Here is a 109025-nt window from a genome sequence, read left to right as displayed (position 1 = left end):
ACCCTGCCGGGCCACCGCGATCACGTCACGCCGGAACTCCTTGGGGAACGGCTTGGGCACGATGCTGATCCTTCCAGCGAGGCTGCAGCCTCACAGGTGAGGAGTCAACCGAACCCTGGGCAGTCCCATCCGCCGCCCACTCGGCCGCAATGGTCAGCTGCTGCCGCATGCGCCCGCACGGAGGATCGCGATTGCCGACCGCACGGCAGGTCGAAGTACCCGCTGAGCCGATAGCCAGCATGCCGCACGGTCGACGCGAGGGTTGGCGCCCTTCGCCGTGTTTCTCCGAACATCCGTATGGGCATGCGGGCGATGACCCATGATCGGAGAGGGGGAACACGACAGCGGAGGGGCACGGCGCAAGCCGCGGGGTCGGGCAACACGAAGACGGCTGGCGATGTCCCTTCTGAGGCTCATCGATCAATTTCAGGAGGAAGCCCTGCCTGAGCGTGAACAACATCCGCCTCAAGGTGCCCATGGTCGGACCCTGGGACTTTGCCCGCCCTGGCTCGGCGCCACGATCACCACCGGCGATTTCGGCCAGCACCGGCGCACCGTGTCAGAACCGTTTGAGACTTGTATCAGGCTGGGCGGAGGTGATAGGTCCCCAGGGATCCGCTAGCCGATGAGGCCACCTGCTACAGACCCGAACATCGGAGTATTTGTGGCAGGCGCCATGCCGCCCCCATCGTCGTCAGCCGCATACGGATCACCTACGTCGCATGCGATGATGTGCATGGCCAGGAGGTTCATTGAACGCAGTACTGATCTGCAGTTCTGGGCAGTGACATCGCACGACACCCTTGCATTCACTCGTACCGACGACACGAGAATGGAGTTCGACCATGGCCACGAAGAGCAGCGACCAAGAGCAGCAGCACGGTCATAACGAGGACCAGTCGCACGACAGCAAGATGACCACCAAGATGTACCTGCGATTCGGCGCCATGATTCTCACGGCCATGGTCGTCATGTATTGGGTTATGTTCGTCGGCACGTGGGAGTGGAGCCACGTGCAGTGGAGCGAGAGCCGACTATTCATGGCGATCACCATGGGCGGGACCATGGGACTGATCATGCTCGCGTGGATGCTCAACATGTACAAGAACATGAAGGGCAATATCGCCATCGTGGCGGCCAGCCTCCTATTGCTGGGCGGCGGGGTCTTCCTCGACCGCAGTCAGACCACCGTGCAGGACGGCGCCTGGATGAGCTCCATGATCCCGCACCACTCGCTGGCCATCACCCGGTCCGAGCGCGCCGAGATCACCGATGTCCGCGTGTGCGAGCTGGCCGTGTCGATCATCGAGGCCCAGCAGCGGGAGATCAGCGAGATGGAGTGGCTGATGCAGGACATCGAGGAGAACGGTGAGGCGGACACCCCCGAGGAAGCCGAGGCTCGGCCCATCCCTGAATTCCCGGCGGAAGTGTTGCGCGACTGCCCGTCGAATTGATATGCAACCAGGTAGTCGAGTACCCAGCCAGAAAGGGGGTCCCGGCATGCGGCATTGGTCGTTCGACTGTACTGCAAACGCGCAGCGAGCGACCCATCGGTCCGCATCTGATGGAGCGGTGGGCCCGCCGGCATCTTTCCATCGTTTCACTACGGTGAAGGTGCCGGCGGGGTTTCCCCCGCTAGGAGACTTTCCACGGTTCACAGTTGTCTCCTACAGCCGCGCCGCGCCTGCGACACCATAGAGCCACGGGGCGTACACCAGGGACGAAACTGCAGGATACTTCCTTCAATCGCACGGCACGAGCACCAGCGCACGCTCTTGAGCCTGCATTGCGATGGTCTGCAGCCACACCGGTACCGAGATTGCCTCGCCCGTCGATGACGAGGACGTCGAGCGCCATCTGCCTAAGTGAAGTGAATTGCTCGCCTCGTGGCTGCACGATGAAGCGCCAACTCTTCCACGGTGCCACGGCCCCGAGCCCGAAGGGAATGACCGAGCCGAAGCCGGTTACTGCCCTGTCAAGGTCTATGCCGGCACCTTCCTGCTCCGCACTGCCGGGCGCGTCTAGTGCGCTCCCGTGGTTTCAGCGGGCTAAACACCGACCAATCAGACCGCCCCGGAAGTGATACCCAGCCACACACCGGCACCCAAGCCGAGCAGGATCGATCCAACTGCGGCCGCGTGGAGGACCATCGCCGGGGCAGGGTGCACTGTCTGTGCGGTACCGGCCGCTGTCCGGGGACCGGCACCCCCGGCCCCCTCTACTGGTACCGGTATAGCGGGGACACCGGCGAACGCGGGAGCGATCCAGCGCAGGTAGTAGAAGAGGCTGGCGACGGTGTTCATCGCCGCGACGACGACCAGCCACACCAGCGCGCCGTCCCAGGCGGCGGCAAAGACGGCGAGCTTGCCGACGAAGACCGCGGTCGGAGGGGTCCCCACCAGGCCCAGGAGGCAGACGACGAGGCTCAACGCGATCCAGCGGGGCCGTCCGATCGCGGTCGCCCAGTCAGTGATGGTGCGTGCCGTAGGCGCAGCCGCCACGGCGGCGAAGGCGCCGACGTTGGTGACGGCGTAGCCAGCCAGGTAGATCGCGAGGGCCGGCACGGCGAGATCGGTGCGGGCGGCGACGGCGACGACCATGAACAGGTAGCCGACCTGGCTGACCGTGGAGTAGGCCAGCAGCCGCAGTACGTCTGTCTGGTTGAAGGCGGCCAGGTTGCCCAGGGTCATGCTGACTGCGGCGATGACGGCGACCAGCAGAGGCACGTCGAGCGGGACGTCGGCGAAAGGCTCGGCCAGCAGCCGGAAGGCCGCCGCGACCGCGCCGATCTTCGGGATCGTGGTCAGGTAGGCGGCCATCGGCGGGGTGGTGCCGGCCGTGACGTCGGGGACCCAGAAGTGCACCGGCACCGCCCCGGCCTTGAAGGCGACCCCGGCGAGCACGCCGAGGACGCCCACCGCGAGCAGCGCTGGCGATGCCTCTGGGAGCTGCGCGGCGAGGTCGAGGTAGCCGGTCGTGCCGGCGGCGAGCACCAGGGCCGCGACGCCGACCAGCATCAGCACGCCGACGAAGGCACCCATCAGGTAGTACTTCATCGTCGCCTCGACACCTGCGGAGTCCTTGGCGAAGCCGGCCAGCGCGTACAGCGGGACGCTGGCCAGCAGATACGCGGCGACGAGCAGCAGCAGGTCGCCGCTGGCGGCCAGCGCGATGCTGCCGAGTCCGCCGAGCAGCATGAGGACGTAGGCCTCGGTCTCCCGCGGGTGTCCGGCCAGCGAGGCCGACGCCAGCCAGACGAGGACGGCCACGCCGAGAGCGACCACGATCCGGACGACGCCGGTGGTGGTGTCGATGACCCAGGTGCCCTCGAACACCCGCTCCGCCGGCTCGGCCAGTGCGACCGCCGCAGCGCCCGCGCTGGCCAGGCACGCCACGGTGACCAGGAGCCGGACGCGCCACTGCCGGTGCTGGGGCGTCCAGAGGCCCAGGAGCAGGCCGCCGACGGCACCGAGGAGCAGCAGCAGTTCGGGAAGCAGGGCGAGCACCCGTTCGTCCCCCATGCCCGTCACCGGCTCACCAGCTCCACCGCCGCCATGGCGGCCGGCTCGAGGACGTCCAGCAGCAAGCGTGGGAAGAGGCCGAGGATCAGGACGAGCGCCAGCAGCGGGATGATCGAGGCCATCTCGTGTCCACGCAGGTCTGCCATTCGGCTCGCCTTCCGCGGCAGGGTGGCAGTCGCCGCGCCGCCGTCGGTCCGCCCCGGAACCGGGCCCCCACACGTTTCATCCGGTTCGGTCTCGGACGGGACGACGGTGTCGCCGGTGAGCAGCCGCTGCAGGGCCAGCAGGAACAGCCCGGCGGTGATCAGGATGCCGACGACGGCGATCACCGTCCCCACCGGCGCGGCCTGCAGGGCTCCGGTGAAGACCTGGAATTCGGCGATGAACCCGGAGAACCCGGGCAAACCGAGGGAGCCGAACGCCGCCACGGCAAGGCAAGCGGCGAACACCGGTGCCGGACGGGCGAGGCCGCCCCATCGGTCGAAGGCGTAGCTGTGCCCACGGGACCACAGGACGCCGCTGAGCAGGAAGAGCGCGCCGGTGAGGAGGCCGTGGCTGACCATCTGGTACATCGCCCCGACTGTGGCCACGGTCCTCGCCTCCTCGTCGGCGGAGGCGACCAGGCCGGCCGCGCCCAGGCCGAGCAGCACGTAGCCCATGTGGTTGACCGAGGTGTAGGCGATCATCCGCTTGACGTCGGTCTGGGCCAGCGCCACGAAGGCGCCCCACAACACGCTGATCACCCCGACGACGACGGCCACCATCGCCCACCGCTGCCAGGCATCGGGGAGGATCGGCATGGCGATCCGCACGAATCCGTAGGTGCCGAGCTTCAACAGGATCCCGGCCAGCACAGCCGACCCGGCGGCCGGGGCGTCGGTGTGCGCGTCGGGCAACCAGGTGTGAAACGGGAACAGCGGCGTCTTCACCGCCAGCCCCAGGCCGATCGCCAGCAAGACCAGGCCGCCGGCCACCGGAGAATCCGCGAGCGGCGGGTTCGCCGCCAGCGCCACCATGTCGAAGGTGCGCTCCTCGCTGCCGAGGAACAGTCCGATGAAGCCCACGAGCAGCGCCAGCGACCCGATGAAGGTGTAGAGGAAGAACTTCAGCGCGCTGCGCCGGGCGTTGCCGTGCCCCCAGCCGGCGATGACGAAGTACATCCCGACGATCGACAGGTCGAAGAAGACGAAGAACAGGATCAGGTCCAGCGAGGCGAACGTGCCCAGGCAGGCCGTCTGGAGGAAGAGGAACAGCGCGGCGTAGGTGTGCGGCCGGTCCGGCTCCCGCAGCGAGTAGATGGCGCAGGCCAGGAACAGCACCCCGGTCAGGGCCAGCAGCGGCAGGGAGAGCCCGTCGACGCCGACGTGGTAGCCCGCATCGACGGTCGGGATCCACTGCACGTCGGCCTCGTACGCCAGGCCGTCGACGACGCCCGAGGCGCCCTCTCCAGGCTCGAAGCGCCACCACATCCAGCCGACCAGCGCCAGGTCGACGGCGGAGGCAGCGATCCACACCCCGATCGCCGCGCGACCGGGGATCCCCGGGACCGCCAGCAGCACAGCAGCAGCCAGCAACGGCAGGAAGATCACGACGGTCAGCAGCACGACTACCTCACCACGAGCAGCAGGACGAGCAGGAACCCCAGACCGACGACGGCCTGGGCGTAGTACTGGTGCAGCAGCCCGGTCTGCGGACGGCGGGCGGCGGTCCCCGCGCGGCGGAACGCCCGCGCCGTCGCACGGACCGCGCCGTCCACCACGCCGGTGTCGATCCGCGCGGAGCCGGCCGCGGTGCGGCGGGTCGCCGCGGCGACGCCGGACACCGCGCCGTCCAGGACGCTGTCGTCCGCCCGGGACGCCATACCGGCGAGCCGACGCGCGCCGAGGGCCACCCCCATGACGGCCCGGTCGATCAGCTGGTCGTCGACGACTGCCAGAGCGCGGCCGACAGCCATGGCCGGCCGGGGCGACAACAGCCGTCCCAGCCCGGCCCATGAGGCGAGCGGACCCCGGGAGAGCTGCTCCATGACGGCAGGGCGGGTCCGGACCACGGCGACGGTCAGCCCCAGGGCCACCAGCGCGAGCGCCCCGGACAAGAGCAGCTCCCCCGGCCCCGGGGACGGCTCCCCCTCCACGTCCAAGACCGCCTTGAGTTCCTCGGCCATGGCCGGCAGCGCGAGCACACCCAGCCCGGCGGCGAACACGGCCAGCACGCCGGCGACGACCGTCGTCAGGGCCGGGACGCGCCGGGTGCCCGGCTCCTCCTCGTCGAACGCCTCGTCCCCGGCCGGCCTGGCGAGGACGACGGCCAGGATGCGACCGGCGTAGACCGCCGAGACCGCGGCGGCGGCGAGGCCGACGATGTGCAGCGCCGTTCTGTCGACACCGGCGAGCACCTCGTCCTTGGTGGCCCACAGCGACAGCGGCGGCACGCCGGCCAGAGCGAGGGCAGCGACGGTGGCCGCTGCCCCGATTCCCGGATACCGACGGGCGGCGCCGCGTAGGTCGGCCAGGTTCTTGGTGCCCAGCGCGGTGAGCCAGGCCCCGGCGGCGACGAACAGGCCGGCCTTGACCGCGGCATGCGCGACGAGCTGCGCCGTGCCTCCTGCGGTGGCGCCCACCCCGGCGGCGAGCACGACGAAGCCGATCTGCGCGGCGGTGCTGGCCGCGAGCAGTTGCTTGAGGTCGGACTGGGCCACGGCCACCGCACCCAGGACCAGCGCCGTCAGCGCCCCGGCCCACGCCGCCGCCGTCGCGGCCCAGCCGGTCGAAGCCAGCAGCGGCTGCATCCGGATCAGCAGATACCCGCCGGCGGCCACCATCGTGGCCGAGTGCAGCAGCGCACTCACCGGACTCGGCCCCTGCATCGCGGCCGACAGCCAGGCCGAGAAGGGCAGCTGCGCCGACTTGCCCAGCGCGGCGACCAGCACGCCGGCGGCGGCCACGTCCGCCCACCCGCCGTCCGCGGTGTCCAGGTCTGCCAGCACCAGGCTCCCGGTCGCGGCCAGCGCCGCCCCGGCGGCGACGTACAGGCCGAGGTCACCGGCCCGGGTGGTCACGAACGCCCGGGTGCCGGCGGCCAGCTTGCCCGGCTCGTCCCAGTGGTAGCCGATGAGCGCATAGGAGGTCGCGCCCATCACCTCCCACGCCAGCAGGAGCGTGGGCAGGGTGGCAGCGGTGACCGTGGCCAGCATGGCCGCGACGAACAGCAACAGGTAGCCGAAGAACCGCCCCCGAGCGGCATCCGCCGGCAGGTCCGCGACGGCGAACACGGTGACCAGCAGGGCGATGCCGGCCACCAGGACGACGAGCACGGCGGAGAGCCCGTCAACCACCAGGCGCAGATCCCCGCCCTCGACGATCCCGAGGAACGGCACCGACAGCAGCGGCCGGGTCCCGGCCACCAGCGCCGCCACCACCACGCCCGCCGCGGTGACGGCCACGGCCAGCGGACCGGCGACGCGGTCCGCCCCCCGCCCGGCGACAAGCAAGGCGGCCCCGCTCAGGGCGGGGAGCAGCACCAGCGCGCCGAGGACGGCGCTCATCCGCGCAGGTCCGACGCCATGTCGATCATGTCCAGCTGCCGGGCTCGGTAGAAGGCGACGGTGACGGCGAAGCCCATGGCCATCTCCACCGCCATGACCACCAGCGCCACGACGACCAGCACCTGGGCGTCGGGCAGCTCCGGCGCGAGGAAGTACCAGGCCGCTCCCCCGGCCAGCAGCACACCGTTGAGGACGAGCTCGAGGCCCATCATCACCATGACGATCGTCTGCTGGGACAACGCCCCGAACAGCCCGACACCGATCAGGCCCGCGGCGACGGTCAGCACGATCTGCAGCACCATCTCGGCGGTCATCGGCGCAGTCCCCCGGGCACCGGGTCGTCCGGGCGCTTCGCCGTCAGACCGGCGCCGAAGCGGTCGTAACGACCGCGCGAGGTGGCCAGGACGGTGCCGGCCAGGATCGTGGTGAACAGCCCGATGCCGATCACCAGCATGACGAGCATGTGGCTGCCCATGATCGCCTCGCCGAGCTGTCGGGTGCTGTCAGCCGGGCGGGAGGTGTCCCGCGTCGGCCAGTCGATCGTCCAGATGCCGACGGTGAGGACGACGAACGCACCCGCACCCGTCACGGCCGACCCTTTGGCGTTGTGCACCATCGTCATCGGCATGAGCCCGGCCGGGTTCATCATGAACATGATCATGAAGACGGCCATGATCGCCATCTCGATCGTCATCATCAGCGCCGTCACGACGGCCAGGTAGACCAGGTCGAGGGCGAGCAGGATGCCCGCCACGGCGAGGAACGACGCCAGCAGGGCGAACGTCGCCCGCGCCATCGAGTCGACGACGAAAACGGCGACCCCGGCCGCGACCGAGAGGACACCGAGGGCGGCGACGGCCGTGATCGCCCAGCCGGAGAGCTCGCTCAGCATCGGTTCCTCCTCACGCGTAGAACCCGTTCAGGACGAGCACGGCGACGATCAGCGCCTGCAGGAGCGTCAGCGGGACGAGGACCATCCAGCCGACCTCCACCGTGCGGTCGGGCCGCAGCATTGGCATCCGTCGTCCCACCCAGACCAGAGCAGCGACGACGGCCAGCGTCTTCAGCAGGTGCCACAGGGGGCCGGGCAACCAGGGGCCGGAGTCGCCGCCGAGGAACAACGCAGCCGCCATGGCCGCGCTCGCGCCGAGGAAGACGGCGCGACCGGCCTCCACCAGCAGCCGGTCCACCCCGGACAGCTCCGAGGTGACGCCGCCGGCGATGTCAGGTGCGGCGGGCGCGGCGAACGGCCCCCAGAACGCGAACGCCGCGGCGCTGGCCACGAAGACCACGAAGGCGACCGGCATCGTGACCACGAACCACAGGCCCTGCTGCGCGGCCACGACGTCCGTCGTCCGGAGCGAGCCGGCCGCCAGACCAGCAGTGATCAGCGCGAACATCAGCGGCAGCTCGTAGGCCAGGCCCTGGGCGAGGAACCGGTATCCACCGGTCAGGGCATGGATCGCGTTCGGGCCCCAGCCGACCAGCCACACCGCCGCCCACAGCAACGCCTCCATGGCGTTGAACCACACGAGGTCGGCGCTGGTCGACCACAACGTCCGACCGCCTACGGGCACCACCGCCAGAGACAGCAGCGCCAGTGTCGGCACAGCGACGCATCCGATCCGCCACAGCAGCCGATCCGGCGCCAGCGTCGTCCGCCGCTGCTCGACCAGCAGACGTGCACTGGAGCGGATCGGCTCGACAGCGGCCCCCGACGCGCCGACGACGACGACGCGGTCGACCGCCGTCACCACCAAACCCAGGACCAGACCGATCGCCACGATCCCGAGGACTGCCGGAACCAGCCCCCACACCTCCGCCAATGTTCGCTCAGGCATGGACGTGTCCCGGAGCCGACACCGCGGACACCGGGCTGAGGTCGAGGCTGGCCACGATCAGCCGTGCGCTCCCGATCTCCACGCCCTCCACCAGGGCCGCGACGTCCTCCAACGACGTCGCGGGCAAGTCCTCCACCGACTGCCCCGACGCCATGTCGCACCAACGCCTGACCCGGTCCAAGGCGTCTCCCCCAGACCCGCGCCCCCCGATGCCACCGGCCGTCCACGCCAAGGTCCGCGACCGGCGCACCCGCCGCGCCACGGCCTCGGCGAGCCGATGCGCCTCGCCTCGATCGGCTCCCTCGGCGACCGCGTCCCGGGCGCGGCGCGCGTCGCGGGCGGCCATCGGCCAGCCGACAACGTCCAGGAAGCGGGCGAGCCGGTCGAGTGCGGCCCGCTGGGAGTCGGACTGCTCATGCGCGGTGGGGACGGTGCCGGCGTCGAGCCAGGCCAGTTCTGCGGAGGTGAGGACGTCACCCTGCAGGTCCGCCCGCAACACCAGACCCGTCGGCCAGCCCGGTAGTACCGGCCCGAGCGCCACCTTCAGAACGTCGAGTTCGAGCCCGTCCCGGTCCGGACCGGTCGAGGCCATCGGCAGCCCGGCGACGTCACCACCGTGGTCCATGCCCTCGTGGTCCATGCCCTCGTGGTCCATGCCCTCGTGGTCCATGCCCTCGTGGTCCATGCCCTCGTGGTCCATGCCCTCGTGGTCCATGCCCTCGTGGTCCATGCCCTCGTGGTCCATGCCCTCATGACCACCCCCGCCGTGGTCCATGCCCTCATGACCACCCCCGCCGTGGTCCATGCCCTCATGACCACCCCCGCCGTGGTCCATGCCCTCGTGGTCGGCGTCTTCGTCCTTGCCGAGCAACGAGGTCGGCGAGGGCCGGTCGTCTTCGTCCACACCCGAGCCGGCTCGGCGGACCAGCGCATCTACACCAGCGTCCAGAGCGACGACGACGGCACCGGGGTCGTGCAGATCCACCCGGTAACGAGGCTCGGGCGCCTGGTTCCACAGCATGTCGACAGCAGCAGCCAGGTCGGGGCCGGGTACGCCCAGCACCACTAGCAGGTCGGTGTCCGCGGGGGACGCGGCCCAGGACCAGCCGCGGCGATCGAGGTCGGCCTCCACGGTCCAGCGGAGCCTGGTTGTGCCATGGGCGTCGACGAGCAGGACCCGCGGTCGGGACAGCGCCCAGCCACGCAGTCGTGCGATCACGTCCATCGGAGCGCACCCTCGCGCCAGACGTAGGTCACGCCAACCAGTAGGACTAGGAGGAAACCGAACATCTCCACCACGGCTTTCGCGCCCATGTCCGCAACGACGACCGCCCAGGGGTACATGAAGATCATCTCCATGTCGAAGGCCAGGAAGAGGACTGTGATCGCGTACCAACGGGTGTGGTAGCGGGAGACTGCGTGCTGCTGGAGGAGGGTGCCGGACTCGTAGGCAAGGACCACGGCCGGCTGACGCGCGGTCCTGAGCGCGAGGGAAGTCCCGTAGAGCCCGACGATGAGGACGGCCACGAGTGCTAGCAGCGACAGGATGGCGACCATGGCCTCCCTCTCACATCCGACCGGCTGCCGAGACACGGCCCGGCTAGGCGACGACGCACAATATCCGCACGGGTGTGCGGATGTTGTGACTCTAGATCCTCACCCGGCCCCCTGCGCGCCGACGGACGTCGGTCGGAGACGCCCGCGGGTGCGGTCAGTCATCTTCCGGCGTCGAAGTCTCGGTCAGCGCGATCAGCTGACGCAGGCAGTGGTCACGGAGGGGTTCAGGAAAGCCATCTGCGAGGCGGTAGTACACAACCCTCCCTTGCTTTCGATTGGTCACCAGACCGGCCGTTCGCAGCAAGCGGAGGGCGTACCCGACAGCATCCTCGTTGCTCTCGAGAGCCAGGGCCAAGTCCCCCACGCAGAGCTCCTCAACCATGTCCAGGGCAAAGAGCACCCTGGCGCGAGTGGGGTCTGCCATCAGGCTCAGCACACTGGTCAGCTGCGCGGCGTCTTCCCTGCTAGGTAGCCGCGCACGGGCATGGGCCACGCGTTCAGGGTCGACCGGATGCGCGTGGAGCGGTTCTGACATTGAGGCACCTCCGTCAGCATGGCTACCCGCACGGACGTCCCGGTAACGGGGGCATCCGGCATCGACATCTGGACGGCATCCCGGACCCAGCCATCACTCGCAGAGCACCTGGCGCGCGAGGAGCGGGGTCAGTTGCTGTGGCCGTGGTCGCGGGCGTAACGCTGCAGCGTCTCGTCGGTAGTGCCCTCGGATGGCAGGAATTGTTGCCTGAGCAGATGCGCGTAGTCGCCCACGGCTTCTTCGAGCACCGTGGCGGCCAGCTGCAGATCTTGCCGGGGAGCTGTTCGGGCAGCCCGGGCCAACTCCACTGCGTACGGGACCAGGGCGGGTAGCGACGTCGTCGCGTCCACCTCGCGGAAGTAATAGGTCTCGGCGTACTGGGTCAGGTCAACGCGGACCTGGATCAGTTCGTCGGCCAACGAGTCGAGCAACGTCGAAGCTGCGGATGAATCGAGGGTCGGAATCGCACGTGCGGCGTCCGCCCTCTTCAGGAGTGCGAGACGAACGGCCAGGGCACGCCGGCGCGCCAAGGCGGGATAGATCTGCAGCACCCACGACACGGCTGCGGTCAGCAACGCAAAGCCGATGAGAGCTTCCAACGGTGCCGCTAGCCGCAGCCAGCCGTACGTCGGAACGATGTCGCCGTATCCCAGGGTGGCGACCGTGACGAGAGACAAGTACAGCGAGTCGACAAAGTCGGCTCGCTGAGACGGGTTAAGGGCGGAGCCGAACGAGAAGCCCTCAGCCATGTGAGGCCAGTAGACCAGCGTCCAGCCCGCGAGGATCAAGAGACCCCATGTCAGGATCACAGCCAGTAGCGCGACTGGGCCGACCATGGAGGTCTGGTTCGACCGCCGCCTCACGAGTCGGGAGCCGCGCCAGATTCCCTCGATGACAAGGCGACTGAGGGAGCCTTGCCCACTGGGATGCCAAATCGTATGGAACATGTCGCGCAGCGCAAAGAGCACGATCACTGCGCCGAGAGCAGATACAAGCCAGCCCACAAGAAACCTGCCTGTTGATGTCTTGCGCCGATATTGACGGCTTGAGCACGGTGGACCAGATATCGAAGTATTGGTCGCACAGTCAGACAGAGTGGCAGCTGCCATCCAGCCCGTGCGCCTCAGAGGTGACAGCCGATCCCCGCGCCGTGATCGGTAGCTTGTGCCAGTGCCCTAGCCGAATCCGCATTGCCGAACCGTGCAAGCACTAACGCCGTCGCCAGTAAAGCGGCACGACACCGGCCGTCTGGTTCCAGATTGCTCTGACCTCAACGCTGTGGCTGAGCGCCAGGGACACCCCCGTCGCCGTCGAGCCCCATCACCTCCCCCCACCGTGGGATCACGGTGACTCCTCCCCTCCAACTTGCCGATGCCGGCTCGAGGTGGATGATGGCCGTACGGATCTACGGATGTTCGGATGCCCGTCTCCGGACTGAACAAACCCTCGTCCGTATGCGCAGCACCGAACAAGATGCCGCAGCAGCTCGTGGATCGCCCCGGACAGCCAAGGAGGCACTGTGACCTACGTCATCACGCAGCCCTGTGTCGACGTGCTCGACAAGTCGTGCATCGACGAGTGTCCGGTGGACTGCATCTACGAGGGCGAACGGATGCTCTACATCCACCCCGACGAGTGCGTCGACTGCGGAGCGTGCGAGCCGGTCTGCCCGGTCGAGGCCATCTACTACGAGGACGACGTTCCGGACAAGTGGAAGGACTTCTACAACGCCAACGTGGAGTTCTTCTCCGACCTGGGCAGCCCCGGCGGCGCGGCCAAGACCGGGAAGATCAACAAGGACCACCCGCTCGTCGCGGCGCTCCCGCCGCAAGCAGACCCTCCCTGACCGGCCGGCCGGCGAGCTCTCCGACGGAGCCGGGGCGTAGACGAGGGACTGAGACGCCATGGCGAGCAGAGCCGCACTCACTGCCAGCCACGGCGGACGTCGAAGCAACCAGGAGCAGATCCAAGATGACGTCGGTCTCCAGCAGCCGAGCAGATGCCTCATCACTGACACTGACCGGAGCCATCGCACACATCACCGGACATGCGCTACGCCCCGGCCTCGTCGGCCGCATCGGCATCGAGCTGGAGGCACATGTCATCGATCTGGCAGCGCCCGGCAGACGGGTGCCCTGGCCGACCCTGCAGGCCGTGGTCGGGGGTCTGCCGACCCTGCCAGGCCGCAGCCGGGTCACGCTCGAACCCGGTGGCCAGATCGAGCTCTCGGGGCCGCCGATGGCCGGCACCGAGGACGCGGTGCATGCACTGCGTGCCGATCACGCTGTCCTCAGGGCAGCACTCGCCAACGCAGGTCTTGCCCCAGCCTTGATCGGTTGCGACCCGCTCAGGCCGGCTGACCGGATCAACCCGGCCGACCGCTACACCGCGATGGAAGGGCACTTCGCCGCCAACGGCTGCGCCACCGCCGGGGCAGCGATGATGGCGTCGACCGCTTCCTTGCAGGTGAACCTGGACGCTGGACCGCCGTCCGCCTGGGCGACCCGCGTGGCGCTGGCCCATCAGCTCGGGCCCGTGCTGGTCGCGATATCGGCCTGCTCCCCACTTGTCGGTGCACGCGTCACCGGCTGGCAGTCCAGTCGCCAGGCCGTATGGGGGCAGCTGGATCAGTCCCGCTGTGCACCGCTGAAGGGGCGGGACGACCCTGCCGGAGAATGGGCGCGCTATGCGCTCGCCGCCCCGGTGATGTGCGTACGCAACTACGCCACGGGGCGCATCGAGGCCGTGCATGGCCGCATCCCCTTCTGCGACTGGGTCTCGGGAGCTGCCACACTGGCCGATCGGCGCCCGAACGTCGACGATCTCGACTACCACCTCACCACGCTGTTCCCGCCGGTCCGGCTCCGCGGCTACCTGGAGATCCGCTACCTCGATGCCGCTCCCGAACCGTGGTGGCCGGCCCTCACCGCGGTGACCGCGGCCCTGCTCGACGACCCGGCCGCCAGCGAGCGCGCCGCCGCAGCCAGCTCCCCCGTCGCCGACGCCTGGCAGCGTGCGGCCCACGTCGGCCTCGCCGACCCCCGACTGCACGCCGCCGCCCGTGCCTGCCTTGACGCCGCTCTGGACGCTGTTCCCGCTGCCCTGCATGCGGAGGTGGCCGCCTTGGCTGCGCTCGTCGACGGGGGGAGCAGTCCGGGGGACGATCTGCTGCACACCGCTCGCAACGGCGGACCCACCGCTGTGCTTCTCGCCGCCACAGAGGTGCCATCGTGACCAATCTACGGGAAATCCTGGCTCGTGACCTGACCGCTGCCCGTGATCGCACGCTGCTGCTCACCGACCACGACGACCCAGAACTGCTGCGCCAGCACAGCTCACTGCTGAGCCCGCTGGTCTGGGACCTGGCGCACATCGGGCAGCAGGAAGATCTCTGGCTCCTGCGCGGCGGAAACGCGACCTGCCCGGGTCTGCTGCCGCCCGACGTCGAGGTACTGTACGACGCATTTACGCAGCCGCGGGCGCTTCGTTCGCGCCTGCCGCTCCTACCACCGGTGGAAGCCCGCTCCTTCTGCCGGGAAGTCCGCGGTCGGGTCATCGACCGACTGGAGCACCTCGGCTCGGACGATGACCCCTTCCACTTCGCGATGGTCGTCAGCCACGAACAGCAGCACGACGAAACCATGCTGCAGGCGCTCAACCTGCGTGCGGGTCCGTCCCTGCTAGGCGCCGGTGCACCGCTTCCGGCCGGACGCCGCGGCGTGGCTGGTACGTCGGTGCTCGTGCCGGGTGGGGAGTTCGTGCTGGGGGTCGACGCTGCCGACGAACCCTTCTCTCTGGACAACGAGAGGCCGGCCCACAGCGTCGACGTGCCCTCTTTCCGGATCGGGCGGGTGCCGGTCACCAATGCCGAGTTCGCCGCCTTCGTCACCGACGGTGGCTACGAGGCGCCGCACTGGTGGTCGGAGCGCGGCTGGACGCACCGGGTGGGAGCCGGCCTCGCGCGCCCACAGTTCTGGAACGCCGACGGCACACGCGATCGTTTCGGCGTTCTCGAGGAGCTGCCACCCGACGAACCGGTCCAGCACGTCACCTTCTTCGAGGCCGAGGCCTACGCGCGCTGGGCCGGCGCACGACTGCCGACGGAGATCGAGTGGGAGAAGGCCGCAGTGTGGGACCCGAGCACCCGTCGACGCCGACGGTTCCCGTGGGGCTCCGCGGAGCCGACGCCGGCCCTGGCGAACCTGGGCGGGGGCGCGCTGCGGCCGGCACCTGCGGGGGCTTATCCGGCCTCCGCTTCGCCCTACGGCGCCGAACAGCTGATTGGTGACGTCTGGGAGTGGACCTCCTCGGGGCTCCTCCCGTGGCCCGGGTTCAAGCCGATGCTCTACGCCGACTACTCAGCTCCCTTTTTCCACGGCGACTACCGGGTGCTGCGCGGTGGCTCCTGGGCGGTGGGCCCATCCATCGTCCGCCCCAGCTTCCGCAACTGGGACCACCCGTTCCGCCGCCAGATCTTCAGCGGCCTGCGGCTGGCCTGGGACACCTGACCGGTGTGCCGTCACCTCGCCTGGCTCGGCCGCCCCCGCTCGCTGGCGGAGCTGGTGCTCGAGCCGCCCTGTTCCCTGCTCGTGCAATCCTGGGCACCCCGCCGCCAGCGGTACGGCACGGTCAATGCCGACGGCTGGGGAGTGGGGTTCTTCTCCCCTGGCCGGCCCGCGCCGGCGCGCTGGCGCTCCGCGCGTCCGCTGTGGGCGGCTGCTTCGTTCGCGTCGGTTGCGCCGACCCTGACGTCGGGTTGCGTGGTGGCCGCCGTCCGATCGGCCAGTGTGGGCATGCCCATGGAGGAGAGCGCCGTCGCTCCATTCACCGACGGCCGCTGGCTCCTGTCGCACAACGGTCGGGTCGATCGCGCCGTACTCCCGGCGACCCGGAATGCCGAATCGACCGTCGACAGCGCACTGCTGGCCGCCCTCGCCTTCGATCGCGGCTTGGACGCCCTGGGGCCAACCGTGCAGGAGCTCGGCCTGGCCGATCCAGGCGCCCGCCTTAATCTGCTGGCTGCCGACGGCGATCGACTGCTGGCCACGGCCTGGGGCGACACGCTGTCGGTCCTATCCACTGCGGATGGAACGGTGCTGGCCAGTGAGCCATGGGACGACGATCCGCGGTGGAGAGACATCCCTGACCGGCACCTGGTGGAGGTCACTTCCGCCGGTCCCACCGTTACCCCGCTGACCTGACGAACGAGCCGAGGAGAGCAGTGTTGATCTCGCTGACCACCCATTTGGCCCCGGACGACGCCGCGGTCGCGCTTCGAGCCGACGCGCAGTCCGGGCTGACCGCGACACCCAAGTCCTTGCCGCCCCGATGGTTCTACGACGAGCGGGGCAGCGGGCTCTTCGACGAGATCACCAGACTGCCGGAGTACTACCCGACCCGCGCGGAACGGGCCGTGCTCGAGGTTCACGCCGAGGAGATTGCATCGGCTTCGGCCGCCGACGTGCTAGTGGAGCTGGGTAGCGGCACCTCCGAGAAGACGCGGCTGCTGCTGACTGCACTGTGCAACGGCGGAACGCTGCGGCGTTTCATGCCTTTCGACATCGATCCCACGGTGCTGGCCGCGGCCGGGCGCGCCATCACGGCCGAATACAGCGGTGTGGCGGTCGAGGCGGTGGTCGGCGACTTCACCCGACACCTTGACCGGTTGCCCAGGTCCGGCCGACGGATGATCGCCTTCCTCGGCTCCACCATCGGCAACCTTGAGCCCGTAGCGCGGGCGGAGTTCCTCGCCGAGCTGGCCGGCACGTTGCAGCCCGGCGACTCCTTCCTGCTCGGCACCGACCTGGTCAAGGACGCTGGCCGCCTGGTGCGCGCATACGACGACGCTGCAGGGGTCACTGCGGCGTTCAACCGGAACGTCCTAGCCGTGCTCAACCGCGAGCTGAGGGCCACCTTTGACGAAAGGGCGTTCGAGCACGTCGCCCTATGGGACGCCGAGCAGGAGTGGATCGAGATGCGGCTGCGGTCGCGGACGGAACAGGTTGTCCGGGTGGCCGCCCTCGAACTCGATGTGGCCTTCGCCGCAGGCGAGGACCTGCGGACGGAGGTCTCTGCGAAGTTCCGCCGGGAGGGGGTCGAAGCAGAGCTCGCCGCGGCGGGCCTCAGGCTGACGCACTGGTGGACCGACCGCGATGGCGACTTCGCCGTCTCGATGTCTGTCCCTGGCTGAGTGGCGCGCCGAGCGAGCGGGTGCAGACTCTGCTTTGGATCCGCGTGGCAATCAGCATCGGCAAGTTCCACACGGCTGCGCCCACTTGCGCCGGAACGGCGCCTTCCACGGCAGCCCAGGACCGCACCGCTCAGTAGCGTGGCGGTGTGAGCGAGCCGACCGCGACCGACCGGCCCCTTGGGTCCGTCCCGGCCGGGTGGCCGGCACCTGGGTGCTGCGGCTGGCACTCGCGCTCGGCGGGCGCTGATCGCCGTCCTCCTCTTCGCCCGCGTGCAGGCACCGATCGGTCCCTTCGACGCGACGCTATCCCTCTACCCCGCGAGCGGCGGCCCGAAGCCAGCCCTCGGAGTCCGCGCACCAGGGCGGGCAGTCCCACCTGCCGGTCACGTGATCACCCCTCCGAGGGTCGGCACGCCGATCCCTGCCGAATCGTTGCCGCCGTCGACGAGGGCCGCGGACTCAGCGATCGGCTGAGCAACCGGTCCTTCCAGCGTGGACCGCTCGCCGTCGTGGCCCCGCGTACGGGACCGCCGCCTCCTACTCATGGACTCGTGCAGAGGAAGAGTGGCGAAAGTCGTTATCCGTACGGATGAGCGGGTAGCGCTTCCATGGCCGGCGTTCCTCGGTGGACAGGCCACCTGCACCGGCACCCGGAGGAGCCACCATGAGTGTTACCGCCCAGATGCTGGAGTCCTACCCGAAGGACCTCGGCGGTGTCGATCGTCAGAAGCTTCAGGAGTGCATCGAGGCTTGCTTCGAGTGCGCCCAGGCCTGCACCGCCTGCGCCGACGCATGCCTGAGTGAGGACATGGTCGCGGAGCTCACCAAGTGCATCCGCAGCAACCTCGACTGCGCCGACATCTGCGACGCCACCGGCCGCGTGCTTTCCCGGCACACCGGCTACGACGCCAATCTCACGCGCGCGGTTCTGGAGGCGTGTGCCGCTGCGTGCAAGGTCTGTGGGGACGAGTGCACCGAGCACGCGGAGATGCACGCGCACTGCCGGGTGTGCGCAGAATCCTGCCGCCGATGCGAGCAGGCCTGCCGGGATCTCATCGCCTCTCTCGGCTAACGCGTCGTCGCAACGCCCCAACTGCGGTCCGCACGGGCGCCCGGCACGAGACCTCGGCCGCCGGGCGTCCCGCGCCGACCGTCTTTCCCGAAATCCTCGCCCCGGCAGCGCCGCCAGGAGGGTCACAGCACTCGCACGTTCGTGGTGTGCAACTCGCCGTCAACGTCCTCCCGCGTCGCGCGGAGTCGTACACCGCGAGGGCCGGCGGTGGCCAGGGCCGACACGACCTGCCGTGTGGCCTCCATGTCCAGCGGAACCAGCAGGTTGTCATCTGCCACCAGGCCGTAGCCGCTCTCCACGCAGTGGCCCATCAACGCGCACTCTGTGGTGTGCTCCGCGGCGCGAGAGGTGTACTCCTGCTGCGGATACCGCCGCAGGCAGGCGAGGTCCACCACGTATCCCTCAGTGATCTCCATGAACGTCATCTCCTCTGATATCCGGGTCGCACAGCGTGCGCGACGCGGAGACATCTCATCCGGCCGCCATGGGTGTACCTCCGAACCGACCCAGGCGCCTTTCGACGCCGTGACGTTTGACCGGCGTCCCTCTCTGGCGGTCGCCACTGGCCAGCTACCCGGAGCCGATCGTGCCCTCTGGAGACGTGCACAAGGGCCCAGCACAAAAAGTCCCCCTGCACTGCCCCTCCCCGGACCAGGCCGGCTCGCGGGGACGGTGCTGCCTATCCCCCGGCCATCACCACGTCGAACCCATGATAGTTCGGTGTAGCAGCGGTCTCGGGACGCCCGGTCGGGTAGATGCCGCAGGCCCGGGTCAGCGCGAGCAGGTCGGAACTACGTCATCAATCGAAAGGAACGCGCACCATGCCAGTCGCTGAAGGCCGTCACGTCTCACCGTGGGTAGACACCACGCCGGTTTTGGATCTGGGGTCGACCGAGCCGCGTCCACTGGCCGCGGATGTCATGGTCCTCGGTCGGAGGATCGTCGGTGTCACCACCGCTTTACGCCTCCAGCGTGCCGGCCGTCGTGTAGCCGTCGTCTCGGCCGAGCCGATCGGTCGATCGGTCGATCGGTGACCACCCACTCCACGGTGAAGGTCACCAACGGCCACGGAGCCCCGTACTCGAAGATCGAGCAGACACGGGGCCTCGACGCTGCAGCCGCCTATGCGGAGGCGAATGTGGCCGGGCTGCAAGAGATCCTCGGTCTCATCGAGACCCTCGGCATCGACTGCATGCTCGAGCACGGTCACCCGCACGTCGTCTACACCGAGGACGACGCCAAGGTGGCGGAAATCGAGAAGGAGGGCGAGGTCGGTCGCCGAACGCATCGGGTTCCCGGTGACCATGTCGCGCGAGGCCCCGTTGCCGTTCGAGGTCGCCGCAGCACTGCACTTCCAGTACCAGGCGCACTTTCACCCTGGCCGATACCTCGCCGGACTGGCCGAGGCGTTCGTCCGCCGAGGCGGCGTCGTTGTCGAGGGCGTGTGGGGCCGGGACGTGGACGAGGACGGCGGGATGTGCCACGTCGAGACGACGGCTGGAGGCATGTCGGCGGGTTACGTCGTCGTGGCCACCCGCTCCTGCATGACGCATGCCGACCGAGAATGCTGCACCGGCGCTGATGGAGGACGCGATGACACGACGACCGGGAACGCTGACCGCTCCTGACGGGATGGACGGCGCGACGATCGCCGCCGTCGCCGAGCGGTACGGGACACCGGTGTGGATCTACGACGCCGGGCGCATCCGCACGCAGATCAACCTACTTCGGCAGTTCGACACCATCCGTTTCGCGCAGAAGGCCTCGTCGAACCTTCACATCCTGAGGTTGATGCGGAAAGAGGCAGTCATGGTTGACGCCGTGTCGGCCGGTGAGATCGAGCGGGCGCTGGCAGCCGGGTACACCCCTGGTGGGGATGAGGATCCGATCGTCTTCACCGCAGACGTGCTCGATCGGCAAACGCTCCAGCGGGTTGCCGATCTGGGTGTCCCGGTGAACGTTGGGTCGCCGCAGATGGTCGAGCAGCTCGGAGAGATCTCCCCCGGGCATCCCGTGTGGATACGAGTCAATCCCGGCTTCGGTCACGGGCACAGTCAGAAGACGAACACCGGCGGCCCGGCGAGTAAGCACGGTATCTGGCATGAGGACCTGACCGACGTCGTGGAGTCCGTCGATCGTCACGGTCTCGACCTGATCGGCCTGCACATGCACATCGGTTCAGGGGTGGACTACGGGCACCTCGAGCGGGTGTGCGAATCGATGGTCCGAGATGCCAAGAGGATCGACCACGACATCCGCGCGATCTCCGCGGGAGGTGGCCTCACCGTCAGAGAAACAGTTGCCGATCCGATCGTGGATACGGATCGGTACTTCCGGCTCTGGGACGACGCGCGCCATGAACTGACCGCCCACCTGGGGCACCACGTGCGACTGGAGATCGAACCCGGGCGCTTTCTCGTCGCGAACTCCGGAGTGCTCGTCGCCGAGGTCCGCGCGTTCAAGCGGATGGGGTCGAACCGATTCGTCCTCTTGGACGCCGGCTTCAACGATCTCATCCGGCCTGCCCTGTATGGCAGCAGTCACGGCACCGAGGTCATCACCCGGGAGGGAGACAGGCGTGACGGGGACGTGTCGGCCACAGTGCTGGCCGGCCCCCTGTGCGAGTCAGGAGACGTCTTCACCCAGAGTCCGGACGGCGTCGTCGAGCACGCACCACTGCCGGCCGTCGTGGTCGGCGACCTCGTCGTCTTCATGAACACCGGGGCGTACGGAGCCAGCATGTCGTCGAATTACAACTCACGTCCACTTGCACCCGAGGTGCTCATCGATGGAGGCGCCGTGCGTCTGATCCGTCGACGGCAGACGATCGACGACCTCTTGGCCTTGGAGGACGTGGCCGAATGAGCCAGGTCGGATGCAGAACGCCAAAGAGCAGTGACTTGACTCTGAGAGCGGCGCGGGTATGGGGGCGACATATCATCACTGCTCACTCATAGGGGGCCCTCCGCCGGCACCCGACAGGAACCGAGAGTTTCGCGGAGCTCATGCGAATCCGCAGACCAGGGATATCCCACCGTCGGGACTGGTTCGGGCCCCAGGCTGGCGGTCGACATCGGCCGACCGACGAGCTACGCACGCGGGGGCGTGACTCGGCTGGCGTCCGCTGTCTGGACACATCAGTCGCAGTTGCGCCGGCTCCACACAGAAGACTTTGTGAGGCGGGAGTCGGTGGGTCAGTGGGTCATGTCCACCGGGGCAGCCAGGGACCACAGCCGCGGCGGCGTGCCCGAACGTCGGGCCGCCCGTAGACAGCGCCCCCTGCCCCACCGAACAGCGGGGCAGGGGACGCTTGTCGTCGGTCCGGGCTTAACGGACCACCGCGGTCAGTCGGTTACCCGGCTCACCGGAACGCCACGTGGGGGTGATCCATGTGGTTGGCCGTGGCGGATCCGCGGTCTTCCATTGCGCGCCACGCCCAACCGGTCCACGGACCGGCAATCCGCTGCCGCCAGATCACGCTCTCGACTCCGAGCCGAGCCGCGTTGTCGATCACGTACTGGGCGACGGCGTCTCCCTTGGCCCGGTCGGTGTAGACCATGAAGTCAGCCGCGCGGCCCTGGGTGGGGGTGTGCCCGGGGCGGGTGAGGACTGTCGAGATGCCGAACCGATCGGCGATCTCCTGGACGGCGGGTCGGACGTGCGGATCCCACGCCCCGTAGGCGCTCGAAGGCGCAGCCGCTGCATACGTCGGCGCGGGGGCTGGGGCCGGGGCGGGCCTGTCCGAGCCACGGCTGGCGCGCTCTGGAACGGCACGCGGCGCGGCGGCCGGGGAGGCTTGCCCGCTGAGGAGGAGGCGCTGACCGACGCGCAGGACGTTCGGGTTCGCGCCGACGACCTCCCGGTTGAGGGCGTGCAGCTGCTGCCAGGTGGTGCCGTGCCGGGCAGCGATCCTGTTGAGCGTGTCTCCCGCGCGTACGGTGTACGCGCTCGAGCCGCTGGCCGCTGACGGCGTCGAGCCGGAGCCGCCGGTGGTGAGCACCTGACCGATGCGCAGGAGGTTCGGGTTGGACCCGATCGTGTCGCGGTTGTCCGCGTAGATCGTTCGCCACGAGGTGCCGTGGCTGGCCGCGAGTCCGCCGAGGGTGTCGCCGGAGCGAACCGTGTGGTCCCCGGAGTGAGCCTGAGCGGGGGCGATCATCCCGACGGAGACGGCCGCTGCTGCCGCGACGACCACGGCGGGTCGTGCCACGGCCGCCACGACAGGGTTGCGGGTAGGGCGGCGGTGCCGCCCGACGTAGCGCTTAGACATAGGTGGTGAGCCTCTCGCCGCCTACGGAGTTAGCTGTCGGGTTCCGGCGAGAGCTGCCCGGCCGCATCACACGGCTTCACCCCAAGACCTGAAGGCCTAGTCATGCGAGGTGGGTCCCCCGCCCTGCCCGTCGTTTTCAACAGGACCGGTGTGACGGCGGGCAGGTTCGGCGGTGCCATCATCCGGGTCCACCGCTCGGCGAACCTCAGCACGGTATGCAGACTCCGGATGAGGGCAGCAACCCCCGGGTCGACTTTCCCCGCTGCGCCCGCGAGGATGAACTATGCGTCATAGGAGCCTGCACCGCGTGTGATTGTCAGCTCGGTCAACCACTGCTTGACGGCGGACTCCCAGGTGTCTTCCCTGACCGCTTCAGACGCGGAGCCGCACGACCTCGAGTTGACGCCGCAGAACGCCGCCGGTGTATCCGACGCCGATCGGGACTGCTGCAGCTTCGGTTGACGGTGGTTGGGAGTGATCATGCCGCGATAGCGGCTTGAGTGGTGAAGGCGAGTTCGAACTCGACCGGGGTGAGCTTGCCAGTGCGCGTTGCCGACGGCGGCGGTTGTAGGTGTGCTCGGTCCAGAACACGATCGCGGCGTGCAGCTCGGCGCGGGTGCGCCAGCGGCGGCGGTCCAGGACGTTCTTCTGCAGCAGCGCGTGCCATGACTCCATCGCAGCGTTGTCACCTGCCGAAGCAACTCGCCCCATCGAACCTTGCAGGCCTGCGGCGGTCAGGACCGCCTGGAATGATCTTGCTCGAAATTGCGATCCGCGGTCGCTGTGAACCACGACCACACCGCCGGGCCGACGTCGGGCCACTGCCGTGCGCAGTGCGGTGACGGCCAGCTGGGCGGTCATCCGCTCGTCGATCGCGCAGCCGACGATGCGGTTGCTGAACAGGTCCTTGACCGCGCAGCAGTACAGCTTGCCTTCCGCGGTGGGGTGCTCGGTGATGTCGGTCAGCCACACCCGGTCCGGGGCGGGCGCGGTGAAGTTCCGCTGCACGTGGTCGTCGTGCACCGCCGGGCCGGGGCTCTTGCCCGCCACCCCTTGCGCACCGTGGTCGACCAGAGCTTCTGCGCCGAGCACAGCCGCCAGATCCGCCGCTCACCGGCGACCAGGCCAACGCCGGCGACTTCGTCGGCGACGAACCGGTAGCCGAATTCCGGGTCATCGCCGTGGGCGTCGATGAGGGCGTTGGTGAGGTAGGCGTCGGCGAGGTCGCGCTGGCTGACCGGGCTGGTCTGCCACTTGTAGAAGGCTGCGTGGAGAAGCCGAGCACCCGGCAGGTCACCGCGACGGGGATCTTCTCGGCGAGCTCTTGGACCAGCGGGTACGTCATTTTGGGAGGCTGCCCCCGGGTCGTCGGTCGTCATCGGCCGATCGACAACCAATGGCAGTCGGCGGCCGGTGGCCCGGTCACACCGGTGGGCGGTCGCTGTTCGACCGCATCATCGGCGCCCGCTGTGTCGGCTCAACGATGGAGCCTCTCGGAGGCGGGAATATAAGGGTGATCAGGCACCTGGTGCTGCCGATCAGTGACCGGCAGCACCAGGTGGAGATCAGCCGCCGAGCTCTACGAGTAGTGCCTCCATCTCGGCGATCTCCTGCATCTGCGTCTCGCTGATCAGCTGCGCCAGCTCCAGCGCTTCAGTGTCCCGTCCATCCTTGAGCTCCGTCTGTGCCATCTGCACAGCACCCATGTGGTGCTCGATCATGGACTGCAGCCACATCCGGTCGAATTCGGGACCCGCGACGGGCATCTCCTCCATGTCCATGTCCATGTCGTTGGAACCGTGGTCCATGCCACCCATGCCATCGGACTCGAGCGGCTCACCCCACTCCTCGAGCCATCCGGTCAACAGATCGATCTCCGGGTCCTGCCCGGCCTCGATGCGGTTGGCCAAGTCGACGACGCGGGGATCAGTGGCTCGCTCCGCGGCGACATCTGACATGCTGAGGGCCCCCTCGTGGTGCGGGATCATGCCCTGCGCGAAGGCGACGTCAGCATCGTTGAACGTCGCTTCCTCGGTCGCAGAACTCTCCGCCCCGGGGCTGCTGCCGGCGGAGGAGCCACCGGAGCTGCCCGAGCAACCGGTCAGGATGATCGTGCCGGCGATGAGTCCGCCGGTCAGCTGGACGAGTCGTGCTGTGGTGCGGGTCATTGCAGTCTCCTGTTGGTTGCGGTGCCGGCGTGCCGTTCGACCCCTCCGACGCCTTGGTCGGCGGGGTCCAGATCGGTCGGCCTAGATCCGCAGGAGACACAGCGACGCTAGTTCCGGTGGTCGTGGAGGCCTCAACCAACCCATCGGCGGTCGTAGCCCGCGTTCGACGGCGCACCGGGCCGACGAAGCAAGGCGCCGCCCTCGACCCGTTGCCCGAAGAGCGAGGAACCCAGCCAGAAAGACCGCGAGACACAGGGACCACGCGTGGTTGGCGAGGTCATGATCCGGTGCATCACCCGGCGTCGGAATCCCGGCTACTGCCGCCAAACGCTGGATGGGGGCGGCCACGGAGGAACCGCTGAGCGAAGACTCCGGGCTGAACGCGGCCGATGCTGCGGATGGGTGACCGATGCCGTTATCGGCGTGCGCCGAGGCGCTACCGCCGACCCCCGGTTCGGCGAAGACGTGCTGGGCGCCGTGCATCGACAGGACACCGGCGAACAACCACAGGATCCACAGCTTTCGCATTGGCACGACCACCCCCTTCACGAACCGATCTCAGGGTACTGGTCCACGTAGTAGTAAGCCGCCAAGACAAACCGACGGCGCCTGGGTCTCCCGGAGGTGGTCATCCAGAGAGTCCGCGACGTTTGGCGGGACGACCTGCCGACGGAGGGGATGACCCCGACCCTGATGCGGGTCGCCCAGAGGTGCTCACCGGCTGAGTAGCCCTGTGTCAAGCCGCCGCTGCGGCGTCCTGGTTGAGGTAGCGGTTGAGGGCGCCGTGGCGGGCCGGATCGTAGGGAACTGAGTCCTGCCAGCAGCGCCATATGACGGCGGTCCAGGCGCGGGCCAGCACTCGAACGGCGTGTGGGTGGCGCATGCCGCGGGCTCGGGCGCGGGTGTAGATGTCGGCGGCCCAGGGGTTGGCGTGGCGGGAGTCGTCGGCGAAGTCGGTGAGCGCCCGGCGAAGCTTGGCGTCGGCGGCGTAGCGGAACCCGACTGCGCGATGCTTGCCTGACTCGAAGGTAACCGGGCAGGCACCGGCCGCGGCAGCCAGTGCATCGGCGGTCGGATAGCGGCCGCGGGCGTCGCCGATCTCGGCCAGCAGGGCGGCGGCTCTGATCTGGCCGGCGCGGGGCAGGCTGGTGAAGATCGGCGCGTCCGGGTGCAGAGCCAGGGTCTCCTTGATCCGCCGGCTGAGGGCGGCGGCCTGGGCCTCGATGGCGTCGATGGCGGCCAGCAGCGCCAGGGTGATGTGCCGGCGGGCATCGGCCTCGATACCGGTGAGCCCGGCCGGGGCGCTGCGCAGCCGGTCGATGAAGACCGCGGCCGGGGTGCGTCCGCAGTAGCCCTCAGCGGCCAGCCAGGCGGCCATCGTCTCCTCGTCGAGGACGGCTGCCTCGGCCGCGGTGGGAAAGCGCTGCAGGAAGGCGCGGGCGATCGGGCTGTGCAGGTCGAAGAACAACCCCACTGCGCCGGGAAAGGCCAGCTCCAGGGTGTGCCGCAGCTGGTTGACCAGACCGACCCGAACCTCGACCAGGTCCTGGCGGGCACGCACCAGGGCGCGCAGGCCGGTGGTGGCGGGGGTGTCGCGGGTCAGGTCGGTGTAGCGGTGCCCGTCGGTGCGCATCGTGTCGGCCAGCAGATAGGCGTCGAACCGGTCGTCCTTGCCCGCGCCCCGGTAACGAGAGCGCAGGTTCTTCACCTGCCGCGGCGGCACCACCGCCACCGGCAGGCCGGCGTCGAGCAGCGCCTCCACGACCGGCCCGTCGGGGCGTTCGATGCCGACTCGAACCACGTACAGCTCGGTCAGGCGGGTGACCAGTCGAGCCAGCCCGGCGCGGCTATGCGCGACCGTGTGGCGCCACAACACCGCGCCGGCGGCATCGACGACGCAGACCGCATGGTCGGCACTGGCCCAGTCGATGCCGGCGAACACCGGCCCTGCCGGACGGGCCGCGACGGTGGGATCGTTCATGTGTGCCTCCTGGCTGTTGCAGCAGCGGGGAAGCACCCGGTGGTCTCGGGACGTGCACGCCGGTCGCTCACTGATCGGCGCTCGAGGCGCTCAGCCCTGTCGCCAGTCGGCACGTCCCGGGCCACCGGATCCCCTGCAGAACTCAGCCTGGCTGTGACCTCCAGCAAGCCCAGCGGGCAGTGATCCGGTGGGGACCCGGGGTGCGCCAGCGACCCTCTCAGTCAGTCACCGGCTCGTCGAGGGTCCTCCAGTGAGTCGCAGCGTCGTCCAGCGGCGCCCCTTCATGGAGTTCAGGTCGGTACAGTACTGGGAGCACTATCGGGTTCCGAGCTCACCACAGTTGCGCGCGACCGTGACGACGCACTCCCACGGTCGGCTACTACCAGACGTAATAATCTTCACCCCGTGTACACGGGGGATGTACCGATGCTCGCGGCCATGGCGCTGGTCCTGCTGGTCGCTCTGCTCATGCGACTGGTCCGCAGGCGACACCTCGGGAAGGCGCGCCGCTCCAGCCGGATGCCGGGGCAGCTACCTGTCCGGGTGACGGGGTGACCCCACTCCCCCGGCGGGTTTCGGTGCGTGTCCTTGCCGCGGTGGCGGTCCTGCTCATCGGCACAGCGGTTGCCGTATCGGTCCAGCTGCCGAACGTCGAGGGTATGCGCGCCTGGCTGGCTGAGGGCGGCTGGGTGAGGTGGGCCATGGTGGTCCTCGGGGTCGCCGTCGCATTGTTGACCCCCATCTCCCGGACGGCGCTGTCCGTCCTGGTCGGTGCCGTTGCTGGCTTCCCTGCGGGGCTGGCGGTGGCCATGGGCGGCGGAATGCTCGGTGGTCTGGCCGGTTTCGTCCTGAGCCGGTGGCTGGGCCGTGACGCTGTGGTGCGCTTGGCCGGCGCGCGTCTGGCTCGGCTGGACCGGGTGATGAGCCAACGAGGCTTCGTCTCGGTACTCGTTGCGCGAGCCATGCCAGTGGCCCCGTTCGTCTTCGTCAGCTACGCGGCCGGCTTGAGCGGCGTCCGGCTCGTCCCCTACCTGTTGGGGACCGCAGTCGGGCTCGTGCCGTGGTCGGTGCTGTACGTCGGCGTCGGCGCCTCCGTGGCGAGCATCGACTCGTGGACGCATCTGGTCCCGCCGATCCTGACCGTCAGCGCCGTCCTGTCAGTCGCGGTTCTGGCGGGCGACGTCTGGCGACGGAAGCGGCGACGGGGTAACCAGCCGAGCACCGTCCCGGGCTCGACCATTGCTCCGCCACGGCTGACTCAGCGACGCACGTCCGGCGTTCAAGAGGAGCACGGGCTGCTGACAGCAGACCGGCGAGAGATCTGATCGCACGAAATCGGGGGCCCACGGACGCGTTGCATCCATGAGCCCCCCGCTCGGCCCCTGGTGCGCCCACCTGCACACGCGCCGATCGCTCAACATCCTCCGCCGAGAGAGACGCCGCGCGCCGCCAACCAGGGGATCGGGTTGCCTCGGTCAGCGTTGAGCCCGCCGGTGCGCACCTCGAAGTGCAGGTGCGGGCCAGTCGACTGGCCGGTGTTGCCGACCTCGGCGATCTGCTGGCCGACCGATACCTGTTGACCGGCCTGGACGAAGTAGTCGTTGATGTGCCCGTAGACAGTGATCGAGCCGTCGGGATGCTGGACGTATACGGCCAGCCCGAAGCCGCTGGCCGGACCGGCTTGGAGGACCCGCCCGGCCTCGGGCGCATAGATCGGCGTGCCGATGCGCGCGGCAATGTCGACGCCGTAGTGCATGGTTCCCCAGCGAGAGCCGTAGCAGGAGGTCACGCGACCAGTGGTGGGAGCCACTGCGCGACCGCTGGCAGCCGCCGCCGCTGTGGCGGCAGCCTGTGCGTCTCTCTGCGCGTTCTCCGTGTTGATCCGATCCGCCCACGCGGCCCGCCCGTCCGCGGCGCCCTCGAGCTCGAGCAGCGCGATCTCGGCCTGCTGCAGCCGGCCCTGCAGGGCAGTTCGCTCAGAGGTGACGCTGTCGTAGGCATCCTTGGCTTCGACCAGTCGCGCCTGCGCAGCGGCCTCGAGCTCAGCCGCGCCGGCCGCCGCCTGGTCGCGCTCTGAAAGGGCCATCTGCGCAACACGTCCGGCCTCGGCCTTCTCCCGCTCCAGCGCACGGAACTCGGTGAGCTCGGCCGCGCGATCGTCGGTCAGCATTTCCAGTGTGGAGGCTCGCTGCAGGAACTCCGCCGGGCCGTCCGAGTCCAGCAAGGCCGCCGCGGTCTCCAGGGAATCGCTTCCCATGTAGCTCTCCCGGCCCAGACGGGCGACTCCGGCCCGCGCCTGCTCCACCGCCGCCGTAGCGGTCTGGAGGTCCACCTCCGCAGCCGATGCCGCGGCCTGCGCGGCGGCGAGCTCCTCCTGTGCCCGCCGAGAGGCGTCCGCGGCCGCCTCGGCCTCGACGGTGAAGCGCGAGAGCTCATCCTCCGCCTCGGCGACCAGCTGTTCGAGACGTCGCACCTCAGCCGCCGCTGAATCACGGTCGGACCGTGCGACCGCAGCCTCGTCACCCGGCGCCGCAACGGCTGGAGTCATCGAAAAGCTGATGGCGATACTCATCAGGGCAGCCAGCGCAGAGCCCGCGATCGTGCTGCCGAGGAGACGTCGCCGGCGCCGGCGGAAGGGTTCAGATCGCTCACCGGGTGAGAGGTCGTCGCGGACAGGTCGTGCACGCAGGGTCGCCAACGCGACGAGCTCCATTTCCTTCGCGCCGCCTACCGAGTTAGCTGACGGGTTCGGGCGGGAAGGCGCCCTACCTGGCACCGGGCAGTGCGCAGGATTCACCCCGAGGGAACTGTGGGTCCCCGGTCTGTCCTGATGGTGGTCATCGATGACAGTTCGGCGGGATCCGGCCGAGGCCCCTCGGTCGAGGGACGCGGGCTCAACCGGACCGGGCGAGACGGTACTACGACACCGAATAGTTTGTCACGGTCAGGTAACGGCGGCCGGTGTGACCAGCAAAGTCACCGTCGTCCCACGACAGAGCGGGGCGACCTGCAGTCAGCGCAAGGTTCGGCGAACAGGAGGGCCGAGCAGGACGCCTGCCGCAAGGCCGAGGACAGAGGAAGTACTGCAGCCGGAAGGACCCACCTTCGGCGGGCTCGTGATCGGCCACGATCGACTGAGGAAGGTCTCGGCGCCGACACCACTCAGGGAGTGCAGGGCCTGACCCCGCCTCAGGGTTCGGGCAAGGGCTCGCCTTCGCGGGCACTCAGCATCTTCGTCATCGTCGAGGTCTCGGCAGTCTGCGTCTCGGCGATCGTGCCCGCGAGACTGCGCACCGCCTGCTCCTCGGCACGATCCGCAGCCGCCTCCGCCATCTCCAGACCACCCTGGTGGTGACGAATCAGCAGCTGCAGGAAGCGCCTGTCGAATGCCGTGCCCGACGAGTCGCGCAGCTCCGCCAACTCCACTTCGGTGGCCATGCCCGGCATCAGGCCGTCGGCCCCCATGGCCGCGTCGTGGCCGGCGTGCTCGTCGGTCGCCATCCAGGCCATCGTCTCGCCACCAGCGGGTGGGACTCCCCAGAGCCACAACCAGCCCTGCATGCGACCGGCCTGATTGGTCTGCGTGGCCGAGATGTCGAACGCCATCTGGCGGATCTCTGGATTCTCGGTGCGTTCGAACGCCAGGTTGGCTATCTCCACTGCCTGCAGATGATGGCGGGACATGTCTCGCGAGAAGCCGGCGTCCACGGAATCCGCGCCGGGCGCCTCGTCCCGACCCAGACCGAGCGCCACGGCCGCTCCGCCGCCGAGCAGCAGCAGCCCGACTGCGACGACCACGCCCAGAAGGGCCCGCAGCGGGCGATACCCCGACCGAGCGGTCGTCTCTTCCGTCACCGCTCCTCCCCACCGGTCTGATCGTCGACTCGCTCGCCCGGCACGGCACTCGTCCGGAACTGGATGACCTGTCGATCGCTCCCGCCGACGCGCCGGTGGAATCCACCTGGCGGTGCGTGCGCGGGGCGCCGAGCTGATCACGGCGCCGACGTCCCGGAATCGGGGTCGAGGGCGGCGCCATCCTCCACGAGCGGGTCGGCCAGGAACTGTGGGCTCTGACAGGTGGCACCCGGCTCGGGGAAGAGTTCGGCGTTGAAGGTCATGAAATCGGCGTACTGCTTGATGCGAGGATCAGCGGCAGAGTCGACCTTCAGCTGGTGGTTCCAGGACTGGACACTGATCGGCGAATCCAGGCCGACGTAGGGCGACAGCATCCGGCCGGACTCGTCAGCGACCTCGGCGAGCAGGGCGATGTCGTCCTCGGAGACCGCCTCCGGGTCGTAGGTGATCCACACAGCGCCGTGCTCGAGGCTGTGCACGGCGTTCTCGTGCCGGATATCGACCTCGTACACGGTCCCGGTGCAGTCAGCCCACACCTCGTCGTGCGGCCCGGCCACCGGAGGCGTCTGGTCGTAGTCGACCTCGCTGCTCACGTGCTCCTGGCCGGCGGCGTAGTCGAACACCTCGATGCCGTCGATCTCCTCGACGGAATCGACACGCATGGCCTCGGCCTTGTCGACCTGCACCACGGCATAGCTGATGACAGCCGCGGCAAAGACGACCACGGCGATCGCCGCAACGATCAATCCCCACGGTCGCTGCGCCGTGACAACGTTCGCCTGCGGACGGCTGCGTCCTCCGGGGCGGCCCCCGGACCGGCTTGATCCACTACCCCGGCGGTCCTGGCGAGGTTCCTTGTCCTTGGCCACGGCTCTCCTTCTACGTGTCTCCGGGGCCGCGCGGAGGCGCCGGTTCCCTACTCGGCGGAAGGCGCCCCGGCCCGTCCGCGACGTTGTTGCTACTTTCCACCGGAGGCACTCCCGCCCCAGGGACGCCCTGGAAACAGCCCCCCGAGAGGTCGGCCGACAGCGTGGTGGGCCGCACAGCGGAGCCCCGAGTGCGACCGATCTACGATACCGCATAGTTGACGTCGTTCCTGCGACGGCCGGATGACGCGGTCGCGGCGGGTTGTCCGTCTGTGTCGCAGCGCCCCGGTCCCCACCTCGTTCAGTCGCCGGGCATCGGGCCGGTCGGTTGGGTGGTCGCTGGTGGGTGCACGTGCATCAGGACCTGTTGAGTCGGTTCCATTCGGCGTTGAACACGCCCCCCATGAGGACGACGATGCTTACCAGCCAGCCGAAGAGCATCGTGGCCAGTGCCGTGCCGATGAACCGGCCCACGACGGCCACGGCCTCGGACCCGCTGCTGATGTCGGGACCCTGCGGACCCGCGACGTCCACGTACAGCCGGAAGGCCGAAGCAAGGGCAACCAGCGTGACGGTTGCCAACAGAGCGCCTGGCAGCGCGTCTCGCCACGAGTCGTCCGCCGTCTGGCCGACCCGGTACAGCCAGGCCAGGAAGATGACGCCCACGAACAGGACCAGTGGCCAGCGACCGAGATTCCAGGCCTGCTCGAACTGCTCCCCGGTGCCGAGGACGTCGGCCAGCCACCGCCCGCCGCCGAGCAGCGGACCCACCACGATCAGGCTCAGCAGCAGCGCGACGACGACTACGGCTGCCAACGTGAACACGAGGGACAGCCCCCACAGCACGGGGAGTCTGCGGCGCTCGTCGACCTGGTAGGCATCCCCGAGAGCACGCATGGCTGCCCGGAACACCCGACTGCCCAGCCAGAGCGCCCCGGCGACGCTGCCGATCGCCACCCCGACCCGCTCTTGGCGCAGCAACTGCTCGACCAACGGAACGGCGACCTCCGCAGCGAGTTCCGGGCTGAGCACCGCCTCGACAGCGGAGATCAGGGCGGTCTCCATGCTGCGGACCGAGGACGGGCCGAGCACGTCGCCCAGGAGGCCCAGCGCGGCCCCTAGCGCGGTCACCAGAGGTACAAGGGACAGGATGAGGTAGTAGGTCATCTCTGCGGCGAGGCCGGTGACGCGCACCTCCACGAACCGACGGGCGACGCGCACGCTCAGCAGCCCCAGCGGACGTCCACGGAACCGGAGACGGTGCTGCGCGACGCGCTCCTCGACCCTCGCGAGAAAGCTCTTCTTGGACGCCGAAGGGCCGGCCCCGGGCCCCGGTGTGACGACAGGCTCGCCGGAACGTCGGAGAATCGCAATCGTCGCTTTTCTACGGTCGTTCCGTGGCATCAGAGCCACCGGGCCCGCCCCGGTGAGGGCTGCATCCCGAACACCGTTGCGGTAGAGATCGGGAGCACGTCAGGTCACCGTTGTTTCGCTTGCGGCGGAGCGAGCGCAGCACCGGTGGACGGAGCCGTCGTCGTCCCGCGCTCTTCGTGGACGGTGGCGACGACCCGCGGTGGGGTGAACCGGTTGAGCCGAGCGGCGTTGACCACGACGCTGATGCTCGACAGGGCCATGGCAGCGGCAGCGATCATCGGCGAGAGCAGTGCACCGGTGACCGGGTAGAGCAGGCCGGCGGCGATGGGGATTGCGGCGGTGTTGTATCCGAACGCCAGGAACAGGTTCTGCCGGATGTTGCGCATGGTCGCCTTGGACAGCGCGATCGCAGTGACCAGACCTCTCAGCTCGCCGGACATGAGCGTGACGTCGGCGGCCTCGATGGCGACGTCGGTGCCGGTGCCGATAGCGATACCGACGTCGGACTGAGCCAGTGCCGGGCTGTCGTTGATGCCGTCGCCGACCATCGCCACGAGCTTGCCCTCGTCCTGGAGGCTGCGGACCTCAGCGGCCTTCTGCTCCGGCAGCACCTCGGCCAGGACGCGGTCGATCCCGACCTGGCGGGCGACCGCGTGTGCCGTCCGCTCGTTGTCGCCGGTGATCATGGCCACCTCGAGTCCCAGGTCCTGCAGGGCCCGGATGGCCGCGACCGAGTCGGGCTTGATCGTGTCGGCGACGGCGATGAGCCCGGCCGGCCGTCCCGCGACAGCGACGAACATCGGGGTCTTCCCGTCATCGGCCAGCCGATGGGAGTGCTCCTCGAGCTCGCCGGTTCCCATGCCGGCGTCCCGCAGCAGGCGGGCGTTGCCGATCAACACCTCGTGTCCGTGCACTGTCGCCCGAATCCCCTTGCCGGTGACCGAGTCGAAGGCGGTCGGTCGCACGAGGTCGAGTCCGCGCTCACGGGCTCCGGCCACGATCGCACTGGCCAGAGGGTGCTCGCTGTCCGCCTCGGCAGAGGCCACGAGACCGAGCAGCTCTCCCTCGTCTTGCCCGGCGTCAGTGATCACGTCGGTCAGCGACGGTGCGCCGCGGGTGATCGTGCCGGTCTTGTCGAGCACAACCGTGTGGACCTTGTGGGCGGTCTCCAGCGCCTCGGCGCTCTTGATCAGAACCCCTGCGTGGGCGCCCTTGCCGGTGGCGACCATGATTGACAGGGGGGTGGCCAGCCCCAGAGCACACGGGCAGGCGATGATCAGCACGCTGACCGTAGCGATCACAGCGAGGGTCAGCGCCGGGCCGAACACGAACCACAACACGAACGTGGCGATGGCGATGAAGACCACCGCCGGCACGAAGTAGCTCGCGACGGCATCGACGAGCCGCTGGATCGGCGCCTTGGAGGACTGCGCCTCCTGGACCAGCTTGATGATCTGGGCAAGCGCGGTCTCCGAGCCCACCCTGGTCGCCCGCATCGTGAAGGCGCCGGTCTGGTTTACCGTGGCACCGATGACCTCGTCGCCGGCAGCCTTGCTGACCGGGACGCTCTCACCGGTGACCATCGACTCGTCGATCGTGGAGCCGCCGTCGACGATCTGGCCGTCGACGGGGATCTTCTCGCCAGGTCGGACGCGTACGTCATCGCCGACCTGGACCTCGTCGGCGGCGACCTCGACCTCCTGGCCGTCACGGAGCACGCGGGCCGTGGCCGGGGTGAGCTCGACCAGGGCACGGATGGCGTCACCGGTGCCAGCCCGGGCGCGGGCCTCGACCAGCCGGCCGAGGAGAATCAGCGTGATGATGACCGAGACGACCTCGTAGTAGACCTCGCGCACGTCCTCGGGGAGGACCCCTGGCACGGCAGTGACCACGAGGCTGTAGCCGAACGCGGCGATGGTCCCCAGCGTGATGAGGCTGTTCATCTCTGCGCTGCGGTTGAGCAGCGCCCGCCATCCGGTGGTGTGGATGGGCCAGCCGACCCAGAAGAACACCGGCAGGGTCAGCAGCAGCTGGATGTACGGATTCTCGAGGAGGTCGGGCACGTACTGGCCGCCGATGAAGTGCCCGACCATCGTCGCGTACACCACCGGCAGGCTCAGGACTGCACCGACGGCGACGCGCCGGGTCAGGTCGCGGACCTCCTCCCGGTGCGCCTCCGCCTCGGCGTTCTCGGTCGAGGCAGCTCCGGGTTCGGCCCGGAGCCGGGCTGGGAAGCCGGTGGCGGCCGCGACCGCCTCCGTCAACCCCTGCACGTCGACCAGGGTCGGGTCGTACATGATCACCGCGCGTTCCGCGCCGAAGTTGACCTGGGCGGAGTCGACGCCCCCGACAGCTCGCAGCTGGGCTTCAGCGCGTGCCACGTCGGTGGGCAGGCTGCGGAGCGCGCCGGGCAGCAGGAATTCGGCCCGTTCGCACGTCGCGACGTCGTCGACCCGGGGTCCGACGCCGACGGCGCGAGCGGTCTCCCGGTTCTGCTGCGTGACGCCTCGAGCGGCCTCGACGACCTCGTCGCCGCCTTGTTCTGGCGATGCCAAGGGGGTCTCGGCCCGATCGGCTTTGTCGCGGAGCCCGTCACCGTCGCCGCCTTCCTCGGCGATGAGGGTGCCGTGCAGCATGTTCATCCCGCACGCCCAGCCGTATTCACCGGGTTGGTCGATGGCGAGATCCAGCGTCGTCGTGCCGAAGGCGGCCAGCGAGGCGCTCTTGCGCAGGTCGGGGAACACCACCCGGGCTGTGCAGTCGCTGTTCTCCTGGCGATGGAATCGCAGCTGCACCGGGGTGCCGGCCTGGACCCGGATGAGGCTCGGTGAGTATCCGCCCTTGACCGTGACGTCGACGACCTGACGCCCGTCCTGAACCTCGGCATGCGTGGCCTTGCGCGGGGCGAAGAAGTACCAGGCCAGAGCGCCCATCAGGGCGACGCCCCCGGCGACGACGAGCAGCTCAGTGGTGGTCACGCTCTCCTCCTTGCCGAGCCCGCGAGACAGGTGCTTCGTCCTGCTCGCCCGGGCTCACTGCCGCGAAATCCCAGACAGGACGATGCAATCCCGGTAGCCCGTGAGTCCGTCGTCATCACCGTCGATCTCCACCACGGGGTTCGTCCTCCAGCCCGACCCTCTTGGCGCTGGCGTACTCGTCGTTGACCAGCACGACCTGGCGGCCGGGTCGGTCGAGGACCGAGGCGGCGATGGAAGCCCGGTAACCCGACCCGCAGTAGACCCAGACCTCGCCCCGGGGGACCTCATCGAGCCGGTCGGCGAGCTGGTGCAAGGGCATGTGCCGCGAGCTCCGAACGAACCCGGCGGCGCGCTCGTCGTCGCGGCGAGCATCGAGGATCTGCACCGGTCCGCGTTCGAGCTCGGCGGCCAGGCCGGCGAAGTCGCTCACCCGGTAGGAACCCAGCGCCCCGTCACCGGCCAGGCCTCCGATGTCACCGATCGCTGCGCCGGCCAGCTCGTCGATGCCGATCCGGACCAGCTCCCGGCGAGCGTCGGCAATCTGGTGCTCGCTCTCCCCGATCAGGGTGAGCGAGGCGTCCCACTGGTAGAGCCAGCCGAGGTAGGTGACGAGATTGTCACCGAGCTCGAAGTTCAGCGACTCAGGCAGGTGGCCGGCCGCGAAGGCCACCCGGTCACGCAGGTCCACGATCCACTCCCCGGCCTCTATCCGGCGGCGCAGCTCAGCGCCGTCGACCCGCTGGGGGAGGGAGAGGTCGACCGCCGGCGGGCCACTGCGGTTGATCGGACCCATCCGTGCGTAGTAGGCCGGATAGACGTCGAGTCCGGCCAGCAGCGCGTCGACGTATTCCTGCTCCGCCAGCGTCAGGGCCGGGTTGGCCCCGACCTGCTCCCCCACCGTCGAGGCGGTGCCACTCGTCGGAGTCGCGGAGCAGAAGCTGCCGAAGCCGTGGGTGGGGAAGACCTCCGCCTCGGCCGGTAGCTCGCGGACGAGCCGCTGCACCGAGTGGTACTGGGCGTGGGTCAGGCCGGTGGTGTCCTCGGGACTGACCAGGTCGGTGCGCCCGGTCGCCCCGAAGAGCATCGATCCACCGGTGAACACGCCAACGGCCTGCCCGTCGGCCTCGTGGAGGGCGTAGCTGACGTGGTGGTGGGTGTGGCCGGGGGTGTGCAGGACCCGGAGTCGCATCGCCCCGGCCTCCAGCACGTCACCGTCCTTGACGCTGAGGTGATCGAACTCCGCGCCGCTGTCGGCCGGCAGGACGTAGACGGCGCCCGTCCGAGCGGCGAGCTCGAGCCCGCCGGTCAGATAGTCGTTGTGGATGTGCGTCTCCAGCACGTGGGTCACCTGCAGCCCCTGCACGTCGACCAGGGTCAGCACCCGGTCGATGTCGCGCTGCGGGTCAACCACCACCGCAACCTCGCCGTCCGTCGCCAGGTAGCTGCGGTCCCCCAGGCTGGATGTCTCGATGGTCTCTACGACGGTCATCGCAATCCTTCCGTGCGGAGGCGATCGGAGCGGATGGCACCCACCGACGCATGCCGCCGAGTGGCGCCGTGCGGCACGACCGACCTCGGTCTCATCCGCCCGGCGGCTGGAGAACGCCGTATCAGGCCTGTGAGGACGACTGGTTCTCCTCCGAGACTTCGCCGACCACGTCCCCGGCCTGCTGCTGGTCCGTACGGGCGAGATCGGCTTGGGCAACCATGCCGATGCAGCAGCCGCCGGCGTCGACCACCGGCACCCGCCGGATCTTGCTGTCACTCATGATCCGAGCAACCTCATCGACGTCGTCGTCCGGACCGCAACAGCTGGCCTGGGACGTCATCACCTCAGCGACCGGCGTTTCCGGGTCCTTGCCCTCGGCCACGCACCGACAGGTGATGTCCCGATCGGTCACCACCCCCACCACGTGGCGGTCCTCGTCCACCACGGGCAGGCAGCCGCAATCGTTGTCGGCCATCAGCTCGGCGGCCTCCCGGACCGTCGTCTCCGGCGAACAGCAGGTCGGGTCAGCGGTCATGACGTCGGATACGCGCACTGGGCACTCCCTATGGGTCGTTGCAACGGACCCCCGGCTACTACCCGGACTCGTACTCGGTACTCGTGGCTGTCGACTTCTCTGTCGACCCTGCCGGTCCGGCCCGACGCGCACGTCTCTGTACGCGGGTGAAGGCCGGTCCCCACTCCTGGCACCCGTACCGGGATGCCGACCTGAGTGCGCCGATCTGCCCTGGTGACCGTGTGCTCCGGACCTCACCTGGCAGGTGAGGTGGCTCCACGAGCCGCTGCTTACTATGTCGCCTAGGGGTCAGCATCCCGTCGCGGCCACCTCGTACCACCAAGGAGGTCCCGTGCGCGTGGTCCGCGGTCGCACGGCAGCGAGCGCTGCCGTTCTCCTCGGCAGCCTGATGTTGGCCGGTTGTGGTGCCGACGCCACCGACCCGGTGGACGCTTCAGCGGGAAACGGGATAACCATCACCACGGAAGACGACGGCTTTCACGGGACGGTGATGGATCCCCCGCGGCCTCGTCCGAACCTGGAGCTCCTCACGACGAGTGGGGAGGTGTTCGACCTCAGCGAGCGGCCGGATGACGAAGTCACGGTGTTGTTCTTCGGCTATACGCACTGTCCGGATCTGTGTCCCACGACGATGGCCGACCTCTCACTGGCCCGGGAGATGCTGGAACCGGAGCTGCAGGACCACGTGCAGGTCCTCTTCGTGACCGAGGACCCGGCTCGGGACAGCCCGGCGGTCCTGCGTGAGTGGCTCGACCGGTTCGACCCGGAATTCACCGGGCTCATCGGGGGAAGCGAAGCCACAGCGGCTGCGCTCACCGAGTTGTACCTCCCCGAGACCGCACAGGTCCCCGCCGCCTCCGACGCCCCGGCACATCCCCACGACAGCGACGATGCCCACCAGGAGTACGGGATCGACCACGCTGGTGCCGTCTACATCTGGGGCCCGGGCGACCGCTCGATCGTTTACACCGGCGGCACGACACCCGAGCAGTACGCAGAAGACCTCACCGAGCTCGCCGCTGCCGGGTGAGGGCGGGATCCAGCCGGGCCCAGGCTGAGCACGGCCGAGGTCCTCTCCACAGGGACTTCTCGTGCCCTCGGGTGCACTTTCGGACCTCGATTCCCCGCTCGCCGCGCACGGGGAGGAGCCGGTGAGACAACCATCCCCGCCCGTGACGTCAGACAGGGCCCCCACTGACGCCCGGGTGACACGGGACGGCGGGGTGGCGAACCGGCTGGTGGGCATGGCCCTCGCCCTTGCTGCCGGAGCCGCCTGGGCACTGGCTGCCCCGCCGCGGGGGTGGTGGCCACTGCTGTCGGTGGGCGCCGCAGCGCTGACCATCGCGCTGTACGGCCGGCCGTTGAGAGACCGGCTCCTCCTCGGCGCGATGACGGGTCTGGTCTTCTACGGAGCCACGCTTCCGTGGCTCCTCGAGTTCCACGTCGCCGGGTATCTCGGAGTGGCTGCCATCGAAGCCGGGCTACTCGCTGGGGCCGCCGCGCTGGTTCCCTCTGCCGCGCACGGCCGTTGGTCCGGTGGATGGTGGGCACTCCCGGCTGCCCTCGTGCTGCTCGAAGCGGTGCAGGCCCGATTCCCGTTGGGTGGCTTCCCACTCGTTGCGTTGTCCCTGAGTCAGCCCGACGGTCCCTTCTTCGGTGGGGCCGCACTCGGCGGCTCCTTGCTGGTGACCGGTACGGCAGCAGCTGCAGGGGTCGGGCTGGCGGCGCTGATTGTTCTGCCGCATCGGCGCCGCCGAGCGATTGCTGCCGCCGCAGCCCTGGCCGTCAGCGTCCTCCCGGTTGCCGTCGGCTCGAGCATCGCGAGTCATGACGCCGGAACCTTGGATGTGGTCGTCGTGCAGGGCGGTGGTCCGCGCGGCGAGCGGGCGGTCGACTCGGACCTGTCCGCGGTCACCGAGCGCCACCTCGATCTGGCCCGGGACATCAGCGGCTCCCCCGATCTCGTACTGCTTCCGGAGAACGTCGTCCACGTCGAGGGGCCGGTCGGGGCAACGCCGACCGGAGCTGCGCTGGGCCTGCTCGCCCGAGGCCTGGACACATCCGTCGTCGTCGGCATAGTCGAAACCGAGGACGACGGATTTCGCAACGCCGCGGTCCTCTGGGGACCGGACGGCGAGCGGCTGGCCCGGTACGAGAAGGAGCACCGGGTGCCTTTTGGGGAGTACATCCCCGCGCGAGGTCTCCTGGAGAAGGTCACCGACGCCACGGCTCTGGTCCCCCGGGACGCGATCGTCGGCGAGGGTGAGGCCCTCCTGGAGTCACCCGCCGGGCCGCTCGGGGTGGTCATCTCCTACGAGGTCTTCTTCGCCGACCGGGTGCGGGAGGCGGTGGCTGCGGGCGGGCAGGTGGTCCTGGTTCCGACCAACGCCGCATCCTTCGTCACCGAGGAGGTGCCGGCAACCGAGCTCGCCGCAGCTCGACTACGGGCCCGGGAGTTCGGCCGCACCGTCCTGCAGGCCGCGCCCACCGGTTACTCCGCCGTCATCCTGCCCAGCGGGCAGGTGATCGCTAGGAGTGAACTGGGCACGGCAGCACTGCTCAGCGAGACGGTTCCGCTCCGCGTCGGGTTGACGCCGTACGCCCGTTTCGGGGATCTGCCGGTCATCGCGCTCGCGGCCGTCATCCTGGTGGGGACCGCGTTGCGATGCCGACTGCGGCGGGCGCCGGGAACCCCGTAGGCCCCACCGGGGAAGGCCGACCAAGCGCTCTCCTGCGTCAGCCGGGAAGGCGTCCGGTCGACTTCCTCGGCGCCGCCCTGTTCGCCAGGCAGCCGACAGAACCTCAGCGCGAGGAGACGCTGGAACCCGGAACGGCTCCGTCGGTCACCGTGGCCTTCTCCGCGGAGCGGTCTGACCCCGCTCCCCCGTCGATGCTGTCCGACGCCAGAGCCTTGAACCGGCGCAGCCGCAGGCTGTTGGAGACGACGAACACCGAACTGAAGGCCATCGCCGCCCCGGCGATGAGCGGGTTCAGCAGCCCCGCGGCCGCCAGCGGCAGTGCGGCGACGTTGTACGCGAAGGCCCAGAACAGGTTGCCCTTGATGGTGGACAGCGTCTTGCGTGCCAGCCGGATGGCGTCCGCGGCAGCCCGAAGATCGCCGCGGACGAGCGTCAGGTCACTGGCCTCGATGGCGACGTCCGTGCCGGTCCCCATGGCCAGCCCGAGGTCCGCCTGAGCGAGGGCGGCGGCGTCGTTCACCCCGTCACCGACCATCGCCACGACCTTGCCCTGATCCTGGAGTCGCTTGACGACATCGACCTTGTCCTGCGGGAGGACCTCGGCGAACACCTCATCGATGCCGACCTGCTGGGCGACCGAGCGGGCAACGGTCTCGTTGTCCCCCGTGAGCAGGATGGGCGTGAGTCCGAGGTCGCGGAACTGCCGGATGGCCTGGGCCGAGGTCGGCTTGATGGCGTCGGCCACGACGAGGACGCCGCGGGCGGCGCCGTCCCAGCCGACCACGACGGCGGTCCTGCCCTCCTCCTCGGCTGCAGCCTTGGCCAGCTGGAGGTCGGCGGGCATCTGCTGCGCCCAGTCGGCGAACAGCCGGACGCGTCCCACCAGGACCGCGTGGCCGTCCACGACGCCCTGGACGCCGAGCCCCTCGATGTTCGTGAAGCCCTCCACACTCGGGAGCTGCCCCGTCCGCTGCGCGGCACCGGCGGCGATGGCCTGAGCGATCGGGTGCTCCGAGGCGTTCTCCAGCGCGCCCGCGAGCCGCAGCACCTCGTTGACGTCTTCTCCGGAAGCGACGGCGACGTCGAGCAGCGTCATCCGCCCGGTGGTGACCGTGCCGGTCTTGTCGAGGACGACGGTGTCCACGCGGCGGGTGGACTCGAGCACCTCCGGGCCCTTGATGAGGATGCCCAGCTGAGCCCCACGGCCGGTACCGACCATCAGCGCTGTGGGAGTGGCCAGACCCAGAGCGCAGGGGCAGGCGATGATCAACACGGCGACGGCCGCGGTGAAGGCCATGCCGACACCCCCGCCGATCGCGAGCCAGAAGACCAGGGTCGCCACCGCGAGCGCGATGACGATCGGGACGAAGATCCCGGAGATGCGGTCCGCGAGGCGCTGGACCTTCGCCTTGCCGTTCTGGGCCTCCTCGACCAGCCGAGCCATCTGCGCCAGCTGGGTGTCGTTACCGACGCGGGTCGCGCGCACGACGAGACGGCCGCCGGCGTTGACCGTGGCGCCGACGACCGCGTCGTCGGGCCCGACCTCCACGGGCACCGACTCGCCGGTGACCATGGACGCATCCACTGCCGAGGATCCCTCGGTGATCACGCCGTCGGTGGCGATCTTCTCCCCCGGGCGGACGACGAACAGGTCACCGACCGCGAGCTTGTCGACGGGGATCCGCTGTTCCCGCCCGTCCCGCAGGACGGACACCTCCTTGGCGCCGAGCTCGAGGAGCGCGCGCAGCGCCGCACCCGAACGCCGCTTGGCGCGGGCCTCGAAGTAGCGCCCTGCGAGCAACGCGGTGGCGATACCCGAGGCGGCCTCCAGATAGATGTTGGCGCTGCCGTCGGTGTGGGCGACGGTGAACTCGAACTCGTGGGTCAGACCCGGGACGCCGGCGGTTCCGAAGAAGAGCGCGTACACCGACCAGCCGAGCGCGGCCAGCGTGCCCATCGAGATGAGGGTGTCCATGGTGGCCGCGCGGTGGCGCAGGTTCGCCCAGGCCGCCTGGTGGAACCGCCAGGCGCCCCACACGACCACCGGAGCGGCCAGGGTCAGGGACAACCACTGCCAGTACGTGAACTGCAGGGCCGGGATCATCGCCATGGCGATCACCGGGACCGTCAGCGCGGTCGAGACCAGCAGCCGGTGGCGGAGCTCGCGCACGTCGTCGTCGGCAGCCGGGCCGGGCTCGGTGTCGTCGGCTGCCGACCGGGGCGGCTCGGGCAGGCGAGCCGTGTAGCCGACTTTCTGCACCGCCGCCAGGAGGTCCTCGGGAGTCACTCCGGGGGCGTAGTTGACTTTCGCCTTCTCGGTCGCGTAGTTGACGGTAGCCGTGACGCCGTCCAGCTTGTTCAGCCGCTTTTCGATCCGCGCGGCGCAGGATGCGCAGGTCATGCCACTGATGCCCAGCTCGATCTGTTCTTCCCCAGCCGGCGTGGTGCCGTCACGGGTTGCGGAGCTCATCAATTCTCCTTAGCTAGGTGTGCCGGTGAGGGCGCCTGGTGGCAGCAACCGGAATGGCGACCATGGCCGGCCGCGTCCAGGTGAACCCGACGGCGTGGCCCTGCATGTGCACCGTGGCGCGGTCGTGCGCGGAGCCGAGGCGGATGCTCGTTTGCTGGCCGACCGGGCCGATCCATCGGTGCCCAAGAGCCGGCAGCGGACCGCGCCTCGGAACGCGATGCCAGGCCGGGAAGCTGGTCGAAGCACTCCCGCTCATGGGCGACGTGGCGGGCCTGGGCGCTTAGTGGCCGACCAGTTCGTAGCCCGCCTCTTGCACAGCTGAACGTACGGCGGCCTCGTCGATCGCGGTGTCGCTGCTGACGGTGAGTCCCCCGCTGGCTAGATCCACCTGTACGGCTGTGACGCCGGGCAGCTCGTTCACCTCCTCGGTCACGGCGGAGACGCAGTGTCCGCAGGTCATGCCGACGACGGTGTAGGTCGAGGTGCTCATGGAACCGGTGTCCTTTCATTCGTGAATGTGCAGGTTCGCCGGAGGTTCCGGCCATCGCGGGGGTGGACCGCTGCCCATGGGTACCTCACGACCGCACGAGCCGGGCGACGGCGTCGGAAGCCTCGCGCACTTTGTCCTCGGCGTCTCGGCCGCCGGCCTCGGCGGCCTGGACGACGCAGTGGCGGAGATGCTCTTCGAGTAGGCCCAGCGCCACCGATTGAAGCGCCTTGGTGGCGGCCGAGACCTGGGTGAGGATGTCGATGCAATACTTCTCGTCCTCGACCATCCGCTGAAGTCCACGAGCCTGGCCCTCGATCCGCCGGAGTCGATTCAGGTAGTCGTCCTTGCGACGGATGTAGCCCTGGCGCCTCACTTCCTGCGTGGACTCCATGCACCCTCCCCCTCGAAGTTGTCCTATAGCACGGGAACACGATACCCCCCTACCCTATTCCGGCTGGCTTCGCAGTTGTCCGCTCACTTCAAGGACTGCTGCAGCGGTGGCCCGGAGAGGCGGGGGCCGCGCGCTCCTACGTCTCGTGGTCAGGGCGGCAGGACGGCTCGGTGGACCACCCGACGGTCGTCGCGCTGCGTCGGAGATTCGTGCAGCCCAATGGCGGCAGGGGAACTCGCACATCTCTCCGCGCATGGACAGCCCCTTCGGCGACGCCGGCGCTCTCGTGGCGGATAGACCGAGGCGATAGCGGGCAACGACGATTCAGCGGTGAGACCACCGCCCAGGCCTCACGGGGCCAAGCCTACTATGGGATTTAGTACAAGTCCGATCGAGGTTCAACAGGAGGTTGTCGGCGTGATGGGTGGAGACATGGGCATGATGGGCATGATGGGCATGGGCCTGGGCATGCTCCTCTGGACGGCGCTGCTGATCGCCTTGATCGCAGTCGCAGTCGTGCTGGTGGTGCGTGCAACCCGTCGGCCGACGGACGCGCACCGAGGGGGCTCTGGTCGCCGCGAGGACTCGTCGGCAGAAGACGAAGTCCGGATGCGGTATGCCCGCGGCGAGTTGGACACCGACGAGTTCCGCCGGCGGTTGCAGGACCTGCGCGAAAACTGACCGCCTCGAGCCCCCGGGGCGCGATTTCCTGGCCCTGCACCTGCTCGCGAGTTCCGCGCCGGATGGCGGCGTTCCACGCTGTACATGCCGCCGTCAGAACGTAGCGATGCCCTACGCCGCGGTTGCGCACCGCCTGGTGAAGTCCCGGGCCAGCTGCTCGGGGCCGTCGTTTGCACCGTCCCAGGCTCAGGCCAGCAAGGTGTCGATCAGCTCTTGGAGTTCCTCCGGCGTCAACTGGCCCACTCGACGGTCGACGACGCGCCCTTGCTCGTCGATCGCGAGCGTCACGGGCAGGCCCCGCACGCCGAGCTCGCGTAGTAGCTCGGCGTCCGCATCCACCGCGTGGGGATAGCCGATCCCGAGGTCGCTCAGGAATGCGGCGGCCGCTTCGGGGTCGTCCTGGGTGTCGATGCCGAGGAAGCGCACGTCCTGCCCGTGCCGCGCGCAGGCCTCCTGAAGCAGTGGCATCTCCTCGCGGCAGGGGAGGCACCATGTCGCCCAGAGGTTCACCAGGGTGGGTCGACCGGTGAGCCGGTCCAACGAGATCTCGGGACCGGGGCCGAGGCACGGAAGCGTGAGAGACGGCAGAACTTCGGCGCTCGGAGCCGCAGGCTCTTCGGGAAGCTCCTCGCAGGGTGGCGCGGTCTCCACGGGCAGCCTCCCCGAGCCCGGAGACGCTCCGGAGTCGCCGGCCGGAGTCGCATCGGAACTACAGCCGGCGAGCAGACCGAGTGCCAGCAGTACGCCGAGGCCCCGCGGCTTCATCACTCCCCCCGGTACAGGTCCGTGAAGGTCGCTCCACCATCAGTCGAGATGAGAATGGCGCCGTCAACGGCGACGTAGACGTCCTCACCGTTCACGCCCAGCGCCTCCGGCGCGGCACCGACCTCTCCACGCTCCATCCATGTCAGTCCGCCGTCCGTGCTGGCATACACGATTCCCTCCGGCGAGATGCCCACCGCCTCACCGGCGCTCAGGGAGAAGTCGATGAGCAACAAGACAGGGCTCTCCGGAACCACCTCGAAGGTCTCACCGGAATCCTCGCTGAGGGCCAGCCCCTCCTCCGTGGTCACCAGTACTCGCGAGGAGACATACGGATCCACGGCGAGGTCGGCGATGTTCATCTCGCCCCGATCGGTCCATTCGGTGCCGTTCTCGCTCACCAGCAACCTGCCGCCGCTGTGGCCGTAGATCTGCCCCCGGGTGGCATCGAGGGCATGAAAGTCCGCTTCACCGGCCAGCGACAACGTCGTCCAGGTCTGTCCGCCGTCGGTGCTCTCGATCAGACCCAGATTGCTCGGACCGGATTGCCCTTCCCCGGGGTGACCGCTGGCGAGGTAGTGCTCCGGGCCGACGACGGTGAAGCCCATGAAGTCCTGAATGCGGTCGGCGACCCGGGTCAGGTCCCCGTCCGCCGACACCTTCATCAGACCGTAGTGAGTGCCGGCGTACAAAGCGCCGTCCGCCGGGTCCACCCCCAGCCCGTGCACGTGCTCGAGGGTGAGGTCATCACCGACCGGACCGGCCGCGGCGTCGCCAGCGTCACCCGTGCAGCCGGCGGCGAGGAGTGCACCGGCGATGGCCACGGCAACGGTTGCGTGGCGCCGGCCACGACCCCCGCAACCCGCCACCGTGTTGCAGGGCCGGCCATCCCGGCAAGGGAGCAGGGCGATCGGCGACATTCAGACTCCCATCGGTCGAGCACAAAGCGGCAGTCGCGCAGACGTGTGATGGTGCTGGCCGCTCAGGCCCACCACGCCTCGCCGGGCAGCAGGCACAGCCCGCTCGACGAAGCGGACAGCAGGGGCCACAGCGCAACGGCCAAGGGCGCAGCGACGACCGAGGCGGCGGTGACAACGGCGAAGAATCCATGGATCGGCGCAAGGGGCTGAACGGGCCTGAGCAGCCGGTTCACCCGGACCGCCCCCGCGGCCTGCGCCGCCGCCATGACCACGGCCGGAGCCTTCATGCCCGCCAGGCTGACCAACGCAGATGCAACCTCGACCCGGTCGACCTCGCGTGCGGCGGCATCGTCGGCCAACAGCTCGACGAGCCGCTCGGTTTCCGCCCTGGCACGGGCGAACACCGGAAGGCGCGGGAACGCGCGACCGAGGATGCGGGCCGCGGTCACAGGGAGGTGGTGGCGGCCACGCAGGTGTGCCCGTTCGTGTGCCAGGACCCCGGCCAGCTCCTCATCGGACAGTCCCTCAAGAGCCGCACTGGTCAGCACGATCGTGCGGTGCCGACCGGGGATGCAGAAGGCGGCCGCCTGAGAAGAGTCCACAACGTGGGCACCGAGGAAGGGGCTGGGATGGGCACCCAACAGCACCGACGACCGCAACCGCCGTCGCTCCAGACGGTCACGCCGGACCTGCCTCACGGCCACAAAAGCGAGACGCGAGGGCACCACAACGGCCAGAAGCCCGCCGAGCACGATCCCGGGCACCTGACCGGGCGAACTGTAGACATTCGCAATCGTCGTGGCGCAGGCGTCGAGGAACGCAGCGAGTCCCCCGCTGATCGCGGTGGCCGGTACGAGCAGCGTCAAGCCGGCGAGGACCGTCGCCAGCACGACCCCGACCGAGGTCGCTTGCCAAGCACCGACCGCGAGCCGGGGTGCGCGATCAGCCCAGGCTGCACCGACCATCCTGGGCGCCAGGACGGCCAGGACGATCGCGAAGGCGAGCAGGCCTGCGCTGACCATCAGGGCGCGTCAGCGCGACGGGCAGCTTCCACCGCTGCGCGGAGCTTCGCCACCCCGTCCTGGTCCAGATCGGCGACGAAGTGCATCAGCACCTCGTCCCGGTCGCTCGCTTCCTCGAGGACTTCCTGGAGAAGCGCCGCCGAGTGCTCGCTCCACGTACGAGTGGGGGTGTAGCGCCAGGCACGCCCTTCCATCTGCCGCTGGAGCTGACCCTTGCGGTGCAGGTTGTCCATGACGGTCATGACGGTGGTGTACGCGAGGGAGCGCGAGCCGTTCAGCTCACCGAGCACTTCGCGGACGGTCGCCGGCGCGCCTCGCCGCCACAGGCACTGCATGACCACAGCTTCCAGGTCACCGAACGGTCGCACCGGCATCTCCCCATCGATCGATCGCTGAGACCGCTCCACACACGTCAGCACACCCGACGCAGGGCAGACCAGCGCTCACACTGTACTAGCACGGTTAGTCGTCATGCTGTTCCCTCATCGGGCGAAGAGATGGCGAGGCCGCGCGCACTACGGTGAGGACTGAGCGCGCCGCCAGCCCGGCGCCACCCGGCGCATCGCCCGACTCGCTTTCCGGGACGCCGCGGCGCGACCCCCGCCCGCTACCGCAGCGAGGGGCCGCAGACCCTCTGGCTCACTTCTCGATCGGGACGCCGACGAGCGAGCCGTACTCCACCCAGCTGCCGTCGTAGTTCTTGACGTCGGCCTTGCCGAGCAGCTCGCGGAGCACGAACCAGGTGTGGCTGGAGCGCTCGCCGATCCGGCAGTAGGCGATGGTCGGCCTGCTCTCGTCGTAGCCCTGCTCGGCGTACAGCTTTCCGAGCTCGGCGTCGGACTTGAAGGTGCCGTCCTCGTTCGCGGCCTTGCTCCACGGGATGTTGATCGCGGTCGGGACGTGCCCGGCCTTCTGCGACTGCTCCTGCGGCAGGTGCGCCGGGGCGAGGATCTTGCCAGAGAACTCGTCGGGCGAGCGGACGTCGACGAGGTTCTTGCTGCCGATGGAGGCGACGACCTCGTCGCGGAACGCGCGGATCGACAGGTCCGGCTCGGACGCCTGGTACTGGGTGGCCGGGCGCTGAAGAGCGTCTTTGGACAGCGGGCGGCCGTCGAGCTCCCACTTCTTGCGACCGCCGTCCATGAGCTTGACGTCGCGGTGGCCGTAGATCTTGAAGTACCAGTAGGCGTAGGCGGCGAACCAGTTGTTGTTGCCGCCATAGAGCACCACCGTGTCGTCGTTGCCGATGCCCCGGCTCGACAGCAGCGCCTCGAAGGCGCGCTTGTCGAGGTAGTCGCGGCGCAGCGGGTCCTGCAGGTCCTTCTTCCAGTCGAGCTTGACGGCGCCCTCGAGGTGGCCGCCGTCGTAGGCGCTGGTGTCCTCGTCCACCTCGACGAAGACGATGCCGGGCTGGCCGATGTTCTCCTGGGCCCAGTCGACGGTGACGAGCACGTCGTTACGGCTCATGGGGGATCTCCTTCTGGTCGGATTTTCAGGCTTCAAGGCGATGCACGCGGAAATCCACAACCGGCGCCCGCGTACGCGACCCTGCGCTCTCCGCTGCGGGCGCCGGTTCGAGAACCAGGCTACTACGATCGCCCCTAGTAGAACCTATCGCCGTCCCGGTCGTGACCACTACTACCCAGGTCCGTACTATCTACATGCGTACTGCCGTTGACGTTGAGCACTCCTCTCCCCCGGCGCCGAAGAAGGTCGAGGCTGCCCGTGTCCCCAGCTTCCCGGCTGCCGTACGACGCCTGCCGTGCTGGGCGGCAGGCTCACCCGGATGCGGTGATCGAGCTGTGCGGCATCTCGGTCTCGGTCGAGCGGACACCGGTCCTCCGCGACCTGACTCTCACCGTGGGAGCGGGCGAAGCAGTGGGGGTGACAGGGGCGAACGGGTCGGGCAAGAGCACGCTGTTGCGCCTGCTGGCCACTCTGCTCTCCCCTGCCGCCGGCACCGGTCGGGCACTCGGTTCGGCGCTGGGCAGCCGCGAGTGCGAGAGGATCCGTCCGCACATCGGCCTGATCGGGCACTCCCCCGCGCTCTACTCCCGGCTGACTCTGGCCGAGAACCTGCGCTTCTTCTGCCGTCTGACCGGCGTCGACGTGTCGGCCGTCGGCGCAGCCCTCGACGCAGTCGGGCTGGGCCGGTCCGCGGACCGGCCCGTGGACCGCTGCTCGCAGGGCATGCAGCGCCGGGCCGAACTGGCGCGGGTCATCCTCACCAAGCCCACCCTGCTCCTGCTGGACGAACCCCACGCCGGGCTGGACACCGGGTCGGCCGGCCTCGTCGACGCCATCATCGACGACGTGTGCGAGCGCGGAGGCGCCGCCGTCGTCGTCTCACACGATCGCGCCCGGCTCGACGTGGCCGTCGACCGAGTCCTGGATCTCCGGGCGGGGAGCCTTCACGACGCCCTCCCCTCGGCCACGGTCGTCCCCGGGCAGGGACTCCGGTGACCCCGCCGGGTCCGGCGCGACAGGCCCTGGAACTGGCCCGCAAGGACCTGCTCCTCGAGGGGCGGGCCGGTGAGGCTCTGCTGGTCACCGCACCGTTCGGCGGGGTAGCGCTGTTGCTCTTCCCGCTCGCCATCGGTACCGACGTCCCTCTGCTGCGATCGGTCGGCTACGGCATCTACTGGGTCGTCGTGCTCCTCTTCGGAGTGCTGGTCAGCCTGCGGCAGAGCGCCACGGACACACCGGCGCAGGCGGCCCTCCTGCGGCTGACCGGCGTGCACCCCGCGGTCCGGCTCACGGGGCGGGCGGCAGCCAACACCCTGCTGCTGCTGGCATTCCAGCTGATCCTGCTGCCGGTGACCGTGATGATCTACGACCCACCACTGGACAGCTGGCCCTGGCTGCTCGCCGTCCTGCCGCTGGTCGCTGCGGGGCTGGCCGTGCTCGGCACCTTGGCCGGCGCCCTGGCGCAGGGCTTCGCCGGCCGCGCGACCCTGGGCCCTCTCCTGGTGATCCCGCTGGCTCTCCCCTTGCTCCTGTCGGCCACCCAGGTGGCCGAGGCGGTGCGCTACGGCCGGCAACCGTGGAGCTGGCTGGCGCTGCTGCTGCTCGTCGACGTCGTCGCCGCACTCGCGGTCGCCCTCTCCGCCCGATCCCTCGAGGAGTACTCGTGAGACCCGTTCCCGGCCGGCTGACCGCCGTCACCGTCGTCGCCGTCGCCGGCGCCCTGGTCGCGGCGCTCACCGCTCCCCCCGACCGGCTGCAGGGCAATCTGCAGCGGCTGATGTACGTCCACGTCCCGGCGGCCTGGCTCGCCTACCTGAGCTTCGCCATCACGCTCGGCGCCAGCGCGGGCTGGCTGTGGAAGCGCCGGGCGTCCCTGGACCGGCTCGCCTCGGCCAGTGCGGAGGTCGGGGTGTTCTTCACCGGCCTGACCATCGCGCTCGGCTCGATCTGGGGGAAGCCGGTCTGGGGGGTCTGGTGGACCTGGGATCCCCGGCTGGTCACGACCGCCATGATGTTCTTCGTCTACCTGGGCTACCTGGCGCTGCGCCGGGCGACCCTGGATGCGACGGTGCGAGCCCGGCGGAGTGCCGTGTTCGGCGTCCTGGCCTTCGCGCAAATCCCGGTCGTCCACATGTCCGTGGTGTGGTGGCGGGCGGTGCACCAGCCGCCGACGGTACTCAAGCCGGCGGCCCCCACGATCGACGAGTGGATGCTTGCCGCCCTGCTGGCGAACGTCCTCGCCTTCACGCTCGTCTACGTCGTGCTCCTACGCGCACGCATCCGGCTGGCGGTCGCCGAGGAGGCCTACGACGCCGCGCACGACGGTGCCGCCGGCGAACTCGCCGGGCAGGCGATCACCACCCCTGACTACCGGAAGGAGTTCCCGAACCATGTCTGAGTGGGCATGGGTGGCGCTGGGGTTCAGCGTCGCCTACGGGGCCATGGGCGGCTACGCCGTCTGGTTGCGGCACCGGCTGAGTGACGCGACCCGGCGGATCGAGAAGATCCGATGAAGCGGTACCGGCTGCTGGCCGTCTCGGTGCTCGGTGTCGCCGGCATCCTGCTCGGCGTCCTCTTCGTCGGCAACATCAACGGCAACCTCGTCTACTTCCTGACGCCGCACGAGGCGCTCGCGCAGAAGGCCGACTTCGAGGACGGCAGGCGCTTCCAGATCGGCGGTCTGGTGCAGGACGGCAGCGTGGAGACGATGGACAGCGGACTGCGCTTCGTCGTCGTCTCCGGCCCCGCGGAAGTTCCGGTGGCCTACCAGGGGTCCCCCGCACAACTGTTCCGCCCTGGTATCGGAGTGGTGATGGAGGGAGCCTGGGACGGCGACACCTTCCGCTCCGACACCATGATCATCAAGCACGACGAGAACTACCAGCCCCCGGACAACGCCGAGGGTGAACCCGGCGATGGGCCGCCGTGACGGTCCGTGTGACGCCGCCCCGAGCGTCCGGCGCCCGGAAACGCTCGCTCGGACGTGCCGGTCGGGCCTCGGTCGCTGCGGCGCTGCTCACCACGGCCTGCACCGGCCCGGGTGAACCGGGGAGCGGCGTCCTGTCCCAGGCCCAGAAAGGCGACCTTCCCCCGACGACTCCCTGCCCCGAACCCTTGGAGGCCGGCGGCGGCGCAGGGACCCAACTCCCCGACGTCACCCTGAGCTGCCTGGGCCAGCCGACCGAGCTGGCGCTGCGGGAACTGCCCGCGGTTCCGGTCGTCCTCACCTTCTGGGCGTCGTGGTGCGGGATCTGCCGCGAGGAGATGCCGGAGTTGCAGCGACTCGCCGACGAGGCCGGCGACCAGGTGCTGTTCCTCGGCGTCAACGTCAAGGACGGGCAGCGACCGGCGCGGTTCCTGCTGGACGACCTGAGGATCACCCACGCCAACCTGTACGACGAGTCGGGCCGCTCGCTCGAGCTGCTGCCCAGCCCCGGGGTGCCCACCACCCTGGTCCTCGCCCCCGACGGAAAGATCCTCGACAAGGTCATCGGCGCAACGGACCAGGAACAGCTGCGCACGCTGCTCACCGAGCGGCTAGGGGTCCAGCTCGCCGACGGCCCGTCCGCGGCCACCGACTGAGCCTGACCGTCCGTGGACCTCCTCCCCCTGGCATTCCTGTCGTTAATCGCGGGCGTGGTGTCGTTCACCTCGCCGTGCGCACTGCCACTGCTGCCCGGCTACGTCTCCTACGTGTCCAGCCTGGCTCCGCCGGCCGGCGTCCCGGCGGCCGCGACCGGTGGGGCTCCCCCCGCGCCCGCCCGTGACCGGGTGCTGGCCGGGTCACTTCTCTTCGTGCTCGGCTTCACCATCGTCTTCACCGCCCTGGGTGCGACCGCCTCCGGTCTGGCGCTGCTCCTGGCCCAGCACCGGGCGACCATCAACGTCGTCGGTGGTGCGTTCATCATCGCGATGGGGTTGGCCACGGCGGGTGTCCTGCGGCTGCCGCTGCTGCACCGCCAGGTGCGCATGGACCTGAGCCGGATCGGGCGCGGCCCGGGCAGCGCGCTCGCGCTCGGCGCGGCCTTCGCCTTCGGGTGGACGCCGTGCGTCGGCCCCGTGCTCGCCGCGATCCTCACCACCGCCGCGGGGTCGGGGACGGTGGCACGGGGTGCGCTGCTGCTGCTCGTCTACTCCGTCGGTCTGGGCATCCCCTTCCTGCTCGTCGCCCTCGGGGTCCGGCGCGGCCGGCTGCGCCTGGACTGGCTCCGGCGCAACTCCCGGAAGATCGAGGTCTTCGGCGGAGTGCTCCTCGTCGCCATGGGCATCGGCATCGCCACGGGCAGCTGGACGCGGCTGATGAGCGGAATGCTCGCCTGGTACGCCCAGTTCGGCTGGCCGCCGATCTGAGCCCGATCGGGTGCGGGTCATCGCCTCGACCGACAGCTGGCGCTGGACACGACGGCCCCCCGCAGTCACGTGGAAGCGGCGACCGCGGTCGGTGACGCCGGACCCCGAGCACCGTGACGTCCCGGTCCACCGACCGGTGCCGCAGTCGGCAGCCCAGCCGGTCCCGAGCTGCGCTACTCCCGGTCCACGTACGGCTCCCCCGGCGCCGGCTGCACCGAGCCGGAGGTCCGGGACTGCGGCTCCCGCCCGGCCAGGACTTCCTCCACCGCGCCGGCCAGGAGGGGGAAGGTGGAGGCGCCGGTGATCTTGCCTCGGATGACGCCGTCGCGGTCGATTATGAAGGTCTCGGGAACGCCGAAGACGCCGAAGTCGAGCGCGGCGGTGGAGTCCGGGTCGGTGACGTAGCGGTAGTTGTCACCACCGCGACCCATCTCATCGAGGAAGCCGACCGCGGCGTCCTGCTCGTCCTGGTAGACGATGCCGACGAAGGTGACGCCGGCATCCCGGTAGGTCTCGGCCACGGCCAGCAGCGCCGGGTGCTCCTCGCGGCAGGCCACGCACCACGACGCCCAGAAGTTGACGACGACGACCTCGCCCTGGAGGTCGGCGAACCGCAGGGGCGCACCGCCCTCCAGGGCGGGCAGCTCCAGATCGGGGACGGCCGTACCAATCAGCGGCGTCTCGACCAGCGATGGGTCGGCGTCCAGCCGGCTGCCGAAGACCACACCGGTGGCGACGGCGGTGACGGCCACGACCACCGCCACCCAGCGGACGGCGCGTCCCCGTCGCTTCGGCTTCACGGCTCCCGGTGACTCCTCCGGCGCCACGACCGAACCCGGTGCTGTGAGGTCCTTCACCCGCCGTCACCTCCGGTCCCGTCGAGCGCCGCCTGCGCCTCCGCGGTCAACTCCTCGACCTGACTGCGGACGTCCGGGGGAATGTCGGGGCGCGCGGCCATCTCGGCGAGCACGTCAAGTGCGCCGGCCGGGTCATCGAATCCGTAGAGCCACAGATTCGCCTCGAACCACTGTGCGTCCAGCAATGCCGGGTCCAGCCGCCGCGCCTCGGTGATGTAGCCCTGCGCCTTCTCCGGCTGTTCGGCGAGCAAGTAGGCATAGCCGAGGTAGGCCTGGGCCAGCGCATTGTCCGGCTCCCGGCGCAGGACCTCGACGAAGTGCGGCAGCGCCGAGGACAGGTCGCCGGCCTCCACGTAGCGCCTGGCCAGGGCCAACCGCATCCCCACGACATCCGGATTGGCCTGTACCACGGCCTCCATCTCGCTGTTGGTCACCGTGGAGAGGTCACGTCCACCGTTCACCGGATCCTCTGCCGTGGAAGCCGGGGTGCCGTCCAGCTCGTTGCCCGTGACGAACCCCCCGGCGGGGCGATCCAGCACCGACTGCGGCAGGAGCACCGTGGCGGCGACGACGGCGGCCGCCAGGGTGACCAGGTAGGCAGCTCGACGTGCCCGGACAGCCCCGCGCCCTGCCCTGGCCGCGTCCGGAGACGGCTCCGGCTCCGGCGCCTCCAGCTCACGGATGGCGGCCGCGGCCTCGGCCTCGTAACGGGGACGCAGCCGCGCGACGTCGGCGTCGGTCAGCTCTCCCTCGGCGTGCTGACGCTCGAGCTCGTCGAGATCCCGCAACGCGTGGTCACGCCGCTCCTCCAGTTCCTCACGGCTCACGGTTCGTCGTCCTCGTCCTGGTAGCGGCGGGTCCGCGCGTCGGCGAGAGCGGCAGCGACCCGGTCCCGGTCGCCATCGGACAGTTCCGGCACGGCCGGGGAACGCCGAGCCCGGGTCAGGACCAGGGCCAGGCCCCCGACGGCGACGACGGCAGGCAGCACCAGCAGCCAGACGCCGCGGCCCTGCGCGGGCGGGTCGAGGAGGACCCATTCCCCGTAGCGCGCCTCGAAGTACTGCAGGATCTCGGCATCGTTACGGCCCGCCGCCACCTGCTCTGCCACGCTGCGCCGCATGGCCACCGCCGTCTCCGACGGGGATTCGGCGATCGAGACCGACTTGCACACCGGGCAGCGCAGCTGGCCTTCCAGCTCGGCGACCCGGTCACGCGGACCGGGACCGGCCGCGATCAAGCCGACAACGGTGACGGTCAGCAAGGCGAGCAGCAGAGCCGACGTCACACCCACCCGGCGGCGGTCAGGCACGGTCTTGCCCCTCGCCCTGCGCGGCGGGCGGGTCGGACAGCACCGCGACAGCCTGTGCAGCCCCTGCGTCGGAGCTCGCGGGCGCATTTGCCTCGGCGGCGGCAGGGGTCGTGTCGCGGACGCGTCGCCGAGGACTGCCGCCCACCGCCCAGAAACCACCGGCGGCGACCAGGAGACCGCCGGCCCACAGCGTCCACATCAGCGGATAGCGGTAAAGGTTCACCGACACCTGACCGTCCTCCAGCGAGGTGAGGGCGACGTAGATGTCCTCGCGCGGTGTGGACCACACCGAGGGCGTTGCCACCGCCTGCTGCTGGCTGGGGTACTGGTTGAGCGAAGGCCCGGCGATCCGCACCACGTCGGTGCCCTCGCGGATCTGGAACTCCGCCGCCACCTCAGTGCGGTGGGATCGCTGGATGGTCTCGTTGCCGGTGTAGGTCACCGTGTAACCGCCGAACTCCACTGATTCCCCCTGCCGCAGGGTGGCCGTCGTGCGCTCGGACAGGTCGGCCGAGACGGCGATGGCGAGGGCGACCAGCACCAGACCGATGTGGGAGACCTGCCCACCCCAGTAGCCGCGCTGCCGACGGAGGATCCGGAACAGGGTGGCCGGCCGACGATCGGGCGCGCTGGTGAACAGCTGCCGCGCGCTGGCCGCCACGATCGCCGTCGCCAGCAGGGCCACGGCGACGACGGCGACCGACCGGACTCCGGCCACCACGAGACCGGCACTGACCAGGCTGCCGGCCAGCAGAGCCGGACGCAGCCGCTCCCACAGCAGCCGGCCGTTGGCAGCCCGGTACGGGGTGAACGGCCCCACTCCCATCGCGAGCAGCAGGGCGAAGGAGATGGGCACCGCCATTCGATCGAAGAAGGGCCGGCCGACCGACGTCTGCGCTCCCGTGAACGCCTCGACGAAGACCGGGTACAGGGTGCCCAGCAGCACGACGAAGGCGAAGAGGGAGAGCAGCAGGTTGTTCACCAGGAACGCTCCCTCGCGGCTGGCCAGGGACTCCAGCCGGTCGGGGGAAGCCAGCCGGGGTGCGCGTAGCGCGAACAGGGTGAACCCGCCGACGACCACGACGACGAAGAAGCCGAGCAGCGCCGGGCCCACCGGCGACTGGGTGAAGCTGTGCACCGAGGCGACCACCGAGGACCGGGTGAGGAAGGTCCCCAGGATCGTCAGGGCGAAGGTCGTCAGCACGAGGACGAAGTTCCAGGACTGGAGGATCCCGCGCCGGACCTGGACGACGGCCGAATGGATGAAGGCGGTCGCCGTCAGCCACGGGATCAGTGCGGCGTTCTCCACCGGGTCCCACGCCCAGAAGCCACCCCAGCCCAGCACCTCGTAGGACCACCAGGCGCCAAGGACCAACCCGGCGGACAGGAAGGACCAGGCGACGAGGTTGGCCCGGCGGGTGCGCCGCAGCCAGTCGACTCCCGGCGTACGGGTCAGCAGGGCCGACATGGCGAACGCGAAGGGCACGGTGAACCCGACGTACCCGAGGTAGAGCAACGGGGGGTGGATGGTGACGAGGAGGTGGTTCTGCAGGAGTGCGTTGGGCCCGGGCCCGTCGGCCGGCGGCTGGGCGAGGACCTCGAACGGGTTCGCCACGGTGGAGACCAGCCCGAAGAAGAAGGTGGCCACCAGGCCCATGAACGCCAGCGCACCGACGCCGAGCCGGTCATCCACCGAGCGGACCTGCCGCAGCACCACGGCGGTGAAACCGGCCAGCACCGCGATCCACAGCACGATGCTGCCTTCCAGAGCCGACCAGGCTGCGGTCAGCTTGAACAGCACCGGCGTCGCCCGCGAGCTGTTCCCGGCGACGAAGGACACCGCGAAGTCGTCGGTGAGCAGCGCGATCTCCAAGGTGATGAACGCCACTGCCGCGCCCGTCACCATGCCGACGACCGGCTGCTGAAGCTGGCCCCGCGTCGCCCGGTCGGGTCTGCGCAGCGCACGAAAGCCGAAGACCGCCAGCGCGATGGAGCTGGCGAGGCCGAGCATGACACCTGCCCAGCCCGCAGCCGCGAGGATCACCGGTTCACCCCGACCTGCGGCCTGACCGTGGCCAGGTCGTTCGTGCCCGGCTGAGCTCGCGCGCCGGTACCCGCCACGAACCTCAGCGCATCGCTCCCCCAGGACATCAGGGCGCGACCTCCCTCATTCCGAGTCCAGCAATGAAGCGCGGATCCCCTGGGCGCTGTCCGGCGGAGCGACAGCCGCTCCCACGAAGGCGACGCACAGTGGCGACTGGCAACTATGGCACATAGGAGAACAGTGCGAGCGTCGACACCTCCAGGGATGCAGGGGCCCGCGATACCGGACCGCCGAGCAGGACGACGGTCCCGCCGTCGGCCGGACCTCGAGCTCGGCGGTCCGCCGGGTCAGACGCTCACCAGTACCGAAAGTGCCGCCAGCAGCACGAGTCCGGCGACTGCGAGAGTCAGCCTGCGGCCGTGCTTCGTCTGCCGCGGCAGCCCCCGCAGCGGGAACAGCAACTGGCGCCCGAAGGTGTAGGCCGCCAGCCCGGCCATGAAGAGCAGTCCGTCCACCCGGGGGTCGGTCAGCACCACTGCCACGAGCGTCGCTGCGGCGATGAGGCCGGCCATGCTCGACTCGAGCAGCTGCACCGGGATCCGGCGCACGCCCACGCGGCGATCGGAGGACCAGATGCCCCACCGAGACGCCGTGGGGCGCCCCACGCAGCACCCCCCGAGGAAGCACCCCAGGCGCCCGATGGTCATGCCCACCAGCAGCCCCGGCGCCGTCACGTCGAGCATCTGGCCCACCGGGATCCCCGCCCACCAGCTTCCCAGGATCACCGAGCCAATTCCTGCGATCACGAAGCCCTGGACGGACATTCCCGCGGTCAGGGGGTTGGGCCTCTCCTCCCGGTGGGTGAGGAGGTAGTAGACCTTGGCGCCAACCAACCCGATCAGGCTCGCCAGCACCGAGACCAGGAACAGTCGCCCGACCGGGAGCTCACGCTGAGCAGCCAGCACCCCCTGCAGAGCCAGCGCGAGAAGCCAGCCGACGGCCACCAGAGCGGGCCAGGCTCCGATCCGGACCCCTGGCGCCCGGACATCGGCCACGGGCTTGAAGGTCGTCCTCCCGACGGTCGTCCCACGGGGAAGTGGCCCGCGAGGCAGAGCCGGAGGCGGAGCGGAGTCTTCAGGGGCGCGCCGGACGACGGGGGTCGCGGTGATTTCCCACTCCCCCGGCGCCAGGCCGGGGACACGGGCGGTCACGGCGACCCGGCCGCTTCCGGGGAGCACCTCGTCCAGGGTGTGCACGACCTCGAACTCGTCGCCCCTGCCCGGGATGTCGGGTCCGGCCAGCCGCCTACCGCTGAATCGCACACTGACCGGATAGGGGGCACCACTGGCCGCGGCGTCGAACCAGTAGGTCACCCCGAGCGCTTGCGGATCGACGTCGCCCACGGACTCACACGACCAGGACATGACCTGGACCGCGCCCGCAGGCATGTCCGGGGCCAGGACGGGATGGCGCACCGGGGTGACGGTCTCCGGTGCCGATGACCGGGGAGGACCCGGGACCGGCGGCGCAGATGGACGGAGCCTCGCGCTCGCGGAGGGGGCTGCGGTCACCGTCCGGGACACCGCGGGCCGGGTCGGGGCTCCCGGGGAGGCCGACGCCCCCTGAGGCGCGAGGTCCGGATGAGTGGGGGCCACCGATGGCGCCTTCCTCGGCGGCAGGACCACCGGGAGGGGCGGCCCGGCGGACCTTGACCGCGGGGCCTGTGGGCGCTGGAATGCCTGCAGAGGCGCCGGCGCACGGCTGGCGACAGGGCGCGGCGGAGTCACCCCCTGGGCCGGAGTGGTGACTCGGGGCCTCGAGCCTTGCCCTGGCCTCCCGGACCGGGACGGTTCGGCCCGGGGTGAACGCTTCCTGGACATGGAATTCCACCTCGCGAGATCGGGTCGGCCGTGTGGGGGGGCCGGCTCCATCGAGTCGCCCAGCGGACGCTCGATCAGCCGCGCGCCAGCCAGCCCTACTATGGCGCTACGTAGAGCGTAGTACTAGGCCGCTACGTAGAAGCCGGAGCCGGGCATCCGTGCGCGAAGGGCGGACGGGTCTACTAGAATGGGTAGTATCTGCTGCACCGTGCACGCCGGCGCCGGGCCCGTACGACGGGAGCCCGCACCGCCGGCCGGTGGCCGCCAGCAGAGTTCCGGGCGGCACGCCGTCCGGACAGCCGTCGACGGCCGTTCTGTGACCACATCGACACTTCCGACGACAAGGACAGGTGGCAGGTGACCGGCCCCTCGATCTCCCGGCGCGGACTGCTTCTCGGGGCGGTGGGGCTGGCCGGAATGGCGGCGACCGGCGGCACATGGGCGGCCTTGCCCACGACGGCCACCGCAGCGGAGGGCCGGGTGCTCGCCGGCTCCGACGCGGTGCGCCGCGTCGAGCAGGCCCGGGTCGCCCGAGGCACCGGCCGTCGCGTCCGTGCGTCGGTGACCCCGGCGCCGGTCGAGGTTGACCTGGGTGGACGCGTCGTTCGCACGTGGGCGTATGACGACCAGGTGCCGGGACGGCCCCTCCGCTGCACCGCCGGCGATCTGCTCGAGGTGGACGTCCGCAACCGGCTTCCGGAGCCGACCACGGTGCACTGGCACGGACTCCGGCTCCGGAATGACATGGACGGCGTGCCCCACCTGACGCAACCCGTGGTCCCCCCGGGGGAGACGATGCGCTACTCCTTCGTCGCTCCCGATCCGGGGACCTACTGGTTCCATCCGCATGTGGGCATGCAGCGCGAGCGGGGGCTCTTCGCACCGTTGATCATCGACGACCCGCGGGAAGCCGGCGACTACGACGTGGAGTTCGTGGTCGTCCTCGACGACTGGATCGACGGCGCCGCGGGGAGCCCGGATGACGTCCTGTCCGAGCTCCGCAACGGGGACATGGAAGCGAGCTACAAGGTTCCCGTCCAGGCCGGGCAGGTAGAGGACCGGTCAGCGTCCTGGGACTACCACCGGACCGCCGAGATGGCCAACACTCCGGCAGGGCAGACGCCGGTGTCCGCAGCGTCGCGCATGGCCGACAGCGTGCGGTACCCGTTCTACCTGCTGAACGGGCGCCTGCCCACGGCCCCCGAGACGTTCGCCGCCAGGCCGGGTCAACGGGCACGGATCCGGCTGACCAGTGCCGCCGGGACGACGACCTTCCGGGTAGCTCTCGGAGGCCACCGGCTGACCGTCACCCATACCGACGGGTTTCCGGTCGAGCCGGTCACGGTCGACAACCTCCACATCGGCGCCGGTGAGCGCTATGACGTGCTGGTCACCCTGGGAGATGGGGCCTTCCCGCTGGTGGCGGTGGCCGAGGGCCATGGGGCCCAGGCGCTCGGGGTGGTCCGCACTGCCAGCGGTGCAGCCCCGTCAGCCGCCGCGGCTCCCCGGGAGCTGAGTGGGCGGCTGCTCCGGCTGACCGACCTCCGCGCGGCATCCTCCGTCGGCCAGGACGACCCGCCCCCGGACGTGACCCACACGCTGCATCTGACCGGAGACATGTTTAGCTTCGCCTGGCGCATCAACGCCCAGAGCTACGACCACGCGCGCCCCTTCGCCGGCATCACGCCCGCGGAGATCCGGGAGGGCCAGCGGGTCCGGCTGGAGCTGGTCAACCAGACTCCGATGTACCACCCGATGCATGTGCACGGCCACAGTTTCACCGTGCGGGGCTCTGGTGACCTCTTTGCGGGGGCAGCCGCCGGTGATTCGCGAGATCAGGCGCGGAGCCGCCTCCCGCTGTTCGCCGGCGCGGTGAAGGACACGGTGATGGTGGCGCCGGGAGAACGGGTGATCGCCGACTTCACGGCCGACAATCCGGGCCAGTGGCTGACCCACTGCCACAACGCCTACCACATGGGTACGGGCATGGCGACGATCGTCTCCTACGTCGCCACGTCCTCGGCCTGAACGGCGCACCGCCTCCACGACATCCACCCGAGAGGGTCCCGCCGCTCGCCCGCAGCTCGGTGAGAGTTCGCCCCGGCGGTGGGTGCCCGAGTCAGCGGCGCGCCTGCCGTGTCATGCGGGCGCCTGATTGCCCCGGTCACCCAGCTGCTGGCGGGCCCGGGCGATCGAGACCTCCTCGCGCGCCTGCCGCAGCTCCTCGTCGACGTCGACGGAAGGGGCTGCCGCGGGGCTGGGCCCGCCCGAGGCGCCACAATTACCGCCGCCGCGATTCATCTGCCACATCATCACCCCCATGGACAGGGGGCAGACCAGGGCGATGAGCAGCGGAAGTGCCGCGGTACTGGTGGCCGGGGCCATCAGCCACAGCGCCACGCCCGCGGCGATCAGACCCCCGATGACCTTCGGGTTCAGGCAGCACCGCATCGACCTGAGCATGTCGCTTCTCCCCTGCGTTCACAGAACGTGGTCTTGCTACTATCTAGGCTAGTAAACCCGAGCGCCGACCGGCCCCGCAAGCGCATCTGCCGGCATGTTCCCCCGGCCTGGCGATCAACGGGTTCCCTGCACCTGTGGCTCGCCCTGGGCAGGCGCCGTGCCGCGCGCAGGGACTGGGGGCGGCCCCGGCCGACGGCTTCGCCGCCACAGGATGGCGAGGACGGTGGCGAAGAGCATGGCCACCCCGTACGTCGCCGCGATCCGTCCGGCGGTCTGCTGGTCCTCGATCGGCATCGGTCCCCAGAGGTGGGTCAGCTGACTCCACCACTCCGCGGCCAGGAGCGGGCCGCTGCGGAGCACCACGAGCGCAACCGCACCGTGGACCGCTGCCCACCCTGCCAGCGCCGCGAGGACGACGGGGAGCCTCGGCGCCGCCGCGGTGTCCGGTCCGGCGGGGCCGAGCAGCGCGCGGAAGAAGAGCGTCCCACTGATCAGGAACAGGGTGAAGAAGATGACGTCGGCGACCTCGGACCGCAGAAGTAAGCCGTACAGCCCGGAGACGTAGACGGAGTAGTTCACCACCAGGTAGACCGGCAGCGCGACCAGCGGGTGCAGAGCTGCCCCCGTCACCGGACGACCACGGACTGCCACCAGCCATTCCCGCGGTCCTCGCAGGTCCTGCCCGGTCGAGGGCAGCAGTGCGCTCATGGCCAGCCGGCCCGGTTGCGCCAGCACCATCAGCAGCGGCGCGGCGAGGGCCAGGGTGAAGTGCTGGAAGACGTGCACGCTCGACAGCACCCCGCCATAGCCGGCGAGTCCGCTGCTGGTCATGAGGAGGACCAGGGCCCAGCTCGTGGACCAGGCGAGGATCCGCGGCCATGGCCACGGACGTCCTCGGGCGGACATCCGCCGGACTCCGGCGAGGTAGAACCCGATCGCCACTGCGGCCAGGACGGGGAACACGAGGCCCGGATGGAGGTCCAGCAACGCGCCGGGCGACGGTGGGGCCGGCACGACGACGTCGGGAACGGCGTGGCTCCCGCCGCCTGCGGTTGCGGCGGGGGCCGTCGGGGGCGGTGTGCGGCTGAGACCGACGGCCACCCCGATGGTGGCTCCGAAGAGCACCACCTCCACGGAGAGCAGCCGGAGGAACGCTGCCGGACGTCCGGCGACGAGGGCGGGCATGGTCCAGCGCCGATGCCAGGCCCCGACCATGATCAAGCCGACGAACGCCACCAGCTTGATCAGAACCAGCAACCCATAGCTGGACCCCAGCACCTGGGCCGGTTCGGACAGTCGGGTCAGCGCGGTGAGGACCCCACTGCCACCGACGAGCAACGCCAGCGGTCCGGCGAGTCGGCTGAACCGGGAGACGGCGGCACCGGCGGCCCCGACGCTGATCGAACGGCAGACGAGGAGGCCGACCAGCCCTCCCGCCCACAGGACCACGCCCAGGACGTGCAGGGCGACCGCAGTCGGGCCGTAGATCCCGCCGGTGCCGCCGGCGTGCCCGACAAGGGCCGGCGGAAGCGCGGCGAGCAGCGCGACGAGGAGCAGACCGAGGGTCCCGGCCATGGTCAGCACCACCCTGGCGGCCATGGCCAGCACCGCAGCGAGGACAGCCACGACGACACGGGCCTGGGCCTGAGGGCTGTCCGCCACGAACTGGACGACCGCCGTCGGCGTGACCGCCGAGAAACCCTGCCCGAGGAACTCGGCCAGCAGCGCCGGAACCGCGGCCAGCGACAGCAGACTCCATGCCAGAGCCGACCACCCGGCGGTGCGCACCCACCGGTAACCGGCGGCACCGAGCAACCGGTCGCCCGGCAGGAGGACCGCCGCACCCAGCAGGCATCCAACGGTCATGACCGCAACGAGGTCGTTCAGCAGCTGCAGCGTGGGCACGAGCCAGGCCGCCCCTGCATCCGACCCGGGTAGCCCGGCGACCGACGACTCCTCCCCCGAGCCGGCCGACAAGGTCAGCCAGGTCAACAGCAGAGCCGTGGCGGCCGCCGGAAGGAGGACCGGCCAGCGGCTGCGCATGCGGTCGGCTGCCGGCGCCGTCGCGAGCGCCTCAGCCACGTGGTTCTCGCTCAGCCACGAGGCCCTCGCCGGCGCAGGGCCAGCACGCCGAGACCGGCGACGACGGCCACCGAGACGCCGAGCATCCACCACAGCCCTGCACCGACGCCGCCGTCGGCTACGGCCACCTCCTCAGCGACGGTTTCGGTCACCGGCGGCTCCGGGGAGTCCGTCGGCGTGGCCCCGTCCGTCGACCCCGCCACCCCGGTCGACCCGGCGTCGGAGGATTCGGCCCCGGCGTAGCTGAAGGCGAGCTCCCCGGTCACCGGGTGCCCGTCCTGCGAGACGACACGGTAGGCAACCAGGTAGGACCCATTGCTGCCGAGCTCCACCGGCTGCTGCACCACGGCATCGGTCACGGTAGCGGGGCCGGTAGTGACGGAACGCCCGTCGGCGCCGCGGACCACGACCTCGGCCGAGCCAGCCCGGACCGCCTCGGTGAAGGTCAGGGTGATCTGCCGGGGCGGTGTGGTCAGCGTCTGCGCCTCGCTCGGCTCGGAGGTGGCGAGTTCAGCGTGCGCTGACGCGCTGCCGATTCCCAGTCCGAGGACGGTGAGGACGACGGCGGCCAGGGTTGCCAGGCGGAGCAAGAGCGACATGGTCCTGTCTCTTCGGTGCGAACGGGTGCTGTGAAGCGGTGTCAACGGGCCCAGGCGCGCCGGAGGCACAGGGCAATTGGAGTGGCTCACGGCTTGGTGCACGTCAGCCGCATGACGATGTCCAGCTTCGAGCGACGCAGGTGCTCGATCTCTAACCCGGCGGCCCGCACCGCTACCTCGGGCTCCCGCAGCAGGTGGTCGGCGGCCAGGCGCAGGAAGGCTGGTTCCAGCAAGCGCTGAATCCGCCGGATCGCCGGGAGCGGACTGGCGACGTGATCGAGCAGCACCAGGCGGCCGCCCGGCCGTAGCACCCGAGCCATCTCGGCGACTGCGGCTCGGTCGTCGGGGATGCTGCACAAGGTCAGGGTGGCGATCACCGAGTCGAAGCTGGAGTCGGAGAATGGCAGTCGCTGCGCGTCGCCCAGGCACAGGTCTGCTGGCCGAGCCAGCTGCGCGGCGCGCGCCTGAGCCCGGGCCAGCATGGCCGGACTCAGCTCGATGCCGGTCAGCTCCACCTCCGGAGGGAACAGCGGGAGATTCCGCCCGGTGCCCACGCCGACCTCGAGGACCCTCCCCTGGACCTGCCGGCAGGCCCACGACCGGCCGCCCCGGAACAGCAGCCACTCGGCGACCGTGATGACAGGGTCGTAGTGCGCGGCCTGCCGCTCGTAGACGGCGCGCACGCGCTCGGTCGTGGGCGGCGCCGCCTCCGCTCTTCTGCGTGGTGCCATGGTCACTCCTGGAGAAGCGGAGCCGTCGAGGACTCGGGCATCGGACCCCGGGCGACTGCGGACGGTGGACGTGCCGACGCGGCCGCGGAAGCTGGCGGCTCCGCGGCCGGGAACGTGATGGTGAAGCCGGCCCCTCCGTCAGGTGCGTTCATGGCGCTCACCCCTCCGCCATGCGCGCGGACGAGCGTGGCCACGACCGCCAGCCCGATCCCCGAGCCGTTGGCCCGTGCACCGCGTCCTCGGAAGTACCTGTCGAAGACCTGCGGAAGTTCCGCCTCCGGGATCCCCGGCCCGTCGTCGCTTACCTCGAGGCGCACTGCATCACCATGGGTGCCGGTGGTCACGGTCACTCGGCCGCCCACCGGAACGAACTTCACCGCGTTGCCGAGCAGGTTGGTCACCACCTGGGCGAGCCTGCCCCGGTCACCACAGACCGGCGCTGGGGTCAGTCGTAGGTCCAGCTGGAGACCACGCTCGGCGAAGCGGTGCTGGAAACCCGCAGCGACCGACCGCACGAGCTCGGCCAGATCGAGAGTGACGCGTTCCAGGGAGAAGGAGTTGTGGTCGTCGCGGGTGAGGGTCTCCAGGTCGGCGACGAGGCGCCCGAGCCGCAGGGTCTCCTCGTGCAGGGAGGAGACCAGAGCGGGCGTCAGGTCCAGGACGCCGTCCTGGACGGCTTCGAGCTGGCTACGCAGGATGGCCAGCGGGGTTCGCAGTTCATGGGCGACGTCCGCGGCGAACGACTGCCGGAGCGCCTCCTGCCGTTCGGCGGAGGCGGCCAGCTCGTTGAACGCCGTCGCCAGCTCGGCAACTTCATCGCGCCCGCTCACCATGGCCCGCCGGCCACGGTCACCGGTGCGCAGATCATCAGCTGCTGCGGTCAGCTCCGCGAGCGGGCGGGTGACCCGCCGAGCGAACACCAGGCCGAGGACCGAGGCGACCAGCGCTACGGCGAGTCCCCCGACGAACAGCAGCCGATTCACGGAGCTGCGAAGCTGCCGGTCAGCAAGCGGCACACTGCCCTCGGGGAGCGCGACCTGCAGGGTTCCCCGCGGCTGCCCGTCGACGGTGATCGGAACGGTGACCGGGTCGGCCAGTGGTCCCGCCGCCATCATCTCCCGATGCATCTGCGCCATCTCGCTGGTGGGGCTGCCTGCGGTCGGCCAGACCGTCTCCCCCGCCGCATCGACCAGGCGGACCTCGGCCCCGGCCATGGACACCGCCGGCCCGAGCTGGTCGAGACGCTCGGGGTCCCAGCCCTCCGCGGACACGTACGCACCGGTGACCGCGGCAGCGATCTGGTCCACCCGAGCCGACCGTTGTTGGTCGAGGTAGGACTCGAAGCGGCTGCTGAACGCCAGATTGACCAACAGGGCGGCCAGGAGGGCCGCGACGAGGGCGATCGCCGCGAAGCCCAGGCCCAGTCGCCGCGCCAGGGGGCTACTCATCGGCGATCGCCCCGAACTTGTAGCCGATCCCGGCGACCGTCAGGACGAAACTCGGACGCCGGGAATGGTCGCCGAGCTTCCGCCGCAGGTTCTTGACGTGGACGTCCACCGTGCGGTCGTACCCATCGAAGCCGTGGCCCTGCAGGCGACTGATCAGTTCGGCGCGCGTCCACGCCCGCCCGGGACGGGACGACAGGATCACGAGCAAGTCGAACTCCGTGCGGGTCAGCTCGATCGACTCACCGTCGAGGGACACCTCCCGGCTCTCCTGGTCGATGGCCAACCGGCCACTGGCGAAGGTCGGAACACGACCGGGCCGTCCGCCGCCGGCGCGGCGGAGGACGGCCCCGACTCGCGCGACGAGCTCTCGCGGGCTAAAGGGCTTGGTCACGTAGTCATCGGCGCCCAGACGCAGGCCCGCCACCCGATCTCCCTCGCTGGCCCGGGCGGTCAGCATCACCACGGGGACGTCGCTGGACCGGCGCAGCAGGCGGAGCAGCTCTTCACCCGGGATGTCGGGCAGCCCCAGGTCGAGCACCAGCAGATCGGGGCGGAGGCGTTCGGCCAGGCGCAGCGCGTCCAGACCGTTCTCAGCGAGGAGGACGTGGTAGCCCTCGCGCTCCAGGTAGGCACCGACGAGTTCGCGGATCTTCGCCTCGTCGTCGACCACGAGGACGGTTCCGCTGGCGCGGGAACCTGGCCCACCGCCGAAGTCTGGCTCCACTGCTCAGGCGGCCGCGGACGCGACCGGCTCACGCCCGGACCGGTCGCGCCTCCCGGTCGTCAGGAGGCCGACACCGACGGCAACGAGGACGAGCGACCAAAGCTGGGGCTGGGTCAGCCCGAGCAGAACCTCCTCGTTGAGGCGGATCTCCTCGACGAGGAACCGTGCGACTCCGCTGAGCACCGCGTACAGGCCGAAGACGTGCAGCGGTGCCCACCGGGTGCGCAGCACCCACAGCAGCCCGCCGACGGCCAGCGCGACGGCTGCTTCGTACAGCGCTGCGGGATGCACGGGAACCATGGTCGGCATCGTCCCGTCCGGGAAGGCCACTGCCCAGGGCAGATCGGACGGCTGCCCGTAGGAGCCGTCGCCGGAGAGGAAGCACCCGATGCGTCCGACGCCGTAGGCCAGGGACAAGGGCGCGGCCGCGATCCCCGCCAGCTGACCCAGCGGAAGCTCGTACCGGCGTGCCATGACCACAACGGTCAGTACACCGGCGATCAGGCCGCCGTACCAGGTGAACCCGGACGGTCCGAACGAATGCAGCGACAGGCTTCCGGCGTGCTCGGCGAGGTAGTACAGCTTGCCGCCGACGAATCCCATGACGGTCGCCGCGATGACGATCGACCAGGCGCGATCGGGATTCCATCCCAAGCGTCGGAACTCACGGGCCAGCAGGTACCCCGCCACCAGTGCGGCGGCGGCCTTGCTGACGCCATAGCTGTTGATCGGGAAACCGAAGACCTCGAACAGGACGGGCCGCACGGGTGTGCCTCTCTGTCAATGATGTCGCGACCGAGCGCTGGTGAGCTCGGCCGATGCGGTCGGTCTCGATCGCTCGGGACTCATCGGGGTTCCGCGAAGGCGTTCCTGGCGCTCGGAGTGCCAGGAGACTCCGGGAGGAACGCGCCCTCCGCTGGACGTGTCAGGGGGTAGCCGAGTCGCCGGCGTCGTCGGAGGACTCGCCGCCCATGCCGCCGCCCATGCCGCCGCCCATGCCGTCCATGTGACCGCGCATGTCCTCCATGCCCTCCATGGAGGGCATGGCCTCCATCATGGTTCGCATGTGGTCCCGCATCTGCTCCTGCATCTCCGGGTCGGACATCATGTCGGACATGGCGGCCATCATGCGGTCGTAGAAGGCCGGATCGTCCATCACCGACTCCATGTGGGAGTCCGCTGCACCGGTGTCCGAAGCGGCGTCGGCGTAGGCGAAGGCGGGAACCCCCACCACAGTGGCACCGGCGATGACACCGGTGGCGACGGCGATGATCGTGCGCTTGCTCATAAGACTCTTCCCCTCGGTAGGCGACAGGCCGCCGATGAGCGACCTGACTCCACAGTGCCCACCGGATGTGAAGAATCCGTGTGCCGGATGTGTGGTCGCGATGCGCTCACTGCAAGAGGTCGCGGCCCCGGCGTGTGCGCGTCCTGCGAATCCGCGCCGTATCGGCGCAGCTGTCAGAGAACCCAGCCCGCAGGCTTGGACTCGTCCCGGCGCTCGGCACGCAACTGGTCGATCTCGGCGCGCAGCTTGATGAGCTCGGCCTGCTTGTCGACGGTCGTCTCGGCGGGGCTCTCCGCGGCCGCAGGGGCGGACGGCCGCTGCATCTTCATCATCATCCACATCATCAGACCCATCCCCACGGGACAGGCCAGGAGCGCAAGCAGGTACAGCGACTCGGACATCGGATCCTTCGTTCGGGCGCCCCGGTGGCGCGACGACACCACTATCTCCTAAGGAGGTTAGTGGTGTCGACCCGACTCCTATTCGTCATAGTGGTCGAGCTGTCTCCTATGTGTCATAGTGGACGCCGCGGGAGCGGGAACGCGCCGCAGTCCCATCGTGCGGCCGTCTCCGGTAGCGCCTATCCGGCCACCAGTAGAGCCCGTGCTCCCATCCGAGTCAGCTGGAAGTGACGATGCAGGACCTTTTGCTGTCCACGACGGTGCTCGCCTCCTTCATCGGAGGCGTGCTCGCACTCCTCGCCCCGTGCTGCGTGTCGGTCATGCTCCCGGCCTACTTCGCCTCGAGCTTCCGACAGCGCTCGCGCCTGGTCCTCATGACCGTCGTCTTCGCCGCCGGGGTCGGAACGGTGATCCTGCCGATCGCCCTGGGCGCATCCTTCCTGAGCCGACTGCTCAACGAGCAGCACGCGATCATCTTCTCGATCGGTGGGGGCCTCATGGTGCTCGCCGGTCTGGCGATGCTCAACGGCTGGAAGTTCATGCTGCCCATGCCGTCCATGCGCACGGGCGGCGGTAGCGGCCTGCGCTCGGTGTACAGCCTGGGAGCCTTCTCCGGGGCAGCCAGCGCGTGCTGCGCCCCCGTCCTGGCCGGCGTCGCAGCAGTGTCCGGAGCGGTCGCGTCCTTCCCGGCGGCCCTGGCCGTCGGGATCGCCTACGTCTTCGGCATGGTGGCGCCGCTGACCGTGATCGCCCTGCTCTGGGATCGCCGGGACTGGGGCAAGACACGCCTGCTGGCCAGCCGAACGGTGACCCTCCGGGCCGGCCGGCTCCGCCGCACCGTTCTCCTCTCCACGCTGCTCTCCGCCGTGCTCATGATTCTGATGGGTGCGCTCACCATGGTCCTGGCCCTTGCCGGGCAGGGCATGGCGACCGGCGACTGGCAGATCCGTCTCACCGCGGCCCTCGGGCACGCCGCCGCCCAGGTCGAGGACGCGCTGTCGTTCGTCCCCGGCTGGCTCTCCGCTGCGCTCGTCTTCGGCGCACTGGCGATGATCATCTGGCGCGCATTCCGCAACCGGAGCTCGGACGTCGACCCCTCCCCTATCAGCCCGACCGACGGCGAGGACAGCGTCGTCGAACCGACCGAGACCGCACCGACCGGGAGATCATGACCATGAGTGGACGCAGCACGACCAAGAGCCCCACCGCAGGGTCCAGCACACAAGGCGCACGAGCCGTCGCCGCCGCCCGTCGTGACCAGCGCGGCGGCGGGGCCCGGATCTGGGTGGTTGCCGGGCTCGTGGCGATCCTGGTCATCGGCGGCCTCTACGCCGTCTACCAGAGCAGCACGAGCTCCGCAGGGGCGGCCGACCCCGAGCGCTACGACGTCGGATCACCCGGCCCCGGCGAGGAGGCTCCGGACTTCACCCTGCCGGGGACGGACGGACAGGACGTATCGCTCAGCGACTTCCGCGGGGAGAACGTGCTGCTGTACTTCCACGAGGGGCTGGGCTGTCAGGCCTGCTGGGACCAGATCCGCGACCTGGAGACGGCGGCCCCTCAGCTGGAGGAGGCCGGCGTGGACCGGCTGGTCAGCATCACCAACGCTCCCCAGGACCTGCTGGTCCAGAAGATGGACGACGACGGCCTGGAGTCCCTCGCACTGGCCGACCCCGACCTGGCCGTCATCGAGGCCTACGAGGCGAACAAGTACGGGATGATGGGCGATACCACGGCCGGGCACAGCTTCATCCTCGTCGACGGTGAGGGCGAGATCGTCTGGCGGGCCGACTACGGCGGGGCGCCGAACTACACGATGTACGTCCCCGTGGAAACCGTCCTCGTCGACCTCGAGGCCGCCGGGACCGACCGATGACCGTCGTCACGCTCCTCACCCAGACGTCCTGCTCCTTCTGCGAGCAGGCCAAGGAGACGCTGGCCCAGCTGAGCCAGGAACAAGACTTCGAGACCGAGGAGATCAGCCTCCAGACCGAGGAGGGTCGGGCGCTGGGGGAACGACACGGCGTCCTGTTCGCCCCCGGCATCCTGGTCGACGGCGAGTTCTTCTCCTTCGGCCGCCTCTCAGAGCGCAAGCTGAGGCGTGAGCTCCAGCGTCGCAACGATGTCTCCCACGACCACCGCGGCACGAGCTGGGGATGGAGACGGTCGGGCTCGTGAGGCGAGCGCATTCGGCCGGCGCCGAAAGGGGCCGGCCGGATGCGCTCTACCCCACACGGTGGACGACCGGGGCGCTACCGAGGAGCCTGTAACTTACTAGCGTGCTTAGTCGATCCCGCGAAGACTGGCGACCGCGGTGACCAGCTCAACTGGCTCCGACCGTGTGATCAACCGTCGCGTCCTCCTGATCGCCGCCGGCGCGCTGAGCTCGACCGCGCTACTCGGCTGTTCCACTCGGGCGACCAACGACGCGAGTGCCACCGGTGAGTTCGAGTTCCGGGAACCCACCCCGACGGCGACCGTGATCCCGGAAGAACGGCGTGCGCCGGCCCCTGCCTTCTCCGGGGAGCTGCTCGACGGCACCGGTTTCGAGTCCTCCTCCCTCGCCGGAGACGTCGCCGTCATCAACTTCTGGGGATCCTGGTGCGTGCCCTGCCGCGTCGAAACGCCGGAGTTCCAAGCCGTGCACGCCGACGTCGCTGACCGCGGCGTGGAGTTCCTCGGCATCGACGTCAAGGACCAGCGACAGATGGCCGTCGCCTTCGTCGAGCGGCTGGGGGTGGCCTACCCGTCGGTGTTCGATCCGCGCGGTGAGGTGGCGATGGCGTTCCGCGGGTTCCCGGCCAACGTGGTGCCCTCGACCATCCTGCTGGACCGCGCCGGTCGGGTGGCCGCCGTCTACACCGGCCAGGTCCGCGGTGAGGACCTGCGTGCCGCCGTAGAGCTGCTGCTCGCCGAGGACCGAGCGTGAGCGGGCTCGGGGCGACCTTCGCCGGCATCGTGACCGATGGCTCGCTGCTGGTGGCCATCGCGGTGGCCGCGCTGGTCGGGCTGATCAGCTTCGCCTCGCCCTGCTGCCTGCCGCTGATCCCCGGCTACGTGAGCTACATCGCCGGGCTCGCCGGCTCCCAGGCCACCGTCGACCGGCCCCGAGTTCCGCAGCCTGCTGGCGGTGGGCCAGCCGGCGCGACGTCGGCCGGCTGTGCTGCCGAGACCGACATCGCCCCCTCACCGCCGGCGGCCCCGGCCGCTGCCGGCCGCGGCCGAGTACTGGCCGGGTCCCTGCTGTTCATCGCCGGCTTCAGCGCCGTCTTCGTCTCCTTCGGCGCCCTCTTCGGCGGCCTGGGCAGGCTGCTGCTGGAGTGGTCGCCGGTGCTCACCCGGGTCGCCGGCGTCGTCGTGATCGCGATGGGGCTGTCCTTCCTCGGCGCGATTCCCTGGCTGATGCGCGAACGCCGTATCCACCGCCGGCCGCCGGCCGGCCTGGCCGGCGCCCCCGTCCTCGGCGTCGTGTTCGGCCTCGGGTGGACGCCCTGCCTGGGCCCGACGCTCGCCGCGGTGAACACGCTGGCCTACACCCAGGCCTCGGCCGGCCGCGGTGCCATCCTCGCCCTGGCCTACTGCCTCGGGCTCGGCGTCCCCTTCGTCCTGGTCGCCCTCGGCGCCCGCCGCGCCCTCACGTTCTCCGCCTTCGCCCGCCGTCACGCCCCGGCGGTGATGCGGATCGGCGGTGGCCTGATGATCCTGCTGGGGATCCTGCTGCTGACCGGCTGGTGGGACGCGCTCATGATCTGGCTGCGGGCCTGGCTGGGTGCCACTGGTCTGGGATCTTCCGCCTTGTGACCGAGAAGTCGCTTCTCCGGTGGGCAGGAATGGCGCGAGTCCCCACCAGTCTCCTAGCTGCCATAGTAGACTCTTTCTCAGCTGTCCCTGACGCACAGATCGGCCGAGCCTCGCGTCCATGAGTACGGATCCTGACTCCAGCGAACGCCACACTGCGCACCCCCGAGGCATGTCGCGCCGTCGGCTCCTGGGGCTCGCCGGCGGCGGGACGCTCGGCATCGTCGCTGCCGGAGCCACCGGTGGGGTGCTCGGACGGGCCACGGCCGGCACAGCTACCGCACCAGTTGCCCCGGGATCCGATGCTGCAGATGCCCTCCCCTTCACCGGCGGGCACCAGGCCGGAATCGTCACCCCGGCCCAGGACCGGCTGCACTTCGTCGCTCTCGACGTCACCACCGACAGCCGGGACGACCTGGTCGAGATGCTCCAGACCTGGACGGAGGCCGCCCGGCGGATGACCGCGGGGCAGGACGCCGGCCCGGTCGGGGCCGTCGACGGCGATGAGCACGCTGCCCCCGACGACACGGGAGAAGCGCTCGGGCTGCCGGCGTCGGGGCTGACGCTGACCATCGGGTTCGGCCCGACGCTGTTCACCACCACCGACGGCCGCGACCGGTTCGGCCTGGCGGCACGCAAGCCCGCCGCGCTGGTCGAGCTGTCGGAGTTCGCCGGGGACCGCATCGACCCGGCGATGAGTGCATCCAGGCCTGCGCCAACGACCCGCAGGTCGCGGTGCACGCCGTGCGCAACCTCGTGCGGCTGGGTGCCGGGGTGGTCGGTGTCCGCTGGTCGCAGCTCGGATTTCGCCGGACTTCCTCGACCAGTACCGAGCAGGCCACGCCGCGCAACCTGATGGGCTTCAAGGACGGCACGAACAACCTGAAGGCCGAGAACGGGCAAGCCCTCGACAGGTTCGTGTGGGTGGCTCCCGGTGACGGTGGGCCGGGAGCGGACTGGCTGGCCGGCGGCTCCTACCTGGTCACCCGACGCATCCGGATGCTGGTCGAGGACTGGGACGCCGTCCCCCTCGGGCGCCAGGAGGCCGCCATGGGACGGCGCAAGGGCAGCGGCGCGCCGCTGGGGCAGCGCGCCGAGTTCGACCCGGTGGACCTCACCCAGGTCGTCGACGGCAAGCCGGCCATCCCGGCCGATTCCCACGTCGCTCTGTCCAACCCGACGAACGCCGGGACTGCCATCCTCCGTCGTGGCTACAGCTTCGTCGACGGATCGGACGGATCCGGCCGGCTCGACGCCGGACTGTTCTTCATCGCGTACCAGCGCAACCCGGAGACGGGTTTCGTGCAGGTGCAGCGGAACTTGGCCGACGATGCCCTGAACCGGTTCATCGAGCACACATCCTCGGCGGTCTTCGCCTGTCCTCCGGGAGTCGAATCCGGTGACGACTGGTGGGGACGAGCACTGTTCACCTGACGTCGGCCCCATATCACCGCCCAATGAAGCGCGGTACAGCCGCCGCGACCGCATTGGCCTCTTGTGCTCCCCACCACGACAACCAGCGAGGACAACCAGTGGACAACAAGGCCCGACGCTCCGCACTCGTCGGACTCCTCGTGCTGACGTTGAGCGCCTGCGGCGCAGGCGACGGGACGAATGAGCAGGCAGCTTCCTCTCCGGTTCCTGCAGCCGTCCCGGGAGTTGTCGCGGTGGGCGCCGACGGCGTACAGGAGCTGACCATCCAGGTGAGCGACGACTACGTGTTCACCCCCGCGACGGTCACCGTGGCCCCCGGGCGGGTGCGCCTGACCGTGCAGAGCGTCGCCGACGAGCTGACGCACGGCTTCCGATTCACTCCCGGGGGCAACCCGCAGGACATCACCGAGGAGATCTCCGTCATCGGCCCCGGCCGCAGCGAGACGGTGGAGTTCGAGGTGGACGAAGCCGGCGACTACCTGTTCGACTGCTCTTTCCACATCGGCATGGGGCAGACCGGCGTCATGACCGTGGCAGCGGACTGACCCGACCGAGCCACCGCCGAATCGGCTGGGACACCTTCCCCGGCTGGCCGCAGCGCCATGGGCCCTTCTCGGTCACGCCCCCACGTAGACGGAGATGGCGCCGAAGATGGCGAATCCGGCGGTGAGGAAGATGGGCCCCAGCCGTGAAGTCTCACCTTCGTGCGCCTCTCCGATCATCTCCTCGACCACGACAGCGGTGAGCGCACCGCCGGTCAGCGCGAGCACCGACAGCGTGACGATCTCGGGGGCGTCCCGGAGGGCGAAGTAGCCGAGCGTGGCGCCGAGGAAGATCGGGACGGCGAAGCCTGCCGCGAGCAGCACCCGCCGACCGCGGCTGATGCCGGCCCTGCGCATCGTCGCGATGGCCGCGAAGCCCTCCGGGACATCGGCGGGGACCTGCCCGAGGGCGAGGAGAAGGCCCAGCGCCGGGTTGAGGACCGTGCCGGTGCCGATCATGACGCCGTCACTGAACAGGTCCAACGAGACGCCGGAGAAGATCCCCAGTGCGCTCCCCTGCTTCTCACCCCCGCCCATCCTCGCCTGGATGAAGCCGATGGCTCGGTCCAGACCGATGAAGGCAGCGCCTCCCCCCACGAACGCCAACAAGGGGACCCACGGGAGACTAGCTGCCAGTGCCTCGGGCATCAGCTCGAGGCCCACGACGGCGAGCACGATGCCGGCCGCGAGGTGCAGCGCGAGGCTGAGCGTGCGTTCGGAGACCCGGAACGTCTCGGCGAGCACTCCCCCGGCGAAGTTTCCGGCCGCGGGCAGGGCCGCGAGGCCGAGGACCAGCAGGTATCCGCTCACGTCTCGTCCTCGTCGTCCTCGACCAGCTCACCCTCCCAGGCTTCGCGGCCCTCGTGGACGGCGAAAGCTGCGATGACGAAGCCGGCCACCGGGTCGAGCCACGGCCATCCGACCACGGCGTAGAGGCCGAGGCCGAGCAGGGTGGAGATGCTCAGCAGCACGCAGATCCGGGTCTCGGCGGCGTCAGCCAGAATGAGCGGGTCCCGCAGGCGCTCGCCGACGTGGCGCTTGGCGCGAGCCAGGAGCGGCATGACGACGATGGAGGCGGCGAGCAGTACCAGGGCGACAACCGACGTGTTGGGCTCTTCGCCGCCCACGAGGCTGCGGATGCCCTCAAACGTCACGTAGGCGGCCAGCATGAAGAATGTGATGGCCACCGCCTTGAGGGTGCGGCGCTCCTTGGCCTCATCGGCCTCGCCATGGCGCAGGCGCGCAGCCAGGCGCAGGCCGACCAGTACCGCTGCCGCCGACTCGATACCCGAGTCGAATCCGAAGCCGATCATCGAAACGAGACCGGCGAGGATGCCGACGGTGACGGCGATGGCGCCCTCGACGACGTTGTAGGCGACGGTGAACTGTGCCAGGCGCAACCCTCGCCTGGTGAGCCGTTCGATCTGGACTGGGCTCAGCGTGGCATTCGTGTCGCTCACCGGAGCGGTCCTCCGTGATGCAGCCATGGCGATCGGAGGCATGACTGCGGCTGCGCCGAGGGCCATCGCCGTTCCGTGCTCGTTCCGGTGCCGGACGTGGCGCGTGCTCCGTGGTCGGTCCGGGCGGCCGCAGGCCTCAGCGGGCCGGTCACCGGGCCTGTTCCCGGATCGTGATCTGAAGGAGCCCGGGCGCCGGGGCGGCGCTGGGCACGCAGCAGGCGTCGGTGCAGCCATCCGCGCAACCGCACCCCGAACGTGCGTCGTCGGCGTCCTCGCCGGGGCGGCCAGAGGTACAGCAGCCCTCGCCGCGCCAGGCCTCGAGGCCCTCCTTGACCGCGACCGCAGCGATGACCAGCCCGGCGACCGGGTCCGCCCAGCCCCAGCCGAGCGTGGCGTTGAGGACCAGCCCCACGAGCAGTACCGCGGACAGATAGGTGCACAGCATGGTCTGGGTTCCGTCGGCGACGACGGCGTTCGATCCGAGCGCGCGGCCGGTGCGCCGCTGCGCCCAGGACAGGAAGGGCATGACGATCAGCGAGGCGGTCGCGAGGCCGATTCCGACCATCGAGGACTCCGGTTCGGCGCCGAAGAGGAGGGCGCGGACGGACTCGAAGGCGACGTAGCCGGCCAGGGCGAAGAACGACAGCGCCATCAACCGCAGCGCTGTCCGCTCCCGGCTTTCAGGTAGCCGGTGGCGGAACTGCCACAGGATGATCAGGCCGCTGGAGACCTCGACGATCGAATCGAGGCCGAAGCCGATCAGCGCCACCGAGCCGGCAGCGACGCCTGCGGTGATGGCGATGACCGCTTCGACGACGTTGTAGCTGACCGACGCGCCGGCCAAGAGCTGCGCCCGGCGGCCGAGCCGGCGGCGCCTCTGCGGGGAGAGCTCAGGGCGGCCGTGGGCCTCCATCGTCCTCACCGGCTCGCTTCCTCGCCGTAGGTCGGACACAGGGCCACGGCATCGCCGGTCGTGGCGAGCAGCCGCTCGGCGGCGGCGAGCACAACCAGCAGCTCTGCGCCGGTCGCCAGTGACCACATCGACGCCCGACCCTGCGGCCGGGAAGTCACCAACCCGCAGTCCCGCAGGCAGGCGAGGTGCGCCGAGACCGTCGACTGCGCCAACCCGAGGTGGGCGGTCAGCTCGACCACCTTGTGCTCGCCGAGTGCGAGGTGCCGGAGGATGGCAAGCCGCGTGGGATCGCCCAGGCTGCGGAACATGCACGCCGCCGCGGACAGTGCGGCGGCTTCGTTGACCCCCGGCCCCTCGGCGCTGTCCGTCATGGAATCCATCGTCACGCGGCGATGATAGCCGACACTACCGGCGGCAACCGGGTGGCCAGGCGGATCGAGTCTCACTCACGCAAGGCCTCCCGTGGGCTGCGGTGATGCCTTCCGGTGTTCCGGGGCAAGCGCTACCTCAACTGCGTGCTGACGGGCCCGGCTGGCAAGCGGGTTGAGTCAGTGAGGCCATCCGCGACGAGATCGAAGCCCGTGGCCGCGGGCTGCTCACCGGGATGCAGGTATGCATGCGCCCCACCACTGAGCTACGCATCGGCGAACCGAGCCTGGCCGTCGCTCAGTCCGGACTCCGCGGGACTGCCTCGTGCGACGGTGCCGGTGTGCGGCTGGCGGCGAAGCCGACGACAGCGGCGAGCAGCAGCAGGATGCCGCCGAGGTAGTAGACGGCGCGGATGCCCACGGTGTCGGCGAGCAGCCCGCCGGCCCCGAGGCTGGCCAGGCGCCCGCTCTGCCAGAGCAGGTCCATGAGGGCGAAGACCCGCCCGCGAGTGCGGTCGGTGACGTGCGACTGCAGCAGGCTGTTGAAGGTGACAGCGCCGGTGGAGGTTCCGACGCCGTACAAGGCCAGGGTGGCGGCGGCGACCGGCAGCGAGCGGATCGAGGCCAGCACCAGGTCGACGAGGCCGCGCAGCACGTAGGGGCCGAACACGTACATCGGGCGGCGCGGGTCGGGGATCAGCCGCAGCAGCAGGGTGGGGCCCAGGGCGGCGCCCACGCCGATCGCGCCGACCAGGATCCCGTAGGCGTTCGCCGGCGCGCCCAGGTGTTCGGCGGCCAGGACGACCAGCAGCGCGCTGGTCGCCCCGGCCGACAGTGCGGCGAGCAGCTGGCCGATGGCCAGTGCGCGCAGCAGCCGGTCCCGGCCGACCATCGCCACACCCTCGCGGGCCTCGGCCAGCAGCCGGCGGCGGCCGACCTCACGTGGCGGCGCGACCGGCCGCAGTCCGCGTAGCGCCAGCGCCGAGACGAGGAAGCTCGCGGCGTTGAGGCCGAACGCCCAGCCGGGGCCGACGAGGGCGACCAGCCCGCCGGCCAGCGGCGCGAGGACGACCTGTGACAGCACCGCCGCGGTCCAGACGGCGCTGTTGGCCGCGACGATCTCCCGGTCGGCCACGACCGAGGGCAGCACGCTGTTGGCGGCCGGGTTAAAGAATGCAGCGCCGGCCGACAGCCCGAACGCGACCGCGTAGATGACCAGCGGGTCGTCGTGCCAGACCACTAGAACGCCAGCCAGGGCGGCGCGGAGTACGTCGGCGGCGACCATCACCTGGACGCGGGGCAGTCGGTCGACGACCACCCCGGCGATCGGGGCGATGAGCAGCACCGGGACGATCTCGGCGACTACGACGCCGGCCACGCCCAACCCCGAGCCGGTCAGCCGGTAGATCAGGATGGCCAACGCGACGAAGCTGAAGATGTCGCCCCACTGGCTGACCGTCCGCGCCGTCCACAGCAGCCGGAAGTCCGGCTGGGCCAGCACGGCGCGCATCCCCGGCCGCCGCTCGTCGCCCGCCACGCCCCTCCTGTCCTTCGTCACCGGGGTTCCACTGCCCGACCGTCCGGGCCAAGCCTCGCTCCGCCCTCGCCGGGTTGGCCGTCCTGGTGAACGTCTGGGCCTCCCCGTACTGCCGTCCAGGCACTCCGGCACTGGTACCTGAGCGAACGCAACCGACCCGCAGCGCCCACCACGATGCCTCTGCTCATGCGCAGCAGCTGGTCGGCTTGTCGGTGCGGAACAGTCCGGCGGCGATGCGCAGCGCTTCGCTCATCGTGAGGTACGGCGCCCACGTGTCGGCCAGGTCGTCGACGGTCAGCCCGAACTTGATCGCGTAGGTGGCGGCAAGCATGACGTCGCCGGCGCCGTCGAGCGCGGCGTGCACGCCCAGCACCTGTCCGGTGTCGGCGTCGATGACCAGCTTGAGGGCGCCGCGGGTGTCCCGGTTGGCCAGCGCCCGCGGGATGTCCTGCGCGCCGAGCACCCGGCAGTCGCACGCGTGACCGCGCGCCAGCGCCTGCTCCTCGGTGAGGCCGGCGCCGCCCAGCTGCGGCGTCGTGAACGTCACCCCGGGCAGTCCGCGGTAGTCCACGGTTGTCGGCGCACCAAGGGCTCCTGCGGCAGCGGCGTGCCCGGTCTGCGCGGCGACGTAGACGTACTGCGGCGCTCGGGACACGTCGCCGGCAGCGAAGATCCGCGGATTCGTGGTGCGCTGATGGGTGTCGACCACGACGAAGCCCCGCTCATCGGTCTTCACCCCCGCCGCCTCCAGACCCAGGTCGCCGGTGTCGGCGTACCGGCCGGTGGCCACCAGAAGTCGCTGCCCTTTCGCCTCCCCGCCGCCGCTTGTCGTGACCACGACGCCGTCGGCGCTGCCGGCCACGGCCACCCCGCGCTCCTCGACCACGGTGATGCCGTCGTCGGCGAACACCTCACGCAAGACCGCGGCGATCTCGGGCTCCGTGTGCGGCGCGAACCGGCCTACGACGGTGACCTGCACGCCCAGGTGCGCGAAGAGCTGCGCCTGCTCCAGCCCGACGTAGCCGCCGCCCAGCACGATCAGCGACTCCGGCAGCCGGGTCAGCTCCATCGCCGTGGTGGAGGTCAGGTAGTCGACGCCGGCCAGGCCAGGCAGGTCGGGGATGTGCGGGGCCGCGCCGGTGGCCACCACGTACGCAGGCGCCACCAGTGGCTGCCCGTCGACCTCGAGGGTCTGCTCGTCGACGAAGCGGGCGTGCCCGTACCGGACGGGGAAACCGTGCGCCTCGGCGACGTCGGCGTACTTGAGCTGCCGCAGCCGGTCGATGAGCTCCTGCTTCTGATCGGTCAGTGCGGCCATGTCCACGTCGCCGGCGCCGGTCGGTACGGCCGGGAACGGGTTGGCCTGTGCACGGTGCCGCCAGCCGGCGGCGGCGAGCAGGTTCTTGCTCGGTACGCAGCCGATGTTCAGGCAGGTCCCGCCCAGCGGTCCATGCTCGACCAGCACGGCCGACTTGCCGCGCGAGCGCGCCTCGATGCCGGCGGCCATCGCCGCCCCTCCGGTTCCGATAACGACCAGGTCCACTGCATCCACGTGCCGCTCCTCCGCTTGGCTCGATGATCTGGTAGCCGACGCTAGGGCTTCCACTGCACTGGAAGGTCAAGTCGTAGGGTGCGCCGGTGCGTATCGGCCAGCTCGCCGCCCGAACCGGGCTGACGACCAAGACGATCCGGTTCTACGAATCCGCCGGCGTACTTCCCGCACCAGCTCGGCGTCCCTCCGGCTACCGGGACTATGACGAGGGCGCCGTCGCCCGGTTGGCATTCGTCAAAGCGGCCCAAGCCGCCGGACTCAGCCTGGCCGAGATCCGCGAGATCATCACCGTCCGGGCGAGCACCGGAGCTCCGTGCCAGCACGTCCTCACCCTGCTGGACAGCCACGCCGCCGACCTCGACCGGCGCATCGCCGAGCTGACCGCGTTACGCGCGGACGTCGAACGGCTCCGCTCCCGGGCGGGCACCCTGGACCCGGCCACCTGCGACCCCGCTGTCGTCTGCCAAGTGATACAGGCCGACGTCGTTACGCAGCCCGTGCCCACCACCTGACGCCGGATCACGTGTCCTGGCGCTAACTTGGGCGACGACGACGATCTCCAGCCTTTCACGCTGGCCATGCCGGTTCGATCCCGGTTACCCGCTCGCCGCACTGACCAGCTCGTATGCCCGTCTGCGCAGCTCAGCGCGGCTTTGACGCCGCGCCCGTGCCTTAACGGTGCTGACCCCTACTGACCGCTGAGCACCGGCTTTAGCCGGTGCTTAAAAGCACGGATATGGCACGCCCTGGCTATGAGCGACCTCGACGTCGCTGTGCTGACCGGAGACGTTGGTCGAGGACGTGTGCCCTCGCCGTGGGGCATCGACGCCTCGCCTTTGCGCGGGCCAAGCCAGTTGCTCAGGCCGCGTAACTCTGCCAGTCAGCGAGCGCGCACCTCCCTACTCCGCGAAGTTGTCGTAGGCGGGGCCCACACTGCCGGGGTGCGCTACGACGAGTTGATGGATGCGATCGCCAGCACCTCACCGACCGACTGGGCGACCCTGTCGCCACCTTCGGTGGAGCGATTCAAGACGAGCGGAGGTGACGATCTTGAGGTGTGGCTGGCCGGCCACGGCTCTGTCGCCCATCTGCGTAGCGACCTGGACGTCTCTGTCGCGTGGGGTGCAGACCAACACGATGGTCCCTGGGAAGGCGTCTGGGGTCAGTGGTCCACGTTCCCCGATCAGAGCAACTACGGCGTGTGGGCCGAGGTCCTCTGGCGCGGCCAGCCGGTGCACCGCCAGGTTCTGGCGTCCGCCGATGGCGGACGGCACTACCTTCCGGCCCCGAACGCGGTCATGAAGCCCAACAACCGAGAGATCGAGAAATGGGTCGTCGAACGGGATGACCTGCCGTTGGCCCGCCTGATCGACGGCCTAGCGCACCCCCACTCGGACCTCGACCAAACGCTGCAAACCACCGGGCTAGAGATCCGCGGCTGACTTCGGGTCTCCACCAACAGATGAGCGACACAGCAGCCGACATCAGGCCGCATCCGCCCCTCCCGACGCCGATGAGCGAGACTGCCGCCGTGGCTCTTCCTCTCTCCTCTGCTTCGCTGGACACCGCAGAGCTCCGGAAGGCCCGGGGCGCCTTCTTCACCCCCGAGCCGGTGGCCCGCCATGTCACCGACTGGGCGGTCAGATCGACCGACGACAAGGTGCTGGAGCCCTCGTGCGGTGAAGCGGCCTTTTTGCTTGCCGCAGTCGACCGCCTGCATGCGATGACGGTGTCCGCTCCCGCAGACGCCGCCAAAGCTAGCTCCGGGGTGCTGGATGGGGTGGAACTACACAGGCCGTCCGCGGCTGCAGCGCAGCGCGTGCTGAACGCCGCCGGGGTGCGCTCCCGGGTGCGGGCAGCTGACTTCTTCACCGTCGAACCGACCGGCTCCTATGACGCCGTCGTCGGAAATCCGCCCTATGTCCGCTACCAAGACTTCGCCGGCGAAGCCCGAACAAGGTCACGCGCCGCAGCCCTGCGGGCCGGAGTCACGCTCACCGGCCTGGCCTCCTCGTGGGCTGCGTTCACCGTCCACTCGGCCCTGTTCCTCAAGCCAGGTGGACGGCTCGGTCTGGTTCTGCCCGCAGAGCTGCTGAGCGTCAACTACGCCGCCGAGGTCCGCCGCTTCCTGCTCGAGCGCTTTGCATCGGTGGACCTGGTTCTGTTCACCGAACGGGTCTTTCCCGGGGTGCTGGAGGAAGTGGTGCTCTTGATGGCCGAGGGCTACCAGGAAGGCCCTACGGACCACGCCAACGTCTACCAGGTCCAGAACGCCGCCGAGCTGGCTCGAGTGCCCGCCGGCCGTACCTGGCGCCCCCTGCGGCCGGAGGACAAGTGGACTCCCGGCCTGCTTCCCACCGACGCCCTCACCGCCTACAGCGCGCTGCTCGCCGGGTCAGGGTTCACCGACCTGGAGACCTGGGGCGACACCACGCTGGGGATGGTGACCGGCAACAACAAGTACTTCACCCTCTCCCCCGCTCGCGTAGCCGAGTTGGGGCTGCGATCCACGGACTTGCTGCGCCTGTCCCCTCCCGGCAGCCGGCACCTGCGGGGCCTGGCCCTGACCACCCCCGCACTCGCCGACCTCGGTGAGGAAGGGTCAGCGACGTGGCTGTTCCGCCCCTCAGACGAGCCTTCGCCCGCGGCCTGGGAGTACATCGAGGCCGGCCACACCGCCGGAGTGCACCTGGCCTACAAGTGTCGGGTCCGGAAGCCCTGGTGGCGGGTCCCCCTAGTCCGACCGGCCGATCTCTTGCTGACCTACATGAACGCCGACACTCCCCGCCTGACGACGAACCAGGCCAAGGCCTATCACCTCAACTCCGTCCACGGGGTCTACCTGCGCGGAGGACTGCGAGACGCCGGACGCAGCCTTCTCCCGCTCGGCTCCCTGACGTCGATGACCCTGCTCGGAGCGGAAACCGTAGGGCGGGCCTATGGCGGCGGCATGCTCAAACTCGAGCCCCGAGAGGCTGACCGGCTACCCGTGCCAGCACCAGAACTTCTCCAGGCAGCCGCCCCCGACCTGGCCACGATCAAGCCCCGCGTGGCCCAGTACCTGAAAGGCGGCCGCCTCACCGACGCGGTACGCCTGGTCGACGACGTGTTGCTGTCCGGCCAGCTCGGCCTGCCGGCCAGCGAGCTGGGCGCTCTTCGTGATGCCCACGCCGAGCTCAGCGCCCGACGCACCGCCCGCGGCGCGGACGCAGGCATCCAGCGATGAGCGCCAAGACCCTCAAGGCCGAAGCCTGGGCTCTCTACGACGCACTCATCGCCCGCGCCAGCACCTCCGATTACACCAATCCCTGGCACCGCACCGACGACGGTCGCTTGGAGTACCGACCCGACTTCGACACCCTGCGCCGGTTACTGGGAGTACCCCTGCTGCTGAAGGCGACTTCACAGTCCGGGGTGCCGGCGCTGGCACTGGACGTCTGGACGGCCTACGAACTCCGGCGCGCCGGCTTCGCCCCAGACCTGGTGTGGCCCCGCGCCGAGCCGCCACGCATCTTGCCCTCCACCCTGGTCGCCCTGCGGGAGCTGGCCACCGTTAAGCAGCGCAAGGTACTCGACGAGATGCTCGCCTCCGGCAAGACGTACAAGAACGAGACCGGCGCCAGCGCCAACATCCTGGGCAAGAACTACGTCAAGCAGGTCGACGTCGTCATGTCCGCCTGGAACACCGGCCCAGAGATCATGATCTCCACTAAGCGGATGGACTCCTCGTTCGGTAAGAACGCCGCCAACCGCGTCGAGGAAAGCTACGGCGACGCCAAGAACCTCCGCAGCCGCCACCCCCAGGCCGCCCTCGGGTTCGTCTACGGCCTGCGCTCCACCGCCCTGTCTGAACAGAACGTCGCCACCGCCGAGTGGATCATCGACCTGCTCGGCAAGCTCGGCCGCGAAGATGATGCCTACGACGCCGTCGCGCTGCTCATTCCGGAATGGCCCGACGGCGACTCCGCGGCCACGGAGGACGACGACGAAGACGACGAGAACCCGCTCGTGGCCGCCGGCGTCGAGCCCGCCACCGAGGGCGAAGACGAACAACTTCCGCTCGAGCTGCCCGCCAGCGAGCTCGACCAACGCCTAGCGGAACTGCCCGACGTCGCTCTGCGCACCGACGCCGTCCCCCGCCACCTCTCCCCCGACGTCTTCTTCGCCACCGTGGTCAACCGGGTCCTGGACAACTGCCCCATCACGTTCCACACCGAAGCCCGCAGACGACGGCGGGAGCCTGTGGCCGCGCCACCGCGCTGACCAGAACACAGCGAGCGCCCCGGTGATCCACCTCCGAGCAAGTCGACTCGGGCCAACACATGCGAGCCCCACGTGATGCACGACGGCGGTCGCCTGCCAGCGTAGCGGGCACCACTCGCTTCCCGGATCTCTTCAGCTAGGTCCAGTTGGTGCAGTCCTTTGCACCCGCATGTGCTCCTGCCTGGGGTGCCGGGCCCGCTCCGGCTCGCGGCTACTGCCACACCTCCAGCGTCAAGCGCCACAGAGGCCGCCGTCGGCGAATTTGCTGGCGAACGACGACCTGCCACAGCGGGCCGCCGGCCAACAGTGCCATCACCGGGTAGGGAGCGCGGGCATCGGCGTGCGCGGCGATGCGTCGCAGGGTGGCCCGGTCCGTGCTGCTCAGCCGTGCTGTGCCTCGCGGGTGGGTGTGCCAGTCACCGAGGTACTGCAGCCGGCGGCCGGCTTGCTCATACGCGTCGGCGAGTTGCGCCTCCTGCCACGCGGCATCCGGGGTGAACGAAGTGGACCGGTGGGTGGCGTCCGGGCCGGGGCCGATGACCTGAGTGATCACCACGCTGCCCGGACATGTGGACCAGCCGAGCAACAAGCCGCCGGTCTCCAGCGGGAACGCCCGCTGCGCCTCGCGGAGCGCCTCCTCCAGGGCCGCACCGGCCCACCACACTTGGCCGGTGCGGCCGGAGGTCAGTGCTCGCCACCGCATGACGGGTGCACCGGCAGTTCCAGCCCAGTCCATGCGGGCGGCACCGGCACGCCGTCATGGGTGCGCAGAGTGAGCATCTGCAGATCATGGCCGCTGTCGGGGTACCCGCTGGACTGGCCCGCCTGCAGTGTTGCGACAGCGACCCGGGTGGCGTGCAGGGCCACCTCCGCCAGGTCGAATCCCGTCCCGGTGAAGGTCGGGTCGGCGCAGCCGGCCGGTTGGACGCTCGCCTGTTCCGGTGCGGCCGGCGGGTCCGGGATGGATCCGTCGTCCAAGCCGTACTCCAGGCAGGCCCAGCAGGCGGCTTCCGGTACCGGTCGCAGGCGCACGATCCGGCCACCCCAGCCGCCGTTGGTGGCCGACGCCGCCAGGTAGGGCTTGCCGCGCCGACGCGCCAGCCAGGCGAGCGCCTGCTGCAGTCCCTTCTCCGCGGTGCAGTCCACGACGAGGTCCACCTGGTCGATGACGTCGTTCCAGATGACAATCTCGTTGCGCTCGTCCGGACTTCGCTCGGCGCGCGGTGCGCCGAGTGAGTACTCCGCCGCGGTGACCCCAATTGCTGGCGCGACGCGCAGTGCGATCTGCGACCCGACGGCGGCCTTGCTCCAGCCGACCATGTCCAGGTGCGCGGCGTGCCGGACGAGGTTTCCCGGCTCGAGGTGGTCACGATCGACCACGGTGAGCTGCCCCAGGCCGGCTCGCGCCAGGTGTTCGACGACCGTGCCGCCCAACGCGCCGACGCCGAACACGGCGACATGACGGGCGCGCAAGCCGGCCAGCTCAGGGACCCGGTCAGCCATGTCGGCCCGCCCGGCATACCCCGCGCGGACGAGGTGGGTCGTGATCTTCCCGGTCGGTGCCTGCGGGCGGCGATTGCGGCCACCGGTTCGCGGCGGCTGCGGACGGGCGCCGCCCTGGCGAAGGCGGACGAGGAAGACCCACCCGTCACCGGTGCCCCGGTGAACCCGCTCCTCCGGGAAGGTCAGCCCGACGATCTGCACGTCCCACCCCAGGGCAGAGCGTGGGGCCGGCTGCCACCCTCCGTCGAACAGGTCCGGGACGACCTTCTTGGCCGCCTCCAGGAACGCCGCCGGGGTGTCGGCGTGCACGGGAGCGTTCAACCGGGCCCAGCGCCCCGTGTACGGCAGCGGGAACCGGTCCGGGTTCTGACCGGAGAGCCGGCCGACGGGCAGACCGTGCTCGTCGGCGATGGTGAACGCCGCGCCGTGCAGGAACCCGATACCCGGCGGATTGTCGACGCCCGCCGGGTCCAGGCGGTGCAGCCTGAGCTGGAGCCGCCCCTGGGTCGCCGCCGCCGGCAGCGTCCAGGTGCTGTCGACGAGGATCATCGAACCGGGCGCGAAGCAGGTGTAGTAGTCCGTCCACGGCTCGGCCTGCACCTGTTCCACCCCCGACAGGGCCGCGATCTCCTCCGCCGAGGAGGCGATCGCTTGACCTGCGGTCAGGGTCTTGGGCAGCTGGGTGGTCAGCAGCCACGCCAGGGTGTCCCCGGTGCGCCACAACGCCGTCGACCGGCCGAGCAGGCACAGGTCCCCACTGAACGGATGCACGTGGTGCGTCATCGTCGCGGCGTCCGCGCCGGTGAGACCGACCGACGGCCGGACGAACGGGTACAGGTCGGGGAACGTCACGGTGAGATCGGTCGGCTGACCGGCGATGGCGGTGACCCGCAGCTGCACGACGCCCGCCGCGCGTGCGCCCTCGTCCATGACATGGCGAACCCCGGCCGCCTCGAGGTGCTCGAGCTCGTTCTCGAGGCGGCCGGGGAACTCCTCCCACCAGGGACGCGCGCTCAACCGACTGGCCGGTCCTTCGGCGGACGCGGCGGGTTCGGCGGGCCCGGGGGCGGCCCGGGCGGCGGCCCGGGCGGCGGCTTGGGGCTGTGCGGGTGCTCTGGGTGCTCCGGGTGGTCCGGGTGGTCCGGGTGGTCGGGCTTATGCGGCTGCCCAGGCATGAGGCTCCTCTCGATCGGCGCCGTGACCGGCGACACAAGAACCATCTCAGACGCCACTGACAGTTCCGGTTTCTGCGGCTGCAGAAGGCGGCCTGCTTGCCAACGCGGAGCGGGAGAGAAGTACATGAGGCGACCGCCCTCGCTTCGACCGACACGTCCGCCGACACGGGCCATCGCCGGCGTCGCGGCGACAGCCGGACTGTGAGTCATTTCCCGGACGCCCGCCCTCAGCCTCCCGTCCAGGGAGGGAGGCCGGATGCCGAGCCATCCGTGGCGCCCCTCGGTCACCGCACTACCGCCAACCTCAGGAGCGACACAGACCCGTGAATAGGTGAGTTGCAGGCGCGCGTGAGCGCCCCGGGCGCCAGCCCGGGGTTGTCACCCCGCTGGTCAGGCGGCCGGATGGTTCAGGGTGACGTTGTGTCCGAGCTTCTCCAGTTGGGCGACCAGCCGGCGGGTGTGGGCCTCGTTGCGGCGGGCGAGCCAGTCGGGACCGAGATCTCGGTAGGGCTCGTCGCGCTGCAGCATGTAGTAGGCCGAGACGAGGATCGAGTGGGCGACCGCCACCTGAGCTCGGCTCATCCCGCGCCGGGCGGTGAGCCGCGCGTGCTGGGCGGCGAGGTAGTTCTTGCCCTTCATCCGCCCGACCGAGCCGGCGGCCTCGACCAACATCGCGGTCAGCCACTTGTTGCCCGGGCGAGTGTTCACTGCGGTGTGCTTGCCGGCTGATTCGTGGACGCCTGGCGCCACGTCCGGCCCAGGCGGCCAGGTGCGCTGCCGACGGGAAGCGGGACATGTCCGCACCGGTCTCCGCGACGATCACCTGCGCGACCTTCTCCCCCACCCCCGGAATCGTCTGTAGCAACTCCAGCTGGTGCGACCACGGTGTGAACGCGGTGGCGAGCACGGCGTCGAGTTCGGCGAGGGCGTCCTCGACCAGCTCCAGGCGGTGCAGCATGGAGCGGGCCAACTGGGCATGGCCGGCGTCGAAGTGGCCGGTGAGCGCCTCGGTCAGGGCCGGGATCTTGGCGCGCATCTTGCCTTTGGCCAGCACGGCGAGAACTGCGGGATCACGCTCGCCGGCGATCAGCGCGTTCAGCATGGCCCGCGCGGAGACCGTGGTCAGGCTCGAGGCGACCACCGAGAGCTTGATTGAGGCGTCTTCCAGCATGAGCTCCAGCCGGGTCGCTTCCCGGGTGCGGTCGCCCATCAGCTGCACCCGGTAGCGGGTCAGCATCCGTAACCGGCGGACGTCTGGCGGCGGCACGAAGCTCGGGCGGACCAGCCCGCACTCCAGCAGCTGGGCGATCCACTCCGCGTCCCGCACGTCGGTCTTCCGCCTGGGGATGGCCTTGATGTGCGCGGCGTTGGCCAGCCAGACCTCCATCACTTCTTCCAGGCAGTAGAACGGCGCCTTCCGGACGACCGGCCCATTCTCATCCCCAAGGGCAGCGATCAAGATCGCAATCGATCACACCTCATGCACTGTCGGCCCAGAAGGTTGCGTGCTGCATCTAATGCGACTCGCGCCACAGCAGTTGCGGCGCCGGCGTCCTGAGTATTGACGCAGCTCGGCGGGCCTGTGGTCGCGTGCCCAAGTCGGTCGCGTATCGGCCGACCAAGCCACCTTCTGGCGGGCGGCCTTCCTGCCAGCCTGGGGCGCGTCCTCATTCGTCGGATGCCTCCGGTCCATCCCCGGCAGTGGAGCAGCAACGCGACCGGCCCTACGGCCGTCGGGCCTCCCCAGCGCCTGCAACGATCCGCCGGCCACCTCGATCCCTCCTGCCGGGTTGTAAGGATTCACACCCGCGATAGCGCTGTCCCGCGCCGATGAACGGCGGGGAACTGGAGAAGGCAGCGGAACGGGAGAACTACGCGAGAACCACTGGAGGTCTCGCTTCTACCGTCCGCGGCCGTGGTGATGTCGCTGCACAAGCTGACCGCGGGTGACGGGTACACGTACCTGACACGGCAGGTCGCAGCGCTGGATGCCACCGAACGCGGGCATGTGGGCCTGGGTGACTACTACTCACAGCGGGGCGAGTCGCCGGGCGTGTGGACCGGCAGCGGCCTGACCGGGCTGAACGGGATGAGCGCCGGGCAGCCGGTCGATGAGGCCCAGATGAAGGCACTGTTCGGCGAAGGCCGCCATCCCGACGCCGAGCGTCTGGAGCGGGACGCCCTGGCCGCCGGACGGACGCCGGAGCAGGCGCGCGCCGCCGGCGCCCTCGGCCAGCCGTTCCTCGTCTACCCCACACCCGCGGACGGCTTCCGATCCCGCTGCGCGCACAAGTTCGCCGCGGTCAATGCCGCCCGCGGGCTGCCCCGCGATGCGCCCGTGTCGGCGCCGGAACGGGCCCGCATCCGTGGCGTGGTGGCACGCGACATGTTCGCCGCCGAGCACGGCCGCCCACCCGCCGACGCCCGGGAGTTGTCCGGGTTCATCGCCCGGGCGTCGCGGCCGGCGACGAAGGCGGTGGCCGGCTACGACCTGACGTTCTCGCCGGTGAAGTCGGTCTCGGCGCTGTGGGCGCTGGCACCCCGTGGGATCGCCGAACAGATCGAGGCCGCCCACCACTCCGCGGTTGCCGACACCCTGGCCTGGCTCGAGCGGCACGCCGTCTTCACCCGGCTGGGCGCCGGCGGGGTGCGGCAGGTGGAGACCTCCGGGCTGATCGCCGCGGTGTTCACCCACCGCGACTCGCGCGCCGGTGATCCGGACCTGCACACCCATGTGGCGGTGAGCAACAAGGTGCAGACCCGCGACGGGCGGTGGCGGGCGCTGGACGGGCGGGTGTTGTACAAGGCCAACGTCGCGGCCTCGGAGCGGTACAACACCCGGCTGGAGGCCAATCTGGTGGCCGGGCTCGGGGTTCGCTTCGCCGAGCGTCCCGGCCGGGAGGACGGCAAGCGGTCAGTGCGGGAGATCGTCGGCCTCGACGCCCGGCTGCTGGCCGCCTGGTCCTCGCGGCGCCAGGCGATCGACGTCCGCCGCGGCGAGCTGGCCACCGACTTCCAGTCCGAGCACGGCCGGACGCCGACCACTCCCGAGGCGATCGCGCTGGCCCAGCAGGCCACGCTGGAGACGCGGGAGGCCAAGCACGAGCCTCGCTCGCTGGCCGAGCAGCGGGCGGCCTGGCGAGGGCAGGCCTTCGAAGTGCTCGGCGGGCCGACGGCGGTGGCCGGCATGCTCGGCGACGCCCTGCGCCCACGGGTCCGTGCCGTTGCGGTGGTGACCGATGCTTGGGTGCGTTCAGCCGCCGGCCGGGTGCTGGACACGGTCTCCGCGCAGCGCGCGACCTGGCAGGTCTGGCACGTACGCGCCGAGGCCGAGCGGTTCGTCCGGGCCGCCGACCTCGCGCCGGACGTCGTCGATGCCGCGGTGTCGCAGGTCAGCGCGGTCGCGCTCTCCCCTTCTCTGTCGATCCCGCTCCGCGAGTCGGATTCGGCGGTCGAGCCGCCGGAGCTGCGCCGCTCGGACGGGGCCAGCGTCTATACCGTCGCCGGCGCCCGGCTCTACACGTCCCAGCAGGTGTTGGACGCCGAGGCGCTGTTGCTAGCCGCCGCGGGACGCGCCGACGGCCGCCAGGCTGATCCTCGAGTGGTCGAACTGGCGCTGCTAGAGGTCACCGCCAACGGCACCGAGCTCAACCCCGGCCAGGCTCAACTGGTCCGGGACCTGGCCGGCAGCGGGATGCGGGTGCAGCTGGCGATCGCGCCCGCCGGTACGGGCAAGACCACCGCGCTGGCCGCGCTGGCCCGGGCCTGGACCGCCGGCGGCGGCGGCAGCGTGCTCGCTCTGGCGCCGTCGGCGGTGGCCACCGCCGGGCTGCGCGAGGCCGTCGGCGGCCACTGCGACACCGTGACGAAGCTGGTCTGGGCACTGGACACCGGCGACCGGCCGGCCTGGGCGACCGACATCGGCCCCGGCACGCTAGTGATCGTCGACGAGGCGGGCATGGCCGGCACCCGCGAGCTCGCCGCCGTCGTCGACCACGTGCTGGGGCGGGGCGGGTCGGTGCGGCTGGTCGGCGACGACCGACAGCTGGCCGCGGTCGCCGCCGGCGGAGTACTGGCCGAGATCGCCGCCACCCACGGCGCGGTGACGCTCACCCAGCTGGTCCGCTTCACCGATCCGGCCGAGGCCGCGGCCACCGTCGCCGTCCGCGACGGCGACACCACCGCGGTGGGCTTCTACCTCGACTCCGGCCGGGTGCACGTCGGAGACGCCGCCACCTGCGCCGAACACGCCTACACCGCCTGGGCCGCTGACCGGGCCCGCGGCGTCGACGCCCTGCTGCTGGCCGCCACCCGCGAGAGCGTGACCGTGCTCAACGCGCGGGCCCGCACCGATCGACTCGCCGCCCTCGGTGGACCGGCCGGCCCGGAGGTGGCGCTGGCCGACGGCACCCGGGCCGGCACCGGGGACCCGATCATCACCCGCACCAACGACCGGCGACTGCCGCTGGGCGCCGCGGACTGGGTGAAGAACGGCGACCGCTGGACCGTCACCGCCGTGCACGACGACGGCGCCCTCGCCGTCACCCACACCCGCAGCGCGCGGCGCATCACCCTGCCGGCCGGCTACGTCGCCGAGCACGTGCAACTGGGCTACGCGACCACTGTGCACGGCGCCCAGGGCGTCACCGCCGATACCTGCCACACCGTGCTCACCGGCAGCGAGAGCCGACAGCTGCTCTACGTCGCGCTCTCCCGCGGCCGCACCGCCAACCACCTCTATCTGGCCACCGTCGGGGATGGCGATCCGCACAGCATCGTCACCCCCGCCGCCGTCCATCCACCCGCCGCCACTGACCTGCTGATCGGCATGCTGGGCCGCGAGGGCGCGCAGACTTCGGCCACCGGGGCCCGCCGGGCGCTGGCCGACCCGGCCGAGCAGCTGCATCAAGCGGCCGCCCGGTACGCCGACGCACTGCGGTTCGCCGCCGCGCACCACCTCGGCGCCACCGCTGCAGAAGCACTGGAGAACGCCGCCGAACAGCTCCACCCTGGGCTGACCGGGGCTCCGGCCTGGCCCACACTGCACGGGCACCTGGCACTGCTCGCCGTCAGCGGCACCGATCCCATCGCCGCCTTGCGAACGGAGGCAGCCAGACGCGAGCTGAACGGCGTCCGCGACCCCGCCGCCGTCCTCGACTGGCGCCTGAGCGTGCCCGGTTCCAGTTCGGCGGCGCCGTTGCCGTGGCTGCCCGGCACGCCCACGGCCCTGGCCGACGACCCGCCCTGGGGCACCTACCTCGCCGCCTGCGCCCACCACGTCACCGGCTGCGCGGCACGGGTCGCCGACACCGCCGCCGCGATGACACCGGCCAGCGCACCCACCTGGGCGCGGTCGCTGCTGGGCGCCGACCAGGCACGCCTGCGGGCCGAGCTCGCCGTCTGGCGCGCTGCGCTCGCCGTCCCCGACAGCGACCGGCGCCCAACCGGCCCGCCCCACCCCGCGGCCGCCGAAAGCCGGCATCAGCAACGGCTGGACGACGCGGTGGCCGCCGCCAACCCGACACTTGGAGGCTCGGGATGGTCGCAGCTGGCCGACAGCATCGACCCCCGCGTGCGCCGGGACCCGCACTGGCCCGCACTGGCCGAACGGCTCACCGCCGCCGACCGCGCCGGCCTCGACGCCGCCGGCCTGCTCGCCGCGGTGGCAGCACAGCGACCGCTGCCCGACGACCTGCCCGCCGCGGCCCTGTGGTGGCGACTCACCCCTCACCTGGCCCCGGCCACCGTCTCCACCGGGCCGGGCGCCACCGTGGTCCGGCCGGATTGGTGCACCACCCTTCTGACGCTGCTGCCCGAGGAGCACGGGCAGCGCGTGCTGGCCACCCCCGCCTGGCCGGCCCTCGTCGCTGCGGTCACCGTCAGGATCCGCGACGGCTGGTCCCCCACCGACTTGCTCACCGCCGCGGTCGCCGGCCTGCCGGCAGCGGACAACGGCGACCGGACCGGAAACGAGCTGGCCGAAACGCTCGTCTTCCGGATCGCCGCCCTCACCGACCCCGCGCCCGTGCAGACACCCGAGCCGCTGCCGGCCGACCTGCAGCCACCCGACGACGCGCACCTGCTCCCACCGGCCGCCGACAGCACAGCTCACCCCGGCGCCGTCTGGGCTGACGGGCCCGACAACGACGACGATCTCCCCGAGCCCGACGACGATCCGTCGCTGGCCGAACCGCGGTACTTCACCCCACACCCCTTCGCCAGCGAGGAGCCGGCCGCTGACGAAGCGGACTACCTGCTCGAGCAGCACTTCTGGGCCACCGCCGTCGTCGGCCGCGACCGGCTGATCGAGCTCAACACCAAGGCGGCCGCGTTCTACACCGACCGCTACCCCGACTCGTGGGCGCCGAACTACCTCCGCGAACGGTTGGGCACCGACCTCACCGCCGACCCGCGATTCAGCCCCGGCTTCGCCCCCGCCTCCTGGACCGTCCTCCTCGACCACCTGCGGACGTCCGGCACCACCGACACCGAGCTGCTCGCCGCCGGCCTCGCCCAGCGTGCTCGCACCGGGGCGCTGATCGACCGGTTCCGCGACCGGCTCGTCTTCCCGATCCACGGCGCCGACGGCACCATCGTCGGGTTTATCGCCCGCCGCAACCCCGCGGCTGCCGACGACGGCCGTGCCGGACCCAAGTACTTCAACACCCCGGGTACGGACCTCTACACCAAGGGCGACCACCTGCTCGGGCTCTACGAAAGCCGGTCCGCGCTCGCTGCCGGTGCCGTCCCGGCCCTCGTTGAAGGACCGCTGGATGCTCTTGCGCTCACCCTCGCCGGCGACGGACGGACAGTTGGCGTCGCCCCCCTCGGCACAGCCCTCACCGATCGACAGGCCGACCTGCTCCGCCCCCACATCCGCGAGGGCGATCCCGGCATCCTCGTCGCTACCGACAACGACGCCGCCGGGCAGAGGGCCGCCGAGCGCATCTTCTGGCAGCTCACCGCGCGCGGCGACGACCCCCGCCGGCTCACCCTGCCCGACGGGCTCGACCCGGCCGACGTCCTCCGTCGCGACGGCGTCGTCGCGCTTCGCACGGCCATTGAGACCTCAAACAGCCTCGCCGATGCCCTTCTCGACGCCCGCCTCACCCCGGCCCGGAGCGACAGGAACCCCTTGGCCATCCAGGCGGGAGTGCGTGACGCGGCAGCCATCATCGTCGCCACACCACCAGCCCGGTGGCTGGCACACATCGACCGAGTCACCGAGACTCTGGGGGTCCCCCTGGGCGCCGTCCACGCCGCCGTGCTGGACACAGAACCGATCACCGCCAGGACCACGGCCAGTCCGCGGCAGGCTTCCCGGTTGGCGTCCCCCTACGACAATCCTGACCGGGCGGGTCATACGGGACGGCCGGCGCAGGGCGCACTGCCTGACCTGCACTACTCCCGTTAGACGTTCGGCTTACAGGACCAGCTCGGTCACCTGAGGAAGACACTGGCCGGGTGGACGACACCCGTGACGCGTATCTGAACGAAGTTCTCATGGGCGGCCGCGAACATGTCGCGATCACGATCTTGGACTACGACCAGCAGTGGCCCCAACGCTTCCAGGACACCCATCCGTTGAGCTCATCAGCGGGCTGTCGCACCGACGCCATGCCGGTACGACAGCCCGCTGCGAGTTACTCGCCCACCAAGAGGCAGTACTCGGACTGCAACACAGAGACGGAGCGCTGCAAAACGCAACCGTTAGGCACCCCGATTCGTCACTTGCTCAGGTCTGTGGACGCCAAGACAAGTCCACCTTCATCATATTCTTCAATTCGCCTCCTTCGAGCAGGCGGATCGTGAACTCTCGCGGCTGCTCCCGTAAACTGGCTACCACTCTTTCGAACTCAGGAAGGAATCCTTCAGGTAGACCTTCGCTGACCTGAACGACGTCGTCAACAATCCCCTCGCTGCGGCGCGCCCACTGTGATTTGATCACTTCTTCAAAAAAGTCGACGTCCCCTGATTCGAGAGCCAGCGCCCCAAGCAAGATCCACTCAGCGGTTACATCCCCATCGCCGAAGGCAACAATAGTGATTAATGGGTCGGCCAGTGAGTTCTCGTCACCCCGATTCAGGGCATCCTGCAGCAACCACTCCCACGACGGAATATGCAACGAGTCGCGCTGCAGGTTCGCCACGAAGGATGACGTGTCACTGGGGATGGCCAACCCGACACCATCCCGCTGCTGCTCTTCAACGCCCGACCATTTACGCACGATCTCGAGCGCTCGGGCTTTGATACCCCAGATCGATCGTCGCATCTCAGATGGGCGTCGAAAGTATTCTGCAAAATCTTCAGAAGCTGTTAGATACTGACCCGCGTACGCGAACGCATCAGCTCGACAAGCCAACGTGTCGATTTCGTCGGGTTGCAGATCGATCGCTCGCGAGTACCAGTCTGTTGCGGCAGTGAAGTTGCCACACTCAAAGTTTGCCGCAGCGAGTTCCCCGCAAAAGTACGCACGCGAGCCGTAGCTAGGGTCAAGTTCGTAAGCCCTTTTGTAAGAGGTGAGCGCCAGCGCCCACGCGTTAGATCGGTGGAAGAACGTGTTGCCAGCGGTGTAGGCGTAGCCTGCGGCCAAGGCCGACTCGCCGACGTCGTGAAGCGCATTCGAACGAGCCATGAATGCTTCCGAAAACTCGAACGCCTCGGCGGCCGTAACCGTCTCATCACCACTGAATCCAGTTGCCAAGATCACCGCAAACGAATGATCCATAAGTAGGCTCGGATGGTTTAGAAATTGAGCGCCGGTTCGCCATGCTTTAGCAAGCACAAGAAAGTTCGCAACAACAGCCGCAGTTTCGGGGTGTCCCAGCAACGTCGCGTCTCGACATTGACGTAGGACTTCAACCGCTAGAGCTGAGCGCCCGATCTTCGACAGCGACACTGCTGTAAGCAACATAAGATCGGCAGCCGTCGACGCGGGGGTTCCGCCAGAGATTGAAGCTGTTGAGGAACTAATCGCCAGATCGGCGGAGAGCTGTTCCGACGTGGCTTGGAGCTGGATTTCCGCCTGCTCGCCAGGTTCCACAAGCACAAACGGTCGACCGAGGGTGCGTACTATCCGCGATATCGAAAGCCGCTTCAAAGATAAAGCTTCTGAACTCACTAGGTCAATCCGCAGCGGACGCCCCTCGTCAAGGACTGAACTCAAGCTCCGGTATCGCTGAACTTCGAGCAGCAGGTCCCTTGCGGACTCCTTTGTCAGTTCGTCACTCAACGCCCATCGCAGCGTGGCAGTCTTCTGGTCATCTTTTTTGAGGATGACATCGCGGCGATGCATCCAAAAGCCGAAGACGCTTCCCGTCGGAGCGTTATAGCGAACAACGAGGACAGATTCGGACTGGATTTGCATGTAATTCAAAGCTGAAACTTTGAAGGGCTCGCTCAAAGCTTTTGGCAAGTCGGCATCAGTGCCTTTGAGCTGGACCAGGAATCCAAGCCCCGTGGCTTGTTGCTCTTCAAAGATTTCGACCCGGCGATCGATCCCGTAATCGTGTTGCACTGGTGCAACTGTCCACGCCTCCGGCAGTAGTTGCTCGAGAGCTCGCTCAGAGGCTGTCTCCAGCTCGTGGTCCCTCGTCCGGCCAGGCATTGCAGGCAAGGCGCTTCCCCCGATGTTGATTCCGTGGACGTTGTGATCACTTCTTTACTGCGCTTAGTTACTGTCTACCACCTAGAGGTGACATACCAACTCATGCGCGGTCAGTCATCCATCTGCGCGGCAATCGACCTAGGTGAGGCACTGTTGGTGCGGCGTCGTGCAAGACGCCGGGTAAGAGACACCAAAGACGATCCGCCGTCGGGACTACAGCGGCCTGCGGGAACGGCACTTGCACTGGTCAGCAGTTGCGTCGTCAGCGCCGCCCACCGTGAGTGAGGCGGGGCGGGTGCAATCGGCCGGCGGCGGCTGCTACCTGGTCATGGTGCTCGCCATGCAGGCGCCCGCGCCCCCCGCCTCGGCGCCCATTGCTCACCGGCTTAGCGACCTGAGCCGCCCCGCGCCGCCTGCTGCCTGCGCCACCCGAAGCGGGTGACTCCCTTCGGCTTAGACACCGACAGTACGGCGGGCGGCGAGCAGCACAATGACGGCGGCGCCGGAGTGCAGCACGGGGCTTGCGGACGGCAATACGCCGAGGTGGCCGGCGGGATTGCGGGTGGCGTCGGCCAGCGCGGTCAGCGTCGTCGTGTTGGCGACCAGAACCAGGGTCGACAAGACGGTTAGGGGCGAGCTTGACGATGACCCACCAGTGCCGGAACAGCCCCCACCGCGTCCCTGGCGACTGCACCAGCCCGGTGACCAGGGACGCCAGTGCGAGCGGGAGCCGTCCCGAGCCGTGGCACTTGGAGTACTCCGGCGCAGAGCCGCCCAGGCCTAGGCTGAGTTGTCTGATCTGCTGACGCAGGTCAGTCGCTGTCGCTCAGAAGTTGCACGATCTCGTCGTGCAATCTGCGATCACTAGGCGCGAGGCCGTCGAGGACCTCCTGAAGGGTCACCTCCGACTGGCGGACTTCCTTAGTCTTCGCCCGCGTGAGAAAGAGACGTGAGTAGTCGGCGACTTCTGGATCGACTGTCCGCTTCCAGTGGGGGTCCTTCTCGTTCGCGAACCAGGCGGAAGGCCCGAACTTCAGTTGGAGTCTGGCCTCACCGAACTTCTCGCCGTCGTCTGGTAGTTCGAAGTTCACCGTCCACTGGTACGTGCCCGCGTATGTTGCACTCACCTTGCTCACGAAGCCGTCACCCAAGGTGGCGTTCAGTTGTCCTTCCAAGTGCTGCGCACTGAAGTTCCTCAACCGAACCTTGACGCGTCCAAGCATTTCGCGGCCTTCTCCGAAGCGTTCGCGCGCCTGCTCGGCAACGTCGTTGGCGAAGCTCTCCGCCGCCGACGTGTGCGGCAGCTCCCCGTATCGCCTCGCCTCTCCCGTCGCACACATGGCAATGACGAAGTCGAGCACCTGATGGTCTTCCACAGGACCTCTCCCCTTGACGAACTTGCGGTGCATCTGGTCGATGAATGAGTAGGGTTCCGGATGCTTCTGCTGGTACCGACGGTCGCTGTCAATCGCAAGGCGCAGCCTGTCCAACAACCCGCCGTACGTGACAACTGACGCGTACTCCCACCCATCCGTCTGCAAGCTGCTGTTCTGATCGTGGCACAACAGGACGACCGCACCTTGTCGGCCATCGAGCTGGCTGTATGTCAGGTAGCCGCCGTAGTTGTGGCCGTGTCCATCGGAGGTGAAGTAGTTCTCGACGACGATCACCGCGTCGTCGTTCTTAAGGACCAGGTCTGCGATATCTTCCGCGCCGCTGACGGCAGAGGTGTTGACCTCCTGGAGTACCAAGTACGCTGCGGGCGCTAATGGCCCGCGCCCCACGAGAACTCGGTTCCCCTCGTCGTCGAGGCCTTGGTACACCCTGTCGAGGCCACGGTTCACCTCGTCGATGAAGATGCGCAGGAACATGTCTCCGAGATGGTGATTTCCCTCGGTTTCGAGTAGCCACCTGAAGACGTTCGAAATCTGCTTTCGTTAGTTCCGTGATGCATCACATCGAAGACGTTGAAGCGCGCCTCCAACGGCCTGTGAAGCACCGGCAGTAGTGCTGTCGCAAGGTCGGTCAAGACTCCTCCCAAGCTGTTGCGACTTCCGTCAGCGAAATGCTACCGCGCACAGCCCAGCAGTCTCCCCACCACGATGTGCAGCGATGCTTGCACTCGCCAGGGCGCGGTCAGTGGAAGTGGCGGACTGCGGAGTGCCACCAGCCGCCACGGGCACGCCGCCCCCGAGCTCCGGCAGGGTCTTAAGTGTGGCGTCACGGGACCGCCGTGGGGACGACGGCGCCCTGGAGTGAGCTTCCGGCTCAACACGGGACCCCCACTGACAGACCTCCGCCGTCCACTCCCCTGCGCTTCCCACAACCCGCCCGGTCCGGCTGGCGCAGGTCGAGGGAAGGGTCGGCCGCAGGCCGATCGGCTATCGGGACGGTGGAACTTCACGCGCGGCCTGATGCGGGGACCGGATCGTGGTGATGTCGCGATGAACAGCCTGGGCATGGTCGAGCAGGCGCTCGGGCGCGCCGGGCGTTTGCGTTGCCTGGGCGTAGAGGTGGGCCATGTGTCGTTGGGTGGGCGGGCCGGCCGCCGTGGCGCGGTGAAGCGCGTGGGCTAGTCCGGTCGACAGCTCCGCCGCCCTACCGACGACCTGCCGAAGGCGGTCGAGGTCGGCGTCGCGGGCCTGCACGTGTCGTCCCGCGATCACCGCGGCCACCCGGTCGTCGGGCATGTTGTCCATGGGTGGCAGGTCCCGCGCGTTGGCGTATAGCTGTCCGGTGCGGGACCAGCGGTCGACTGCCGCGGTGAACTGGTCGGCGAGGACCGGCAGCTGGCTGGTGACCTGCTGCATCCTGCCGGCGACGGCCGCCAGATCATCCCGGTCGCGAAGGGCCGCGATGTCGGTGTCGAAGGCGACCTGTGCGCGCAGGTGGCCCACGAACGTCAAGGCCCACGGGACGACGCCGTGGGGATCGGTGGACCGAGTTCGTCGGCCATCGTCGAAGACCGTGCTGGCGCGGCCGGCCAGCTGCCAGGCGAGTCCGGTGACCAGCAGCGGTCCGGCATCGTTGCCGGTGGCGGCTGCGGTGACGGTGGCGGCGCTGCGGCTGGTGATCTCGGCGGCGGCGACGGCGGCGCGAAAGTCGCGCAGGGTGAATTCGTTGCTTCCCTGCGCTCGGTCGATTGCCGCGACCAACGCCCCGGAAGCATCCAGGACGGTCAGTCCCGCGGATGCCAGCGGGTCGCCTGGCATGGGTACCAGGCGGTCGAGCATCACGGCACCGATCGCCGTCGGAGGCTCGGTCTGTGCGATCCGTTCGACGGCGACGGCCGACTCCCGGACGGTCGCCAACTCCGGGGCCGCCGCCTGCGGCAGCAGTCGGCGGCCGAGCTGCGCGCAGTGGTCGGCCACCTCGGCCAGTTCCACGGTGACCGCCCACCGGTGGGAACGGCCCATGATGTCGCGGTCGCGGCCGACGAGGTCGGCGGCTGTGCCGGCGAGGTCGGTGAGCGGTCCGCCGGTGTGCGGCCACAGCCGGCCAGCGGTGGCGCAGGCGGCGGCGAGTTCGGCGGCGGTGCGCTGCCGCATGCTGTTGCCGGGGGTGAGCCCGTCGTGGGCCAGGCCGGTGAGCGCCCGGCCGAGGTGGGCGAACGCGCCGGTGACGTCCTCGATCGTTGCCGAGGGCTTGGGCTCGGTGGCCCGCTCGGTGAGGCCGTCGAGGAGCTGCTGCAGGGTGGTGGCCACTTCTCAGCCCAGTCGTCGCAGGGCGTGCCGGGCGGCGCGCGCGGCGTCGAGCACCTGAGGGCTGGCGAAGGCGGCCTCATCGATCAGGCCGAGTGCTCCCATGGCGGCACGGACGCTGGCTCGCGGATCGCCGTCAATCAGCGGTATCCGTTCGGTACGTGCACCGGCGAGTTCGAGCAACTCGGCGGCGTAGAGGCACTCCAGCGCGATGTCGGCGGGCACCTGCTCTCGGTCAGCCCCGACGGCGTCGAGGAGGGAGGCGGCATAGCTGAGCGGATCGCTGGCCACGTCGGCGGTCATGACGGTCTCCTGTCCTGAGGGTTGGCTGTATCGAGGCTGAGTCGGTGCGGCAGACCGGGCGGGATGCCGCGGAACATCTGTGGACCGCCAGGGCCGTTGTGGACGATCGGGGCGCCCTCGGTGGTCGCCGCGAGGTCACCGGTGGGGCTGAGCGCGGGCAGCGCGTCCGGGCAGTCGTCGAGCAATCGCCAGTGCAGCTCTCGAGCCGGGTGACGGTCAGGCAGCGGCGCGGCGGCGACCAGCGCGGGCAGCCGGACGGCGACGTCGTAGCCGGCGACCGCGGCCCGGATCAGCGCGGCGGCCAGCGGAAGCCAGTCCGCGTCGCGCACCAGGCGGGCATCGATCCGGACGACGAACGCCCGCCAGGCCGACTCGGCTGCCATGTCGTCGGCGTCGTCCGGTTCGCTCTCCAGGTCGGCTGCGAACTGCAGGATGCGGGCGGCGATCGCCCGCCGGTGCTCGGCGGTGGGGGCGTCGCACCACGCGGTGAGCAGCTGTGGGGTATGGCGGGTCATCCAGCGGCGGCTGACCCGCACGCCGTCGAGTAGCGACATCCAGTCCCCACGGCCGTGCGCGGCCGAGCGGCTCACGGCCTGCCCATCCCGCTGCCGGTCGATCCTGGCTCGTTCCCGGCGGGCGGGGTGAGGCCGAGGTCGCGGGCGAACAGCGCCCGCCGTGCTTCGGCGGCCTTCGGGCTGTCGTAGTCGGCAGCCCGGGATCGGGCGGGCCAGTCGGTGTGCCGGCCGGGCGGGCAGCCCGTACTGAGTCGCTCGCTCATCCGGGCCTGGAAGGTCGGTAACGCGTAGCGGTGCCACTCCTCCAGCCCGTGCGGGACCAGGGCGGCGGCGGCAGTGACGCGCAGGCAGGCAAGCACGGCGAGCTCCTGGACAAGGTGGGGGTGGGTGGGCCAGCAGGACGGGATGGCGTTCGTGGTCTGCCAGGCGTAGGTGTGGTTGAGCCAGGCCGCGACGTCGTCCAACCACGGCCACAACTGCTGCCGTACGGCTGCCGAGCAGGTGGCCGGGTCCCAGGGCCGGTCCAGCAACGGCAGGCCGGTGGGCTCGAGGCCAGCGTCCTCGGCCAGCCGGAGCTGTTCGAGGGCGCGGCGCACCTCCTGCGGCGGCTTGGGAAACGGGACGGCGAGCTGGGAGCCGGTCATCGGATGTCCTGCCCGATCGGGGCCAGGCCGGCTGTGGCGGCCGCCTCGTGGGCGAGGGCGGCGCGCTCGGCCTGAGGCGCAGTTTCGTTGCGGGCGGCGGCCACGCGGTCTCGGGCGGCGGACTGAGCCGCGAGCAGCTCCCCGCCGCGGCGGCCGGTGAGGCAGCGGGTGAGCCGGGCGATCAGCGGTGGAGCGTTCTCCGCGACGACCAGGGCGCGACCGGGCGGCAGCTGGCGGATCTCCTCCGGTCGCAGCACCGGCACGGTCTCGCCGTGGGTAGATCGTCCCCACCCGGTTCCGCGGTAGGTGTAGGACGTGCGCCGCACCCGGGTGCTGCCGAGCAGCTCGGAGAGCTCGCGGTAGAAGCCGCCGTCCTTGCCACCGCCGAAGGCGACGATCACGTTGGTGAGCCCGAACAGGGCGCGGGCTTCGTCCTCGCCGTAGACGAGCACCAGCTGCCGCCAGGTCTGAGCGGCGTAGAGGAAGCTGACCCCAAGAGCCCGGTCGTTGGCCATCCGGGTGCGCAGAGTCGGCAGCGGCGCGGTGGAGGGCAGCTCGTCCAGGCAGGCCAGCAGCGGCGGGCACAGCCGCCCGGTGGGCGCGGCGGCGGCCAGCTGCAGAGCGGTGTCGAGGACGTGCTCGGCCAGCGCGGTCATCAGCGGCGACGCCGAGGCGTAGGGATCCTCCCGGCCGAGCAGGTAGACGGTGCCGCCGGCGGACAGCAGCGCCGGGATGTCGGTGGCCGCCCGGCCGGGTCCGGGCACGCACCGGCGGCGGATGTCAGCCTGGAAGAACAAGGCCAGGGCCTGCTGCACGGTCGTCGTCGTGTTGCCGGCGGTCCGCGGATCGCCGCTCAAGGCGCCGTGCAGCAGCCCGTCCCAGAACGGCGCGGCATGCGGATGGGCGCGCAGGATGTCGGCCGGCTGGCTGGTGGCCTGGGGGTGGGCGGCCCACTCCAGGACGTGCTCGATCGTGCGCCCGGTCAGCGCGGCGGCGTGCAGATAGGCCTGCAGCACCTTGGCCGCCTCAAACGCGTAGAACCGCGCCGCGCTGTCGCTACTGCCGCCGGTGACCGCGCCGGTCACGGTGCCCGCGGTGAAGGCCTTGGCCCGGCGCTCGGCGACCATCGGGTCGACGCAGCCGGCGACCGGGTCCCACACCAGCTCCGGCAAGCCGGGCACCGCGCCGAAGGGGTCGAGCACGGCGACCGGACGGTCGCCGGTGGCGCGAGCGCCGATGGTGAGCAGCAGGTCCTCGGCCTTGGTCAGAGTCACCAGCGCCGGGCCGGGAGCGTCGAGCAGCGCGGGGGCGAGCAGGTCCAGGGTCTTGCCGGAGCCCTGGGGGCCGTAGACGCCGGTGGCGCGGTCGAAGGGCACCCACAGCTCGCCGGCGGCGGGGACGGCGGCGTGGCCCAGCCGCCACCCGACCTCGCGCTCGATCGGCGTGCGGTCTCGGCGTCGGCAGCCGCCAGGCAGGTCCGGGCGGACGACGGAGGCGACCTGGCCAAGCCGGGCGCGGCCGAGGACCTCGGCGACCCGGCCGCGGGTGGCCATGCCCGCTCCCCCGCCAAGGAATCGGTACACGGCCCACGCCGCTCCCCCACTGCCGGTCAGGAACAGCACGAAGCCGGTGATGACGGCGGCGTACACGGCGCCCGTCCCGGGCAACGCTGCAGCTTGTGCGTGGTCGAGACCGGCGGCCGGGTCGCCGGTGAGCAGCCCGGCGACCGAGGCGAGCAGGGCGGGCGATCCGGTCGGCCACACCCAGCCGCCACCGGTTGCCAGCGCCGCGGCGGCTCGACCCACGGGCAGCAGCAGTGCGCCTGCGGTCAGCCAGACGACGCCGGCGGCGGCGGGAACCTCCCAGCTGGCCGGGCCGACGTCGGGCCGCGGGCGGCCGGCGCTCACCGCCGGCCTCCAGGACATGCAGCGTTCATGGATTTCCCTCGGTCTCGCGGCATCGGTAGCGGACTCATGCGGGGTTGGGGGCGTGCAGGTCGATGCCGCGGTCGGCCAGCCACGGGACGGGGTCGATCGGCGCTCCGTCGACGCGGACCTCGAAGTGCAGGTGGACGCCGGTGCTGTTGCCGGTGGAGCCCTGGAAACCGATCAGCGCACCGGCGGGCACCTGTTGGCCGGGCATGACGGTGTAGCCGGACAAGTGCGCGTAGCGGGTGACCACGCCGGCGCCGTGGTCGAGCTCGACGAGGTTGCCGTAGCCGGCCAGGTTCAGGCTGCCGTCGCGGTCGCAGTAGGCGCTGGTGCATGCGGCGGTGGTCACGGTGCCGCCGGAGGCGGCGTAGACCGGAGTGTTGCGAGGTCCTGCGATGTCGACCCCGGCGTGCAGGGTGCCCCAGCGGGGTCCGTAGCCGGAGGTGACCGTGCCGGTGCTGGGCCGGACCCACGACCCCGCTGGGACCGCCAGGCCGGGGCAGACGCCGGAGACTGCACCGCCGGGGTTGGCGGCCGTGGACTGGGCGGCCGGCCACAGCATGGTGGTCAGCTCCCGGGCCAGCGGCTCCCAGCGGGCGTAGGCCGACCCGTAGGCCGACACCTGCACGACCTGCGCTGCCCGGGTCAAAGGGATCGTCTGCCAGTTGGGCACCTCGACGAGCCGGTCGTAGAAGGCCTCGGCGGCGTAGACGGGATCCATCAACTGCACGGGGGTGCCCCAACCGGCGATCCACCGCTGCTGGAAGGTGTTGACGCTGTCGTGGTCGGAGCCCAGCCCGTCATGCGCGTACTGCAGGCTGGTGGCGGTCACCGCGGCCTGCTCCGCGGTCAGTTCCGAACTGCTGCCGTCGTTGGCCAGCATCCGGATCCGTGACTCCTGGTAGGCGGTGGCCAGCGCCACGACGGCCGCATACGGCCCGAGCCCGCGCGCCGCGGCGACGTTCACGATGGTCTGCGCCTGCCCCATCTGGACGGCGTCCAGCTCTATTCCGGCGACGGTCGCGCCGGTGCCACCGGTCGAGCAGGCGGACGAGACCGCCTCCGGAGCTGCGAGGACGGCGAGCGGGACAAGCAACACGGTGAGCCCGGCCAGCACCGGTAGTGCGATCGGAACAGCGGCCTTCCACAGCCATCGCGTCGCGTACGCCTGGGCCAGTCCTTCTGCCGTCCCGCTCACGCCGGTCCTCCAGCGGTGAGGGCGTCGTTGGTGTAGGTCAGGCGCAGCTCGGGCTCGGTGAGGACGGTCTGCACCTTGAACGCCCGATCCCCGACCAGCCACAGCGCCCGGCCCTTGCCGGCGACGGCCCAGCCGGTGACCACCCGCTGGGCCATCGGCGCCAGGCCGAGCAGGCTGCCGAGCTCGTCGCCGACGGCCTGGTCCTGGCCGTGCAGCACCTTCACGTCGCACAGGTGCAGCAGGTCGCGGGCGATGGCCACCGCCTGCGACGCGGCGTCGCCGGCGGTGAGCATGTCCGAGGGCTTGTGCGCCAGCAGGATCTGCACGTCGGCGTCCCGGCGGGACAGCCGCAGGTTGGCGTCGAGACTTTTCATCGCCTCAGTGCCCAGGCGCATCTGCCGCCAGGTCTCGTCGCGGACGACGATGCGCAGGTCGCCGGGGTCGGCGATCTCCCGCATCGCCTGCCCCCACGAGTTGAGGCAGGTCAGTGCGATGCCGACGGCCTGGTCACCGAGCGGCTCCAGCCGGGACAGCGACAGGGACTGAATCGGCGCGCGCCAGTCGACGTCGATGCTGGTGTGGTCGTCGAACAGCCCCGCCAGGGAACCCTTGACCAGGGTGCCAAGGGCGTCACGCAGGATGCGGGTGGCGTCGAGGAAGTGCCGGCGGTCGGCGTACCGGCAGCCGGCGACCAACTCGTCGGGAGGCTCGTCGAGCGCCCGCCACAACTGCGGGATCGTGGGCTCGGTCAGCCGGGTGGCGCCGCCGCGGTAGCCGGTGAGCAGTCGCAGCGCCTCCCCCACCGCGGTCTCCTCCACCGGGCCAAACGGCACAGACTGGGAGCCGACCAGGCCGCGCAGCAGCACGAGCCACCGGGCGAAGATGATCGCCTCACGGCGGCGCGCTTCGGCGGCGTCCAGGCGCTCCCAGCGGTAGCCAAGGGGGCCGAAGGCCAGTGGGTTGACCCGGGCGGGCAGGCCCGAGCCGATGACGAACGGCTCCACCCCCAGCTGGCGGCACAGCGGTTCGTACTCGTCCTTGGTGTCCCCCAGGATCAGAGTGCGGTAGCCGTAGCCGAGCATCCGCAGCGCGAACGCCTTGACCGTGGCGGACTTGCCGCGGCCGGGCTTGCCGAAAACGACGACGTTGGGATTTGTGACCGGGATGGCGTCGTCGGTGACCCAGCCGACCGGGTCGCAGTAGAACGTCCCGCCGGAGAGCAGGTCGATGCCCATCTGTGCGCCGGTGGGCGGCAGGCCGGGCGTGGGGATCAGCGGCCACGCCACCGGGGTCTGCTCCGAAGTCATCCGCCACACCGACAGCGGCGCCGGTGTTGCGGACCGCCCCCGGCCGCGGCCACGGGGGCCGCGGCGGGGCACCAGAACGGGGAACGGCCCCCGTTCACGGGGCGCCGCCGGTGCAGAGAGAGCGGTGGGCAGGCGGTGGCCGAAGTCATCGAGCAGGACGGCGACATCGCGCCCGCGGCGGGAAAGGCGGCGGGTCATCGTCGTCCCCGCCGGTTCGGCAGCCCCACGCCGAGGGGGATGGCAGCGGCAGCGAAGCCAGCATCCTGCGCCAGGTCCAGCCGCAGCGGCACGAATCCGGCGGCGCGGACGGAGGCGGACAACCGGCGGCCGTGCTCGGCCACCGGCCAGGACGCCGGCACAGTGACGCAGGCAGCGACGGCAAGACGAACCAGTGCCCGGCCGGTGGCCAGTTTCTCGTCGGCGGCACCGATTCGCTCGGTGTCCCGGCGCTGGCGGGCCCGCTGCCGGAAGCCCATCCGGGCGCGCAGCTCGTTGCCGGTGGTGGCGCTCATCTCCTCCCGGCCCACCATCCGGGTGGCCCGCTCCAGCGGCAGCGGAGCAAGGAACACCGTCAGGCAGCGCCGCTCCCCCGCCGTGGTCGGCACCAGCACGGGGGCCAACGCACCGAGCACCGCCCCCTGGTCGGGCAACAGAATCGTGTCGGTGACCGACGCCCACGCGTCGTGCACGTAGTGCCGCACCTCGGCGCGCGCCTGGGTGGGGCCGGCGGCGGCCATCGGCACCCCCGCGGCCAGCCCCTGCCCGGACGCGGCGGCCAGGTCGGCGGCGACCAGCTGGCCGCGGTCGCCGGGGGCGAAGCCGGTGCGCACCGCGGCGGCCAGTGCGGCGGAGTCCAGCCAGGTCACCGCGGTGCAGCCGACCGGTCCGCGCAACGCACTCTCGACCTCGGCCATCACTCCGTGCAGCACTCGGGCGCGGCCGTCCACCCCTCCGCCGGCTTCTTTCGCGGCGCGGGCGATCCGGCTCTCGCCGGCGACGACGGTGATGAAGGCCTCGGTGCGCACTGCCGCCGGGGTCAGCATCGCGCCCAGCAGCCGGTTGACATGAGTGGCCAATGTCGGCGCGTCGCCGCGGGTGTGCGCGTGTTCCCAGGTGGCGCGTTCGGCGGCGTCGTCGGGCACGGTCCGCAGGTGCACGGCGAGGGTGTCGATCAATTCGGTGCGTGCGGTCAGCTCGCACAGCTCGGCCAGCCCGGCCCCCATCCGATCCCGCTCACCCGGCTCGGCCAGCCCGATGCCCGGATGGGCGATCCGGGCCACTGCCGCCCAGGTGCGCGCCGCGGAGTCCTGCACGATTACCGGGCGTTCGAACAGCTGCCCGAAGGGCGGCCCGTCGTGTGTACGGATCCCGGCCAACACTCCGGGCAGGTCCGCCTCGGCCAGGTCGTCGGCCGTTCCCGATGCGGCGCGGGAGCCGAAGGCCGTCCATCCCATGAGAACTCCCATCGCGTGCAGAAGCAGGTCGGCGAACCAGCGGCCGGCCGCGCGGCCCCGGACGGGCACCAGCAGCACCGCGGCCAGCAGCGCCCACACCGGCAGCCAGCCGAAGAAGAGCCCCCATGCCTGGGCGTTCAGCGCCAGCAGGGCCGGCATTCCGGAGAGCGCCACCAGGGCCAGTTGGGCGCCGGTCATCCCGAGGAACCAGCCCGAGACGTCCCGGGAGTAGTCGCCGTAGCGGTGCGCGCTCACCGCGCACCTCCATCGGCAGGCCCGTCGCCTCGACGAGGTGGCCAGGGAGCCGGAGGACCGGCATCACCCGAGTCGGCCGAGCTGTCGTTCCGGTCGGTGCCCGTCGGCCCGTACGCGGCCGGACCTGCGGCACCCGGCGGAGGGCCGCCGTCGTCCGTTCGCGCTGAGTCCCCCGCCGAGCCCGGCGCTGCTCGGCCGTGTCCGTTGGAGCCGGGAGCGGCCCGACCGGGTACCGGTGGTCCGTAGTAGTGCGCGGAGTGCCCGATCCCGGCGCCGGAGAGCACGTCGGCTGCCGAGGCGGCCACCCCCGCGGCCAGCCGGCCTGCCTGGGCGGTGCCGACCGTGAGTCCGTGCAGCACGCCGGCGAACCGACCTTGGGTAGCGGAGTCCGCGGTCGACTCACCCTGCGCTCGGTCTCCGGCCAGCTGGGCCGCGGCGCCTGTCGCGGCCACCCCGCCGGAGGCCGCGACGGCCGCGGCCCCTGCGGCCCGTCCACCACCCCGGCCGCCGAGGTTGCCCAGCGCGCCCATCGCGCCGCCGGAGGCAGCCAGCGAGGAGCGAAGCGACGCGCCGCTGGATGTTCCCGGGTCGACGAAGGCCAGTAGCCGGAACAGCGCCAGCGGGCAGATCGCGGCGAGCAGGATCAGCAGGCAGCCGACCACCGCCATGCCGACCGCTTGCTCGGTGCTGGTCTCCTCAGCTCCGGTGACG

At 70.1% G+C, this 109025-nt stretch carries 99 protein-coding genes, 4 pseudogenes and 2 riboswitches (1 of these 105 running past the window's edge); of the genes and pseudogenes, 35 read left to right on the top strand and 68 right to left on the bottom strand.

Annotated elements, in window-relative coordinates; genetic code table 11:
• Positions 1 to 845 precede the first annotated feature (845 nt).
• The gene (locus tag RM425_RS06870) at positions 846 to 1454 is read left to right on the top strand and encodes a DUF305 domain-containing protein (RefSeq protein ID WP_311344434.1); all 609 of its coding nucleotides are present in this window, start codon (positions 846 to 848) and stop codon (positions 1452 to 1454) included.
• Positions 1455 to 2063: 609 nt separating this feature from the next.
• Here RM425_RS06870 and RM425_RS06865 read toward each other — a convergent pair.
• From RM425_RS06865 to RM425_RS06820, 10 genes are all read right to left on the bottom strand, one after another.
• Positions 2064 to 3521: an NADH-quinone oxidoreductase subunit N gene (locus tag RM425_RS06865; RefSeq protein WP_311344433.1), complete on the bottom strand. Its 1458-nt coding sequence runs from the start codon at positions 3519 to 3521 to the stop codon at positions 2064 to 2066.
• A 5-nt stretch (positions 3522 to 3526) separates the two neighbouring features.
• On the bottom strand, positions 3527 to 5125 hold the full coding sequence (locus RM425_RS06860) for a complex I subunit 4 family protein (protein WP_311344432.1): 1599 nt from the start codon (positions 5123 to 5125) through the stop codon (positions 3527 to 3529).
• A 2-nt stretch (positions 5126 to 5127) separates the two neighbouring features.
• On the bottom strand, positions 5128 to 7065 hold the full coding sequence (locus tag RM425_RS06855) for a proton-conducting transporter transmembrane domain-containing protein (RefSeq protein ID WP_311344431.1): 1938 nt from the start codon (positions 7063 to 7065) through the stop codon (positions 5128 to 5130).
• Positions 7062 to 7379 (bottom strand): NADH-quinone oxidoreductase subunit NuoK, encoded by a 318-nt coding sequence (locus RM425_RS06850; protein ID WP_014375746.1) that lies wholly within the window; start codon positions 7377 to 7379, stop codon positions 7062 to 7064. The genes RM425_RS06855 and RM425_RS06850 overlap by 4 nt, the downstream gene beginning before the upstream one ends.
• A complete protein-coding gene (locus RM425_RS06845) occupies positions 7376 to 7957 on the bottom strand; it encodes an NADH-quinone oxidoreductase subunit J (protein ID WP_311344430.1) in 582 nt (193 codons plus the stop codon). Before RM425_RS06845 ends, RM425_RS06850 begins: the two co-directional genes overlap by 4 nt.
• 10 nt (positions 7958 to 7967) lie before the next feature.
• Complete coding sequence (locus tag RM425_RS06840; protein WP_311344429.1) at positions 7968 to 8906, bottom strand: NADH-quinone oxidoreductase subunit H; 939 nt, start codon at positions 8904 to 8906, stop codon at positions 7968 to 7970.
• Positions 8899 to 10131: a hypothetical protein gene (locus tag RM425_RS06835; RefSeq protein WP_311344428.1), complete on the bottom strand. Its 1233-nt coding sequence runs from the start codon at positions 10129 to 10131 to the stop codon at positions 8899 to 8901. The genes RM425_RS06840 and RM425_RS06835 overlap by 8 nt, the downstream gene beginning before the upstream one ends.
• Entirely contained in the window at positions 10122 to 10463 is a 342-nt protein-coding gene (locus RM425_RS06830) for an NADH-quinone oxidoreductase subunit A (protein ID WP_311344427.1), read from the bottom strand. Before RM425_RS06830 ends, RM425_RS06835 begins: the two co-directional genes overlap by 10 nt.
• Before the next feature lie 154 nt (positions 10464 to 10617).
• Positions 10618 to 10998, bottom strand: a complete 381-nt coding sequence (locus RM425_RS06825; RefSeq protein WP_311344426.1) for an ArsR/SmtB family transcription factor — start codon at positions 10996 to 10998, stop codon at positions 10618 to 10620.
• 128 nt (positions 10999 to 11126) lie between these two features.
• A complete protein-coding gene (locus RM425_RS06820; RefSeq protein WP_311344425.1) occupies positions 11127 to 11972 on the bottom strand; it encodes a potassium channel family protein in 846 nt (281 codons plus the stop codon).
• Positions 11973 to 12517: 545 nt separating this feature from the next.
• Here RM425_RS06820 and fdxA point away from each other — a divergent pair.
• From fdxA to RM425_RS06790, 6 genes are all read left to right on the top strand, one after another.
• Positions 12518 to 12844 (top strand): ferredoxin, encoded by a 327-nt coding sequence (gene fdxA / locus RM425_RS06815; RefSeq protein WP_311344424.1) that lies wholly within the window; start codon positions 12518 to 12520, stop codon positions 12842 to 12844.
• Between the two features lie 125 nt (positions 12845 to 12969).
• On the top strand, positions 12970 to 14232 hold the full coding sequence (gene egtA, locus RM425_RS06810; RefSeq protein WP_311344423.1) for an ergothioneine biosynthesis glutamate--cysteine ligase EgtA: 1263 nt from the start codon (positions 12970 to 12972) through the stop codon (positions 14230 to 14232).
• The gene (gene egtB, locus RM425_RS06805) at positions 14229 to 15506 is read left to right on the top strand and encodes an ergothioneine biosynthesis protein EgtB (protein WP_311344422.1); all 1278 of its coding nucleotides are present in this window, start codon (positions 14229 to 14231) and stop codon (positions 15504 to 15506) included. Before egtA ends, egtB begins: the two co-directional genes overlap by 4 nt.
• A gap of 3 nt (positions 15507 to 15509) precedes the next feature.
• On the top strand, positions 15510 to 16199 hold the full coding sequence (gene egtC / locus RM425_RS06800) for an ergothioneine biosynthesis protein EgtC (RefSeq protein ID WP_311344421.1): 690 nt from the start codon (positions 15510 to 15512) through the stop codon (positions 16197 to 16199).
• A gap of 20 nt (positions 16200 to 16219) precedes the next feature.
• Positions 16220 to 17188, top strand: coding sequence for an L-histidine N(alpha)-methyltransferase (gene egtD / locus RM425_RS06795; RefSeq protein ID WP_311344420.1), 969 nt, complete (start codon positions 16220 to 16222; stop codon positions 17186 to 17188).
• Positions 17189 to 17852: 664 nt separating this feature from the next.
• Positions 17853 to 18260 (top strand): four-helix bundle copper-binding protein, encoded by a 408-nt coding sequence (locus RM425_RS06790; protein ID WP_311344419.1) that lies wholly within the window; start codon positions 17853 to 17855, stop codon positions 18258 to 18260.
• Positions 18261 to 18382: 122 nt separating this feature from the next.
• Here RM425_RS06790 and RM425_RS06785 read toward each other — a convergent pair whose 3' ends face one another.
• Entirely contained in the window at positions 18383 to 18676 is a 294-nt protein-coding gene (locus tag RM425_RS06785; RefSeq protein ID WP_311344418.1) for a hypothetical protein, read from the bottom strand.
• 708 nt (positions 18677 to 19384) lie between these two features.
• Between RM425_RS06785 and RM425_RS06780 the strand changes: the two genes are divergently transcribed.
• Together RM425_RS06780 and lysA are read left to right on the top strand one after the other, a co-directional pair.
• Entirely contained in the window at positions 19385 to 19888 is a 504-nt protein-coding gene (locus tag RM425_RS06780) for an FAD-dependent oxidoreductase (RefSeq protein ID WP_311344417.1), read from the top strand.
• Positions 19812 to 21125, top strand: coding sequence for a diaminopimelate decarboxylase (gene lysA / locus RM425_RS06775; protein WP_311344416.1), 1314 nt, complete (start codon positions 19812 to 19814; stop codon positions 21123 to 21125). Before RM425_RS06780 ends, lysA begins: the two co-directional genes overlap by 77 nt.
• A 496-nt stretch (positions 21126 to 21621) precedes the next feature.
• On the opposite strand, the gene RM425_RS06770 is transcribed toward lysA, so the two are convergent.
• The 5 genes and pseudogenes from RM425_RS06770 to RM425_RS06755 all read right to left on the bottom strand — a co-directional run bounded on the left by RM425_RS06770 (position 21622) and on the right by RM425_RS06755 (position 26679).
• On the bottom strand, positions 21622 to 22455 hold the full coding sequence (locus RM425_RS06770; protein ID WP_311344415.1) for a LysM peptidoglycan-binding domain-containing protein: 834 nt from the start codon (positions 22453 to 22455) through the stop codon (positions 21622 to 21624).
• An 81-nt stretch (positions 22456 to 22536) separates the two neighbouring features.
• A riboswitch (cyclic di-AMP (ydaO/yuaA leader) is annotated at positions 22537 to 22712 on the bottom strand.
• Positions 22713 to 23008: 296 nt separating this feature from the next.
• Positions 23009 to 23896, bottom strand: a pseudogene (locus RM425_RS06765) (IS3 family transposase); the annotation flags it as partial.
• Positions 23897 to 24095: 199 nt separating this feature from the next.
• Entirely contained in the window at positions 24096 to 24698 is a 603-nt protein-coding gene (locus RM425_RS06760; protein ID WP_311344414.1) for a DUF305 domain-containing protein, read from the bottom strand.
• An 81-nt stretch (positions 24699 to 24779) separates the two neighbouring features.
• Positions 24780 to 25226 carry a DUF6153 family protein gene (locus RM425_RS21630; RefSeq protein ID WP_396137029.1) on the bottom strand — a complete coding sequence of 149 codons (447 nt, stop codon included), beginning with the start codon at positions 25224 to 25226 and terminating at the stop codon, positions 24780 to 24782.
• 208 nt (positions 25227 to 25434) lie between these two features.
• Positions 25435 to 26679: an IS110 family RNA-guided transposase gene (locus RM425_RS06755; RefSeq protein WP_311344413.1), complete on the bottom strand. Its 1245-nt coding sequence runs from the start codon at positions 26677 to 26679 to the stop codon at positions 25435 to 25437.
• A 405-nt stretch (positions 26680 to 27084) separates the two neighbouring features.
• On the opposite strand from RM425_RS06755, the gene RM425_RS06750 reads away from it, so the two are divergent.
• Both RM425_RS06750 and RM425_RS06745 read left to right on the top strand, forming a co-directional pair.
• Positions 27085 to 27234 carry a hypothetical protein gene (locus tag RM425_RS06750; RefSeq protein WP_311344412.1) on the top strand — a complete coding sequence of 50 codons (150 nt, stop codon included), beginning with the start codon at positions 27085 to 27087 and terminating at the stop codon, positions 27232 to 27234.
• 41 nt (positions 27235 to 27275) lie between these two features.
• The gene (locus RM425_RS06745) at positions 27276 to 28004 is read left to right on the top strand and encodes a TVP38/TMEM64 family protein (protein WP_311344411.1); all 729 of its coding nucleotides are present in this window, start codon (positions 27276 to 27278) and stop codon (positions 28002 to 28004) included.
• 89 nt (positions 28005 to 28093) lie between these two features.
• On the opposite strand, the gene RM425_RS06740 is transcribed toward RM425_RS06745, so the two are convergent.
• From RM425_RS06740 to RM425_RS06710, 7 genes are all read right to left on the bottom strand, one after another.
• Positions 28094 to 29251, bottom strand: a complete 1158-nt coding sequence (locus RM425_RS06740) for a M23 family metallopeptidase (protein WP_311344410.1) — start codon at positions 29249 to 29251, stop codon at positions 28094 to 28096.
• 137 nt (positions 29252 to 29388) lie between these two features.
• A riboswitch (cyclic di-AMP (ydaO/yuaA leader) is annotated at positions 29389 to 29546 on the bottom strand.
• Between the two features lie 322 nt (positions 29547 to 29868).
• Entirely contained in the window at positions 29869 to 30534 is a 666-nt protein-coding gene (locus tag RM425_RS06735; RefSeq protein ID WP_311344409.1) for a DUF305 domain-containing protein, read from the bottom strand.
• 137 nt (positions 30535 to 30671) lie between these two features.
• On the bottom strand, positions 30672 to 31403 hold the full coding sequence (locus tag RM425_RS06730; RefSeq protein WP_311344408.1) for a DUF3105 domain-containing protein: 732 nt from the start codon (positions 31401 to 31403) through the stop codon (positions 30672 to 30674).
• 354 nt (positions 31404 to 31757) lie between these two features.
• Complete coding sequence (locus RM425_RS06725; RefSeq protein WP_311344407.1) at positions 31758 to 32621, bottom strand: YihY/virulence factor BrkB family protein; 864 nt, start codon at positions 32619 to 32621, stop codon at positions 31758 to 31760.
• Positions 32622 to 32878: 257 nt separating this feature from the next.
• Entirely contained in the window at positions 32879 to 35752 is a 2874-nt protein-coding gene (locus tag RM425_RS06720) for a heavy metal translocating P-type ATPase (RefSeq protein ID WP_311344406.1), read from the bottom strand.
• A 115-nt stretch (positions 35753 to 35867) separates the two neighbouring features.
• Entirely contained in the window at positions 35868 to 37241 is a 1374-nt protein-coding gene (locus tag RM425_RS06715; protein WP_311344405.1) for an MBL fold metallo-hydrolase, read from the bottom strand.
• 121 nt (positions 37242 to 37362) lie between these two features.
• Positions 37363 to 37794: a CBS domain-containing protein gene (locus RM425_RS06710; RefSeq protein WP_311344404.1), complete on the bottom strand. Its 432-nt coding sequence runs from the start codon at positions 37792 to 37794 to the stop codon at positions 37363 to 37365.
• A 313-nt stretch (positions 37795 to 38107) separates the two neighbouring features.
• Between RM425_RS06710 and RM425_RS06705 the strand changes: the two genes are divergently transcribed.
• Positions 38108 to 38806, top strand: a complete 699-nt coding sequence (locus tag RM425_RS06705) for an SCO family protein (RefSeq protein ID WP_311344403.1) — start codon at positions 38108 to 38110, stop codon at positions 38804 to 38806.
• A gap of 142 nt (positions 38807 to 38948) precedes the next feature.
• A complete protein-coding gene (gene lnt, locus RM425_RS06700) occupies positions 38949 to 40475 on the top strand; it encodes an apolipoprotein N-acyltransferase (protein WP_311344402.1) in 1527 nt (508 codons plus the stop codon).
• A 103-nt stretch (positions 40476 to 40578) separates the two neighbouring features.
• On the opposite strand, the gene RM425_RS06695 is transcribed toward lnt, so the two are convergent.
• From RM425_RS06695 to RM425_RS06685, 3 genes are all read right to left on the bottom strand, one after another.
• Positions 40579 to 42945, bottom strand: coding sequence for a heavy metal translocating P-type ATPase (locus RM425_RS06695; RefSeq protein WP_311344401.1), 2367 nt, complete (start codon positions 42943 to 42945; stop codon positions 40579 to 40581).
• A 280-nt stretch (positions 42946 to 43225) separates the two neighbouring features.
• Positions 43226 to 43435, bottom strand: coding sequence for a heavy-metal-associated domain-containing protein (locus RM425_RS06690; protein WP_014375712.1), 210 nt, complete (start codon positions 43433 to 43435; stop codon positions 43226 to 43228).
• An 85-nt stretch (positions 43436 to 43520) separates the two neighbouring features.
• Positions 43521 to 43826: a metal-sensitive transcriptional regulator gene (locus tag RM425_RS06685; protein ID WP_311344400.1), complete on the bottom strand. Its 306-nt coding sequence runs from the start codon at positions 43824 to 43826 to the stop codon at positions 43521 to 43523.
• A gap of 432 nt (positions 43827 to 44258) precedes the next feature.
• On the opposite strand from RM425_RS06685, the gene RM425_RS06680 reads away from it, so the two are divergent.
• Positions 44259 to 44507: an SHOCT domain-containing protein gene (locus RM425_RS06680; protein WP_311344399.1), complete on the top strand. Its 249-nt coding sequence runs from the start codon at positions 44259 to 44261 to the stop codon at positions 44505 to 44507.
• 186 nt (positions 44508 to 44693) lie between these two features.
• Here RM425_RS06680 and RM425_RS06675 read toward each other — a convergent pair whose 3' ends face one another.
• The 5 genes from RM425_RS06675 to RM425_RS06655 all read right to left on the bottom strand — a co-directional run bounded on the left by RM425_RS06675 (position 44694) and on the right by RM425_RS06655 (position 48678).
• On the bottom strand, positions 44694 to 45158 hold the full coding sequence (locus tag RM425_RS06675; RefSeq protein ID WP_311344398.1) for a TlpA family protein disulfide reductase: 465 nt from the start codon (positions 45156 to 45158) through the stop codon (positions 44694 to 44696).
• A gap of 113 nt (positions 45159 to 45271) precedes the next feature.
• Complete coding sequence (locus RM425_RS06670; protein ID WP_311344397.1) at positions 45272 to 46093, bottom strand: F510_1955 family glycosylhydrolase; 822 nt, start codon at positions 46091 to 46093, stop codon at positions 45272 to 45274.
• Between the two features lie 158 nt (positions 46094 to 46251).
• On the bottom strand, positions 46252 to 47211 hold the full coding sequence (locus RM425_RS06665) for a M56 family metallopeptidase (RefSeq protein WP_311344396.1): 960 nt from the start codon (positions 47209 to 47211) through the stop codon (positions 46252 to 46254).
• Entirely contained in the window at positions 47211 to 47585 is a 375-nt protein-coding gene (locus RM425_RS06660) for a BlaI/MecI/CopY family transcriptional regulator (RefSeq protein WP_236827468.1), read from the bottom strand. Before RM425_RS06660 ends, RM425_RS06665 begins: the two co-directional genes overlap by 1 nt.
• 265 nt (positions 47586 to 47850) lie before the next feature.
• A complete protein-coding gene (locus RM425_RS06655; protein WP_311344395.1) occupies positions 47851 to 48678 on the bottom strand; it encodes a sulfurtransferase in 828 nt (275 codons plus the stop codon).
• 324 nt (positions 48679 to 49002) lie between these two features.
• On the opposite strand from RM425_RS06655, the gene ccmA reads away from it, so the two are divergent.
• From ccmA to RM425_RS06620, 7 genes are all read left to right on the top strand, one after another.
• Positions 49003 to 49674, top strand: a complete 672-nt coding sequence (gene ccmA, locus RM425_RS06650; RefSeq protein WP_311344447.1) for a heme ABC exporter ATP-binding protein CcmA — start codon at positions 49003 to 49005, stop codon at positions 49672 to 49674.
• Positions 49671 to 50345: a heme exporter protein CcmB gene (locus RM425_RS06645; protein WP_311344394.1), complete on the top strand. Its 675-nt coding sequence runs from the start codon at positions 49671 to 49673 to the stop codon at positions 50343 to 50345. The genes ccmA and RM425_RS06645 overlap by 4 nt, the downstream gene beginning before the upstream one ends.
• Complete coding sequence (gene ccsA, locus RM425_RS06640; RefSeq protein WP_311344393.1) at positions 50342 to 51076, top strand: cytochrome c biogenesis protein CcsA; 735 nt, start codon at positions 50342 to 50344, stop codon at positions 51074 to 51076. Before RM425_RS06645 ends, ccsA begins: the two co-directional genes overlap by 4 nt.
• Positions 51069 to 51191, top strand: coding sequence for a hypothetical protein (locus RM425_RS06635; protein ID WP_311344392.1), 123 nt, complete (start codon positions 51069 to 51071; stop codon positions 51189 to 51191). Before ccsA ends, RM425_RS06635 begins: the two co-directional genes overlap by 8 nt.
• On the top strand, positions 51188 to 51607 hold the full coding sequence (locus RM425_RS06630; RefSeq protein WP_311344391.1) for a cytochrome c maturation protein CcmE: 420 nt from the start codon (positions 51188 to 51190) through the stop codon (positions 51605 to 51607). Before RM425_RS06635 ends, RM425_RS06630 begins: the two co-directional genes overlap by 4 nt.
• 185 nt (positions 51608 to 51792) lie before the next feature.
• Positions 51793 to 52260: a TlpA family protein disulfide reductase gene (locus RM425_RS06625; protein ID WP_311344390.1), complete on the top strand. Its 468-nt coding sequence runs from the start codon at positions 51793 to 51795 to the stop codon at positions 52258 to 52260.
• 12 nt (positions 52261 to 52272) lie between these two features.
• Positions 52273 to 53028 (top strand): cytochrome c biogenesis CcdA family protein, encoded by a 756-nt coding sequence (locus RM425_RS06620; protein WP_311344389.1) that lies wholly within the window; start codon positions 52273 to 52275, stop codon positions 53026 to 53028.
• Positions 53029 to 53201: 173 nt separating this feature from the next.
• Here the strand turns inward: RM425_RS06620 and RM425_RS06615 are convergent, their stop codons facing one another.
• From RM425_RS06615 to RM425_RS06595, 5 genes are all read right to left on the bottom strand, one after another.
• Complete coding sequence (locus tag RM425_RS06615; RefSeq protein WP_311344388.1) at positions 53202 to 53885, bottom strand: TlpA family protein disulfide reductase; 684 nt, start codon at positions 53883 to 53885, stop codon at positions 53202 to 53204.
• On the bottom strand, positions 53882 to 54712 hold the full coding sequence (locus tag RM425_RS06610; RefSeq protein WP_311344387.1) for a tetratricopeptide repeat protein: 831 nt from the start codon (positions 54710 to 54712) through the stop codon (positions 53882 to 53884). The genes RM425_RS06615 and RM425_RS06610 overlap by 4 nt, the downstream gene beginning before the upstream one ends.
• A complete protein-coding gene (locus RM425_RS06605) occupies positions 54709 to 55194 on the bottom strand; it encodes a cytochrome c-type biogenesis protein (RefSeq protein ID WP_311344386.1) in 486 nt (161 codons plus the stop codon). The genes RM425_RS06610 and RM425_RS06605 overlap by 4 nt, the downstream gene beginning before the upstream one ends.
• Complete coding sequence (locus RM425_RS06600; protein ID WP_311344385.1) at positions 55187 to 57238, bottom strand: heme lyase CcmF/NrfE family subunit; 2052 nt, start codon at positions 57236 to 57238, stop codon at positions 55187 to 55189. The genes RM425_RS06605 and RM425_RS06600 overlap by 8 nt, the downstream gene beginning before the upstream one ends.
• Before the next feature lie 347 nt (positions 57239 to 57585).
• Positions 57586 to 58713 (bottom strand): prolipoprotein diacylglyceryl transferase, encoded by a 1128-nt coding sequence (locus tag RM425_RS06595; protein ID WP_311344384.1) that lies wholly within the window; start codon positions 58711 to 58713, stop codon positions 57586 to 57588.
• Positions 58714 to 59475: 762 nt separating this feature from the next.
• Here RM425_RS06595 and RM425_RS06590 point away from each other — a divergent pair.
• A complete protein-coding gene (locus tag RM425_RS06590; protein ID WP_311344383.1) occupies positions 59476 to 61146 on the top strand; it encodes a multicopper oxidase family protein in 1671 nt (556 codons plus the stop codon).
• 111 nt (positions 61147 to 61257) lie between these two features.
• Here RM425_RS06590 and RM425_RS06585 read toward each other — a convergent pair whose 3' ends face one another.
• From RM425_RS06585 to RM425_RS06545, 9 genes are all read right to left on the bottom strand, one after another.
• Positions 61258 to 61581 (bottom strand): DUF2933 domain-containing protein, encoded by a 324-nt coding sequence (locus tag RM425_RS06585; protein WP_311344382.1) that lies wholly within the window; start codon positions 61579 to 61581, stop codon positions 61258 to 61260.
• A gap of 114 nt (positions 61582 to 61695) precedes the next feature.
• On the bottom strand, positions 61696 to 63663 hold the full coding sequence (locus tag RM425_RS06580; RefSeq protein ID WP_311344381.1) for a cytochrome c oxidase assembly protein: 1968 nt from the start codon (positions 63661 to 63663) through the stop codon (positions 61696 to 61698).
• An 11-nt stretch (positions 63664 to 63674) separates the two neighbouring features.
• Positions 63675 to 64262, bottom strand: coding sequence for a copper resistance CopC family protein (locus RM425_RS06575; protein ID WP_311344380.1), 588 nt, complete (start codon positions 64260 to 64262; stop codon positions 63675 to 63677).
• A gap of 86 nt (positions 64263 to 64348) precedes the next feature.
• Positions 64349 to 64993, bottom strand: coding sequence for a class I SAM-dependent methyltransferase (locus RM425_RS06570; protein ID WP_311344379.1), 645 nt, complete (start codon positions 64991 to 64993; stop codon positions 64349 to 64351).
• Between the two features lie 2 nt (positions 64994 to 64995).
• Positions 64996 to 66441, bottom strand: coding sequence for a sensor histidine kinase (locus RM425_RS06565; protein WP_311344378.1), 1446 nt, complete (start codon positions 66439 to 66441; stop codon positions 64996 to 64998).
• A complete protein-coding gene (locus tag RM425_RS06560; protein WP_311344377.1) occupies positions 66434 to 67111 on the bottom strand; it encodes a response regulator transcription factor in 678 nt (225 codons plus the stop codon). The genes RM425_RS06565 and RM425_RS06560 overlap by 8 nt, the downstream gene beginning before the upstream one ends.
• A 57-nt stretch (positions 67112 to 67168) precedes the next feature.
• Entirely contained in the window at positions 67169 to 67930 is a 762-nt protein-coding gene (locus RM425_RS06555) for a prolipoprotein diacylglyceryl transferase (RefSeq protein WP_311344376.1), read from the bottom strand.
• A gap of 160 nt (positions 67931 to 68090) precedes the next feature.
• Entirely contained in the window at positions 68091 to 68453 is a 363-nt protein-coding gene (locus RM425_RS06550) for a hypothetical protein (RefSeq protein WP_311344375.1), read from the bottom strand.
• 173 nt (positions 68454 to 68626) lie between these two features.
• A complete protein-coding gene (locus RM425_RS06545) occupies positions 68627 to 68854 on the bottom strand; it encodes a hypothetical protein (RefSeq protein ID WP_311344374.1) in 228 nt (75 codons plus the stop codon).
• A gap of 233 nt (positions 68855 to 69087) precedes the next feature.
• Here RM425_RS06545 and RM425_RS06540 point away from each other — a divergent pair, with 233 nt between their 5' ends.
• From RM425_RS06540 to RM425_RS06510, 7 genes and pseudogenes are all read left to right on the top strand, one after another.
• Complete coding sequence (locus tag RM425_RS06540; protein WP_311344373.1) at positions 69088 to 70026, top strand: cytochrome c biogenesis CcdA family protein; 939 nt, start codon at positions 69088 to 69090, stop codon at positions 70024 to 70026.
• A gap of 2 nt (positions 70027 to 70028) precedes the next feature.
• A complete protein-coding gene (locus tag RM425_RS06535; protein ID WP_311344372.1) occupies positions 70029 to 70730 on the top strand; it encodes a peroxiredoxin family protein in 702 nt (233 codons plus the stop codon).
• A complete protein-coding gene (locus tag RM425_RS06530) occupies positions 70727 to 71032 on the top strand; it encodes a glutaredoxin family protein (protein WP_311344371.1) in 306 nt (101 codons plus the stop codon). The genes RM425_RS06535 and RM425_RS06530 overlap by 4 nt, the downstream gene beginning before the upstream one ends.
• Before the next feature lie 136 nt (positions 71033 to 71168).
• Entirely contained in the window at positions 71169 to 71783 is a 615-nt protein-coding gene (locus RM425_RS06525; protein ID WP_311344370.1) for a TlpA family protein disulfide reductase, read from the top strand.
• Entirely contained in the window at positions 71780 to 72655 is an 876-nt protein-coding gene (locus RM425_RS06520; RefSeq protein WP_311344369.1) for a cytochrome c biogenesis CcdA family protein, read from the top strand. The genes RM425_RS06525 and RM425_RS06520 overlap by 4 nt, the downstream gene beginning before the upstream one ends.
• Before the next feature lie 118 nt (positions 72656 to 72773).
• Positions 72774 to 74086: pseudogene (efeB, locus tag RM425_RS06515) on the top strand (iron uptake transporter deferrochelatase/peroxidase subunit).
• A gap of 233 nt (positions 74087 to 74319) precedes the next feature.
• The gene (locus RM425_RS06510) at positions 74320 to 74631 is read left to right on the top strand and encodes a plastocyanin/azurin family copper-binding protein (protein WP_311344368.1); all 312 of its coding nucleotides are present in this window, start codon (positions 74320 to 74322) and stop codon (positions 74629 to 74631) included.
• A 72-nt stretch (positions 74632 to 74703) separates the two neighbouring features.
• Here RM425_RS06510 and RM425_RS06505 read toward each other — a convergent pair whose 3' ends face one another.
• The 6 genes from RM425_RS06505 to merA all read right to left on the bottom strand — a co-directional run bounded on the left by RM425_RS06505 (position 74704) and on the right by merA (position 80458).
• Positions 74704 to 75438 (bottom strand): ZIP family metal transporter, encoded by a 735-nt coding sequence (locus RM425_RS06505; RefSeq protein ID WP_311344367.1) that lies wholly within the window; start codon positions 75436 to 75438, stop codon positions 74704 to 74706.
• The gene (locus RM425_RS06500) at positions 75435 to 76088 is read right to left on the bottom strand and encodes a cation diffusion facilitator family transporter (protein ID WP_311344366.1); all 654 of its coding nucleotides are present in this window, start codon (positions 76086 to 76088) and stop codon (positions 75435 to 75437) included. The genes RM425_RS06505 and RM425_RS06500 overlap by 4 nt, the downstream gene beginning before the upstream one ends.
• Positions 76089 to 76236: 148 nt before the next feature.
• Positions 76237 to 77001 carry a cation diffusion facilitator family transporter gene (locus RM425_RS06495; protein WP_311344446.1) on the bottom strand — a complete coding sequence of 255 codons (765 nt, stop codon included), beginning with the start codon at positions 76999 to 77001 and terminating at the stop codon, positions 76237 to 76239.
• 5 nt (positions 77002 to 77006) lie between these two features.
• A complete protein-coding gene (locus tag RM425_RS06490) occupies positions 77007 to 77381 on the bottom strand; it encodes an ArsR/SmtB family transcription factor (protein WP_311344445.1) in 375 nt (124 codons plus the stop codon).
• Positions 77382 to 77667: 286 nt separating this feature from the next.
• Entirely contained in the window at positions 77668 to 78906 is a 1239-nt protein-coding gene (locus tag RM425_RS06485) for an MFS transporter (RefSeq protein WP_311344365.1), read from the bottom strand.
• Between the two features lie 184 nt (positions 78907 to 79090).
• A complete protein-coding gene (merA, locus tag RM425_RS06480; RefSeq protein WP_311344364.1) occupies positions 79091 to 80458 on the bottom strand; it encodes a mercury(II) reductase in 1368 nt (455 codons plus the stop codon).
• Between the two features lie 86 nt (positions 80459 to 80544).
• Between merA and RM425_RS06475 the strand changes: the two genes are divergently transcribed.
• The 4 genes from RM425_RS06475 to RM425_RS06460 all read left to right on the top strand — a co-directional run bounded on the left by RM425_RS06475 (position 80545) and on the right by RM425_RS06460 (position 84721).
• The gene (locus RM425_RS06475; protein ID WP_311344363.1) at positions 80545 to 80970 is read left to right on the top strand and encodes a heavy metal-responsive transcriptional regulator; all 426 of its coding nucleotides are present in this window, start codon (positions 80545 to 80547) and stop codon (positions 80968 to 80970) included.
• 429 nt (positions 80971 to 81399) lie between these two features.
• Positions 81400 to 81900: a hypothetical protein gene (locus tag RM425_RS06470; protein ID WP_311344362.1), complete on the top strand. Its 501-nt coding sequence runs from the start codon at positions 81400 to 81402 to the stop codon at positions 81898 to 81900.
• An 89-nt stretch (positions 81901 to 81989) separates the two neighbouring features.
• Positions 81990 to 83684, top strand: coding sequence for an N-6 DNA methylase (locus tag RM425_RS06465; RefSeq protein ID WP_311344361.1), 1695 nt, complete (start codon positions 81990 to 81992; stop codon positions 83682 to 83684).
• Positions 83681 to 84721 (top strand): hypothetical protein, encoded by a 1041-nt coding sequence (locus RM425_RS06460; RefSeq protein ID WP_311344360.1) that lies wholly within the window; start codon positions 83681 to 83683, stop codon positions 84719 to 84721. The genes RM425_RS06465 and RM425_RS06460 overlap by 4 nt, the downstream gene beginning before the upstream one ends.
• A gap of 211 nt (positions 84722 to 84932) precedes the next feature.
• Here RM425_RS06460 and RM425_RS06455 read toward each other — a convergent pair whose 3' ends face one another.
• The 4 genes and pseudogenes from RM425_RS06455 to RM425_RS21625 all read right to left on the bottom strand — a co-directional run.
• Entirely contained in the window at positions 84933 to 85424 is a 492-nt protein-coding gene (locus RM425_RS06455) for a Mov34/MPN/PAD-1 family protein (protein ID WP_311344359.1), read from the bottom strand.
• Positions 85406 to 87241, bottom strand: a complete 1836-nt coding sequence (locus RM425_RS06450) for a ThiF family adenylyltransferase (RefSeq protein ID WP_311344358.1) — start codon at positions 87239 to 87241, stop codon at positions 85406 to 85408. The genes RM425_RS06455 and RM425_RS06450 overlap by 19 nt, the downstream gene beginning before the upstream one ends.
• 548 nt (positions 87242 to 87789) lie before the next feature.
• Positions 87790 to 88107: a hypothetical protein gene (locus RM425_RS06445; protein WP_311344357.1), complete on the bottom strand. Its 318-nt coding sequence runs from the start codon at positions 88105 to 88107 to the stop codon at positions 87790 to 87792.
• A gap of 55 nt (positions 88108 to 88162) precedes the next feature.
• Positions 88163 to 88357: pseudogene (locus RM425_RS21625) on the bottom strand (transposase); the annotation flags it as partial.
• Between the two features lie 18 nt (positions 88358 to 88375).
• Between RM425_RS21625 and RM425_RS06440 the strand changes: the two are divergent.
• Positions 88376 to 88555, top strand: coding sequence for a hypothetical protein (locus RM425_RS06440; RefSeq protein WP_311344356.1), 180 nt, complete (start codon positions 88376 to 88378; stop codon positions 88553 to 88555).
• Positions 88556 to 88570: 15 nt separating this feature from the next.
• Here the strand turns inward: RM425_RS06440 and RM425_RS21620 are convergent.
• Positions 88571 to 88786 (bottom strand): annotated as a pseudogene (locus tag RM425_RS21620) (IS110 family transposase); the annotation flags it as partial.
• Positions 88787 to 89320: 534 nt separating this feature from the next.
• Between RM425_RS21620 and mobF the strand changes: the two are divergent.
• Positions 89321 to 94813 carry a MobF family relaxase gene (gene mobF, locus RM425_RS06435; RefSeq protein ID WP_311344444.1) on the top strand — a complete coding sequence of 1831 codons (5493 nt, stop codon included), beginning with the start codon at positions 89321 to 89323 and terminating at the stop codon, positions 94811 to 94813.
• 321 nt (positions 94814 to 95134) lie between these two features.
• Here the strand turns inward: mobF and RM425_RS06430 are convergent, their stop codons facing one another.
• From RM425_RS06430 to RM425_RS06375, 12 genes are all read right to left on the bottom strand, one after another.
• On the bottom strand, positions 95135 to 97006 hold the full coding sequence (locus RM425_RS06430) for a DUF4365 domain-containing protein (RefSeq protein ID WP_311344443.1): 1872 nt from the start codon (positions 97004 to 97006) through the stop codon (positions 95135 to 95137).
• Between the two features lie 453 nt (positions 97007 to 97459).
• Positions 97460 to 97627, bottom strand: a complete 168-nt coding sequence (locus RM425_RS06425) for a hypothetical protein (RefSeq protein WP_311344355.1) — start codon at positions 97625 to 97627, stop codon at positions 97460 to 97462.
• A gap of 191 nt (positions 97628 to 97818) precedes the next feature.
• Entirely contained in the window at positions 97819 to 98877 is a 1059-nt protein-coding gene (locus tag RM425_RS06420) for a hypothetical protein (RefSeq protein WP_311344354.1), read from the bottom strand.
• Positions 98878 to 99387: 510 nt separating this feature from the next.
• Positions 99388 to 100710, bottom strand: coding sequence for a hypothetical protein (locus RM425_RS06415; protein WP_311344353.1), 1323 nt, complete (start codon positions 100708 to 100710; stop codon positions 99388 to 99390).
• Between the two features lie 3 nt (positions 100711 to 100713).
• Positions 100714 to 101010, bottom strand: a complete 297-nt coding sequence (locus RM425_RS06410; protein WP_311344352.1) for a hypothetical protein — start codon at positions 101008 to 101010, stop codon at positions 100714 to 100716.
• Positions 101007 to 101600, bottom strand: coding sequence for a hypothetical protein (locus tag RM425_RS06405; RefSeq protein ID WP_311344351.1), 594 nt, complete (start codon positions 101598 to 101600; stop codon positions 101007 to 101009). The genes RM425_RS06410 and RM425_RS06405 overlap by 4 nt, the downstream gene beginning before the upstream one ends.
• Positions 101597 to 102169, bottom strand: coding sequence for a hypothetical protein (locus tag RM425_RS06400; protein ID WP_311344350.1), 573 nt, complete (start codon positions 102167 to 102169; stop codon positions 101597 to 101599). The genes RM425_RS06405 and RM425_RS06400 overlap by 4 nt, the downstream gene beginning before the upstream one ends.
• Positions 102166 to 104076, bottom strand: a complete 1911-nt coding sequence (locus tag RM425_RS06395; protein WP_311344349.1) for a type IV secretory system conjugative DNA transfer family protein — start codon at positions 104074 to 104076, stop codon at positions 102166 to 102168. Before RM425_RS06395 ends, RM425_RS06400 begins: the two co-directional genes overlap by 4 nt.
• Positions 104077 to 104140: 64 nt before the next feature.
• Positions 104141 to 105298 carry a M23 family metallopeptidase gene (locus RM425_RS06390; RefSeq protein ID WP_311344348.1) on the bottom strand — a complete coding sequence of 386 codons (1158 nt, stop codon included), beginning with the start codon at positions 105296 to 105298 and terminating at the stop codon, positions 104141 to 104143.
• On the bottom strand, positions 105295 to 106803 hold the full coding sequence (locus tag RM425_RS06385) for an ATP-binding protein (RefSeq protein ID WP_311344347.1): 1509 nt from the start codon (positions 106801 to 106803) through the stop codon (positions 105295 to 105297). Before RM425_RS06385 ends, RM425_RS06390 begins: the two co-directional genes overlap by 4 nt.
• Positions 106800 to 108314 (bottom strand): SCO6880 family protein, encoded by a 1515-nt coding sequence (locus tag RM425_RS06380; RefSeq protein WP_311344346.1) that lies wholly within the window; start codon positions 108312 to 108314, stop codon positions 106800 to 106802. Before RM425_RS06380 ends, RM425_RS06385 begins: the two co-directional genes overlap by 4 nt.
• Positions 108311 to 109025 carry the end of a hypothetical protein gene (locus tag RM425_RS06375; protein WP_311344345.1) on the bottom strand. It continues 854 nt past the right edge of the window, so the window shows 715 of its 1569 coding nt (coding positions 855-1569); its start codon lies beyond the right edge, outside the window; it ends in the stop codon at positions 108311 to 108313. Before RM425_RS06375 ends, RM425_RS06380 begins: the two co-directional genes overlap by 4 nt.

The organism is Blastococcus goldschmidtiae (genome assembly GCF_031845325.1).
Taxonomy (GTDB): domain Bacteria; phylum Actinomycetota; class Actinomycetes; order Mycobacteriales; family Geodermatophilaceae; genus Blastococcus; species Blastococcus goldschmidtiae.
The sequence above is the reverse complement of the archived record's forward strand: the minus strand, read 5'-3'. Positions and strand labels throughout refer to the sequence as shown.

Excerpts from the sequence above, each read along its gene's own strand:
- RM425_RS06785 (WP_311344418.1), bottom strand. The coding sequence starts at position 18,676 with ATGGAGATCACTGAGGGATACGTGGTGGACCTCGCCTGCCTGCGGCGG.
- RM425_RS06550 (WP_311344375.1), bottom strand. The coding sequence starts at position 68,453 with ATGAGCAAGCGCACGATCATCGCCGTCGCCACCGGTGTCATCGCCGGT.
- RM425_RS06835 (WP_311344428.1), bottom strand. The coding sequence starts at position 10,131 with ATGGACGTGATCGCACGACTGCGTGGCTGGGCGCTGTCCCGACCGCGG.
- RM425_RS06825 (WP_311344426.1), bottom strand. The coding sequence starts at position 10,998 with ATGTCAGAACCGCTCCACGCGCATCCGGTCGACCCTGAACGCGTGGCC.
- RM425_RS06830 (WP_311344427.1), bottom strand. The coding sequence starts at position 10,463 with ATGGTCGCCATCCTGTCGCTGCTAGCACTCGTGGCCGTCCTCATCGTC.
- RM425_RS06680 (WP_311344399.1), top strand. The coding sequence starts at position 44,259 with ATGGGCATGATGGGCATGATGGGCATGGGCCTGGGCATGCTCCTCTGG.
- RM425_RS06495 (WP_311344446.1), bottom strand. The coding sequence starts at position 77,001 with ATGGAGGCCCACGGCCGCCCTGAGCTCTCCCCGCAGAGGCGCCGCCGG.
- mobF (WP_311344444.1), top strand. The coding sequence starts at position 89,321 with ATGTCGCTGCACAAGCTGACCGCGGGTGACGGGTACACGTACCTGACA.
- RM425_RS06865 (WP_311344433.1), bottom strand. The coding sequence starts at position 3,521 with ATGGGGGACGAACGGGTGCTCGCCCTGCTTCCCGAACTGCTGCTGCTC.
- RM425_RS06440 (WP_311344356.1), top strand. The coding sequence starts at position 88,376 with ATGGCCGGCGTCGAAGTGGCCGGTGAGCGCCTCGGTCAGGGCCGGGAT.
- RM425_RS06755 (WP_311344413.1), bottom strand. The coding sequence starts at position 26,679 with ATGAACGATCCCACCGTCGCGGCCCGTCCGGCAGGGCCGGTGTTCGCC.
- RM425_RS06490 (WP_311344445.1), bottom strand. The coding sequence starts at position 77,381 with ATGGATTCCATGACGGACAGCGCCGAGGGGCCGGGGGTCAACGAAGCC.
- RM425_RS06780 (WP_311344417.1), top strand. The coding sequence starts at position 19,385 with ATGCGGAGGCGAATGTGGCCGGGCTGCAAGAGATCCTCGGTCTCATCG.
- RM425_RS06695 (WP_311344401.1), bottom strand. The coding sequence starts at position 42,945 with ATGAGCTCCGCAACCCGTGACGGCACCACGCCGGCTGGGGAAGAACAG.
- RM425_RS06385 (WP_311344347.1), bottom strand. The coding sequence starts at position 106,803 with ATGACCCGCCGCCTTTCCCGCCGCGGGCGCGATGTCGCCGTCCTGCTC.
- RM425_RS06635 (WP_311344392.1), top strand. The coding sequence starts at position 51,069 with ATGTCTGAGTGGGCATGGGTGGCGCTGGGGTTCAGCGTCGCCTACGGG.
- lysA (WP_311344416.1), top strand. The coding sequence starts at position 19,812 with ATGCCGACCGAGAATGCTGCACCGGCGCTGATGGAGGACGCGATGACA.
- RM425_RS06455 (WP_311344359.1), bottom strand. The coding sequence starts at position 85,424 with ATGCGGTGGCGAGCACTGACCTCCGGCCGCACCGGCCAAGTGTGGTGG.
- RM425_RS06410 (WP_311344352.1), bottom strand. The coding sequence starts at position 101,010 with ATGACCGCCGACGTGGCCAGCGATCCGCTCAGCTATGCCGCCTCCCTC.
- RM425_RS06760 (WP_311344414.1), bottom strand. The coding sequence starts at position 24,698 with ATGACCCGCACCACAGCACGACTCGTCCAGCTGACCGGCGGACTCATC.
- egtA (WP_311344423.1), top strand. The coding sequence starts at position 12,970 with ATGACGTCGGTCTCCAGCAGCCGAGCAGATGCCTCATCACTGACACTG.
- RM425_RS06530 (WP_311344371.1), top strand. The coding sequence starts at position 70,727 with ATGACCGTCGTCACGCTCCTCACCCAGACGTCCTGCTCCTTCTGCGAG.
- RM425_RS06545 (WP_311344374.1), bottom strand. The coding sequence starts at position 68,854 with ATGTCCGAGTCGCTGTACCTGCTTGCGCTCCTGGCCTGTCCCGTGGGG.
- RM425_RS06660 (WP_236827468.1), bottom strand. The coding sequence starts at position 47,585 with ATGCCGGTGCGACCGTTCGGTGACCTGGAAGCTGTGGTCATGCAGTGC.
- RM425_RS06690 (WP_014375712.1), bottom strand. The coding sequence starts at position 43,435 with ATGAGCACCTCGACCTACACCGTCGTCGGCATGACCTGCGGACACTGC.
- RM425_RS06685 (WP_311344400.1), bottom strand. The coding sequence starts at position 43,826 with ATGGAGTCCACGCAGGAAGTGAGGCGCCAGGGCTACATCCGTCGCAAG.
- RM425_RS06740 (WP_311344410.1), bottom strand. The coding sequence starts at position 29,251 with ATGAGTATCGCCATCAGCTTTTCGATGACTCCAGCCGTTGCGGCGCCG.
- RM425_RS06855 (WP_311344431.1), bottom strand. The coding sequence starts at position 7,065 with ATGAGCGCCGTCCTCGGCGCGCTGGTGCTGCTCCCCGCCCTGAGCGGG.
- RM425_RS21630 (WP_396137029.1), bottom strand. The coding sequence starts at position 25,226 with ATGCGAAAGCTGTGGATCCTGTGGTTGTTCGCCGGTGTCCTGTCGATG.
- RM425_RS06715 (WP_311344405.1), bottom strand. The coding sequence starts at position 37,241 with ATGACCGTCGTAGAGACCATCGAGACATCCAGCCTGGGGGACCGCAGC.
- RM425_RS06420 (WP_311344354.1), bottom strand. The coding sequence starts at position 98,877 with ATGTTCCTGCGCATCTTCATCGACGAGGTGAACCGTGGCCTCGACAGG.
- RM425_RS06400 (WP_311344350.1), bottom strand. The coding sequence starts at position 102,169 with ATGACCGGCTCCCAGCTCGCCGTCCCGTTTCCCAAGCCGCCGCAGGAG.
- RM425_RS06870 (WP_311344434.1), top strand. The coding sequence starts at position 846 with ATGGCCACGAAGAGCAGCGACCAAGAGCAGCAGCACGGTCATAACGAG.
- RM425_RS06585 (WP_311344382.1), bottom strand. The coding sequence starts at position 61,581 with ATGCTCAGGTCGATGCGGTGCTGCCTGAACCCGAAGGTCATCGGGGGT.
- RM425_RS06840 (WP_311344429.1), bottom strand. The coding sequence starts at position 8,906 with ATGCCTGAGCGAACATTGGCGGAGGTGTGGGGGCTGGTTCCGGCAGTC.
- RM425_RS06655 (WP_311344395.1), bottom strand. The coding sequence starts at position 48,678 with ATGAGCCGTAACGACGTGCTCGTCACCGTCGACTGGGCCCAGGAGAAC.
- RM425_RS06430 (WP_311344443.1), bottom strand. The coding sequence starts at position 97,006 with ATGCCTGGCCGGACGAGGGACCACGAGCTGGAGACAGCCTCTGAGCGA.
- RM425_RS06845 (WP_311344430.1), bottom strand. The coding sequence starts at position 7,957 with ATGCTGAGCGAGCTCTCCGGCTGGGCGATCACGGCCGTCGCCGCCCTC.
- RM425_RS06565 (WP_311344378.1), bottom strand. The coding sequence starts at position 66,441 with ATGAGTAGCCCCCTGGCGCGGCGACTGGGCCTGGGCTTCGCGGCGATC.
- RM425_RS06630 (WP_311344391.1), top strand. The coding sequence starts at position 51,188 with ATGAAGCGGTACCGGCTGCTGGCCGTCTCGGTGCTCGGTGTCGCCGGC.
- RM425_RS06535 (WP_311344372.1), top strand. The coding sequence starts at position 70,029 with ATGAGTGGACGCAGCACGACCAAGAGCCCCACCGCAGGGTCCAGCACA.
- RM425_RS06540 (WP_311344373.1), top strand. The coding sequence starts at position 69,088 with ATGCAGGACCTTTTGCTGTCCACGACGGTGCTCGCCTCCTTCATCGGA.
- RM425_RS06575 (WP_311344380.1), bottom strand. The coding sequence starts at position 64,262 with ATGTCGCTCTTGCTCCGCCTGGCAACCCTGGCCGCCGTCGTCCTCACC.
- RM425_RS06570 (WP_311344379.1), bottom strand. The coding sequence starts at position 64,993 with ATGGCACCACGCAGAAGAGCGGAGGCGGCGCCGCCCACGACCGAGCGC.
- RM425_RS06790 (WP_311344419.1), top strand. The coding sequence starts at position 17,853 with ATGAGTGTTACCGCCCAGATGCTGGAGTCCTACCCGAAGGACCTCGGC.
- RM425_RS06460 (WP_311344360.1), top strand. The coding sequence starts at position 83,681 with ATGAGCGCCAAGACCCTCAAGGCCGAAGCCTGGGCTCTCTACGACGCA.
- RM425_RS06850 (WP_014375746.1), bottom strand. The coding sequence starts at position 7,379 with ATGACCGCCGAGATGGTGCTGCAGATCGTGCTGACCGTCGCCGCGGGC.
- RM425_RS06665 (WP_311344396.1), bottom strand. The coding sequence starts at position 47,211 with ATGGTCAGCGCAGGCCTGCTCGCCTTCGCGATCGTCCTGGCCGTCCTG.